Raw genomic sequence first — 103,950 nt, 5'->3', positions numbered from 1 at the left:
CCCTCTCTACCTGGTCATACCCCCAGCCCCGTACCCCACCCCCCCCCCCCCCCCCCCCCCCCCCCCCCCCCCCCCCCCCCCCCCCCCCCCCCCCCCCCCCCCCCCCCCCCCCCCCCCCCCCCCCCCCCCCCCCCCCCCCCCCCCCCCGCCTGTGCGCGAGGATCCCGCCCGTATGTTCGGGCGGCCCCTCGGGGACCTGGGCGCTCCGGATAGGCTGGGCGGATGACGCGAGCCGAGCATCCCCAGAGCTCCGAAGGCGCAGGGACGACCCCCCCGGTCGTGAGCCCCGTCTCCGACGCCCTAGCCGCCGACTCCCGCGAGCGGTCCGTACGAGCCCTGTTGCGCATTCCGCCGTTGCGGCGGTTGTGGAGCGCGCAGTTCGTGGGCGGGATCGGTGACGCCCTCGCCGTCCTCGTCCTGCTGCTGCTGGCGCTCCAGGCGGCCGTCCTGGAGGACGCCCTCGGCGGCGGCTACCGGGGCGCGGCCTTCGCCGTGGCCGCGGTGCTCGGTGCCCGCGTCCTCGCGACGTTCCTCTTCGGGGCGCTGCTGCTGGGACCCGTCTCCGCGCTGACCGCGCCCAGCGGCCCGCTGGACCGGCGCTGGACGATGATCGGGGCCGACGGCGTACGCGCCGCGCTGCTGATCATCGCGCCGCTGTGGATCGACTGGACCCCCGACGACGCGCTCTTCTTCGTGCTGGGAACCGCCTTCGTGGCCGGGGCCGCCGAACGCTTCTGGACGGTGTGCAAGGAGAGCGCGGCGCCCGCGCTGCTGCCCGCGCCGCCGCTGGAGGGCGCCGCTGTGCGCCCCCTGCCGGACCACCTGGACGCGCTGCGGCGCCTGTCGCTCCGTACGACGTTCGCCTCCGTGCCCGCGGCGGCTGCCGCTCTGCTGGTGGCCGCGCTGGTCAGCAAGGGGTTCGGCAAGGGCGTCGACTGGTTCACGCTCCACCAGGCGGCCCTCGGCTCGTATCTGGCGGCCGGACTCTTCGCCGCGTCCGTCTCCGTCCTGGCGATGCTCCAACTCCCGGACTCGGTCACTCCGCGCGCCCGCTCGCCGCTGGAGGGCCTGCGCAGGCCCTCGACCGGCGCCGGTCCCGACAGGGGGCGTACGGGCGCGGTCCCGCTGCTCGTCCTGGCCTGCGGCGCCGTCGCGGGCGCGATCGCCGCCGCGGCGGCCGTCGCCGTACTGCACGCCGCGGACCTGGACGGCGGCCCGGCCTCGTTCGCCCTGCTGGTCCTCGCGCTGGTCGGCGGCACGGGCGCCGGCGTCCGCGTGGCGCCCAAGGTGCTGCCGGTGCTCTCGCGTCGGCGGCTGCTGGCCCTCGCCATCGCCCTCACCGGTGTCGCGCTGCTCGCGATGGGCCTGGTACCGGACACGGCGACCGTACTGTTCATCGCGCTGGCCGCCGGTCTCGCGGCCGGTGTCGCCGCCAACAGCGGCCACACGCTGATCGACCAGGAGACCGAGGAGTACCGCCGGGCCCGCACCACCGACCACCTCCAGGCGGTCGTACGGGTCGCGATCGGGCTCGGCGCGATCCTCGCCCCGCTGGTCGCCGCCGCCATCGGCCCGCACCGCCTCGCGGGTGACGGGTTCGTCTTCGCGCACGGCGGCGCCGGCTTCACCCTGATGCTGGTCGGCGCGCTGCTGCTGCCGGTCGCCGCGGTCGTGCTGGCCAAGACCGACGACCGGCAGGGCGTCCCGCTGCGGCGCGACCTGCGGGACGCGGTGCGCGGCGCCGACCCGGTGCAGGCCCCGGCCGCCACCGGCTTCTTCATCGCCCTGGAGGGCGGCGACGGCGCGGGCAAGTCCACACAGGCGCAGGCGCTGGCCGAGTGGATAAGGGCCAAGGGCCACGAGGTCGTGGTGACCCGCGAGCCGGGCGCCACCCCGGTCGGCAAGCGGCTGCGCTCGATCCTGCTCGACGTCTCCAGCGCCGGGCTCTCCAACCGGGCCGAGGCCCTGCTGTACGCGGCGGACCGCGCCGAGCACATCGACTCGCTGGTCCGCCCCGCCCTGGAGCGCGGCGCGATCGTCATCTCGGACCGCTACATCGACTCCTCGGTCGCCTACCAGGGCGCCGGACGCGATCTGTCGCCGACGGAGGTCGCCAGGATCAACCGCTGGGCGACCGACGGACTCGTACCGCACCTGACCGTGCTCCTCGACGTGGCGCCGGAGACCGCGCGCGAGCGGTTCACCGAGGCCCCGGACCGGCTGGAGTCGGAGCCGCCCGAGTTCCACGCGCGCGTACGGGCCGGGTTCCTCACCCTCGCGGCTGCCGATCCGTCCCGCTACCTGGTGGTGGACGCGTCCCAGGAGCCCGAGGCCGTCACCACCGTCGTACGCCACCGGCTGGACCGGATGCTGCCGCTCTCCGAGGCCGAGGTGAAGGCCCAGGAGGAGGCGCGCAGGGCGGCCGAGGAGGAGGCCCGGCGCAAGGCCGAGGAAGAGGCCGCGCGCAAGGCCGAGGAAGAGCGCCTGGAGCGTGAGCGGCAGGCGCAGCTCGCCAAGCTGCGCGCCGAGGAGGAGGAGCGCAAGCGGCGCGAGCTGGAGGAGGCGCGCCGCCGCGAGGAGGAGCGTCAGGCCGAGGAGGCGCGGCTGCGGGCCGAGGAGGCCAGGCGTCTCGCCGAGGAGGAGCGCGTCCGGCGCGAGGCGGAGGCCAAGGCCGCCGCGGCCGAGCAGGAACGGCTGCGCAAGCAGGCCGAGGAGCAGGCCCGGCTGCGCGCCGAGGCCGAGGAGCGCCGCCTGGAGAAGCAGCGCAAGGCCGAGGAGGCGCTGCGGCGGGCGGAGGAGGCCCGGCGTCTCGCCGAGGCGGCGACCGCGGCGACCGCGGCGGCGGCGACGGCTTCGGCCGCGACCTCCGCGGCGGCGTCGAAGGCCGCGGACGCGGGCGCGAGCCCGGCTGCGGCTGCGGCGAAGAGCACGGACCCCACCGCGGCCACGCGCGCGAAGCGGAAGCCCGTGGCCGAGTCGGCCGCCGAGGTGACGGTCCCGACACCTGTCGTGGACCCGGCCGCGGCCCGTGAGGCCGGCCCCGGGGTCAGCCCCAACGAGGTCACCCAGGAAGTCCGGGTGCCGGGCGCGGAGACCTCCGCCCCGGACGCCGCCGAGACCACGGTGCTGCCGCAGGTCCCGGCCGAGGCCGACGAGACGACCGTGCTGCCGCCCGTACGGGACGCGGAGGAGACGGCCGTGCTGCCGCCCGTACGGGACGGGGCCGGGGACGCCGGCCGGTTCCCGCCCGGGATCTTCCGCGACGAGCGGGAGAGGTCCGGGCCGGAGCAGCCCGAACGGGCGAACGAGCGGACGCGGGAGCTGCCGCAGGTCGACCCCGAGCGGCTGGGCGCGGAGTCCGGCGCGGAGACGGGGGCCGGGTCCGGGGCGCAGTCGAAGAAGGGTGCCAGGCGGCCCAAGCGGCGTTCCGACTGGGCCGAGGAGACCCCGCTCGACGATCTGCCCACCCTCGCCGACGAACTGCTCGGGCCGCACCCCGACGACGAGGACGGCAGCCGGGGCCGCCGCCGCTGACCTGCGGGAAGGCCGTCCCGGACGGGATTGTCCGACCCCTCCCTCACAATGGGGTCGTAGCGGGGACGTACGGGGCGGAACAGAGCGCGGAGGCGGTGACCCATGACGGTGTGGGACGACCTGGTCGGCCAGGACCGGGTGCAGGAGCAGCTGGCCGCCGCCGCGCGCGACGCGGACACGCTGGTGACCGCGGTCTCGGCCGGAGAGCCCGTTCCGGACGCGTCGAAGATGACGCACGCGTGGCTGTTCACCGGGCCGCCGGGATCGGGCCGCTCCACGGCGGCGCGCGCGTTCGCCGCCGCGCTCCAGTGCGTCAGCCCCGACCGGGCGCTGGGCGGTCAGCCCGGCTGCGGGTTCTGCGACGGCTGCCACACCTCGCTGGTGGGTACGCACGCGGACGTGCAGATCATCCGCACCGATCTGCTCTCCATCGGCGTGAAGGAGACCCGCGACCTGGTCCGGCGCGCCCAGCTCTCCCCCGCCGTCGGCCGCTGGCAGGTGATCGTCATGGAGGACGCCGACCGGCTGACCGAGGGCGCGGGCAATGTGCTCCTGAAGGCCGTGGAGGAGCCCGCGCCGCGCACGGTGTGGCTGCTGTGCGCGCCTTCGCTGGAGGATGTGCTGCCCACGATCCGCTCGCGCTGCCGCCATCTGACGCTGCGGACACCGCCGGTGGAGGCCGTCGCCGATGTGCTGATCCGCCGGGACGGCATCCCTGCGGAGACCGCTCTCGCCGTCGCCCGCGCCACCCAGGGCCACATCGGCCGGGCCCGCAGGCTGGCCACCGACGAGCGCGCGCGGGCCCGCCGGGCCGCCGTGCTGAAGGTGCCGCTGAGGGTCGAGGACGTGGGCGGCTGCCTCAAGGCCGCCCAGGAGCTGGTCGACACCGCCGCCGAGGACGCCAAGCAGCTCGCCGAAGAGGTCGACGTCAAGGAGACCGAGGACCTCAAGGCGGCGCTCGGCGGCCAGGCCGGCGGCCGTATGCCCCGCGGTACCGCCGGAGCGATGAAGGAGCTGGAGGACCGCCAGAAGCGCCGCAAGACGCGTACGCAGCGGGACAGCCTCGACCTCGCCCTCACCGACCTCACCGGCTTCTACCGGGACGTCCTGGCGCTCCAGCTCGGCTCCCGTATCGCCCTGGCGAACGAGGAGGTGCGCGACGGAGTGGACCGCGTCGCCCGCGGCTCCACACCCGAGGGCACCCTGCGCCGGATAGAGGCGGTCCTGGCCTGCCGCGAGGCGCTGGACCGCAACGTGGCGCCGCTGCTCGCGGTGGAGGCGATGACGCTGGCGCTGCGCGCGGGCTGAGCCGCCGGGCCTGTGCCGCCGGGCCTGTGCCGCCGGGCCTGAGCCGTTGGGTCTGGGCCGCCGGGTCTGGGCCGGTGCGCCTGAGCCGGTGGGCCTGAGCCGCCGGGACCGTGGCCCGACACGCGGTCGCCCGCATTGACCGGCTCACTCGTACGAGCCCTCGTGCCCCCGCCGACAGGGCACATGCCGTCACTCCCCGGTTACGCTCCGGGGATGGACACCAGGCGTCTGCTCCGTTCCTCCGCCCTCGCCGTCGCGACCGCGGGACTCCTCGTCTCCGGATGCTCGTCGGGCGGCTCGTCCACCACCGCGACGGCCTCCACCACCTCGGCGGCGGGCGCCCAGGCCACGGCCGCGCTGCGTACGTACTACGAGCAGAAGCTCAACTGGCGGGAGTGCGGCGTACCGGGCTTCGAGTGCTCCACCATGAAGGCGCCGCTCGACTACGCCGATCCGACGGGCACCGCCGTCAAACTCGCGGTCGCCCGCAAGAAGGCCACGGGCCCGGGCAAGCGGATCGGCTCGCTCCTGGTCAACCCGGGCGGGCCGGGCGGCACGGCCGTGGGCTACCTCCAGCAGTACGCGGGCCTGGGCTACCCCGCCCCGGTCCGGGCGCGGTACGACATGGTGGCGGTCGACCCGCGCGGCGTGGCCCGCAGCGAGCCCGTCGAATGCCTGACGAGCCACGAGATGGACGCGTACACCCAGGTCGACCAGACCCCGGACGACGCCGCCGAGAAGGCCGCGCTGGAGACCTCGTTCAAGAAGTTCGCGCAGGGCTGCGAGAAACGCTCGGGCAAGATCCTGCCGCACGTCTCCACCATCGAGGCGGCCCGCGACATGGACATCCTGCGGCAGCTCCTCGGCGACGAGAAGCTGCACTACGTGGGCGCCTCCTACGGCACGTTCCTGGGCGCGACCTACGCCGAGCTGTTCCCGGAGCGCACCGGCCGCCTGGTCCTCGACGGGGCGATCGACCCGTCCCTGCCGGCCCTGGAGATGAACCGCGACCAGACGGCGGGCTTCGAGACGGCGTTCCAGTCGTTCGCTGCGGACTGCGTCCCGCGCAAGGACTGCCCGCTGGGCACGGCCTCGGTGGCGGACGCGTCGGCGCGCCTGAAGAGGTTCTTCGCGGAGCTCGACGCGAAGCCGGTGGAGACGGGCGAGTCCCGCAAGCTCGGCGAGTCGCTCGCCACGACCGGTGTGATTGCCGCGATGTACGACGAGGCGACCTGGCCCGAACTGCGCTCCAGCCTCACGCGCGCGATGCACGGCGACGGCGGGGGCCTGCTGGCCCTGGCCGACTCGTACTACGAGCGGGACGCGGAGGGGAAGTACGCCAACCTCATGTACGCCAACGCGGCCGTGAACTGCCTCGACCTGCCCCCCGCCTTCTCCGGCCCCGACGCGGTGACCGCCGCGCTCCCGTCCTTCGAGAAGGCCTCCCCGGTCTTCGGTGAGGGCTTCGCCTGGGCGATCCTGAACTGCGCGTACTGGCCGGTCAAGGCCACCGGCACCCCGCACCGCATCGAGGCGAAGGGCGCGGCGCCGATCGTGGTGGTCGGCACCACCCGCGACCCGGCGACCCCCTACAAATGGGCGAAGGCCCTCGCCTCCCAGTTGGCCTCCGGCAGGCTCCTCACCTACGACGGCGACGGCCACACGGCGTACGGCCGGGGCAGCGACTGCATCGACACCGCGATCAACACCTACCTCCTTGAGGGCACGGCCCCACCCGCCGACAAGAAGTGCACCTGAGCTGCGCGAGTCCCTCGAACAGGGGTGGTCAGGAGCACCCCGCGGAACTGTGTAGACTTGGCCGCGTTGCTGATCGCACCATGGTGCGCACGGCGCGCCGCCTTAGCTCAGTTGGCCAGAGCAACGCACTCGTAATGCGTAGGTCTCGGGTTCGAATCCCGAAGGCGGCTCCGGAAGAACCCCAGGACTCACTCGCCGTGACCTGGGGTTCTTTCATGTTCGCGACCAAAGGCCAGGCCGTGGACGTTCCGGCCTGGCCTCAGCTGCTGCGCTGACCTCCGGGGTCCGGGTCAGTCGATGCCCTGGGCGAACGAGAACACGCCGTACGGGTCGTACTTGGACTTGATGTACGACAGGCGGTCGTAGTTCGCCCCGTAGTACGCCTGGCGCCAGTCCGTCAGCGCCGGGTCGATGAAGTTCTGGTAGGACTCGCCCCCGGAGATCGGGTCGACCGCGGTGAACCCGTTGTCGACGAAGCGCTGGCCGGAGGCGAGCTGGTCGCCCGAGAGGATGCCGAAGGCGAACGTGTAGTACGACATCAGCAGGGTGCTGTCGCGGTGCACGTACGCGGTGGACGCGCGCGAGACTTTGTTGGCCGCGCCGCCCAGCGCCATGATCTCGAACTTGTGGAAGTGGCCGGCCGTGCGCTCGGTGTCGAACACGCCGACCAGCCGCGCCCACTCGGTCTCCGAAGGGGACCTGCTGAGCAGCCGGCCGCGGCCCAGGACATGGCCGAACGGGGCGAGCTTGCCGTTCGCCGGGTCCCAGGTGTTGTTGTGGCACTGCTGCTGCGAGTACGAACCGCACCCGAAGATCTTCATCATCGCGGACTTGTAGGTGTCCGTGTAGACGTTCTGCTGGATCGGGGCCGCGCCGGTCAGCGCGATCAGCCGGGCTATCTCGGTGTCGAACTCCGCGCGCGTACCGATCGAGGTGACCAGGAGCGTCACCAGCGGGGCGTTGCCCGCCGCCGAGTCGAACAGATCGATGTTGGAGCGGCTGCCGAACGTGGTGGGCGCCGTCTCCAGCCACTGCGTGAGGCCGTGCATCGCGCCGACCGCGTGGTCGTAACTGAACAGCAGCTCGGCCACGTTCAGGTTCGGGACGGCGGTCGGGGTGACCGTGTACTGGGTCACGATTCCGAAGTTGCCGCCGCCGCCACCGCGGATCGCCCAGTACAGGTCCGGGTTGGAGGTCGGCGAGGCGGTGACCTGACGGCCGCTGGCGAGGACGACCTTGGCCGCGGTCACCTTGTCGGCGCCGAGCCCGGAGTTGCGGGTGAGCAGGCCGACGCCGCCGCCCTGGAGGAAACCGCCGACCGACACGGTCGGGAACATGCCGCCCGGGATGGCGAGGCCGTTCGCGCCGAGGCCGTTGACGACGTCGACCAGCTGCGTACCGCCGCCGATGGTCGCCGTGCCGGAGCCGGCGCTCACCGCGTTCAGCCGGGAGACGTCGATGACCAGGCCGGTGGTGGTGGAGTAGCCGCCGCCGCTGTGGCCGCCGCTGCGGGCCGTCACCGGAATGTCGTGGTACTGGGCGAAGATCAGGCCGGTCGTCACGTCGTTGGCGTTCGCCGCGTACAGGACGGCCTGCGGATTGGTGAGGCTGTACTGGCCGTACTCGACGGTCTTGGCCGCCGTGTACGAGGCGTCGGACGGCAGCACCAGTGTGCCCGTCAGATTCGCGCGCAGCCGGTCCCACTGGCTGGCGGTCGTGGCGGTGGCGGTGGTGAACCCCGACAGCGACAGGGCCGCGGCCCCGGCGCCCGCCATCCCGATGAACGACCTGCGTGTGATCATGCCTTGCTCTCCCCTGTGATCCTCATCGATCTCCTGAGCCCTGCGGTCGCTCCGGGATCATCCGGGGTCCTTCGATCCCCCGCGGACCTCCCCCCGTGATCCCCCGCGTCCGAGGGCTCGGAATCCTGCCACGGAACCCGCGCCAGGGGTGGGGCAGTTGGCCAGTACGGCACGCCTTCCACCGGCGCTCAAGTGCCGCTGGAGCAGGGCATGTTCACGACCAGCGGGGCCTGTCGTGCCGTTCAAGTGTGGAGCTTGACGTGGACTCCCCGGATGATCGCGCCCCCTAGGCTGAGCTGTCGGCGACCACGTACAGGGCGGGTGTTTCATGGCGGACTCATGGGTCAATTCCGCGGAGCGGATCGGTGCCGACCTCCACGTGGAACTGGCCGGATCCGGCAGTCGTCGGGCCGCCCTCACGCGCGCGCTGCGCTCGGCCGTCCAGGACGGACGGCTGGCGCCCGGGACCCGGCTGCCGCCCTACCGCTCGCTCGCCGCCGATCTCGGGATCGCCCGGAACACCGTCTCCCAGGCGTACGCGGAGCTCGTCGCCGAGGGCTGGCTGACCGCGCGACAGGGCTCGGGCACCCGGGTGGCGCCCCGCGCCGAGCCCGTACGGCCCGCGCGCGTGGCCGTGGAGCCGCCGCCACGGGCCGCGGCAGGACCGGCCCACAATCTGATGCAGGGCCAGCCGGACGCCGGATCGTTTCCGCGTGGCCCCTGGCTCTCCTGTGCCCGTCGGGCGCTCAACGCGGCCCCGAACGAGGCCTTCGGCCCGGGTGATCCCCAGGGCCGTATCGAACTGCGCCGGGCGCTCGCCGACTACCTCGCGCGCGTACGGGGAGTGCGCACCACGCCCGACCGCATCGTGGTCTGCTCCGGCTTCGCCCACGCCCTGCGGCTGCTCTTCGGCGGCCAGGTGCTGCGCGGCCCGGTCGCCGTGGAGTCGTACGGACTCGCCTTCCACCGTTCCCTGCTGGCCGCGGAGGGCGTACGGACCGTGCCGGTCGGACTCGACGAGCAGGGCGCGCGCGTGACGGAGCTTTCCCGGCGCCCGGAGCTCAAAGGCGTACGGGCCGCGCTGCTCACGCCCGGCCACCAGTTCCCGACCGGCGGACCGCTCCACCCCGAGCGCCGAGCGGCGGCCGTGGACTGGGCGCGCGCCCGGGGCCGGGTGCTCCTGGAGGACGACTACGACGGCGAGTTCCGCTACGACCGCGAGCCCGTCGGCGCGGTCCAGGGGCTCGACCCCGAGCGGGTCGTCTACCTCGGCTCGGTCAGCAAGAGCCTGTCCCCGGCGGTGCGGCTCGGCTGGATGGTGCTGCCGGAGCAGCTGGTCGAGCCGGTGCTCGCGGCCAAGGGGATGCGCGAGGCGTGGGCGAGCGTCCTGGACCAGCTGACCCTGGCGGACCTGATCGACAGCGGTGCGTACGACCGGCATGTGCGGCGGATGCGACAGCGCTACCGGTCCCGCCGCGACCAGCTCCTCGCCGCGCTCGACGAGCACGCCCCGCACATCACGGCCGCCGGGATCGCGGCCGGGCTGCACGCCGTCCTGAGACTGCCGGCGGGCACCGAGGGCGCCGCCCTGGAGGCCGCGGCCCGGCAGGGAATCGCTCTCGACGGGCTCGCCGGGTACCGCCACCCGGACGCGTCCATGCCCGCCCAGGACGGTCTGGTCGTCGGCTACGCGACCCCGCCCGACCACGGCTATCAGGCGGCGCTGGACGCGCTGTGCCGGGCGCTGCCACCGATGCGGTGACCTCGGCGGCGGGCGTTGTCAGACCGTGACTTTAGGGTGGGGTCACCGAGATCGACGGGGGACCGACGGGGGACCGACGGGGAGCGGGGGAGCGACTCACATGACGGACTTGACGGGTTTGAAGGACTTGGCGGGTTTGGCGGGCTCGAAGGGTTTGGCGGGCTCGAAGAATGTCACGGGCAGGGCAGGCCTGACCCATGGGGCTGACGTGGTGGGGGAGTTCGACGGCGAACTGATCGGGGACTTCGACGGGGAGCGGATCAGCTGCGCGGTGGCAGAGCCGGACGGAGTGATCCCCTCCGTCACGGTCGTCCTGCTGCACGGCGCCGGCACCGGCGACAAGGCACGGCTTGCCGAGCTGGGCGAGGACTTCCGCTCCCGTGGCCACCGCGTTCTCGCCCTCGACTTCTCCGGTCACGGCGCCTCCAGCGGCGAGCTCGCGGAGCTGAGCCTGGAGCGCCGTTTCCGGCAGGCGCGGGCGGCGATCGACGCGTATGTCCCGCCCGGCCACAGCCTGGTGCTGGCCGGCTTCAGCATGAGCGGTCACACCGTCGCCGACCTGGCCGCGCAGTACGGTTCCCGGGTCGCGGGGATCGGCCTGTGCGCCCCTGCCGTGTACGCGGACGCGGCCTGGTCCGAACCGTTCGGGGCCGAGCCGGGAGCACCCGGCACGCCGCCCGGCGCGCCCGTCTCGCGCTTCACGGAGATCCTCCGTACACCCGACAGCTGGCGCGACTCCCGCGCCCTGGAGGTCTTCCGGGCGCTGCGCACGCGGGTGGTCCTGGCCATGCCCGAGGTGGACGAGATCATTCCGTACGCCGTCACCGAGGCCGTGACCGAGGCGCTGGCAGCCGGGAACGAGTCCCGCTTCACCCGCCTTGTGTACGAGGGAGCGCACCACCGCCTCGGGGTCTGGTTCCGGGAGCACCCGGCCGAGCGTGGGCACTTCGTGGACGCGGTCCTGGACGACCTGGGCGCGGACGGCTGGGAGCTGACCCGCCGGTGGGTGGAGGAGCACCTTCCGGAGGGCGAGCGCGTACGGGATGCGGTGGCGCTGCGGGGTGGCTGGACGTCCCAGATGCGAGCGGTGCGTACGGAGTGGACGGGGAGGACGAGGGGGACGGAGAGGACAGAGGGGTCGGAGGGGTCGGAGGACGAAGGGGCGCGGCGGGAGCTGGTCCTGCGGTCCTTCGCCAAGCCCTTCTATCGGCGGCACGCGGCGGGCCTCCTCGCGCGCGAGGCCGAGGTGCTCCAGCTCCTGGCCGGGACGGACGTGCCCGCGCCCGTACTCGTGGCGGCTGATCCGCGAGGGGAGTACTGCGACCACCCCTCGCTCCTGATGACCCGTCTGGAGGGCGCGGTCCGGGTCGACGAGACGGATCTGGAACAGCGGATCGCGTTGCTGGCGGGGCAGTTGCTGGGCATCCACCGCATCCGGGTACCGGAGGGCGACCGGCCCAGGGAGTACGAGCCGTGGACCTCCGCCGACCGTGTGCGCGTCCCCCACGACACCGCGCGGCCCGACCTCTGGCGCCGGGCAACCGATGTCATCCGGCAGCCGCCGCCCGCGTACGAGGGGTGCTTCCTGCACCGGGACTTCCACCCGGGGAACGTGCTGTTCAGCGGCGCGGGCGACGAGCTGCGGATCAGCGGGGTCGTGGACTGGGTGGAGACGTCATGGGGCCCGGCGGCGTTCGACGTGGCGCACTGCTCGACGGCGCTCGCGCTCCTGCACGGGATAGGGGCCGCGCGGGAGTTCGTGGCGCGCTACACCGCCGGGGGCGGACGGCTGGGCGCCGGGCTGCTGTACTGGCAGCTCCTGGACGCGCTGGCCTACGCGCCGGACGCCGAGAAGGTCGCAGGTCCGTGGCGGGAGTTGGGGCGTACGGATCTGACGCCCGAGCTGCTGGCCGGACGGCTGGAGGAGTACATCGCGTCGCTGCTCGACGGGGCGAGCGGGGAAGCGGCACGGGTCTGACCGGCGGGTCTTGGGAGCAGGAGACCGTCGCGCCCCCCTGACGGGTCCGGCGGTCCGGCGGGCGTGGGCGCCGCACCGCGCAGGCGACGGCACCAGCCACGAACAAGCTTCCTGATGGAAGCAGACGGACGAGGTCCCCGGGCATTCACCTGGGATGCCCGAGGACCTCTCTGTCCTTCGGTTCCGCTCCGACGGCGACACTCCCCCGAGTGTGGTCGTCCACTGAGCACCGGCGGACCGGATCCGATGGAAAGATCTAATCAGCGCTCACCAACAGATCGCTAACATGTGGCCAACGGTCGACGGGGCAGCCGGTGGACGGGCAGTGGGGGAACCGGTGGAGCTCGGGGTGTGTGTGCGATTCAGCCTGCTCGGTCCGCTGATCCTGGAAGGCGCACCGGTCGGCAGCGGCAAGATCAGGTCACTGCTCGCGGCCCTTCTGACGCGGCCCGGCCGGGTCGTCCCCATCGACGATCTGAAGCTGGCGTTGTGGGGAGATGAACCGCCCGCCTCCGCCACCGCGTCCCTGCACAACCACGTGGCCCGACTGCGACGGCTGCTCGACTCGGATGACCGGATACGGGCTGTGCCGCCGGGGTACGTCCTCCGGATCGACCCGGGGGAGCTCGACATCCAGGTGTTCGAGGCCCACGCGCGCGTGGCACTCGACGCGTACAAGCGAGGCGACTGGCCGGTGGTGGCCGAGGAGACCACCGCCGCCCTCGCGCTGTGGCGCGGCGCCCCGCTCAGCGGGCTCTACGACCCGGAGGACGGCGAGCCCGCCCTCGTCCAGCGGCTCGTCGAGACCCGGCTGCTCGTCCTGGAGGGGAAGTACGAGGCGGAGCTGCGGCTCGGCCGCCATGAGCGGATCGGGCCGGAGCTCGCGGCGCTGGCCGGGCAGTTCCCGCTGCGTGAAGCCTTTCACCGGCAGCTGATGCTGGTGCTGCACCGCACGGGACGGCAGGCGGAGGCGCTCGCCGTGCACCAGCGGCTGCGGCGCACCCTGGTGGAGGAACTGGGCGTGGACCCGGGACCCGCCGTCCAGGAGGCGCACCGCGAGATCCTGCGGGAGCCCACCCCGCGCGCGAAGCTGCCCGCACCGGCCCAGTTGCCGCCCGGGCCGGCCCATTTCACCGGCCGTGACGAGCTGGTGGCCGAGCTGACGGCTGTCCTGACCCGGCGGCGGGGGAAGGCCCGCCCCCACCCGGCTCCCAGTGCCCCTGTTCTCACCCTGTGCGGCCCCACACCTCACGCCGACCCGGCCGTGCTCACCGACATCACAGACGTCGCTGTCCTCACAGAACCTTCTTCCACCGCCCCCACACGACCGCTCGCCCCAGCGGCGGCATCGCCCGAACGGCCCGCCCCGCAGGAGAACGTCCCCCTCGCCGTGATCACCGGCATGGCCGGAGTCGGCAAGAGTGCGCTCGCCGTCCACGTGGCGCACGCCCTGCGCGAGGAGTTCCCGGACGGGCAGCTGTATCTGAACCTGCGCGGCGCCACCCCGGGCCTCACCGCGCTCCCGCCGATCCAGGCGCTCGCCGCGCTGCTCAACGCGCTGGGCGTCGACTCGCGCAACATCCCCGACACGCCCGATGCCGCCTCCGCGCTGCTGCGGTCCCGGCTGGCCCCGACCCGTACGCTCCTCGTCCTCGACGACGCGGGCTCCGCGGCCCAGGTGCGACCGCTGCTCCCCGCGGGCGGCGGCTGCGCGGTGGTCGTCACCAGCCGTTCGCCGCTGGCCGCGCTCGACGGGGCGAGCCGCTTTCCGCTCGCCCCGATGACGGCGGCCGAGAGTCTGGGCCTGCTGCGGGCGGTCTCGGGGCGCGAACTGGCCGATGGGGCGTCCCGGTTGGTCGACCTGTGCGGCCGGCTGCCGCTGGCGCTGCGCGTCGCGGCGGCCCGGCTCGCCGCCCGCAGCGCGCTCACCCCCGACGCGCTCGCCGGACTCCTCGATGCCCAGGACGGGCGCCTCGACCACCTGGAGTACGACGACCTGAGTGTGCGACGCTCCCTCGCCGTCGCGCTCGGCGCCCTCGATCCGGACGCCGCGCTGGCGCTGCGCCGCCTGGGCGCGTTCGACCTTCCGGGGTACGAAGTCCCCGTCGTCGCGCGGCTCATGGGGCTGCCCGAGCGGCGGGCCGCGGCGGCGCTGGACCGCCTCGTCGAGGTGGCGCTCCTGGACGAGACCTCGTACGGGCGGTACGCGCCGCACGACCTCGTGCGCGACTTCGCGCGCGAGCTGGCCGCCCAGGACGACGCGCGCGAGGCGGCCGTCGAACGCGGGCTGCGCTGGTACGCCGAGGCGGCCCGGCAGAGCGGCCTGGTCCTCGCGCCGCCCGACCGCGAGGGCCCGGCGCGGGTCCCCGAGCCGGTCGGTGACGCCGCCCCCTTCGCGGACACCGCTGCCGCGCTGGCCTGGGGCGACCGCGAACTGCCCGCCGTCGTCACGCTGACCGAGCGGTACGCGCACCGCTCACCGACCGTGTTCCTGCTGGTCCGGGCGTACTTCAGCCATCTCCAGTACCGGGGCAAGTACGCGGCGCTGCGCCATCTCAACCGGTTCGTCCTGAGCGCCGCCCGGGCGAGCGGCGACCGCTTCGCGCAGGCCCACGCCATCGGGGACCTCGCCGGGGCGCACTTCCTGGCCAGCCGCGTCGAGGAGGCACTGTCCCTCAACGACGAGGCGATCGCGCTGTGGCAGGAGCTCGGCGAGCGCAACCGTACGCAGAGGACCCTCGCCAACCGCGGCATGCTCCTGGAGCGCCTCGGCCGGTACGCCGAGGCCGCCGAGGCGCTGGAGCGGAGCCTGACCCTGACCCGCGAGCTCGACGACGCCTACGGCGAGGCGATCATCCTCAGCCACCTCGGCAACCTGTACGAGCACACCGACGCCCGTCTGGCCATCGACCACCACGAACGCAGCCTCGCGACCGGCTGCCGCATCGGCAGCGAGCTGCTGGTGCACACCGCGCACTGCAACATCGGCTACGCCCACCTCACCCTCGGCGAATGGGCCGCCGCCGTCGGCCACTTCGAGCGGGCGCTGCGGATTCTCGGCGAACAGGGCGACTGGCACGGGCGCTCCCAGTCCTGGGTCGGCCTGGTGCGGGTCCTGGGGGAACTGGGCCGCACCGACGAGGCGTACGCCGCCTGCGCGGACCTCCTCGACCAGGCCGTCGAGCGGTGCGACGCGTACACCGAGGGCCTCGGAAGGCGTGAGTACGGGCGCCTGGAGCGGTCACGGGGGCGTCCGGCGGAGGCGCGGTCCCAGTGGGAGCGGGCCCTGAAGGCGCTGGAGGGCGGCGACCGCAAGGCGTACGCCGAGGTGGCGGAGCTGCTGGCAGGACTGGACGCGGGGGCGGACGCGGAAGCCGGGTGAAACATTCCCGGGCCCCTGGCGCGTCAATGAGGTGTAGGGGAGGTCAAGGGGTCGGGGGAGAGCATGAGAAGGCCGGGGCAGCAGAAGCAGCCGAGACTGGGGCGCCAGGCGCGCCAGGCACGCACGGATGAGTTCCTTGAGTTCGCGTCCGGCCGCACGAGCCATCTTTTCCGTGCCGCGTGTCTGCTGACCAGTGGAGACACCCATCTCGCCGAGGACCTGGTCCAGGAGACGCTGGGGCGGATGTACGCGGTGTGGGGCCGGATGTCCCGGATCGACAATCCCGCGGGATACGCGCAGACGGTCCTTGTGCGTACGTTCCTCACCCACCGGCGAAGGCGGTCGGCCGAGGAGCGGCCCCTCGGGGAACTACCGGACCGGCCCATGAGTACGGAGGGCGATCCCGCTCTGCGGCTCGCCCTGCTCGACGCGCTCGCCCTGCTCGCGCCCAAGGACCGCGCGGTGGTGGTCCTGAGGTACTGGGAGGACCGCAGCGTGGAGGAGACGGCGGAGGCGATGCGGGTCAGCTCTGCCGCGGTCCGCACCCGCTCGGTGCGCGCGCTGGCCAAGCTGCGCCAACACCTGGGCAGCAGCCTGGCGGAGCTCGCCGCGCTCTGACAGCGCGAACAGCCACGCAGGCGACACGGCGGTACGGCAGTAGGTGAGCACGGCGGTACAGCAGCACGGCGGTACGGCAGCACGGAGGTACGGCAGCACCGAGGTACGGCAGTACCTCAACACGTCGGCACGTCAGCACGGCAGTTCGGCATCACAGACCAAGAACAACCACTGACCACGAAGCGAGGAGTGGGGTTCCACCATGCCTTTTGAAGACCAGCTCGGCGATGCGATGCGCAGCACCGGCGACGGCTTCGTCCCGCAGGACAGCCGCGCTCTGCTCGACGGCGCCTTGATCAGCGGTCGCCGCCGGCTTGCCCGGCGCCGGGTCGCCACGGTGACCGGCAGTGTGGTGGCGCTGGCCGCGGTGGGCCTCGGCGGCGCCTGGGGGTCCGGACTGGTCGGCGGCTCGTCCGGCGACACCGGGGGCTCCGGGGGCGGCGCGTCGGCGTCCGTGGCGGCGCCGCCGAAGTCGACGCTCCCGGACCATGTGTCGGTCAGCGCGGAGCAAATGATCAAGAACCTCATCGGACTGCTTCCGCACGGCAGGACGAGCGACGAACATGGGCGGGGCGCGGGCGGCTCGGACAGCAAGTTCTCGATGCCGACCGCCTCGGTCGTCTTCGACGACGGCAAGGGCAAGGGGGCGGTCAGTATCGCGCTGAGCACCATCGATCCGGCGGGCCAGAGTGCCGGCGGATATGTGAGCTGCCCGTCGAAGGCGATCACGGACTACGACCACTGCTCGGCGGAGGTGCTGCCCGACGGCTCGCGGTTCATGCTCTTCCAGGGGTACGAGTACCCGGACCGCCGGGAGGAGACGAAGAGCTGGCGGGCCACCCTGGTCACCCCGAAGGGCGTGCTGATCGACGCCACCGAGTCCAACGCGCCTGCCGAGAAGGGCGCGACGATCACCCGGGTCGAACCGCCGCTGACCGGCGGGCAGATGAAGGCGCTCGTCACGGCCGAGGTGTGGAAGACGACCATGGCGGGCGCGAAGGTGCCGCGCCCGGACCCGGTGCTGCGGGGTGAGCCCAGCGGGGCTTCGATGCAGCGCGAGCTGGTTGCCTCCCTCCCGAAGGCTCTCAAGGTCGTCGACCAGGGCAACCAGGGTGGTTACGCGTTCGCGGTCGTCGACGACGGCAAGGGCCGAAGCCTGGTCGGCATCAACGTCCAGCCAGGCATGGGGGGTGTGCCGCTTCAGGGTTCGGTGTGGACGCTCCCCAACGGCACCCGCGTCGGCGAGGAGCAGCGCCCGGGCGAGAAGGGCGGCGCGGGCGTGGTGTGGTGGACGGTGGACACGATCCGCAAGAGCGACCTGCGCGTGGTGATCAGCGCGTTCAACACGGGCAACGAGCACGGCCCGGCGACGCGCGCGACGCCGGCGCTGACAATGTCCCAGCTGAAGGGCATAGCGCTGGACCCGAAGTGGGACACGCTCCGCTAGGCCAACCGGTAGGGCCGGCTGGCAAGCCCGACCGGTAAGGCCAACCGGTAAGCCCCGACCGGCGAGCCCAACCGGCGAGCCGACCGGAGAGGCTCCACCCTCGCCCGCCGGGGCACTGGTGAGGGCCCGGCCCACGGGCGGCGACTGCCTCACTCCGCCTCCGGCTGCCTCACTTCGCCTCCGAGTACCGCTCCACCACCGCCGTCGTGAACGGGAACCTCACCGGGGTCTCCCCGAACGCGATCCGGCCGGCCAGTTCGCCGGCCGTGCGGATCGCCTGGACGACCTGGGGGGCCTCGGCCTCGGGGCAGTGCACGATGGCCTCGTCGTGCTGGAAGAAGACCAGCTCGGCCCGCATCCCGGCGGTGGCGAGCTCCTGTCGCAGCGCGGCGAGCAGCAGCAGGGCCCAGTCGGCGGCGCTGCCCTGGACGACGAAGTTACGGGTGAAACGGCCCCGGGCGCGGGCGTTGGTGGAGGCGTAGCCGGGGGTGAACTCCCCGTCGGGGGCGGGGAGGTCCGTGCCGTCCTGCTGGGGGAGCCCCGCCTCGCCGTCGTCGTCCGCTCCGGCGGCGGGCGGGCTGGTGCGGCCGAGCCAGGTCCGTACGAGCCGCCCCTCCTCGCCCGCCTTCGCCGCGTCGTCCACATAGGCGACGGCGCGGGGGAAGCGGCGGCGCAGGGCGGCGAGGTTCTTGAGGCCGTCGCCGGACGTCTGCCCGTAGATCGCGCCGAGGAGGGCCAGCTTGGCGTGGTCTCGGTCGCCGGAGAAGGCGCGGTCCGACAGGGCGGTGTAGAGGTCGCCGTCGTGCCCCGCCACCTCCATCAGGCCGGGGTCGCGGGAGATCGCGGCGAGCACGCGGGGCTCCATCTGGTCGGCGTCGGCGACGACCAGGCGCCAGCCCTCGTCGGCCACGACGGCCTGCCGGATGACCTTGGGGATCTGCAGGGCGCCCCCGCCGTTGGTGGTCCAGCGGCCACTGACGGTGCCGCCCGGGGTGTACTCGGGGCGGAAGCGGCCGTCGCGCACCCAGTCGTGCAGCCAGCTCCAGCCGTGGGCGGTCCAGATCCGGTACAGCTTCTTGTACGCGACCAGCGGGGCCACGGCCGGATGGTCGATCTCCTCCAGGGCCCAGCGGCGTGTGGAGGTCAGTTGGACGCCCGCCTCGGCGAACGCCTTGATGACGTCGGCGGGCAGGTCGGGCCGGACCCGGCGGCCGAAGGCGGCCGACACCTGGTCCGCGAGCTCGGCGAGCCGGCGGGGCTCGCCGCCGCCCGCGTACCGCTCGCCGAGCAGGTCGTGGAGCAGGGCGCGGTGGACGTCGGCGCGCCAGGGCACACCCGCCCGGTGCATCTCGGCGGCCACCAGCGTCCCGGCGGACTCGGAGGCGGTGAGCAGCCGCATCCGGCCGGGGTGCTCGGCCTTCTCGTGCCGCCGCTGCTGCTCCGCGTACACCTCGACCAGGGCTTCGAGGGGCAGGGCGGTGCCGCTCGGCGGTTCGAAGAGGGAGGACTGACGGTGGGGCTCGGCAGCGCGGGCGGGCGGGTCCGGGGGGACGGGCAGGTGGTGCAGCCGGGCCCAGGCCGCCGCCGCCGAACGGGGCTCGCCGAGACGGCCCTCGTGGCCGAGGAGGAGCAGTTCGGCGGCCTCGATGTCGTAGCACCGATCCACGCGGACTCCGGCGGCGAGCAGGCGCGGGTAGACGTCGGCGGTCGAGCGCCATACCCACCGCTCCACGCCGGGGCGCGACCGGACGGCCTCCGCCAGCTCGGGCTCGTGCGTCACGGGCCCCTCGGGCAGCCCGTCCCGCCCGAGGGCGACGAGCCGCGCGCCGCCGTCCTCGGTGGGGGCCAGCGCCCACTTGTCGTTCACGAGTGCGAGTGTGGCACCGGCCACTGACATCGGCGCTCGGCGGCGCGGCGGCGCGGCGGCGGGCGGGGGAGCGGTTCGTGGATGTGTTCGGCAGCTGCGACGATCTGTGCGGTCGGGCACGCGCGCGTAAGGAGGCACTTGGATGCCGGTGGGGAACACGGTGGAGCGGGCGCTGGCCGCCGCGTTGTACGCGGAGGGCGACGCGGATCTGGACACGGGTGCCTCGCTGCTCGCCGCCGATCCGTCCGCCGACGCCGAGCTCGCGCTGCGCGGGCAGGAGCTGGTCGGGCGGGCGTGGGAGCGGGGGTGGCAGCCGGCGGATGTCGTACGAATGGTCCGTCGCGAGCTGGCGGAGCCGCACCTACGGCTCGCGGTGGAGCTGGTCGGCGTCCAGCTGAGGCGGTACGAGCGGCTGCCGGGGCGGTGGGCCGCGCAGATGGAGGCCCTGGAGGCACTGGCGGAGGACGTCCGTGCGGGCGGCGAACGGCCGCCGGACCGCTTCACGCGCGCGACGACGGTGCTGGAGCTGTACCGGCTGCTGCTGCGGCTGCCGGCGATCGAGCCGGTGGGGCCGGTGCCGGGGGCGTCCGTGTACGTACCGCCGGCGCACGGTGAGCCGAAGGCCCTGACGCGGATCCGGGGGCTGCTGGCCAAGGCGGAGGCGACGGAGTTCCCGGAGGAGGCGGAGGCGCTGAGCGCCAAGGCGCAGGAGCTGATGGCGCTGCACAGCATCGACGAGGCGGTGCTGGCGGAGGGCCGTCGGGGGGATGCGCCGGGGGCGTGCCGGATCGGGGTGGACGCGCCGTACGAGACGGCCAAGGCGATCCTGCTCGACGCGGTGGCCTCGGCCAACCACTGCCAGGCGGTGTGGAACGGGGAGTTCGGCTTCTCCACGGTCGTGGGCTTCGAGGCCGACCTGGAGGCGGTCGAGCTCCTCTACACCTCGCTGCTGGTGCAGGGGACGGCGGCGATGACGCGCGCGGAGGCGGCGCAGCGGGCGGGCGGACGCAAGCGGACGAAAACGTTCCGCCAGTCGTTCCTGCTGGCGTACGCGAACCGCCTGGGTGACCTGCTGTCGGCGACGGCCCGTCAGGTGGAGTCCACGGCCTCCGCCGAACTGCTGCCGGTGCTGGCGACGCGGGCGGTGGCGGTCGCGGGACGGGCGGAGGAGATGTTCCCCCGGACGGTACGGACGCGGGTGCGGGGGGTCACGGATGAGGCGGGGTGGCGGGACGGCAGGGCGGCGGCGGACCGGGCACGACGGGGAGCGGACCGCCCGGGGCTGCCCCCGTCCTGAGCCGCTTTCGGCTGCGCCCCCGGAGTCCCTGTAGGCCCGTACTCGGCTTGCCCCGCCGACCCGTACTCGGCCTGCGGTAACCCGGGTTCGCGGCCAGCCTCCGGAAGCCCGCCCCCGTCCTGAGCCGCTCCGTCGGCCGCACCCCCGGAACCCACCCCCGCCGACCCGCACTCGGCCTGCGGAATCCGGGTCCGCGCCAGCCTCCGGAAGACGGCCCCCGCCCCCCCGCCCCCTGAGACCAGGCCCCCAGGCCCGCCCCGACGCACCACCCTGCCCCCCGCTCCTGCCCCCCGGAAGCCCCAGGCAGCCGAGGCCGGGCAAGGTCCCCCGATACGCTCTGGGTATGGGCTGGCTCCCCGCGTTGAAGGAGGCCGGGCGTTCGGGGCTGAGCGTCGAGCGGCGGCGGCTCGAACCCGCCGTCGCGCTGCGCGGCGCCGCCGGAGTCGCCCTCGTGGTCGGTGTCAGCCTCGTCGCTCTCGGCCCCACCGCCGCCGTGAGCTCGGCGTTCGGCGCGTTCCAGGCCGCCATCGCCACCTTCCAGCGCAGCTGGCGCCCCCGCCCGGTGCTGGCGCTCGCCTCCGGTGCCAGCCTCGCCGTCTCCACCTTCCTCGGCTATCTCGTCGGCGCCCACTCCCCGTTCTTCCTGGCGCTGCTCGCCCTGTGGACGTTCACGGCCGGTCTCGCCTGGGCCGTCGGCCCCACCGCCGGAATCATCGCCTCCTCGAACGTGGCGATCATGCTGGTCACCGTCACGCTGCCCACCTCGATCCCGGCCGCTGCCGGGCACGCCGGGATGATCGCGGCGGGCGGTGTCGTCCAGGCGGCCCTCGTCGTGCTCGTCCCGATCCGCCGCTGGGGTGCCCAGCGCGACGCGCTGGCCGACGCGCTCGCCGCCGTGGCCGACTACGCCCGGCGCCTGCGGCACGACCCGCGCGCCCCGTTCGACCCGCAGCCCCTGATGACCGCCCGGCTCGCCGCCGCCGTCACCCCCCGCGAGGCCCGCCGCCGCCCGGCGGAACTGCACGGGTCCCGGGGCGTCGCCGAGCGCATCCGCCCGGTCCTCGCCTCCCTCGCCGACCCCGCACTCGGCGTCCCGCAGGAGGGCCCCGAGCGCGACCGGGTGCGCGAGCTGCTCGGCGCCGCCGCCTCCGTGCTCGACGCGGCGGCCCGGGCGATCCGGCACGGCGAGGCCGTGCGCATCCCCGCTCCCGCCGAGGCCGCGCTGCGGACGCCCGACACCGGCGCCATCCTCACCGGGCCGGCCCGGCGCGCCGCCACCCGGCTGACCGCGCTCCTCGGCGACGTCATGGAGACGGCCGAGGGCACCGGCGGCGAGGGGACCGGGCCGCTGCTGCGGCCCACCCTGCCCCGGCTCGTCCCGCTCGCCCTCGCCACCATGCGCAAGGAGCTGGGCCGCCGCGACTCCCCGGTCTTCCGGCACGCCGCCCGCGTCTGCGCGGTCGCCGCCGTCGGCTACCTCCTCGGCAAGGCGCTGCCGCTCGGCCACGGCTACTGGGCGCCCATGGCCTCCGTCATGGTGATGCGCCCGGACTTCTCCCAGACGTACTCCCGCGCGGTCGCCCGCTTCGGCGGCACCCTCGTCGGCGTCGCCCTCGCCACCGGCCTCGTCCAGCTCACCCACCCGGGCCCGGGCCTCTCCGTCACGCTGGCGGTGATCTGCGCGTTCCTGATGTACCTGCTGATGCGTACGGGATACGCGGCGGCCAGCGCGTGCGTCTCCGCGTATGTGGTCTTCCTGCTCGGCACCGGGGGTCTGCAATGGACCCAGACCGTCCCCGACCGGGTGCTGCTCACGCTGGTCGGCGGGGTACTGGCGATGGCCGCGTACGCGCTGTATCCGGCGTGGGAGACGCCCCGGCTGCGTACCCGGCTCGCGGACTGGCTGGCCGCCTGCGGGCGGTACGCGGCGGCCGTCACCGACCGGTACGCCGCCCCCGCCGCCCCCGCCGGCCAGGTGCGCGAGGCGCTGCTCGACACCCGGGCGGCCCGGCTCGCCTGGCAGGAGGCGCTGGACCGGGCCACCCACGAGCCGGTCCGCCACCGGGGACTGTCCAGGTCGGCGGCCGAGGACGCCGGGCGGGCGGTCGAGCAGCTCGGCCGGATCGCGATGCTGATGGAGGCGCACGTCCCCGAGAGCGGCGCGCCCCCGGTCCCGGCCGCCGCCGCGTTCGGCGGGGCGCTGCGCCGGGCCACCGAGCGGGGCGCGCGGGCGGTGCGGGAGCGGCGGGTGCCGCAGTGGGGTGAGGTGGAGGAGGCGCTGACCGCGTGGGACGCCGAGGCGGGGCCGGACCGGCCGGACCGGGTGGTGCGCAAGGGCGCGGGGCTGCTTCTCGACCGTCTGGCGGAGCTCTCGGACGCGCTCGCCCCGCCCGCCCCGCCGATGGCCGTCAAGGACCCCGGTCCGCCGTCCCGCCGGGGAAGTGTGTGACGGGGGAGGCCCGGGTCAGGGGGTCGGCAGGCCCGCCGTCGGGATGCCGGCCGGCAGCTTCCCGTCCAGTTCCGACTTGGTGAAGGTGTCGGACTTGCCGCCCTCCCACTTCACCGTGAGGGTCTTGCCGTCCTTGCTCAGGGACGGCATGCCGGCCACGCGGTCGGTGTTGCCGTCGGCGCACTTGAGCTCGATCATCGCCATGCCGTTGTCGTTGACCGTGCCGCTGCACGTGTGTTCGCCGCCGAGCGCCACGGTGGTCCCGCTGATCACCAGGGCGGTCGGCTTGCCCTGGAGCACGGCCGCCCAGGCTCCCGCGATGTCCTTGGCGGCCACCTTGCCGCCGCTGCTGCCGTTGCCGGAGCCGCCGGTCGGGGTCGCGCTCGCGCTCTGCCCGCCGCCCTCGGGGCTCTTGTCCTTGGACTTGTCGCCGCTGTCCGAGCTGGAGCACCCCGCCAGGGCCAGACAAGCGGCGAGGGCCACGGCGCCCGCCCCGTCACGTACATGCCTGCGCACTGTTGAATTCCCCTTGCTTCGACGATTTCCGGACGCGACAAGCTACCAGCGCGTGAACCTCTGGGGCGCGGGACGCGTCTATACCCAGTGGACGAGTAGTCCAACCCGGTGGAAATGCCTGTAACGACCCGAGTACCGCGCGTGCACGTGCATATGCTCATGCAGGCGCACATGAACACGGCTATGATCCGGGGCAGTTGACCTTTCACAGATGTACGTCTGCACATCCCCCCGGGAGCGACCTTGCACCACGCGTACAACGGCATGGCGGCAACGGAGCTTCAGGGTGTCGTCTGGCAGAAGAGCCGCCACAGCAACTCGCAGGGGACCTGCGTGGAGTTCGCGCGGCTGTCCGGGGGAAGGGTTGCCGTCCGCAACTCGACGTTTCCGGACGGCCCCGCACTGGTCTACACGCGTGCGGAGATCGAGGCGATGCTCCTCGGCATCAAGGACGGCGAGTTCGACCACCTGATCACGGACTGATCAGCGACTCCGGAAACGCGCAGACTCCGGAAACGCGAAGACTCCCGAAACGCGAAGACTCCCGAAACGCGAACGGGCCCCCGCGCGGGGGCCCTCATGACGTACGGGTGCGGAAAGACGCGCCGGTCCGGGCTCAGTCGGCCGCCTGGAGGCGGAACAAGGCCCAGACCACCTTGCCGTTCAGGGTGCCCGTGAGCGGGTGCCAGCCCCAGGAGTCGCTGAAGGAGTCCACCAGGAACAGACCGCGCCCCGACTCGGCGTCGCAGTCGTCGGAGCCGGGCGAGGACGGGCTGTCCACGCTGGGGTCGCGCACCGCGCACACCAGCCGGCTGGTCCAGCGCATCAGATGCAGCCGCACCGGCGACGCGTCCGACTCGCGGACGGTGTCGGCGGGCAGCGCGTGCCGCAGGGCGTTGGTGACGAGCTCCGAGACGACCAGGGCCACCTCGTCGAAGCGCTCCGACAGCTCCCACTGGCCGAGCGTCTTCTTGGTGAACTGACGGGCCCCGCGCACGGCTTCGAAGCGGGCGGGCAGCGCGCAGGAGGCGGAACTGGCCACTGCCGAGGGGTCGATGGGCGGGAGGGCCTGCCTTAAAGGCTCCAACGGCTCCAGCATGGTCGATCCATTCGTCCCCATGCGAGGCACTCCCGGGATTCGCGGCCGTGGCGGTACAGGCGAACGTGGCGTACAGCAGAACAGAACGCTGGGCACAGCAGGACACAAGACGAGCACGCAGGTGCGCGGGGACCATGGTTCCGAATGGCCGCTCCTGATGCAAGGGCAGATGCACGTGCACGTGCCAGACGTGTCCGAACCCGTGGTGATTGTTGCTCATTTCTTCCCGCGGCCGATTTCGGAGCTTGACCATTTCCGTAATCGAATGAGTACGGGGTGAAGCGTTTTGGTGGCAGACTGCCGTGCACCGTCGGTTGGGGAGGGACAGCGAAGTGACCGCAGGAGAGTCGAGCGGGTCGGTGGTCCGGCGCATTCTGCTGGGATCGCAGCTCAGGCGCCTGCGCGAGTCCCGGGGCATCACCCGTGAGGCCGCCGGGTATTCGATCAGGGCGTCCGAGTCGAAGATCAGTCGTATGGAGTTGGGGCGGGTGAGCTTCAAGGCAAGGGATGTCGAAGACCTGCTGACGCTCTACGGGGTCACCGACGACGCCGAGCGCGCGTCGCTCCTGGGGCTGGCGAAAGAGGCCAACATCGCGGGCTGGTGGCACAGTTACGGCGACGTACTGCCGGGCTGGTTCCAGACGTACATCGGCCTGGAGGGCGCGGCCTCGCTCATTCGGATCTACGAAGTGCAGTTCGTGCACGGCCTGTTGCAGACCGAGGCGTACGCCAACGCCGTCGTCCGGCGCGGCATGCCCAACGGCTCCGGCGCGGAGATCGACCGCCGGGTGGCGCTGCGTCTGGAGCGCCAGAAGGCGCTGGTCTCCGAGCGCGCCCCGAAGTTCCACGCCGTCCTCGACGAGGCCGCGCTGCGCCGCCCGTACGGCGAACGGGATGTGATGCGCGGCCAGTTGAGGCACCTCATCGAGGTGTCCGAGCAGCCGAACGTGACACTCCAGGTGATGCCGTTCAGCTTCGGTGGGCACGCGGGCGAGAGCGGGGCGTTCACCCTGCTGCGCTTCCCCGAGTCCGACCTCTCCGACATCGTCTATCTGGAGCAGCTCACCAGCTCGCTCTATCTGGACAAGCCGGAGGAGGTCGCCCAGTACGAGCGGGCGATGGAACGGCTCCAGAAGGACAGTCCGGGACCGGAGGAGAGCCGCGATCTTCTCCGTGGACTGCTCCAACTCATCTGATACGTCAGTACGATGACGTCACATCAGGGTTGTGTACCGGAAGCGGGGGACACAGTGGACGCGACGACGGACACGGTGGCGGCGCAGTGGCAGCAGTAAGGGATGGCATGTCCTTCTTCACCGACCTGGCCCACCAGTACATCGACGGCGAGTGGCGTACCGGCAGCGGGTCGTGGGACATCATCGACTTCGATCCCTACAACGGGGAGAAGCTCGCCGCCATCACGGTCGCCACCGTGGACGAGGTCGACGAGGCCTACCGCGCGGCCGAGCGCGCCCAGATCGGCTGGGGTGAGACCAACCCGTACAGCCGGAGACTGGTCTTCGAGCGCGCGCTGCGGATCACCGAGGAGCGCGAGCCGGAGATCATCGAGGCCATCGTCACCGAGCTGGGCGGCACCCGCCTCAAGGCCGGCTACGAGGTGCACCTCGCCAAGGAGTTCCTGCGCGAGGCGATACAGCTGGCGATACGGCCGGAGGGCCGGATCCTGCCGTCGCCCGTCGACGGCAAGGAGAACCGCGTCTACCGGCTGCCGGTCGGCGTGGTCGGGGTCATCAGCCCCTTCAACTTCCCCTTCCTGGTGACGCTGAAGTCGGTCGCGCCGGCCCTGGCGCTCGGCAACGCCGTCGTGATCAAGCCGAACCAGAACGCGCCGGTGGTCGGCGGCGGCCTCATCGCCAAGATCTTCGAGGACGCCGGTCTGCCGGCCGGGCTGCTGAACGTGCTGGTCACGGACATAGCCGAGATAGGCGACGCGCTCATAGAGCACCCGGTGCCCAAGGTGATCTCGTTCGCGGGCTCCGACCGCACCGGCCGCCATGTGGCCGCCGTCGCGGGCAGCCACTTCAAACGGGCCATCCTGGAGCTGAGCGGCAACAGCGCGCTGGTGGTCCTGGACGACGCGGACATCGACTACGCGGTGGAGGCGGCGGTCTTCAGCCGCTTCGTCTACCAGGGGCAGGTCTGTATGGCCGCCAACCGCGTCCTGGTGGACCGGAGCATCGAGCAGAAGTTCACCGAGAAGTTCTGCGCACGGGTCGCGGCCCTCAAGACCGGCGACCCGGCCGACCCGGCGACCGACATTGGCCCGGTCATCAACAGCTTCCAGGCGGACGCCCTCACCGCGCTGGTCGACCAGGCCCTCGCGGAGGGCGCCACCGCGCTCGTACGGGGGCGTACGCGCGGCAGCCTCGTCGAACCCACCGTGCTGACCGGTCTGCCCGAGGACTCCCCGCTGCTGCGGCAGGAGATCTTCGGCCCGGTGGTGCTGCTGCTCTCCTTCGACGGCGAGGAGGAGGCGGTACGGATGGCCAACGACAGCCCGTACGGCCTGAGCGGCGCCGTCCACACCGGCAACGTGGAGCGGGGCGTGCGGTTCGCCAAGCGGATCGTCACCGGCATGATCCACGTCAACGACTCGACCATCCAGGACGAGCCTCTGGTGTCGTTCGGCGGCGAGAAGTACTCCGGGCTCGGGCGGCTGAACGGCGACTCCACGATCGAGGCGTTCACGACCCAGAAGTGGATTTCGGTGCAGCACGGGAGGAGCCAGTTCCCGTTCTGATCCCTCGCGCGCACGGAGCTGGTTGCTCCCGCGAACGGCTGAGGTCATAGGCTGACGCGCATGTCAGCGATCCGACTCCTCGTCCTCGGCGCGATCCGCCAGCACGGCCGGGCGCACGGCTACCAGGTCCGCAACGACCTGGAGTACTGGGGCGCCCACGAGTGGTCCAACGCCAAGCCCGGCTCGATCTACCACGCCCTCAAACAGATGGCGAAGGAGGGCGTGCTGCACGCCCACGAGATCGCGCCGAGCACGGCGGGCGGTCCGCCGCGTACCGAGTACGAGCTGACGGAGGCGGGCCGCGAGGAGTATCTGAAGCTGCTGCGCGCGGCGCTGACCTCCTACGACCAGAAGATGGACATGCTCTCGGCGGCCATCGGGTTCATGGTCGACCTGCCGCGCGCGGAGGTGGTGGCGCTGCTGCGCGACCGGCTGGAGCGGCTGGCGGCCTGGCGGAGCCGGGTGACCGAGCACTACACCCCCGAGGAGGGGCCCGAGTCCCTGGGCCACATCGGCGAGATCATGAACATGTGGGTCCACTCGGCGGACGCGGAGGCGGCGTGGACGGGTGGCCTGATCGCCAGGATCGAGGCGGGCGCGTACACGTTCCGGGGCGAGGGGGAGCCGTTCGTGGGGGTGCTGGCGGACGGCGAGGACAACCCGTACGGCGGGGCCTGAGCGCGTTTGCCATGTCACAGCCCCGCGCCCCTTGGGGGCTGTGACAGTTGCCCGCAGCCCAGATGCCCTGAGGGGCGCGGGGAACTGCGCGAGCAACCACGCACGATCCGCAGTCGAACACGCACCCGCGACACCACCGCACCGCACCACCCCGCACCGCCCCGCGCCCGGCGACCGCTCAGTGGTGGAAGGCCGTGGCCTCCGCCTCCTCCCGCCCCAGCGGAGCGCTCTGCCGCCGCAGCTCCGGCAGCAACCGCCCCAGATCCTCCACCAGCATCCCCGCCAGGTCCGACGAGAACCCGTTGCGGCACACCACCCGCAGCACCGAGAGGTCCTCGCGGTGGGGCGGGAACGTGTACGCCGGGACCAGCCAGCCCCGCTCCCGCAGCCGCCGCGACACATCGAACACGTCGAACCGCTCCACCTCCGGCGCCGTGGTGAACGCGAACACCGGCAGCTCGGTCCCGCGCGTGAGCAGCCGGAAGTCCCCCATCGCCTCGATGCGGTCGGCGAGCGAGCGCGCCACGTCCCGGGTGGTCCGCTGCACCGCCTGGAACCCTTCCCGGCCCAGCCGCAGGAACGTGTAGTACTGCGCCACCACCTGCGCCCCCGGCCGGGAGAAGTTCAGCGCGAACGTGGGCATGTCGCCGCCCAGGTAGTTCACCCGGAAGACCAGCTCCTCCGGGAGCTCCTCGGCCGAGCGCCACAACGCCCAGCCCACGCCCGGGTACACCAGGCCGTACTTGTGCCCGGACGTGTTGATCGACGAGACCCTGGGCAGCCGGAAGTCCCACACCAGGTCCTCGTCGAGGAAGGGCGCCACCATCGCCCCCGACGCGCCGTCCACATGGACCGGCACATCAAGACCCGTACGCTCCTGCAACGCGTCGAGTGCCGCGCAGAGTTCCGCGATCGGCTCGTACGATCCGTCGAAGGTCGAGCCGAGGATGCCCACCACGCCGATCGTGTTCTCGTCGCACAGCTCGGCCGCCGCCTGCGGGTCGAGGTGGAAGCGGTCGCCCTCCATCGGGACCTGCCGCGCCTCGACCTCCCAGAAGGCGCAGAACTTCTCCCAGCAGACCTGGACGTTCACGCCCATCACCAGGTTCGGCACCGCGTCCCGCCCGGGATAGCGGTCCGCGTTCCGCTTCGCCCAGCGCCGTTTGAGCGCCATCCCGGCGAGCATGCACGCCTCGCTCGACCCCGTCGTCGAGCAGCCCACCGCACCGGCCGGGTCGGGCGCGTGCCACAGGTCGGCGAGCATCGCCACACAGCGCCGCTCCAGCTCGGCGGTGCGCGGGTACTCGTCCTTGTCGATCATGTTCTTGTCCCGGCACTCCGCCATCAGCACCGCCGCCTGCGGTTCCATCCAGGTGGTGACGAACGTGGCCAGGTTGAGGCGGGAGTTGCCGTCCAGCATCAGTTCGTCGTGGACGAGCTGGTACGCGGTGGAGGGGGCGAGCGGCCGGTCGGGGAGCCGGTGCCGGGGCGGCGCCGAGGTCATGGAGCCGACCGGATCGGCCTCTCCGTAGAACGGGTTGAGGGCGAGCCGTTCGTGGTCCTTCTCGTGCTCCGGTGCCTTGTCGCCGCCACCCGGGTGCAGTGCCATGGTCTCGGGTCCCCCCGTCTCAGAGTTTCGTGATCACTACCGCCGTTCCGTACGCGCAGACCTCCGTCCCCACGTCGGCGGCCTCGGTGACGTCGAACCGCATCATGAGGACGGCGTTCGCCCCACGCGCGCGTGCCTGCTCCACGAGCCGCTCCATGGCCTGGTTGCGGGTCTGCACGAGCGTCTTGGTCAGCCCCTTCAGCTCGCCGCCGATCATGGACTTCAGCCCGGCGCCGATCTGGCTGCCGAGGTGCCGGGAGCGCACGGTGAGGCCGAAGACCTCTCCGATGACCTGCTGGACCTGGTAACCGGGCACGTCGTTGGTGGTCACGACCAGTACGTCGGACTGTGCGCCCTGCCCGCCGCCGAAATCCTCGATGCCCATCGCGCCGCCTTCCTGGAAGATCCTGGGACCCAGCTTCGTACCCGCCCGGGCCCCGCGCATCCCCAGGAACCCGGTGGAACCTGGAGCGTGCCGGAGGCGTTGATAGCTTTGGCCCGTCAACGCGCGCTTACGCGCCCCCGCCCCATCCCTCACCCAGGAGCGCCGGAACCCGTGACCACCCTCGCACTCGGTCCGAGCTGGCTGGACCCCGACCAGTTGCTGTCGTCGTTCGGCCTGGCCGGTCTGCTGGTGATCGTCTTCGCCGAGTCCGGCCTGCTCATCGGCTTCTTCCTGCCGGGGGACTCGCTCCTGTTCACCACCGGCCTGCTGGTCACCGGCGGCAAGATCGACACCCCGCTGTGGCTGGTGTGCCTGATGGTGGTGGCCGCCGCCGTGCTGGGCGACCAGGTGGGCTATCTCTTCGGCCGCAAGGTCGGCCCCTCGCTCTTCAACCGGCCGGACTCCAAGCTCTTCAAGCAGGAGAACGTGGAGAAGGCCCACGAGTTCTTCGAGAAGTACGGCCCGAAGTCGCTGGTGCTGGCCCGGTTCGTGCCGATCGTCCGGACGTTCACGCCGATCATCGCGGGCGTGAGCCGGATGAACTACCGCTCCTTCATCACGTACAACGTGATCGGCGGCGCGCTGTGGGGCGCGGGGGTGACGCTGCTGGGCGCGGCGCTGGGCAACGTCGAGTTCGTGCACAAGAACATCGAGCTGATGCTGGTCGCGATCGTCCTGATCTCGGTCGTCCCGATCGCGATCGAGTTCCTGCGGGCGCGTTCCAAGGCGAAGAAGGCGGGCCCGGGGGCCACCGCGACCCCGCCCGCGCAGCAGCGCAGGCGGCACGCGAAGCGCTGAACGGGGGACGTATACGCGCCTCAGAACCCCCGCGTCCGCTTGGCCGCCTTGCGGGCCGCCCCCGGCGCCGTGAGGAACATCCGCGACATCTCGCTCCCGAGGTTCACCCCGATCGCGATGGCCATCGCCAGCGCCGCGGCCTTGGCGATGTTGGCGAGCCCCTGGCCCCCGTGGTTCTGGGCGATCGCCAGCACCCCGAAGTAGGTGGCGCTGCCCGGCAGCAGCGGCCCGATCGCCGCGGTCACGTACGGCAGCGCCGAGGTGTTGCGGTAGCGCGCGACCAGCTGCCCGAAGAGGCCGACCAGCCCGGCCGCCACCGCCGTCGCCATGATCGGCGAACCATGGGCGGTGACCGCGATCGACGCGTAGATGACCCAGGCGACCCCGCCGTTCAGCGTGGCGATCCACACGGTGGACCGTTCCTGCTGGAGCAGTACGGCGAAGGTCAGACAGAGCGCCATGGAGGCGAGCGTCTGGACGACGGGGCGCTCGATGGGGCTGAGCGCCCCCTCCGGGTTCAGCTTGGCGTCGACCTGGAGCCCCCCGTACAGCACGGTGAGCACTCCGATCACGATCGCCACGAAGAAGTACGTGACCTCGAGCAGACGGGCGGAGGCGGTGATGTAGAAGCCGGTCAGGCCGTCCTGTACGGCGGCCACCAGCGCCCGTCCCGGGATCAGGGCGAACAGGCCACCGGTGATGACCGCGGAGGGCCGCAGATCCCAGCCGAGCAGGCTGAGCGCCACCCCCATCGCCGCGGGAGGCATCGCCGCCACCACGAACTGGTAGAACTCCGGCAGCCCGCGCGCCGCGCAGAGCCAGGCGAGCCGGTCGCCGAGGATCGCCCCGGCCGCCGCCACCAGGAACACCGTCACGCCACCGCCGACCAGCACCGAGGCCGCCCCGGCGAGCACGCCGGCGGCGAGGGTGAGGACCCAGCCGGGGTACGGGTGCCGGTTGCGGCGGATCTCCGCGAGGCGGCGGTAGGCCTCTTCGAGGGTGACGTCGTGGTCGGAGCTGGTCATGTCCGTGACGAGCCGGTGGACGGCCGCCAGGCGCGTGTAGTCGGTGCCCCGGCGGCGTACCGTCCGGTTCGCCGTGACCGGGTCGTCCACCAGGGACGGCTGGTGGGTGACGGCGAGCAGGGTGAAGGTCACCGTCGGCTCGCAGCGGTCCAGCCCGTAGCTGCGGCAGATCGCGAACATCGCCGCCTCGACGTCCTCGGCGCCCTCGCCGCCCGCGAGCAGCAGCTCGCCGATACGCAGCGTCAGGTCGAGCACGCGCGGCACGGCTGGCCCGGCGTCGTCGGTCTTCAGGGCCGTCTCCGGCCCCGGCCGCTCACCCACCGGCATCCGCAGCATGGTGCGCATCCGGTCCTGCCAGGGCGCGTCCTTGGAGAGGCGCACCAGCGGCAGGCCCGCGGTGGTGACCATGGCGGACGGCGCCTCACGGGCCGAGTAGGTGCTGGGCGGAGCGAAGGCCGAGGCGGGCGCCTGCTCGGCCGGCGGCTCGGGCTCCGGCACCCCGGCCGGCAGCGCGAACTCGGAGGTCGGCGAGTCCTCCTCCGGGGGACCCGGCTGCGCCACTCCGTCGGGAGCCGCGAAGGCGCTCCGCGCCTCGTCAGAGGGCTTGCGCTCCTCAGGCTCCTGCTGCTCAGGCACCCCTTGCCTCCCTCCAGTCCCTTGCGTACGCAAGCGTGTGCCCAGTATGTGGGTGATCATCAAGTCGTACGACAACGGGCGGCGCACCCCGGAAGGTGCACCGCCCGTCGTCGTACCGGCTCAAAGGCGCGTCAGTGCGCGCCGCCCTGTGCCTCAAGGCGCTTGTAGGAGGCCTTGATCTCCTCCTCGGCCTCGGCGCGGCCGACCCAGTTGGCGCCCTCGACGGACTTGCCGGGCTCCAGGTCCTTGTAGACCTCGAAGAAGTGCTGGATCTCCAGGCGGTCGAACTCCGACACGTGGTGGATGTCGCGCAGGTGCTCGACACGCGGGTCGGACGCCGGCACGCAGAGCAGCTTGTCGTCGCCGCCCGCCTCGTCGGTCATACGGAACATGCCGATGGCGCGGCAGCGGATCAGGCAGCCCGGGAAGGTCGGCTCGTCCAGGATGACCAGCGCGTCCAGCGGGTCACCGTCCTCGCCGAGGGTGTTCTCCACGAAGCCGTAGTCCGCCGGGTAGCTGGTCGAGGTGAAGAGGCGACGGTCCAGGCGGATCCGGCCGGTCTCGTGGTCCACCTCGTACTTGTTCCGCGAACCCTTCGGGATCTCGATGGTGACGTCGAACTCCACGGGTGGCTCTCCTCCATGATCAGCACATGCATTGGTCGGTTCCCACGTCCCCCGGGTCGGGCCCGGGACACTCAGCCGGACGGGCCGCCGGTGCTGACCCGGTGTGCCATGTTCGCGGCAAGACGCAGTTCTGGTGATTAAGTGTCCCTCACGCAGGTGTGTGATCGCGAAAGGGGCTGGTCCTCGGTGCCGGGACCCAAGACATGGCAGCTCATGGCGGGTGCGGCTGCGGTAGGCCTGGCGGTGGCGGCCGGAGCGGTGGCCACGGCCGGTCCCTGGGACTCGGGTCAGCGTACGGCGGAGCGCGACCGCGCAGCGGCTCACCGGCGAACAGGTGGCGCACATCACCTGGGCGCGCCCCCCGCACCGGCGCCCGCGCCCAGCGCCAGGGGCGTACTGGCCGCTTTGCGCGCCCCCGTGGAAGCGCCGGCGGACACCGTGCTCGACCAGGTCCTAGCCCCCCTGCTCACCTCGCCCGGCCTCGGCCCGCAGCCCTCCGCCGCCGTGTACGACACCGCCACCGGCAAGCAGCTCTACGGGCAGCGCGCGGACGCCGCCATGACGCCCGCCTCCACCGTCAAGATCGCCACCGCCGTCGCCGCCCTGTCCGCGCTCGGCCCGGACCACCGCATCCCCACCACCGTCGTCGCCCCCGCCACCGGCACCGAACTCACCCTGGTCGGCGGCGGCGACCCCACGCTCGGCAAGGACGGCCTGCGCACCCTCGCCGACGCCACCGCCCGCGCCCTGCGCGCCCGGGGTGCCACCACCGCGTCCCTCACCTACGACCTCTCCCGCTACAGCGGCCCCGAGCGCCACCCCATCGGCCCGAACGAGAACATCGCGCCCGTGGTCGCCCTGATGACCGACGAGGGACGGACGGACAGCAGCGACAGCGGCCCCGCGCCCCGCAGCTGGGACCCGGCGGGGGACACCGCCCGTACCTTCGCCTCACTGCTGCGCGAGCGCGGCATCACCTCTGGTCCGCCCCGGCCCGGACGCGCCCCGCGCGGCGCCACGGAGCTCGCCCGCACCCTCTCCGCGCCGCTGTCCGACCTGGTCGAGCGGATGCTCACCAACAGCGACAACGACCTCGCCGAGGCGCTCGCCCGTCAGACGGCCGTCGCCGCCGGACGGCCCGCCGACTTCGACGGGGCCGCCAAGGCGGTCGCCGACCGGATCGCCGGGCTCGGCCTGCCCCGGACCGCCGCCGCCCGGTTCGCCGACGGCAGCGGCCTCAGCCGTGAGAACCGCGTCAGCGCCCGGCTCCTGACCCTGCTGCTGGCCCGCGCCGGCGACCCCGCCCACCCGGAGCTGCGCCCGGTCCTCACCGGCCTGCCGGTCGCCGGGTTCACCGGCACCCTGCGCGCCCGCTACGGGACCGCCTCCGCCGGGACCGGCCTCGTCCGCGCCAAGACCGGCACCCTCTCGGGCGTCAACGCGCTCGCGGGCACCGTCGTGGACGCCGACGGCCACCTGCTCACCTTCGCCTTCCTCGCCGCCGACACCCCGGGCCCCGACGCCGCCCAGCAGGCCCTGGACCGGCTCGCCGAGCGGCTCGCCCGGTGCGGCTGCCGGGCCGGCGCCCCCGCACCCGCCCCGTAAGCACCCGGCGTCAACCCTCCTCCCCCGCGCGGGAGGACAACGTACGGTTGACGCATGACGAGCATCGGTGGTGCCGCTTCTTCTGGGATGGTCGACTGGAACCTCGCGGTGGCGACCGCGACCCGACTGGTGAGGCCGGGCCCGGAGGTGAGCCGTGACGAGGCCCGCGCCGTCGTCGCGGAGCTGCGCCGGCACGCGAAGGCCTCGGAGGAACACGTACGGGCGTTCACCAGGATGATCCCGGAGGGGGTGCGGCCCGCCGACACCCCCGTCCTGGTGGTCGACCGGGCGGGCTGGGTCAGGGCCAACGTGGCCGGTTTCCGTGAGGTCCTGAAGCCCCTGCTCGACAAGATGCAGGAACGCCGGGGGAGCAGCCCGGGCAGCGCCGTCTTCGGCGCGGTCGGCGGCAAGGTCACCGGCGTGGAGCTGGGCATGCTGCTCAGCTTCCTGTCCTCGCGCGTCCTCGGGCAGTACGAGACGTTCGCGCCCTCCACCCGCGAGCTCCCCGCCGGGGAGAACGGCGGCGGGCGGCTGCTCCTGGTCGCGCCCAACATCGTCCACGTGGAGCGCGAGCTCGACGTCGACCCGCACGACTTCCGGCTCTGGGTGTGCCTGCACGAGGAGACCCACCGCACCCAGTTCACCGGCGTGCCCTGGCTGCGCGACCACCTGGAGGGCGAAATCCAGTCATTCCTGGGGGAGACCGACGTCGACCCGATGACCATTCTGGAGCGGCTGCGCGAGGCCGCCCAGTCGCTCGCCGGAAGCCGTCCCGAGGGCGAGGAGGGCGACAGCGGGCGCTCCCTGGTGGAGCTGGTGCAGACGCCCGCCCAGCGGGAGATCCTCGGCCGGCTCACCGCCGTGATGTCGCTCCTGGAGGGCCACGCCGACTTCGTGATGGACGGGGTGGGACCGCAGGTCGTGCCCTCGGTGGCGGAGATCCGCGAGAAGTTCCAGCAGCGGCGTGCCAAGGGTGCCTCGCGCCTCGACCAGGCCCTGCGCAAGCTCCTCGGCCTCGACGCCAAGCTGCGCCAGTACCGCGACGGCGAGCGTTTCGTCCGGGCCGTCGTCGACCAGGTCGGCACGGACGGTTTCAACCGCGTGTGGACCTCGCCCAACACGCTCCCGACCAAGGCGGAGATCGCCAAACCGGCGGACTGGGTCGCGCGGGTGCACAGCAGGACGGAGGGCTGAGCGGGCGGGCGCCGACCGCGCCCACGTACCCGGGGCCCGCGACTGTCCCCCGGAAATGCGCAGGATCACCCATCCGAGGGACCGTAGGGCATGGGTAGGCGTGCAATGCTCGGGTATCGGCTCAGTTCTGTCACCATCTACGCACTCTGTGTGACCGATCTTTTCCCTCGTCCCGAGGCACCCCCCAACATCACCGAAGGGCACCGGACATGGGTCCCCATCCTGCGGTCGCGGCGATACGCCTGGCGGTCCGCCGCGCACTCCACGACGTCCTGCGCGATGCGCTCGTCCTCCACGACGGCCGCACGCCGCCCCCCGACACCCCCCTCGACCTCCGGCGCGTCACCGCGCGCGAGGGCGGCGCCGACGGACCCCTGGTCCTCGTCGCCTGCTCCGGCGGCGCCGACTCCATGGCGCTCGCCTCCGCCCTCGCCTTCGAATCCCGCAAGCTCCCCGTCCGCGCCGGCGCCGTCACCGTCGACCACGGCCTCCAGCCCGGCTCCGACCAGCGCGCCGCCGAGGTCGCCGCCCGGCTCACCGCGCTGGGGCTCGACCCGGTCGAGGCCATCACCGTCAAGGTCGGCCGCGAGGGCGGCCCCGAGGCCGCCGCCCGCGACGCCCGCTACGCCGCCCTGGACGCCGCCGCCGAGCGCCACGGCGCCGCCGCGATCCTGCTCGGCCACACCCGCGACGACCAGGCGGAGACGGTCCTGCTCGGCCTCGCCCGGGGCTCGGGCACCCGCTCCCTGTCCGGCATGGCCGCCGTCTCCGGCGCCCACGGCCGCTACCGCCGCCCCTTCCTCCAGCTCGACCGGCACACCGCCCGCAAGGCCTGCCTGGTCCAGTCGCTTCCCGTCTGGGACGACCCGCACAACGCCGACCCCGCCTACACCCGCTCACGGCTGCGCCACGAGGGCCTGCCCGCCCTGGAGAAGGCGCTCGGCAAAGGCGTCGTGGAGGCGCTGGCACGTACCGCCGAACTCTCCCGCGACGACGCCGACGCCCTGGACGCCTGGGCCGCCGAGGTCGACCCGTCGGTCCGGGACGAGGCCGGCGAGCTGCTCTGCGGACGGCTCTACGCCCTGCCCGCCGCGGTCCGCCGGCGGGTGCTGCGCAAGGCCCTCATCCACGCCGGTTCCCCCGCCGGCTCGCTCTTCGCCCGCCATGTCGAGGAGGTCGACCGCCTGATCACGAGCTGGCGCGGCCAGCGGGCCATCAACCTCCCCGGGCGCGTCGAGGCACGGCGGCAGGGTGGCAGACTGGTCATCCGGCAGAGCTGAGCTCAGTTACGTACCACGAACCTAAGAAAGCGGCCCGGGTGAACGAGAAGGACATGGGCACCGACCTCCAGTCGGTGCTCATCACCAAGGAAGAGATCGACGCCAAGCTGGTCGAGCTGGCCGCGAAGATCGACGCGGAGTATGCCGGCAAGGACCTCCTGATCGTCGGCGTCCTCAAGGGTGCCGTCATGGTCATGGCGGACCTGGCGCGCGCGCTGTCCACCCCGGTCACCATGGACTGGATGGCCGTCTCCTCCTACGGCGCGGGCACCCAGTCCTCCGGTGTCGTCCGCATCCTCAAGGACCTCGACACCGACATCAAGGGCAAGCACGTCCTGATCGTCGAGGACATCATCGACTCCGGCCTCACGCTCTCCTGGCTGCTCTCCAACCTCGGATCCCGCGAGCCCGCCTCCCTGGAGGTCTGCACGCTGCTCCGTAAGCCGGATGCCGCAAAGGTCGCGATCGACGTGAAGTGGATCGGATTCGACATTCCGAATGAGTTCGTCGTCGGATACGGCCTGGACTACGCCGAGAAGTACCGCAATCTCCCCTTTGTCGGGACACTCGCTCCGCACGTCTACGGCGGCTGAACCGGGTACCCGGACGGGAACTCGGAGCCCCCTTCCCGCGTTGGAGCTTGGGAAGGCGGGTTTGTCAGCCGTCCCTTGCGGTCTCGGGTGACAATGCTGGGGTACCGTCCGAAGAACAGTCTTTACTCACAGCAGCATTTACCTACGGGCAGGAGGGACGGGGCGTTCTCGCTCCGTATGGATGGACGTGAAGCGATACTTCCGTGGGCCGGTCATGTGGATCGTGCTGGCCGTCCTCGCCGTGGTCGTGTTGATGCAGGTCGTCGGCTCGTCGGGCGGCTACAAGACGGTGGACACCTCTGAGGTCGTCCAGGCGATCGACAAGAACCAGGTAGACGAAGCCAAGATCACGACCGGCGACGAGTCGGTCATCAAGGTCGACCTCAAGGACGGCCAGAAGGTCAAGGGCGCCAACAAGATCCAGGCGAGCTACATCGGCGACGCCCAGGGCACCAGCCTGGCCAACAAGCTCCAGGGCAAGTTCGACAGCGGGGACCTGACCAAGGGCTACACGGTCTCCCCCTCGAAGCAGAACCCGATCGTGGGGATCCTGCTCTCGCTGCTCCCCTTCGTCCTCATCGTCGTCGTCTTCCTGTTCCTGATGAACCAGATGCAGGGCGGCGGCTCCCGGGTCATGAACTTCGGGAAGTCCAAGGCGAAGCTCATCACCAAGGACACCCCGAAGACGACGTTCTCGGACGTCGCCGGGGCCGACGAGGCCGTCGAGGAGCTCCACGAGATCAAGGAGTTCCTCCAGGAGCCGGCGAAGTTCCAGGCCGTCGGCGCCAAGATCCCCAAGGGCGTGCTGCTGTACGGCCCGCCCGGCACCGGCAAGACCCTCCTCGCGCGCGCCGTCGCGGGCGAGGCCGGCGTCCCCTTCTACTCGATCTCCGGCTCCGACTTCGTCGAGATGTTCGTCGGCGTCGGCGCCTCCCGGGTGCGCGACCTCTTCGAGCAGGCCAAGGCGAACGCCCCGGCGATCGTCTTCGTCGACGAGATCGACGCCGTCGGCCGGCACCGCGGCGCGGGCCTCGGCGGCGGCCACGACGAGCGCGAGCAGACGCTCAACCAGCTGCTCGTCGAGATGGACGGCTTCGACGTGAAGGGCGGCGTCATCCTGATCGCCGCCACCAACCGGCCCGACATCCTCGACCCGGCCCTCCTGCGCCCCGGCCGCTTCGACCGCCAGATCGCGGTCGACCGCCCGGACATGCAGGGCCGTCTGGAGATCCTCAAGGTCCACCAGAAGGGCAAGCCGGTCGCCCCGGACGTCGACCTCGCGGCCGTCGCCCGGCGCACCCCCGGCTTCACCGGCGCCGACCTGTCGAACGTGCTGAACGAAGCGGCGCTCCTCACGGCGCGCAGCAACCAGAAGCTGATCGACAACCACATGCTGGACGAGGCGATCGACCGCGTCGTGGCGGGCCCGCAGAAGCGGACCCGGATCATGTCCGACAAGGAGAAGAAGATCACCGCGTACCACGAGGGCGGACACGCCCTGGTCGCGGCGGCTTCCCCGAACTCGGACCCGGTCCACAAGATCACGATCCTGTCGCGCGGCCGTGCCCTCGGCTACACGATGGTCCTGCCGGACGAGGACAAGTACTCGACCACGCGCAACGAGATGCTCGACCAGCTCGCCTACATGCTCGGCGGGCGCGCGGCCGAGGAGCTCGTCTTCCACGACCCGACCACGGGCGCGGCGAACGACATCGAGAAGGCCACGGCCACCGCGCGCGCGATGGTCACGCAGTACGGCATGACCGAGCGGCTCGGCGCGATCAAGTTCGGCGGCGACAACACGGAGCCGTTCCTGGGCCGTGAGATGGCGCACCAGCGCGACTACTCGGAAGAGGTCGCGGCGCTGGTCGACGAAGAGGTCAAGAAGCTCATCGAGACCGCGCACAACGAGGCGTGGGAGATCCTCGTCGAGAACCGCGACGTCCTCGACAACCTGGTCCTGCGGCTTCTGGAGAAGGAGACGCTGGGCAAGGAGGAGATCGCCGAGATCTTCGCCCCGATCATCCGGCGCCCCGCGCGTCCGGCCTGGACGGGCTCCTCGCGGCGTACGCCGTCGACGCGCCCGCCGGTCCTGTCGCCGAGGGAACTGGCCCTGACCAACGGCGCCACCACCGCCAACGGCTCGGCCCCGACGGACTCGGTCCCGACCGAGCAGCTCCCCGGCGCGGAGGACCGCCCCGAGAGCTGACCCCCGGCTCCCCGGACCCGGAATGCACGCCGCGCCCCCCAGGTTTTAGCCTGTGGGGGCGCGGCGCATTCGTACGTCCGTGCAGAGACACGAGGAACGAGGCACAGATGACCGACCCGGTGACGCTGGACGGCCAGGGCCGTATCGGCGAGTTCGACGAGAAACGGGCCGAGAACGCCGTGCGCGAGCTCCTCATCGCGGTCGGCGAGGACCCGGACCGCGAGGGTCTGCGGGAGACGCCGGCGCGGGTGGCGCGGGCTTACCGGGAGATCCTGGCCGGGCTCCGGCAGGAGCCCGAGGACGTGCTGACGACCACGTTCGACCTGGGGCACGACGAGATGGTCCTGGTGAAGGACATCGAGATCGTCTCCCTGTGTGAACACCATCTGCTGCCGTTCCACGGCGTGGCCCACGTCGGATACATCCCGGCGGACACAGGCAAGATCACCGGTCTGTCGAAGCTGGCGCGCCTGGTGGACGTGTTCGCCCGCCGGCCGCAGGTCCAGGAGCGGCTGACCACGCAGATCGCCGACTCGCTGATGCGCATCCTGGAGGCGCGGGGCGCGATCGTGGTGATCGAGGCCGAGCACATGTGCATGTCGGTACGCGGCATCCGCAAGCCCGGTGCCAAGACGACCACGTCGGCGGTGCGCGGACAGCTGCGGGAGGCGTCGACTCGGGCCGAGGCGATGAGCCTGATACTGGCGCGGTAGACCGCTTGTCTGGGGTGCCCGGTACGTTCCTGGACCAGCGGGAGACTCACTGGTCCAGGAGGGGCGCTGTGGGGTACGGGGTGCCGAGCCGTCAGACGGTGAACGTGGTGGGTGGCCGGGCACGGGCGCGTGACGTCGCGCCGGGTGCCCGCTTGTGGACGCTGGACGGGACGCGCAGTGCGCACACCTCCGTGAGGCAGGTGAGGGCGGCCAAGGCGCGCGAGGTCGTCGATGTCGTGACCGCTCGTTCGACCTTTTCGGTGGCCCCGAGCCTCCTGCTGCGCACTCCCGACGGATGGACGCACGCACGGGACGCCGCGGGGACGGTGCTGGCGTGGACACCCGCGCGCAAGCTGCGCCGGGAGCGGGTGACGATCCGTCCCGGCCGGGAGTTCGGCTACTTCGTGGGAGCGACGTGTGCCGACGGAACAGTCGGCAAGAACTACGTCTCTCTGGTGGTCAACAGCCAGGAGTTCGCCGCCCGGTACGCGGCGGCACTCACCGTCGCCACCGGTCTGGTGGCACGGCTGCAGCCCGTCACGCGACCGTCCGGCTACCTGGGGAGGGACCTGCCCGGGTTCCGGGTGCGCGTCGTCTCGTCGTATCTCGCGGATCTGCTGCGCCAGTACGTCGGTGGCGACGCGCACCATCTGCGCCAGCGTTTTCCGCGTGTCGTCCTGCGCGACCGTGAGGTGTTCGACGGATTCCTCGACGGCTATGCCGACGGCGACGGCTGCCGCGTCCGGCGGTGGCCCGCGCGGGTCGTCGTCAGCGCCAATGTGCCGTTCCTCGCGGAGCTCGCGAACGTGGTGGGGGCACGGTTCACGCCCCGTACCGATGGCCGGGTCTCCTGCCTGGTGCTGAGCGACAGGTGGGCCGCCCGCGGCACGTTCCGCGCCGAGCGGCATCCGCTCGAGCTGAGGGAGTCGGCGTGGACGGAGGTGCGGGAAGTGCGCTGCCGGGCCATGCCCGCCAAGCCCTTCACGCTGTACGACTTCCGGCTGGAGCCGTTTCCCACGTTCCTGGTGAACGGACATCTCGCCCGCCAGGAGTGGTGAACGGCGCCGGGCGCGCCGCTCGCCGGACCCCCTACACCGCCGGAGTGGCCCCCGGCCCCTCGTCCTCGTCGTCCGGGAGTTTGCAGACCCGTTCCAGGAAGAACGCCGCCGCCACCACCGCGATGCCCGCCGCCACCGAGAAGCCGGCGTAGATCGCCTGGTCGCGGCGGGCGGGGATGTCCAGGGAGCCGAGGAGGAAGACTCCCGTCCCTCCGTACATCCCCGAGACCAGGGCGGCCACCAGGGCGCTGGACTGGCCGAAGACCACCGCGCGGGCCGCCATCAGGGGTTCGACGCCCTTCGCGCCGGGGCGGCGTTCGCGCTGGGCGCGCAGGCGGGCGCGGATTGACAGGGCCGTGGCCAGGAGGATCACGGCGATCACCGCGAGGACGATCGGTGCGGCCAGCGGGACGCTCGGCAGGGTGCCCAGGGAGTCCCACAGCCGGGCTCCCGCCCAGGAGAGCACTCCGGCGACGGCGAAGAGTCCCGCCAGTACGCCCAGCCTCAGTTGTTTCACCGAAGAGTGCCCTTCATGTCGCCGTACTTGCTAGCCGTCAGCAGCCTAACGACTACTCGGGCAGGCGGAGTTCCAGGTCGGCGCGCGGCAGGACACCTTCGCGGCCGATCGTGGCGAGCAGGGCGGCGACCGGGCCGTGGCCGGGGACCTGGGCCTCGGGGTCCACGTCCTGCCAGGGGGCGAGGACGAACGCCCGCTCGTGGGCGCGCGGGTGGGGGAGCGTCAGCACCGGGTCGTCAACGACGAGATCGGCGTAGGCAACGATGTCGACGTCGATCGTGCGCGGCCCCCAGCGCTCCTCGCGGACCCGGTCGAAGGCCTCCTCGATGGCCTGGCCGCGCTCCAGCAGGGAGGAGGGCGGGAGGGTCGTCTTCACCACGACCACCGCGTTGAAGTACGAGGGCTGGGAGCCCGGGGCGACGCCCCAGGGCTCCGTCTCGTACACCGGCGAGACCGCCTTGACCCGCAGGCCCGGAGTGTCCTCCAGCGCGTCGATGGCGCCCTGGAGGGTCTCCAGGCGGTTGCCGAGGTTGGAGCCGAGCGAGATCACGGCTCGTTGCGGGTTGGAGAGGGTGACGTCGGCCGCGTCCACCTGCTCGACCACGGACGAGGGCACCGGCTGGACGGTCGGGTCGCTCTGCGAGCTCTTGTGGGAGGACACAGTCATACTCGGCTCCGGGTGATGGTGATGGTCACGTCGTCGAAGGGGACGGTGATCGGCGCGTCCGGCTTGTGGACGCACACCTCCACCTGCTGGACCCCCGCATGCTTCAGACACTGCTGGGCGATGCGCTCGGCCAGCGTCTCGATCAGGTCGACCGGCTCGCCCTGGACGACGTCCACGACTTCCTCGGCCACCACGCCGTAGTGCACGGTCTTCGCCAGGTCGTCGTCGGCCGCCGCGGGGCGGGTGTCGAGGCCGAGCACCAGGTCCACGATGAAGGTCTGGCCCTCTTCGCGCTCCCGGGGGAAGACGCCATGGTGCCCGCGGGCCTTGAGGCCGCGCAGCGCGACACGATCCACGCGAATCACTCCTGCTGTCGTTGGTCGGTCGGGCACCCGCCGCGTGCGGGCGGCTCCGTACCCACCATCGAATCTACCTGCGAGCACTGACAGCGCTCGCCCACGGGGGCTATGGACAGACGGCGTCGGGACTGGTACCCGCCCCTACCCAGACGCCCCTGCTTCAACCCTCGGGAACGGCCTCTTCAGCCGCCGGGGTCCCGGGCTTCAGTCCTCGGACGGCTCGTCGTCGTCCGTTTCGGTCAGGACGGGCGAGCCGTGGTGGGACCAGAGCCGCCAGCCCTCGGACGTGCGGCGGAACACATTGGTGGCGACCACGAGCTGGCCGACCAGCGGCCCGAGCTCGCCGCTCTCCTGGGCGGGGCCGCCGCTGAGGATGTTCTCGGTGCAGGTGACCACGGCGGTGTCGGTGAGGACGACGACCTTCACATCCGTCAGGAAGAACTGGATGTACTCGGTGTTCGCCATGATCAGCGCGTACGAGCGGAGCACCTCGCCGCGTCCGGACAGGACCGGCCAGCCGGGGTGGACGCAGGAGATGGAGGTGTCCCCGGCGTCGGTGGCGCTGAGCCACAGTTCGGAGAGCTCGTCGAAGTCGCCGCGTTCCAGCGTCTCGTAGAAGGCGGTGTTGGCCGCCTCGACCGCCTCGACGTCGGTGCGGGCCGTCACGCGGTCGCCCCGGCGGGCCCGGTGGCAGTGGCGGCAGCGGTGGGGCCGGTGGCCGCGGTGGGGCCCGTGGGGCCGGTGGCCGCCGTGGGGGCGGTCGTCGCGCCCGAGGCTCCCTCGACCGCGCGCGCGACGCGTACGGCGTCGGCCGTGGCGCGGACCTCGTGGACCCGGACCGCCCAGGCGCCCTCGTGGGCGGCGATGGCGGAGACGGCGGCCGTGGCGGCGTCCCGTTCGCGGGCGGGCGGCGGCCCCGAGCCGTCCCCGGCCAGGACATGGCCCAGGAACCGCTTGCGGGAGGCGGCGACGAGCAGCGGGCGACCCAGGGCCCGCAGCTCGGCCAGGTGGGCGACGAGCGCGAGGTCGTGCTCGGCCTGCTTGGCGAAGCCCAGGCCGGGGTCGATGACGATCCGCTCGGGGGCGATGCCGCCGGCGACGACGGCCTCCACGCGCGCGTGGAGCTCGGCGAGGACTTCGGCGACCACGTCCCCGTACACCGCGCGGCTGTTCATGTCGTGGCTGAAGCCGCGCCAGTGCATGACGACGAAGGGGGCCTCGGTGGCGGCGACCACCGGGATCATGTCCGGGTCGGCGAGGCCGCCGCTGACGTCGTTGACGAGCAACGCGCCCGCGGCGACGGCCTGTTCGGCGACTCTGGCGCGCATGGTGTCCACGGAGACGGTGACGCCCTCGGAGGCGAGGCCGCGCACCACGGGCACGACCCGGCGCAGCTCCTCGGCCTCGTCGACGCGGGTGGCGCCGGGGCGGGTCGACTCGCCGCCGACGTCCACCAGGTCGGCGCCCTCGGCGACGAGGTCGAGGCCGTGCTTGACCGCGACCGCGGTGTCGAACCAGCGGCCACCGTCGGAGAAGGAGTCCGGCGTGACGTTGACCACGCCCATCACCGCACAGCGGTCCCACTCGGGCAGCCCGGTCACCGTGCCCCGTCGGCGCAACGTACTCATACGTCCAGCGTAGGCGTCAGCCGGTGCTCCTCGGACCAGAGGTCAGCCGACGGTCCGGGGGCGCGGGCCGGAGCGGGCCGCGGGGCCGGTGAACAGGCGGCGCAGCAGTGCGTGCAGGGCGTCGCGGTCGGCGGTGGCCAGGGCGTCCAGGGCGCTGTGGGTGCCGTGCATCCCGGCCCGTACGGTCTCGACGGCCCGCAGGCCGTCCTCGGTGAGGAGGACGTTCTTGACCCGGCGGTCGGTGGGGCTGGGCTCGCGGCGGACCAGGCCACGGGTTTCCAGGCGGTCCACGATGCCGGTGACGTTGGAGGCGTCGCAGTGCAGCGTGGTGGCGAGGGAGCGCATGGCGGCGGGGCCGCGGCGGAGCACGGTGAGGGCCTTGGCCTGGCTGGCGGTGAGGCCGGCCTCGGCGGCGGCGGTGGTGAAGTCGCCGTAGTAGTCCGCCAGGGAGTCCCAGAGGGCGTCCATGAGCGCGTCGTTCGTCACGGCGTCGGTCACGGCGGCCGGGCGGCTGGTTCCAGACATGGCGCCACCTTACCGCGAGAAACTTGACGATCTCAACCTTTGAGGTTTACCGTCACTCTAGTTGCTTGGGGTAATCAAGCACTTGAGGTACTCAAGTATCGAAGCGGCGCCGGACCGGCGGCGCGGACGAACCGAAGACCTCGGGCAATCCCCTCCCTCCGCACTCCTACGGAAGAAACCGTGACTCCCACACATCACGCGGCGCCCACGCGCCCCACCGGCGGCCCCGCGCTCGTCCTGGTCCTCGGGCTGGCCGCCATGGTCGTCTCGATGATGCAGACCCTGGTCGTGCCGATCCTCGGCATCATCCAGAACGACCTCGGCACCTCCACCGCCAACGTCAGCTGGGTCACCACCGCGACCCTGCTCTCCGCCGCCGTCTTCACCCCGCTGCTCGGCCGCTTCGGCGACATGCACGGCAAGAAGCCCACGCTCATAGGCGTCCTGGTGCTGATGGTCGCGGGCTCGGTCCTCGCGGCCACCACCAGCTCGCTGCTCTGGCTGATCGTCGGCCGCGTCATGCAGGGCGCCGCCACCGCGATCTTCCCGCTGGCCCTCTCGGTCCTGCGCGAGGAGATCCGCCCGGAGAAGCTGCACGGAGCGATGGCGCTGGTCAGCGGCACCCTGGCGTTCGGCAGCGGCCTCGCCCTCGTCGGCGCCGGCCTGCTGACCCAGGGCGACCACCCCGACTACCACCGTGTCTTCTGGCTGGCCGCCGTGCTCGCCGTCGTCGCCCTGGTCGCCGTCGTCGCGGGCGTCCCGGCCTCGCGCCACAAGCCCGGCGGACGCACCGACTGGCTGGGCGCGGCGACGCTCGCCGCCGTGCTGGTCCTGCTGCTGCTGCCGATCTCGCAGGGCCACGAGTGGGGCTGGACCTCCGTGCGCACTCTGGGCCTCTTCGTCGCCTCCGTCGTCATGGCGGCGGTCTGGGTCCTGGTCGAGCGCAAGGTCAAGGCGCCGATGGTGGACATGAAGATGTTCGCCCACCGCCCGGTGCTCTTCACCAACCTGGCCGGTCTGCTGCTCGGCTTCGCGATGTTCTCGCAGTTCATCGGCGTCTCGTACCTGGTGCAGATGCCGGAGAACGTCACGGGTTACGGGTTCACGGCCTCGGTGCTGCGCGCCTCCGTCGAGTACCTGCTGCCCACCACGATCATGTCCCTGGTCGCCGCCCAGGCCGGCGGCATGCTGGTGCGCCGCATCGGCGCCCGCTTCACGCTGACGGCCGGCGCCGCGTTCGGTGTCCTCGGCTTCGCCTGGCTGACCGGCGCGCACGACTCCAGCGCCTCGGTGATCCTGGCCGGCATGGTGATCGGTGTCGCGATCAGCTTCGGTTACGCGGCGATGCCCGCGCTGATCGTGGCGAGCGTCCCGCACCACCAGACGGGTATCGCCAACGGCATCAACTCCATCTCCCGATCGGTCGGCAGCGCGATCGCCAGTGCGGTGATCACCTCGCTGCTCGCCTCCAAGACGATCGAGCACCTGCCGGCCGGGGTGCCCCCGCTGCCGCAGGAGAGCCAGTTCACGCTGAGCTTCGCGCTCGCGGGTGCCGCGTTCCTGCTGGTGGTCCTGGTCGCGCTGGTCGGGCTGCACTCCGACCGCAAGCCGAAGGCCGCGCAGGCGCCGGAGGCGGACGCCGTGGCGGAGAAGGCCGCCGAGCCGGAGACCGCTTCCGCGTAAGACGAGAGGGGCCCGGGGACATGTCCCCGGGCCCCTCTCTCCGTTCTCCGGCCCGCGCCCCTCAGAGGGCTACAGCGCCGCCCGTACCGTCCGCTCCGTCTCCCTCTTCGCCAGGTGCGCGCAGGGGCGCTGGCGGGAGCGGATGAAGCGGGAGAACGGGCGGGGCAGGCCCATGTTCACGAAGCCCTCGGCCTGCATCACCGCGAAGCCGATGCGCGGCAGGTCGCTGTGGGCCCGGTAGACCATGAAGCGCGGCTCCCAGCGTGGCTGGAACTTTGCGTTGAACTTGTACAGCGACTCAATCTGGAACCAGCGGGACAGGAAGACCAGCAGTCCGCGCCAGAGCCGCAGCACCGGGCCCGCGCCGATCTTCTCGCCGCGCGCGAGGGCCGAGCGGAACATCGCGAAGTTGAGCGAGACGTGCTCGATGCCGATCTTCGGAGCGGCCTGGAGCGCGGCGACGATCAGCAGCTCGTTCATACCGGGGTCGGCGGACCGGTCGCGGCGCATAAGCTCCAGCGACATTCCGTCGGAACCCCAGGGGACGAAGTGAATCATGGCCTTGAGGTCGCCGTACGGACCCGGCTCGCCCGGTCCGTCGTCGGCCTTGTGGGCGGTGGCGATCACACAGTCGCCGTCGTCCGGGTCGCCGATCCGTCCCAGCGCCATGGAGAAGCCGCGCTCGGTGTCGGTGCCGCGCCAGTCCTCGGCGGCCCGCCGGACCCGTTCCAGCTCACCTGCGGAGAGATCACGGACGCGCCGTACGCGGGTTTCGTAGCCATTGCGCTCGATGCGCTTGACCATCTGGCGTACGTTCCGCATGGCGCGCCCGGACAGGGAGAAATCCGCGGCGTCCACCACCGCCTCGTCGCCCAGCTCCAGGGCGTCGAGCCCGGTCTCGCGGGTCCACACCTCGCCGCCCGTCTCGGAGCAGCCGACCACGGCCGGGGTCCAGGAGTGGGCCTTGGCCTCGTCCATGAACCGCTCGATGGCGCCGGGCCAGGCCTCGACGTCGCCGATCGGGTCGCCCGAGGCGAGCATCACCCCGGAGACGACGCGGTAGGTCACCGCGGCCTTGCCGCTGGGGGAGAAGACGACCGCCTTGTCGCGCCGCAGCGCGAAGTGGCCGAGCGAGTCGCGGGCGCCGTGCTTGGCGAGCAGGTCGCGCAGCTGGCGCTCGTCGTCCTCGGTGAGCCGGGCGGCCGGGTGCTCGGGGCGGAAGGCCAGGTAGATGGTGGTGATGGCGGTCAGCAGGCCGAGCGCGCCCAGCGAGTAGGCGACGGTCCAGCTGGTGTCGCCCGCGTACTCGACGGGGCCCTCGAAGCCGAAGAGGCCGTACATCACGTGCTGGATGCGGTCGGCGATCGACGGGCTGCCGACGACCCGGCCCGGGTGGACCGAGACGATCACCAGGCCGAGGCCCAGCGAACCGGAGCCGAGCAGGATGAAGTTGGCCAGCGCCTTCCAGCGGCTGCGCGGGTCGGGCAGCGCGGTGAACTCGCTGCGGTGCCTCACCAGCAGGACCAGCAGCGCGATCGAGATCAGTACGCCGACGATCGAGTGCCGGTAGAGGAACTGCGCCACCGCGCCGATCGGCAGCAGGGCGACCGCGGCCCGCCAGGCCCGCCGCTTGCGCCGCTTCAGGCCGTGCGCCAGGAGCAGCAGCAGGACGCCGGTGCTGAGGGCGAGGGCCGCCGCGAAGGGGCCCGTCGTGCCGGGCAGGACCTCGGTGACGGCGTGCATCCGGCTGGCGCGGAAGCGCGGGAAGATACCGGCAGCGATGTTGAGCAGACCGACGAACGTCGCGGCCGTGCCGACCAGTGAAGGAACCGAATCGGGGCGCGGTCCGCGGAGGACTTTGCGCGCGCCGGCCGGAACCGAACCCTTTTTGTCCCCATCTATCCTGACAGACATCGCTTCCGTGACTCCGCGAGAGATTCTGTTGTCCGCCACAGCGACAAGGTCGCCGCTGCGTTCCGGACAATTTGCGCCCTCTAGGACGGCACATCCCGGGGGCGGGTTCCCTCGGTCTCAGGAAAATCTCAGTCAGAAAGTATTCGACGACTCATGGGTCTCACGAGCAACAAGGTTCTGGCGCTCGCCGTCGTTCTGGCGGTGGTGCTGTTCGCGCTCACCATCTGGCTCTGGCCGAAGCTGGCCAACCGCAGCTGGCGGGCCGTCCTGGGCCGGATCGGCCTGCTCCTCGGCACTCAGCTGATGCTCTTCGCCTCGGTGGGCCTCGCGGCCAACAACTCCTTCCTCTTCTACGGCTCGTGGGCGGACCTGTTCGGCCAGGAGAACGGCATGGGCGTGGTCGTCGACCACTCGGCCGGGACCAAGGACATCAAGGTCACGGGGAAGCAGAAGCCCGACACCCCCGGTGCCGGCAACCCCGCCGCGGGGGGTGAGATCCAGAAGGTGGTGGTCCAGGGCGAGCGCTCGAAGATAGCCAGCCCCGCCTACGTCTATCTGCCCCCGGAGTACTTCCATAAGAAGTACGCGAACCAGAAGTTCCCGGCGGCCGTGGTGCTCACCGGCTACCCGGGCACCGCGGAGAACCTGATCAAGGGGCTGAGGTATCCGAAGACCGCGTGGGCGCAGGTGAAGCAGAAGAAGTCACAGCCCATGATCCTGGTGATGATGCGCCCCACGGTGGCGCCGCCGCGGGACACCGAGTGCGTGGACATCAAGGGCGGTCCGCAGACCGAGACCTTCTTCGCCAAGGACCTCCCCAAGGCCGTCTCCGAGACCTACCGGGTCGGCACCAAGCCGCGGAACTGGGGCTTCATCGGGAACTCGACCGGCGGCTACTGCGCGCTGAAGATCGGCATCCACCACCCGGAGTCCTTCGGCGCCAGCGCGGGCCTCTCCGCGTACTACAAGGCCGCGAGCGACCCGACCACCGGTGATCTCTTCCATGGCGACAAGGCCGCGAAGAATCGTTCCAACCTGCTGTGGGCGCTCGACCACACGCCGCCGGCCAAGTCCTCGTTCCTGGTCACCAGCTCCAAGTCGGGCGAGGACAACCTCAAGCCGACGCTGCGGTTCATCGAGAAGGTGAAGTCGCCCGCGCGCGTGTCGTCGATCACGCTCGACAGCGGCGGGCACAACTTCAACACCTGGCGGCGGGAGATCCCGCCGGTCCTGGAGTGGATCAGCGGCCGTCTCAGCGCGAACTGATCGACTCCACTTCCACTTCCGTACGGGGGACTGCCTGGGCGTCCGCGTCGATCGAGCGGCGCAGCGCCTCGTGCAGCCGGGCCGGGGTGAGCACGCCCAGGAAGCGGCCCGTCCCCTCGTGGTCGATGACCGCGATCCACCCCGCGTCGTGCTGGAGCATCGTCGCGAACGCCTGCTTGAGCGAGGCCCCGAGCGGCAGCCAGGCCTCCATCCGGCGGGCGTGCTCGCGTACCGTGCCGCTCTTCGCGCGCGTGGCGCTGTCGGCGGATATCCAGCCGTGCAGCTCGCCGGAGCCGTCCAGGACCACCGCCCAGGGGGCGCCGAGGTCGCGCGGGAGCGGGTCGTCGAGCCGCACCACCGGCGGCTGCTCCAGGTCGCTCTCCTCGATGGGCGTCACCGAGAGCCGCTTCAGGCCCCGGTCGGCGCCGACGAAGTCCGCGACATAGGGGGTCGCGGGGGTGCCGAGCACCGCCGCCGGGGCGTCCAGCTGCTCGATGCGCCCCTGCCCGTACACCGCGATGCGGTCGCCGAGGCGGACCGCCTCCTCGATGTCGTGGGTGACGAACAGGACCGTCTTGCGGACCTGCGACTGGAGCTTGAGGAACTCGTTCTGGAGGCGTTCGCGCACCACCGGGTCGACCGCCCCGAACGGCTCGTCCATCAGCAGCACCGGCGGGTCGGCCGCCAAGGCGCGGGCCACACCGACCCGTTGGCGCTGGCCGCCGGAGAGCTGCTCGGGGTAGCGCGCCCCGTGGACGTGGGGGTCGAGCCCGACGAGGTCGAGCAGTTCGGCGGCCCGCTCACGGGCCTTGGCGCGCTTGACGCCGAGCAGGTGCGGGACGGTCGCGGTGTTCTCCAGGACCGTCTTGTGCGGGAAGAGCCCGACCTGCTGGATGACATAGCCGATACGGCGCCGCAGTTGGACGGGATCGACGGTGGATATGTCCTCGCCGTCCAGGAATATCCGGCCCTCGGTGGGCTCGATCAACCGGTTCACCATCTTCATGGTGGTGGTCTTGCCGCAGCCGGACGGTCCGACGAGCGTGACCAGTTCCCCCTCGGCCACCTCGAAGGAGAGGTCGTCGACGGCGGTGGTGCCGTCGGCGTACCGCTTGGTGACGTGCTCGAATCGGATCATGGTTCCCCATTGTGGCCGGTGGTGAGCGTGGCTGTGTGAACCCCATGTTGCCGCCCTGTGTTCGATACGGGGATCCGCCCTCCGGCCCTCGGTGATTGTCAGTGGCGGGGGTTAGGGTCGCCAGACAGACGTTCGGTCGGGGACTCAGGGGATCCGGCGGGGGAGGTGGGGGACGGTGAGCGCGCAGAACTGCCTGGTGCGCAACGACTGGATCTGCTGGGAGTACGTGCGCTCCCGCAGCCAGGAGCTGACCGATGCCACGGTCCAGCACATCTGGATCACGGTGGTCTCGGTGCTGATCGGGCTGCTGATCGCCTTTCCGCTGGCGCTGCTCGCGCGCGGTCGCAGATCGGTGGCGGGCGCGGTCCTGACCCTGACGACCGTGCTCTACACGGTCCCGTCGCTGGCGATGTTCTCGCTGCTGCTGCCGGTGTTCGGTCTCTCCGCCTCGCTGGTGGTCACCGGCCTGGTGCTCTATTCGCTGACCATCTTGGTACGGAACATCCTGGCCGGCCTCGAAGCCGTCCCGTCCGAAGTCCGCGAGGCGGCCCGGGGGATGGGGTACGGAAGGATACGGCTGCTGTTCGAGGTGGAGCTGCCGCTCGCGCTGCCCGCGCTGCTGGCCGGTGTGCGCATCGCCACGGTGTCCACGGTGGCGCTGACCACGGTCGGCTCGGTGGTCGGCAAGGGCGGTCTCGGCAACCTCATAGGTGACGGCGTGCAGTCCACGTTCAAGGCGCAGGTGCTCACCGCCTCGGTGCTGTGCGTGCTGCTCGCGCTCGTGGCGGACCTGCTGCTGCTCGGCCTCCAGCGCCTGCTCACGCCCTGGACACGGATACGGACGAGGGCGGGGGTGCGCTGATGGGGGTCATGGCCGACGCCTGGACCTGGCTGACGACGGGCTCCAACTGGTCGGGGGAGGACGGCGCCTGGCACCGCCTGGCCGAGCACGCCTACGTGAGCGGGGTGTCGCTCCTGCTGGCGTGCGCGATAGCGCTGCCGCTCGCGCTGTGGCTGGGGCACATCGGGCGGGGCGGGGCGCTCGCGGTCAACATCTCGAACGCGGGCCGCGCGGTGCCGGTGTTCGCGGTGCTGGGCCTGCTGATGCTCACCCCGCTGCGCAAGGAGGGGTACGCGCCGACGATCATCGCGCTGGTGCTCTTCGCGGTGCCGCCGCTGCTGACCAACGCGTATGTGGGCATGCGCGAGGTGGACCGGTCGGTGGTGGAGGCCGCGCGCGGGATGGGGATGTCGGGCGGCCAGCTCTTCGCCCGGGTGGAGCTGCCGCTCGCCTATCCGCTGATCATGATCGGGGTGCGGTCGGCCGCGGTGCAGGTGGTGGCGACGGCGACGATCGCCTCCATGGTGGGCCTCGGCGGGCTCGGCCGGATCATCACGGCCGGGTTCGCCACGTACAACACACCGCAGGTGGTCGCGGGGGCGATCCTCGCCGCGCTGCTCGCGTTGCTGGTCGAGGGCGTGCTCGTGCTGGCCGACCGGCTGTTCAGCCCGCTGCGCGCGGTGCGCGGCCGGAGCACCGCTCCGTAAGCCCCCGGCCCCCGGCCCCGCCGGACCCGGAACACGTCGGACCTACGAACTCTCGGATGGTGAACGTTCATGAGCAAGATCCTGCGCACGGCCGGTGCGGTGCTGGGCACGCTGGCGCTGGCCGGCTCGCTGGCCGCGTGCGGCGGCGACAGCCTGGAGAAGGACAAGGACAAGGGGAGCGGCGGGGCGAGCAGTGGCGGGGGCGGCAAGAAGGGCTCGCTCACCATCGGCGCGGCCGGCTTCACCGAGTCCGCCGTCCTCGCCGAGCTCTACGCCCAGATCCTGCGCGACGCCGGATACAGCACCTCGGTCACCACGGTGAAGAACCGCGAGCTGTACGAACCCGCCCTGGAGAAGGGCGAGATCGACATCGTTCCGGAATACGCGGCTACGCTTACTGAATTCCTCAACGCGAAGGTGAACGGCGAGAAGGCGAAGGACAAGCCGCTCGCCTCCAGCGACACCGCGGCGACGGTCGCCGAGCTCACCAAGCTCGCCACCCCGCGCGGTCTGAAGGTGCTCCCGGCAGGCGCGGCGGTCGACCAGAACGCGTTCGCGGTGACCAAGGAATTCGCCACCAAGAACAGCCTCAAGTCGCTTTCCGATCTGGGAAAGGCGAAGGTCAAGGTCAAGATCGCGGCCGGTGACGAGTGCTCCGTCCGTCCCTTCTGCGCGCCGGGCCTGAAGGCGAAGTACGGCATCGAGGTCGGCGGCGTCGACCCCAAGGGCGTCGGGACCCCGCAGTCCAAGCAGGCCGTCAAGGACGGCGTCGACCAACTGGTGCTCACCACCACGACCGACGCCACCCTGGACCAGTACGGTCTGGTGTTCCTCGACGACGACAAGAAGCTCCAGAACGCGGACAACGTCCTTCCCGTGGTCAATGCCAAGGAAGCGGGCGGCCAGGAGATAGCCGACGCGCTCGCGAAGCTCACCAAGGCGCTGACGACCAGTGATCTCGTCGATCTGAACCGCAAGGTGGACGCCGAGCGGGCCAAGCCGGCCGATGTCGCCAAGGACTATCTCCAGTCGAAGGGACTGCTCCAGAAGTAACGAAAGGGCGCGGTTGGGAGAAGATTCGGAAGATTGGCGGGCTGGGGCTCCATTGGGCGTCTACGCACGGTAAATTTCAGGCCATGCCACGTGGACGCCACCGCCATTCCCCTCCTCTGCACAGGCTCCTCCCTCCGTCGGCCGTCGCCGGCGCCGCGGTCTTCTGCGCCGGTGGCGCCTGGCTGTTCGATCAGCCCATGGCCCTGCGTGGCCTGGCCGCCGCCGCCGCGGTGGCGGCCGTCACCGGCTCCGTGCTGATGCGCGGCTGGGACCGGGCCGCCGGGCGCCGGGTCGCCGAACTGACCCGCTCGCGCGCCGCCGACCAGTGGCGTACCGAGGAGCGGATCGCCGAACTGGAGGCGGAGCTGGAGGAGTCGCGCGAGCTGCGCGGCCGTCTGGACGCCAAGCTCCGTGCCAAGCGCATGGAGCTGGCCGGGCTCCGCGGCGAACACGCGGCCCTGCTGCGGCGTTACGCGACGGCGGAGACCGAGCGCGCCAGCGCCCTGGAGGGCCGCCGCAAGCTCGCCCTGGAGGCCGGCGCCCCCAAGGCACTGCCCGCCTCGGCCAGTACGCCCACGCCCGCCGCCTACGCCGCTGCCTCCCGGGCCCTGGAGAACCTGCCGTACGCACGGCGGGCCCAGGAAGCACGGGCCGCGGCGCGCCCGTCCGCCCGGCAGCCCGAGGGCAACGAGGCACCGGGCCCGCGGGAGCCGCAGGAGGCACAGGAGCCGCAGGGGAAGCGCGCGGCGGCCGACGGGAACGGCGAGCACGCCCGTCCGTCGTCCGCCGCCCTTCCCGCGCTGCCGGCCGCGCCCAAGCCGGTCGCGGCGGCGGTGGTTCCCTACGTCGCCCGTCCCGCCGTACGGCCCGAGGGCAGCTTCGACTTCTTCGGCACGGCCGCCGAGAAGGAGGCCGTCGAGGCCGCGATAGAGGCCGCCGCGGAGGAGGACCTGGCCGACGTGGTCGGCGAGGAGGTCCTGGCCGAGCGACCGCACACCGGCCCCGAGCGGGTGGTGGGCAAGGTCATCGACCTGACGGCGCACGACGAGACCGAGCAGCTGGACGTGGTGGGGCTGCGGACGGCGATCTCGTAACGCCACCGGCGGGACGACCGAAAGAACGTCACGAAGGGGCCCGGCGCCGACGCGCCGGGCCCCTTCCCCGTTTCCCCGTTCCCGTGCGCCTACTTGTCGATGTCGCCGACGACGAAGAAGAGCGAGCCGAGGATGGCGACCATGTCGGCGACCAGGGTTCCGGGGAGGAGTTCGGTGAGGGCCTGGATGTTGTTGTACGAGGCCGAGCGGAGCTTGAGCCGGTACGGGGTCTTCTCGCCCTTGCTGACGAGGTAGTACCCGTTGATGCCCAGCGGGTTCTCGGTCCAGGCGTAGGTGTGGCCCTCCGGGGCCTTCAAGACCTTCGGCAGGCGCTGGTTGATCGGCCCGGGCGGCAGCTCGGCGAGCCGGTCGAGGCAGGCGGCGGCCAGCTCCAGGGCGTTGTGGGTCTGGTCGAGCAGTACCTCGAAGCGGGCCAGGCAGTCGCCCTCGGTGCGGGTGACGACCCGCAGGGTGTCCTGGAGTTCGCCGTACGCGAGGTAGGGCTCGTCGCGGCGCAGGTCGAAGTCGACGCCGGAGCCGCGGGCGATGGGGCCGCTGACGCCGTACGCGTGCACCGCCTCCTGGGACAGCACGCCGACGCCGCGGGTACGGCCCCGGAAGATCTCGTTGCCGAGGACGAGCCGGTCGTACACGTCCATCCGCGTGGTGGCGGCGGCGACGGCGTCCCGGGCGCGGCCGAGCCAGCCGAGCGGGAGGTCCTCCTTGAGGCCGCCGACGCGGTTGAACATGTAGTGCATACGCCCGCCGGAGACCTCCTCCATCACGTGCTGGAGCTCCTCGCGCTCGCGGAAGGCGTGGAAGATCGGGGTGATTCCGCCCAGTTCGAGGGGGTACGAGCCCAGGAACATCAGGTGGTTGAGGGCGCGGTTCAGCTCGGCGAGGAGGGTACGGGTCCAGACGGCGCGCTCGGGGACCTCCATGCCGAGCATGCGCTCCACGGCCATGACGACACCGAGCTCGTTGGAGAACGCGGAGAGCCAGTCGTGGCGGTTGGCGAGCATGACGATCTGCCGGTAGTCGCGCGCCTCGAAGAGCTTCTCGGCGCCCCGGTGCATATAGCCGACTACCGGTTCGGCGTGCTGGATGCGCTCGCCGTCGAGGACGAGGCGGAGGCGGAGCACGCCGTGGGTGGAGGGGTGCTGGGGGCCGATGTTGAGCACCATGTCGGTGCTCTCCGCCGCGCCGCCGATGCCGACCGTGGTCTCCGTCATGGGCGACAGTATCCCCGCCCGGGACGGATTCCCCCCACCCCACCCCACCCCTCCCCGAAACCCTCCGGGGCGAGGCGGACCGGCCACCCACCCGCAGGCACAAGACCGGCCGCGCCCGGAGGTGCCTTCAAGGGGCGCGGGGAACTGCGCGAGCAACCGGGGCCGGTCCGCACCCGGCATTCGGCCTCAGCAGGGGCGCGGGGAACTGCGCGACCGGCCGCCCACGGTCCGCAGACGAAGCCCGGGCAGATCAGGGGCGCGGGGAACTGCGCGACCGGCCGCCCACCCAGTCCCGCACCCACCAGAAGTCCCCCAGCCCACCCCTCCCCACCAGCTCCGCCGCCTCCCCCGCCCGTGCCAGCGCCCTGACGTAGGACGCCGGGTCCGTCGTCGCCAGGGACAGCGGCGGGCGCTCGCCCGAGACGCCCAGGGACGTGAGCGCCTCGCGTTGGGAGACGAGTTCCGCCCGGGGACCCGCGCAGGCGTCCACGGCCACATGCGCCGTGATGTCGCACGTGCCGTCGGGCACCGGGGCGACCTCCCGGCCGCCCCGGAACCCCGTCAGGGAGCCGTACCGCGGGCGAGCGGACGCCACATGCCCGTAGTCCACCGCCACCGCCAGCCCCTCCGCCAGCGTCGACACCGCCGCCGCCCACGCCTCGTCCCGCGGACGCCCCACCTCCGCCCGCTCCCCGGGCTCCCGCAGCGGCCACCACCGCTCCAGCCAGCGCGCGTCCGCGCCGGAGACGGGCGCGCCGAGGCGCTCGGTGCCGTCGGGGCGGACCAGGACCTCGCGCGGGACACCGTCGGCGTCGGCCTCGGCCACGTCCACCGGCACGTTGTCCAGCCACTCGTTGGCGAACAGCAGGCCCCGGACGCCGGCCGGCGGCTCCGGGAGCCAGGTGATCCGCCCGTCGAGCCCCGGCGGACGCGCCGCGCGCTCCACGGCGTACGCCCGTACGGGGAATCCGGCGGGCAGCGCCGCCAGTACCCCGCTGACGAGCTCCCCGCGCCCCGCCGCCATGTCGACGAACGCCACCTCGCCGCCCCCGGGCTCGCCGGCCAATTCCCCGGCCACCTCCTCAAGGAGGCGGGCCACGGCGCCGGCGAAGAGCGGTGAGGCGTGGACGGAGGTACGGAAGTGACCCGCGGGGCCCTCGGGGCGCAGATAGAAGCCGTCGGGGCCGTACAGGGCCCGCTCGGTCGCCGCCCGCCAGCCGGACCAGCCGGGTGCGCCGGCCCCGGACCGACCGGACCGCTCGTCCGCCGCCCCGCCGTCCCGCCCGCCACCGCCGCCGTCGCCCGCCTCGTGGTTCACAGCAGAAGGCTAGGCGCCCTCCACCTTGGGGAGTACGCCCCGGTCACCCGGATCGACCCTCCGGTTGACCCTTGCACCGATCCGGCATCCCTACGCTGGGTTACGTGCAACGCCTCTACGACTTCATCCGCAGACACCCCACCGCGGTCGACACCCTCTGGGCCGTCTTCCTCCTCGGGATCTCCGGCATGTCGTTCGTGTCCAGCGGGGTCGGCCACGGCTCGACCGCGGCGGCCCTGCTCATCGCCGTCGGTCTGAGCGCCGCCGTGGCGCTGCGCCGGCGCGCTCCCGAGAAGACGCTGGTGCTGGCGACCGTGCTGGGCGTGGCACAGCTGGTCCTGGACGTCAGTCCGAACGTGTCGGACTTCGCCATGCTGGTCCTGATCTACACCGCCGCCGCCGTCGGCGAGCGCTGGGCCTCACGGCTCGCCCTGGCGGGCTCGCTGCTCGCGGCCGTGATCGCGATGCTGCGCTGGCCCGACTACAACGACGGCGGCGACGGCGGCTCCGGCCCGGGCCAGATCATCTTCTTCGCCGTCGTGATGACGGTCCCGTTCCTGCTCGCCTGGGTCCTGGGCGACTCGATGCGTACCCGCCGGGCGTACTTCGCCCAGCTGGAGGAGCGCGCCGCCCGTCTGGAGAAGGAGCGCGAGGCGCAGGCCAAGGTCGCGGTCGCCGCCGAGCGCGCCCGGATCGCCCGCGAGCTGCACGACGTCGTCGCCCACAACGTCTCGGTGATGGTGGTCCAGGCGGACGGCGCCGCGTATGTGATGGACAGCGCGCCCGACCAGGCGAAGATCGCCCTGGAGACCATCTCGATGACCGGCCGCCAGGCGCTCGCGGAGATGCGCCGCCTGCTGGGCGTACTGCGCACGGGCGAGCACCGGGAGGCGGGGGAGTACGTGCCGCAGCCCGATGTCGAGCAGATCGAGGAGCTGGTCGAGCAGGTGCGCACCGCCGGGCTCACCGTGGACTTCAAGATCGAGGGCACCCCGCGTCCGCTGCCCAGCGGCGTCGAGCTCACGGCGTACCGGATCGTGCAGGAGGCGCTGACCAACACGCGCAAGCACGGCGGCCCGGAGGCGGGCGCCAGCGTCCGCCTGGTCTACTTCGACGACGGCCTCGGCCTGCTGGTCGAGGACGACGGACGGGGGGCGGCGCACGAGGTGTACGAGGACGGCGGCGCGGACGGCCAGGGGCACGGTCTGATCGGAATGCGCGAGCGCGTCGGCATGGTGGGAGGCACCCTGGACGCGGGCCCGCGGCCGGGCGGCGGCTTCCGTATCAGCGCCCTGCTGCCGCTGAAGCCCGCCACGTAGTTTGCGTACGCCCGAGGGGTGCCGTACGCCGAAATCCCCGTACGTCGTGATGGAGAGGGACCCGATGACGATCCGCGTGATGCTCGTCGACGACCAGGTGCTGCTGCGCACCGGCTTCCGGATGGTGCTCGCCGCCCAGCCGGACATGGAGGTCGTCGCGGAGGCGGGCGACGGCGCGGAGGCGATCGAGATCCTCCGCGCGACCGCCGTGGACGTGGTGCTGATGGACGTGCGCATGCCGCGCCTGGACGGGGTGGAGGCGACGCGCCGGATCTGCTCGGCCCCGACGCCGCCCAAGGTGCTGATCCTGACCACCTTCGACCTCGACGAGTACGCGTTCTCCGGCCTCAAGGCGGGCGCCAGCGGGTTCATGCTGAAGGACGTGCCCCCGGCCGAACTCCTCGGCGCCATCCGCTCGGTGCACAGCGGCGACGCGGTCGTGGCGCCCTCCACCACCCGGCGCCTGCTCGACCGGTTCGCCCCGATGCTGCCGTCGACCGGCAAGGAGCGGGGTCCCGGCGGTGCCATGGACCGGCTGACCGAGCGCGAGCGCGAGGTCATGCTGCTGGTCGCGCAGGGCCTCTCGAATGGCGAGATCGCGGCGCGGCTGGTCCTCTCGGAGGCCACCGTGAAGACCCATGTCGGCCGGATCCTGACGAAGCTGGGGCTGCGGGACCGGGTCCAGGTGGTCGTCCTCGCGTACGAGTCGGGGCTGGTGCGGGCCGGCGGGCTCTGAACCGCCGGCTGGCCCGCCCGTCCTCAGTCGACGCTCAGGACCAGGTCGAGCAGGCCCGGGAAGCGCTGGTCGAACTCCTCGCGGCGCAGCCGGTTGATCCGCTTGGCGCCGTCGTCGCGCTGCTCGACCAGCCCGGCCGCGCGCAGCACCGAGAAGTGGTGGCTCAGCGCCGCCTTGCGCACCGGTACGTCGAAGGAGCCGCAACTGCGCGTCCACTCCTTCGACCCGGCCAGCTCGCGCACGAGCTGGAGGCGGACCGGGTCGCCGAGCGCGTCCAGGGCCGTGATCAGGGGGACCTTGTCGGGGTGGGTGTGTTCGGGTGCCGCGCGATGGTTCATCGGAGTCCTTCCTTCCGGGGCCGGGCACGGCGGTCCGCCCTTGCCCAGTGTTCGGCAATGGTCGTACACTCCTGGGTGTTCGACTTTCATTGAACACTTTAGGTGTCGAGGGGGCCCCGCGTCATGCGTGCGATTCAGGTCAGCGAGCTGGGTGGTCCGGAAGTACTGCGGCCGGTGGAGACGGAGGCGCCCCGGCCCGGCCCCGGTGAGGTCGCCGTCGACGTCGTCTGGGCCGGGGTCAACTTCGCCGAGGTGAAGGCCCGTTCGGACGGCTACCGGGTCACGTCCCTGCCGTTCGTGCCGGGCCTGGAGGTCTCCGGGCGCGTACGGGAGCTGGGCGAGGGCGTCGTGGGGCTCGCGGTCGGGCAGGAGGTCGCCGCGATGTCCGAGAACGGCGGTTACGCGGAGGTCGCGGTCGTCCCGGCCGCCACCGTCTTCCCCGTCCCCGAGGGCGTCGGCCTGCGCGCCGCCGCCACGCTCCCCACCGTCCTGCCGACCGCGCACGCGCTCATCCACGAGGTGGGGCGGCTGCGGGCCGGCGAGACCGTCCTGGTCCAGGGCGCGGCGGGCGGCGTCGGCACGGCCGTCGGCCAGATCGCCCGCCTCGCGGGCGCGGGCGCCGTCTACGGAGTGGTCTCCAGCCGGGCGAAGGCCGCGTACGCGCGCGAGCACGGGTACGACGACGTGTTCCTCACCGAGTCCTTCGCCGAGGACGCGCGCCGGGCGACCGGGGGCCGGGGCGTGGATCTGGTCCTCGACCCGGTCGGCGGCGAGTCCCTGCGCCGGGGCCTGGACGCGCTGGCGCTGTACGGGCGGCTCGTCTCGTACGGCAACGCGGGCGGTGAGGGGCCCTGGCGGGTCGGGCAGCCCGAGCTCTACCCCGGCGCCCGCTCGGTCGCCGGCTTCTCGATCCTGGGCCTGGCGTCGGCCGCCCCGGCCGCCCTGCGCGAACTGGCGGCACGCGCCTTCGCCCTGGCGTCGGACGGAAGCGTGAGGCTCCCGGTCACCGCGGAATTCCCGCTGGCGCAGGCGGCGGAGGCCCACCGCCTGATGGAGAGCCGCACCTCCACGGGGAAGCTGCTGCTGCGAGTGGGGTGACCGGGGCGCTTACCAGGGGCGCGGGGCCCTCATGCGAGGCGGCAACCACTGGGGGCGCGGGCACCCGGCGTGATGCGGCAGCCCCTAGGGGCGCGGGGAACTGCGCGACCGGCCACAGACGGCCCGCAGACAAAGCACAACCCGCACCGCACCCGCACCCCACCTCCCTCAGCGCAGCACCCCCTCCAAAAAGTCACTGCCCAACCGGGCGACAACCGCGACATCCAGCTGATGCAACACGTACCGCCCCCGCCGCTGCGTGGTGAGCAGCCCCGCCTTCTTCATCACCGCGAGATGGCGCGACACCTCCGGCGCGCTGATCCCGTACGCGTCCGCCAGCTCGCCGGTCGTGTACGCCCCCCGCGCCAGGCTGCGGCACAACCGCATCCGCATCGGATGCGCGACGGCCGCCAGCCGTGCCTTGACCACGCCCCCGACCGGCGCCGCCCCGTCCAGCTCCCCGGTCGGCACCGGGTACTGGACGACCGGCTGCCACCCCGGCGCGTGCAGCGCGAACAGATGCGGCCGGCCGAAGGCGGTGGGGATGAACGTCAGCCCCGTGCCCACCGCGCTCGTACGCCCGTGGGTCAGCTTGTCCACGACGATCCGGCTGCCCTGGCCGTCCTCCTCCAGCACGACTGCGGGGGAGACAGCCGCGACCGCCTCCGCCAGGCCCTTGCGGCGCAGGAGCTCCGTCTTGTGCCGGGAGTCGGCGGCGAGCTGCACCCGCACCCGCTGCCAGGTCTCGGCGAAGAACGCGGCGTCGCACTCCTCGAAGAGTCTGCGTATCCACGCGCGCGCCCCCGGCGGGTCGACCAGCATCCGCTTCACGAAGGCGGCCCGGCGCGGTCCGCGCGCGGCGGCCAGGTCCAGGGCGCGCTCCCGCATCCGGGCGTCGACCAGCGGCGAGGGCGCCCCCGTGTCGTAGAGGCTCGCGCAGGAGATCTCCAGCGCCGCCGACACGTACTTCTCGTCGTCCATCCGGTCGAGGTCGTCCAGCTCCTCGGCCAGCGTCTCGCGGGGGCGCGAGGGCAGCAGGATGTCCGAGCGGGTGGACCGCCACAGGAAGTCCGCCTCGTGCAGCCGGTCGGCCAGCTCCGGTTTCAGTCCCGCCGCCGTGGTGGTGGTCCAGCCGTGCAGCCGGGTGTGGTGCGCGGGCTCGGAGAGCGCGTGCAGGGCGGCGCCCAGCTCCGCGAGCGGAGAGGGCCCGAAAGTGATCCGCTCCGGGGGCAGCCCGGTGACGTCGATGCACACGCTCATGGGCCCATGGTGCACCGGGCCACCGACAGCGCCCCCGTCATTTGACGCCCCTGGTCAATCGGCGCGACGGACGGCCGCGACCGGCGCAGCCTGGATGCATGGACGCCATTCAGCAGCACATGCTCGACACCTACCGCGCCGCCCGTCTCCACCAGTCGCCGCCCCCGCTGCCGGGCACGCACGACATCCGCACCCTGCGCGAACTGCGGGACTACCGGCGCTTCGAAGCGGTCCTCGCCGGCCACCTGGCCCACGGCCGCCTGCGCGCCGCCCTGGCCCGCCTCCTGCCCTCCCCCCGCCCCCGCACCCCCGCCTGCCGCTGAGCGGCCCCGGCCGCCTAGTCCGCCCCCTGGGCCAGCCTCCGTACGAACTCCGCCGCCGCGTCCCGTACGTCCTCCGCCGACCACGAAAGGGCCGGCTCGGTCACCGTCAGTTCGGTGTACGCGACCCCGGGCGGGCCGGCGGGCGCGGGGAACCAGCGGCGGAAGAGCGTCACACCCGTCTCCTCGGACTGGCCGAGCCCGGCGTCGTCCAAAGCGTCCGCCTCGTACGGAAGCCACACCTGGAACTGATGGGTGTGCGGCACCCCGGGGTTGATCCGGAACCACGGCACGCCCGCCTTGCCGAAGCCGTCCGCCAGCCCCTGCGCCACCACGCGCGCGTGGGCCACGTACGCGGGGAGCTTCGGCAGCACCCGGTCGAGGCCGACCAGCGCCGACAGGGCCGCCGGATACTGCTGGAAGAGCTGGCCCCCGTACCGGTGGCGCCAGGTGCGGGCCTCGTCGACCAAGGACTCCGGTCCGACGAGGGCGGCGCCCGACAGGCCCTCCAGGGTCTTGTAGTACGACACGTAGACGCTGTCCGCGAGACGCGCGATCTCCTCCAGCGGACGCTCGAAGTGCACGGCGCACTCCCACAGCCGCGCGCCGTCGAAGTGCACCACCGCATCCCGCTCCCGGGCCGCCTCGACCACATCGGTCAGCTCCTGCCAGGTGGGCAGGACGAACCCGGCGTCACGCAGCGGCAGTTCCAGCATCAGCGTGCCGAACGGCTCCTCGAAGTCCCGGATCTCCTCCGCCGTGGGCAGCCGGGGCGCCGTCGTGGGGTGGACCGTGCGCAGACCGCTGACCGTGCCGAAGGCACGCCGCTCGTGCACCTCGGGGTGGGCGAGGGGGTGCAGCGCCACCGTCGCGTTGCCGGTGCGCCCCGCCCAGGCGCGCAGCGCGGCCTGCTGGGCCATGGTGCCCGTCGGGAAGAAGGCCGCCGCCGGGAAGCCCAGCAGGCCGGCGGTGCGCCGCTCCAGCTCGGCGACCGGGCCGTCCCCGTAGAAGTCCGGCATCTCGGTGGTGTCGTAGACCGCGCGCGCGTCGGCGGCGAGGGCCGTCAGCCGCTCACCCATGCTGAACTCGCCCGGCATCCGGCACAGGGTGCGCTCCGAGGCGCGCCACGCCGCGATCCTGCGGCGGCGCGCGTCCTGCCCGGCCCCGTCGCCCCGCGGACCGTTCCCGCCCGGAGCGTCCCCGCCCCGCCCGTGCCCCTCTGCCAGATCTTCCAGACCTTGCTGATCTTCCATGGTCCGATCATCACCCACAGCCTGTGGACAGTCACGGGGTCGGCGGAAACCTGGGCGTAGCATGACGGGGAAATCGTCCGGTACCCCTCGCGGACTGGAACGGAAGGCCCCCACCGCGTGAACGCACAACCAGAGACCCGCCCAGCCCGCCTCACCGTCGGCGTCGTCGGTGCCGGCCGGGTCGGCCCCGCCCTCGCCGCCTCGCTGAAGCTCGCCGGGCACCGCCCGGTGGCCGTCTCCGGCGTGTCCGACGCCTCGGTGCGCCGCGCCGCCGCCCTGCTGCCGGACGTGCCGCTGGTGCCGCCCGCCGAGGTGCTGGCCGCCGCCGACCTGGTCCTGCTCACCGTCCCCGACGACGCCCTGCCGGGCCTGGTGGAGGGGCTCGCCGAGACCGGCGCCGTCCGCCCCGGCCAGCTCCTCGTGCACACCTCCGGGCGGTACGGGACGGCCGTGCTGGCGCCCGCCACGCGCGCGGGGGCGCTGCCACTGGCCCTGCACCCCGCGATGACGTTCACCGGGACCGGCGTCGACGTCCAGCGCCTGGCCGGCTGCTCGTTCGGCGTCACCGCGCCCGAGGAGCTGCGGCTCGCCGCGGAGGCCCTGGTCATCGAGATGGGCGGCGAGCCGGAGTGGATCGAGGAGCAGAACCGTCCGCTCTACCACGCGGCCCTCGCCCTCGGCGCCAACCACCTCGTCACCCTGGTGGCCCAGTCCATGGAGCTGCTGGGCCTGGCCGGTGTCGGCGCCCCCGACCGGATGCTCGGCCCGCTCCTGGGCGCCGCCCTCGACAACGCGCTGCGCTCCGGCGACGCGGCCCTGACCGGCCCCGTCGCGCGCGGCGACGCGGGCACGGTCGCGGCGCACATCGCCGAGCTGCGCGAGCACGCCCCCGGCGCCGTCGCCGGATACCTCGCCATGGCCCGTACGACCGCCGACCGGGCGCTCGCCCACGGCCTGCTGAAGCCCGAGCTCGCCGAGGACCTGCTGGGCGTGCTCGCGGACGGAGAGAACCGATGACCCTTCTGGTCCGCACCGCCGCCGAGCTGGCCGCCCTGGAGCGCACCGGCCGCCGTGCCGTCGTCATGACCATGGGCGCCCTGCACGAGGGGCACGCCACGCTGGTGCGCACCGCGCGCGAGAGCGTCGGCCCCGGCGGCCAGGTCGTCGTCACCGTCTTCGTGAACCCGCTGCAGTTCGGCGCGGGCGAGGACCTCGACCGCTACCCGCGCACCCTGGACGCCGACATCGAACTGGCCGGGCGGTCCGGCGCCGACGCCGTGTTCGCGCCCTCCGTGGACGAGGTCTACCCCGGCGGCGAGCCGCAGGTGCGCGTCACCGCGGGCCCCATGGGTGAGCGCCTCGAAGGCGCCTCCCGCCCGGGCCACTTCGACGGCATGCTCACCGTCGTCGCCAAGCTGCTCCACCTCACCGCCCCCGACCTCGCGCTGTTCGGGCAGAAGGACGCCCAGCAGCTGGCGCTGATCCGGCGCATGGCCCGGGACCTGAACTTCCCCGTGGAGATCGCCGGCGTGCCCACCGTGCGCGAGGCCGACGGGCTCGCCCTCTCCAGCCGCAACCGCTACCTCTCGCCGCAGGACCGCACCACCGCGCTCGCGCTCTCGCGCGCGCTGTTCGCGGCCCGCGACCGGCTGACGGCCGAGCACGCGCTCCACGCGCGCGCCGCCGCCACCCACGCCTCCTCCGGGCGCTCCCTGGCGCTGTCCCGGCTCGGCGAGGCCCGCGCCGCCGCCGACGCGTACGCGGTGGAGGCGGCAGGTCCGTCCCCCGCCGTGGTGCGCGCCGCCGCCCAGAGCGTCCTGGACGAGGCCGCGAAGGCCGATCCGCCGCTGGCCCTGGACTACCTGGCGCTGGTCGACCCGTCGACGTTCGACGAGGCCGGCGACGGCTTCACCGGTGAGGCGGTCCTCGCGGTCGCCGCGCGCGTCGGCACCACCCGCCTGATCGACAACATCCCGCTGAACTTCGGAGCCCCCGTATGACCAGGACCACCGCCGATCCGGCCCGGACCGGTATACGGCTGGACGCGCCCGCGCCGGGCTGGGCCATCGACGCGGACGTCGTGGTCGTCGGCTCGGGCGTGGCGGGCCTCACCGCGGCCCTGCGCTGCACCGCCGCCGGGCTCGCCACCGTGGTGGTGACCAAGGCGCGGCTGGACGACGGCTCGACGCGCTGGGCGCAGGGCGGCATCGCGGCGGCCCTCGGCGAGGGCGACACCCCCGAACAGCACCTGGACGACACGCTGGTGGCGGGCGCGGGCCTGTGCGACGAGGCCGCGGTGCGCACCCTGGTCACCGAGGGCCCGGACGCGGTGCGTCGGCTGATCGCCACCGGCGCCCACTTCGACACCGACGACTCCGGCGCCATCTCGCTGACCCGCGAGGGCGGCCACCACCGCCGCCGCATCGCCCACGCGGGCGGCGACGCCACGGGCGCGGAGATCTCGCGCGCGCTGGTCGGGGCCGTCCGCGAGCGCGCCGTGCGCACCATCGAGAACGCGCTCGTCCTGGACCTCCTGCGCGACGAGGAGGGCCGCACCGCGGGCATCACCCTGCACGTCATGGGCGAGGGCCAGCACGACGGCGTGGGAGCCGTCCACGCCCCCGCCGTGGTGCTCGCCACTGGCGGCATGGGCCAGGTCTTCTCCGCCACCACCAACCCGGCGGTCTCCACCGGCGACGGCGTCGCCCTGGCGCTGCGGGCCGGCGCCGAGATCTCCGACCTTGAGTTCGTCCAGTTCCACCCGACCGTGCTCTTCCTCGGCGCCGACTCCGAGGGCCAGCAGCCGCTGGTCTCCGAGGCGGTCCGGGGAGAGGGCGCCCACCTCGTCGACGCCTCGGGCACCCGCTTCATGCTGGGGCAGCACGAGCTGGCCGAGCTGGCCCCGCGCGACATCGTCGCCAAGGCCATCACCCGCCGGATGCTGGACCAGGGCACCGAGCACATGTACCTGGACGCGCGGCACTTCGGCGCCCGGATGTGGGAGCAGCGCTTCCCCACCATCCTCGCCGCCTGCCGCGCCCACGGCATCGACCCGGTCACCGAGCCGGTCCCGGTCGCCCCGGCCGCCCACTACGCCTCCGGAGGCGTCCGTACCGACCTGCACGGCCGCACCACGGTCCCGGGGCTCTACGCGTGCGGAGAGGTCGCCTGCACCGGCGTCCACGGCGCCAACCGGCTCGCCTCCAACTCCCTCCTCGAAGGCCTGGTGTTCGCCGAGCGCATCGCCGCCGACATCGCGGTCGGCGGCCCCGCGCGCGTGGACAGCGCCGCCCGGGGCGCCGAGGCCGGGGAGGACGCGCCCGTCTGCCCGCTGCTCGCCCCCGAGGCCCGTATCCAGATCCAGCGGATCATGACCAGCGGCGCGGGCGTGCTGCGCTCCGCCGACAGCCTCGCCGAGGCCGCAGCCCGCCTGGAGACCATCCGCTCCGACGCCGACGGGCCCGACGCCCGCAAGGCCGCCGAGCCCGGTGTGGAGGCGTGGGAGACCACCAACCTGCTGCTGGTCGCGCGCGTACTGGTCGCGGCGGCGGCAGCCCGCGAGGAGACCCGCGGCTGCCACTGGCGCGAGGACCGGCCCGACCGGGACGACGCGGACTGGCGCCGCCACCTCGTCGTCCGGGTGACCCCGGACCGTACGCTCGACGTCCGCCGTACCGATTCCGCAGACTTCCCCCCGACAGTCGCCGACGCCCCCAGGGAGCCGTAACCGTGAGCACCCCCGACGAACACCGTCCCGAGCCGGTGGACGTACCGCTGATCCAGATCGGCGTCCCCGCGAGCGGAGGCGGCTGCGGCGACGACTGCGGCTGCGGCGACGAGGACGTGTACGAGTGCGGCCTGGACCCCTCGCTGGCCGCGCTGCTGGCCGAGTCGGGCCTGGACCCCGTCCAGGTCGAGGACATCGCGCACGTCGCCATCGAGGAGGACCTGGACGGCGGCGTGGACGTGACGACCGCGGCGACCGTCCCCGAGGACGCCGTCGCCACCGGCGACTTCACCGCGCGCGAGGCCGGTACGGTCGCGGGCCTGCGGGTCGCCGAGGCGATCCTGTCGATCGTGTGCACCGAGGAGTTCGAGGTCGAGCGGCACGTCGCGGACGGCGACCGGGTCGAGGCGGGCCAGAAGCTGCTGAGCGTCACCACGCGCACCCGCGACCTGCTCACCGGTGAGCGCAGCGCGCTGAACATCCTGTGCCGCCTGTCCGGCATCGCCACCGCCACGCGCGCGTGGGCGGACGCCCTGGAGGGCACGCGCGCGAAGGTGCGCGACACCCGCAAGACGACGCCGGGGCTGCGCGCCCTGGAGAAGTACGCGGTGCGCTGCGGCGGCGGCGTCAACCACCGGATGTCGCTGTCCGACGCGGCGCTGGTCAAGGACAACCACGTGGTGGCCGCGGGCGGCGTCGCCCAGGCGTTCAAGGCCGTACGGGAGATGTTCCCGGAGGTGCCGATCGAGGTCGAGGTCGACACGCTCGACCAGGTCGGGGAGGTCCTGGAGGCGGGCGCGGACCTGATCCTGCTGGACAACTTCACCCCGCAGGAGACCGCCCGGGCCGTCGAACTCGTCGCCGGACGCGCCTTCCTGGAGTCCTCCGGCCGCCTCACGCTTCAGAACGCGGCGGCGTACGCGGCGACCGGCGTCGACTACCTGGCCGTCGGCGCGCTCACCCACTCCTCCCCGATCCTCGACATCGGCCTCGATCTGCGCGAGGCGGAGTAACCGATGCTGCTGACGATCGACGTAGGCAACACGCACACGGTCCTCGGCCTGTTCGACGGCGAGGAGGTCGTCGAGCACTGGCGCATCTCCACCGATCCCCGGCGCACCGCCGACGAGATGGCGGTCCTGCTCAACGGCCTCATGGGTATGCACCCGTTGCTCGGGGCGGAGCTGGGCGACAACATCGAGGGCATCGCGATCTGCTCGACGGTGCCGTCGGTGCTGCACGAGCTGCGCGAGGTGACCCGCCGGTACTACGGCGACGTCCCGGCGGTCCTGGTCGAGCCCGGCATCAAGACCGGGGTGCCGATCCTGATGGACAACCCCAAGGAGGTCGGCGCGGACCGCATCATCAACGCGGTCGCGGCGGTCGAGCTGTACGGGGGCCCGGCGATCGTCGTCGACTTCGGCACCGCGACGACGTTCGACGCGGTCAGCGCGCGCGGGGAGTACGCGGGCGGGGTGATCGCGCCCGGTATCGAGATCTCCGTCGAGGCGCTCGGCGTCAAGGGCGCACAGCTCCGCAAGATCGAACTGGCCCGGCCGCGGGCGGTGATCGGCAAGAACACGGTCGAGGCGATGCAGGCGGGGATCGTGTACGGGTTCGCCGGGCAGGTCGACGGGGTCGTGACCCGGATGGCCCGCGAGCTGGTGGGGCCCGGCGGGGACCCCGCCGACGTGACGGTGATCGCGACGGGGGGGCTGGCGCCGATGGTGCTGGGGGAGGCGCACGTGATCGACGAGCATGAGCCGTGGCTGACGTTGATCGGGTTGCGACTGGTGTACGAACGCAACATCGCACGCATGTAGCCCGCCCCGCCGGGGACGGCTTCGGGAAGGGACGGGGCGGGGCGGGGAAAAGACAACTCGCCCACAAACCCCCATTAAACGGATTTTGTCCCTTTCCGAAGTATTGTCGGTTCATGCCCACGCCTTACGGATCCCGCGGCGGAATGGCGTTCAGCGCAGACGAGCTGCGTGTGCTCCGACGCGCCCTCGCCGTCGCCCTCCACCCCGCCCCCCTCGCCGACACGGACGTCCAGGACTGCCTGCGGCTAGCCGGCTCCGTGGACGAGGCCGTACGCGAGGCGAACCGGCTGCGCGCCTTTCTGCTGGCCGATCTCGCCCGCTACCGCACCGCCCTGCCCGGCTCCGCCCCCGGCTATCTGGAGCTGCTCCAGGACGCCCTGGCGGCCGGATACGACCCCGCGCCGGACGACCTCGCCGCGCTGCGCGCACTGCGCGCCCTGCCGGTGGCGGCGGCGCTGCTCGAACGGTGCCGCCGGCTCGCCGAGCACTCCGTACGGGCACGGCTCGCCGCAGTGACCCCCGGACCCCGCACCCGGCTCCTCGCCCTGCCCGGCGGCCGGGCCGCCGACGCGGACCCCAAGCCCCGGCCCGCCCCCCAGTCGGAGCCCGTACGGCCGCAGCCCAAGCCGCCGCGCCCCGAGCGGCCCATCCCGACGCCGGGTGAGGTGTTCCCGCCGCGCCGCAAGCCGCTGCCCCCGCCCGCCGCCCGCGCCGCCGGGTAGCTACTCTGGACGCCATGGACTACGTTTCCGCGCTCGTTCCCCCCGTGGTGATGGCCGTCTTCTTCATCGGGCTCATCGTGACGATCGTCAAGAGCCAGGGCGGCCCCAACAAGGGCAAGGAGGACGCGGCCGTGGACGCCGCGCTCGCCCGCGCCGAGGCGGCCCGGCAGCGGCCGACCACCGGCCAGGTCTGACAGCGGCGGCGCCGGTCCGGCCCGACGGCACCGCCCCACGAAGTACGGCGCGCTTCACCGCGTCAAGGGCGCGCGACCCCTTATCGGGGGCGCGCGCCCTTTTTGCTGTTCACCACCGTAAATAACCAGCCATTCGGGACATCTCCCACTATGGTGCAGATGTGCCTCGCCAATTGGGAGAGCTGGAAGACGCCGTCATGACGCGTGTCTGGCAGTGGAACCGTCCGGTGACCGTCCGGGAAGTCCTGGAAGACCTTCAGCAGGAACGGTCCATCGCGTACACGACCGTGATGACCGTAATGGACAATCTCCATCAGAAGGGCTGGGTGCGCCGGGAAGTCGACGGCCGTGCCTATCGATATACCGCGGTCTCCACCCGCGCCGCCTACGCCGCCGCACTGATGAACGAAGCGTGGTCGCAGAGCGACAACCCCGCCGCCGCACTGGTCGCCTTCTTCGGCATGATGTCGCCCGAGCAGCGCGAGTCGCTGCGCGATGCCGTACGGATGGTCGGACCGCCCGAGGACTCCCCGGATCCGGCCGATCCGGCGGAACCGGCAGATCTGCCCCGGGACCGGGAAGAGGACGCGGAAGGCGGCCCGGAAGACGGCCCGGAAGACGGGCGCGAACGCCGCCGGGAACGCGGCCCGGAACACGGCCCGCGAGAGGGCGTACAAGCCGCGGAACCCGATGGGACCGGAGACGGTCCGGGGCGATAGCGTCCGGTCATGTCTTATGCCCCCGCAAATGCCGTCACCGTCCGCCGGGCCAGGACCAGCGATGTCCCGGCGGTCCGCCGCCTTCTCGACGCCTACGTCGGCGCGGGCATCCTGCTCGACAAAGCGACCGTGACGCTTTACGAGGACATCCAGGAGTTCTGGGTCGCGGAACGCGACTCGGATGCCCGGGTGGTCGGCTGCGGCGCACTGCACGTGATGTGGGAAGACCTGGCCGAAGTGCGCACTCTCGCCGTGGACCGCGAGTTCAAGGGCGCCGGAGTGGGGCATCTGGTACTCGACAAGCTGCTCGGGACCGCCCGCTGGCTCGGCGTCCGCAAGGTTTTCTGCCTGACCTTCGAAGTGGAGTTCTTCGCGAAGCACGGCTTCACCGAGATCGGCGAGACTCCGGTCGACACAGATGTCTACAGCGAGCTGTTGCGCTCGTATGACGAGGGTGTCGCCGAGTTCCTGGGTCTCGAACGAGTGAAGCCGAACACCTTGGGCAACAGCCGGATGCTTCTGCACCTGTGATCGCGGGAACCGGCGGAACCCGGCAGAACCCTATGTCCGAATCGCGTACGTTTCCCGCTGTGCATGCTCCCTGAACCTCTGCCGGGGGTTTGTGTTTTCCAGGCAAAAGCGGTTTCCTTTCCGCGTACTGCATTTTCGATGAAAGGAAATCCGGTGGCACAGAAGGTTCAGGTCCTTCTTGTCGATGACCTCGACGGCGGCGAGGCGGACGAGACCGTGACGTTCGCGCTTGACGGCAAGACCTACGAGATCGACCTCACCACCGCCAACGCGGACAAGCTCCGGGGTCTGCTCGACCCGTACACCAAGAGCGGACGGCGCACCGGCGGCCGTGCCGCCGGCGGCCGGGGCAAGGCCCGCGGTGCCGCTCCGGCGGGCCAGGACACCGCCCAGATCCGCAAGTGGGCCAAGGAGCAGGGCTACAACGTGAACGACCGCGGACGCGTCCCGGCCGACATTCGCGAGGCCTACGAGAAGGCGAACGGCTGAGTTCCCGCGCAGCCCGATGTTCCCGCGTCACCCGGACTCTTCGCCTCGGCCCGGTACGGGGCGAGCGCGGAGCCGGTCACCGGCCGCGTGGGGAACAGGCGGGCCCGGTGGCACTCCGTCGCCGCCGCGTCCACCAGCCGGACGAGGTCGGGGGTGTCCCCTGGGCCCCCGCCGCCTTTCGGTCCGGCGAATCCGGTGAACGCCGGAAGGGTCGCTTCGACCTCGCACCCCGGCTCGGGAGGCCGCAGCCACACGGCGGTCTCCCGCGAGCCGTCCCGAGCGGGCGGGACGCTCCGGCCGGGCGGCGGGGGAGCGGTGATCCGGCCGTCGGCGCCGATGGCCGACAGATCGAGGCCGACCCCGCCCCACTCCAGCCAGTCGAGCAGCCCGGGCAGTTCCTCGGCGCTGCCGGCGGCCACCAGGAACCGCATCCGCCGTCCCGTCAGGGCGACCGGGCCGGTCCGTGCGAACCGCCCCAGCAGGGCGGCACCCGCGGGCGCCGGGAGGTCCAGCACGTCGAAGCGCAGCCCCGTCAGGAGTCGCACCGGCGGGCCCGCCACGACGGCCCAGCCGAGTTCGCGCTCGTACCACTGGGCGAGCGGGAGCCCCGGCGGGGTGCGCGGCGGGGGCACCTGCCGGGGCGGGGCCGGAAGCGCGGGGGAGGGCACGGTGAGGGCCATGACCGGAGCAACTCCTGAAACGGCCCGGAGTTACGCGGAGTTTCCGGACGGTTGCGTTCCGTAGCGGTGACGGGGGCGTACGGAAGCGTTCGGCGGCGCAAGTGTGTTCGCCCGTAGCTGAGGGAATCGGGGCGCGCCGCATGGACTGTCAGTCCCTGCGGGTAAGACATTCCTAGTGGGGAGGGGCGTGGAGCCCGCCGGGCCGTCTCGCGTTCGCCATCGGCGTAGTGGAGACAGGGGTATCTGCTTGGCCTGCGGGAACATCGTCTCGCACCATCGAGTTGGAGCAGTTGTCGACTGTTCGGCAGCAACTTTCCCCGCCTGGGCGGGGGTGATCGGGTCGGATGTCGGCAGTTGGAATGAGCTGTCCCGTCCCACGGGACTAGCATGCGGAAGGACAGGGAGGGGACCGACCCCTTACTGCCCGACCGCTCTGAGGAGCGATTAACGATGTTCGAGAGGTTCACCGACCGCGCGCGGCGGGTTGTCGTCCTGGCTCAGGAAGAAGCCCGGATGCTCAACCACAACTACATCGGCACCGAGCACATTCTCCTGGGCCTGATCCACGAGGGTGAGGGTGTCGCCGCTAAGGCCCTGGAGAGCCTCGGGATTTCTCTTGAGGCGGTCCGTCAGCAGGTGGAGGAGATCATCGGTCAGGGCCAGCAGGCCCCGTCCGGTCACATCCCCTTCACCCCGCGTGCCAAGAAGGTCCTGGAGCTGTCGCTCCGCGAGGCCCTCCAGCTCGGCCACAACTACATCGGCACCGAGCACATCCTGCTCGGCCTGATCCGCGAGGGCGAGGGCGTCGCCGCCCAGGTCCTCGTGAAGCTGGGCGCCGATCTCAACCGGGTGCGGCAGCAGGTCATCCAGCTGCTCTCCGGCTACCAGGGCAAGGAAGCCGCCACCGCGGGCGGCCCGGCCGAGGGCACGCCTTCGACCTCCCTCGTCCTCGACCAGTTCGGCCGGAACCTCACCCAGGCCGCTCGTGAGTCCAAGCTCGACCCGGTCATCGGGCGCGAGAAGGAGATCGAGCGGGTCATGCAGGTGCTGTCCCGCCGTACCAAGAACAACCCGGTGCTCATCGGCGAGCCCGGCGTCGGCAAGACCGCCGTCGTCGAGGGCCTGGCGCAGGCCATCGTCAAGGGCGAGGTGCCCGAGACCCTCAAGGACAAGCACCTCTACACCCTGGACCTGGGCGCGCTGGTCGCCGGCTCGCGCTACCGCGGTGACTTCGAGGAGCGCCTGAAGAAGGTCCTCAAGGAGATCCGCACCCGCGGCGACATCATCCTGTTCATCGACGAGCTCCACACCCTCGTGGGTGCCGGCGCCGCCGAGGGCGCCATCGACGCCGCCTCGATCCTGAAGCCGATGCTGGCCCGCGGTGAGCTCCAGACCATCGGTGCCACCACGCTCGACGAGTACCGCAAGCACCTGGAGAAGGACGCCGCCCTCGAGCGCCGCTTCCAGCCCATCCAGGTCGCCGAGCCGTCGCTGCCGCACACCATCGAGATCCTCAAGGGTCTGCGCGACCGGTACGAGGCGCACCACCGCGTGTCCATCACGGACGAGGCGCTGGTCCAGGCCGCCACCCTGGCCGACCGGTACATCTCGGACCGCTTCCTGCCGGACAAGGCGATCGACCTGATCGACGAGGCCGGTTCCCGGATGCGCATCCGCCGGATGACCGCGCCGCCGGACCTCCGCGAGTTCGACGAGAAGATCGCGGGCGTGCGCCGCGACAAGGAGTCGGCCATCGACTCCCAGGACTTCGAGAAGGCGGCCTCTCTCCGCGACAAGGAGAAGCAGCTGCTCGCCGCGAAGGCCAAGCGCGAGAAGGAGTGGAAGGCCGGCGACATGGACGTCGTCGCCGAGGTCGACGGCGAGCTCATCGCCGAGGTCCTCGCGACCGCGACCGGCATTCCCGTCTTCAAGCTGACGGAGGAGGAGTCCTCCCGTCTGCTGCGCATGGAGGACGAGCTGCACAAGCGCGTCATCGGCCAGAAGGACGCCATCAAGGCGCTCTCCCAGGCGATCCGGCGCACCCGTGCGGGCCTGAAGGACCCCAAGCGCCCCGGTGGCTCGTTCATCTTCGCCGGTCCGTCCGGTGTCGGTAAGACCGAGCTCTCCAAGACGCTCGCCGAATTCCTCTTCGGTGACGAGGACGCGCTGATCTCCCTCGACATGTCGGAGTTCAGCGAGAAGCACACGGTCTCGCGTCTCTTCGGCTCCCCGCCCGGATACGTGGGTTACGAAGAGGGCGGCCAGCTGACCGAGAAGGTCCGCCGCAAGCCCTTCTCCGTCGTCCTCTTCGACGAGGTCGAAAAGGCCCACCCGGACATCTTCAATTCCCTGCTCCAGATCCTGGAAGACGGTCGTCTGACCGACTCCCAGGGCCGGGTCGTCGACTTCAAGAACACGGTCATCATCATGACCACGAACCTCGGCACCCGGGACATCTCCAAGGGCTTCAACCTGGGCTTCGCGGCCCAGGGAGATGTGAAGACCGGCTACGAGCGGATGAAGGCCAAGGTCAACGAGGAGCTGAAGCAGCACTTCCGCCCCGAGTTCCTCAACCGTGTCGACGACACGGTGGTCTTCCACCAGCTCACCGAGGAAGACATCATCCAGATCGTCGACCTCATGGTCGCCAAGGTGGACGAGCGTCTGAAGGACCGCGACATGGGCATCGAGCTCAGCGCGGACGCGAAGTCGCTGCTGGCCAAGAAGGGCTACGACCCGATCATGGGCGCCCGGCCGCTGCGCCGGACGATCCAGCGCGAGATCGAGGACATCCTCTCCGAGAAGATCCTCTTCGGTGAGCTGCGCCCCGGTCACATCGTGGTCGTCGACACCGAGGGCGAGGGCGAGGCGAAGAGCTTCACCTTCCGCGGCGAGGAGAAGTCGGCGCTGCCCGACGTCCCGCCGATCGAGCAGGCGGCAGGCGGCGCCGGCCCGAACCTGAGCAAGGAGGCGTAGCCTCCAGGGGCTCGTCCCAAGGGGCTGCCCCGGCTGTACGGACGCGATGTCGTCCGTACGGGCCGGGGCAGCCCCTTTTCGTGCGTGGCGTTCACGGTGTCATGCGGTCCGACCGGCATGGCCGCTCAGGGCAGGGGCTTCCCGCCCACGAACACCTGGACGCCCTCGGGCAGCCGTTCCATGCCGAGCACGGGCCGCATGGCGAGGAAGTCGACATGGACGAGTGTCGGCGGGACCACGACCCGGCGCAGGTCGTACTGCTGCTGGGCCGCCCAGAGACTCAGGACGTGCAGGCGCGGAAAGAGGTCCGCGAGCCGGGTGAGGGCGCCTGGTGGCACATGGTCGGCCAGAACGAGCTGGAACACCGACGGGAGGGTGAGCGCGGGCGGGGCCATGGCCAGTGACGCCCCCGTCACCTGGAGGGTGCGCAGGCCGGGTATACGGGCCACCTCGGCCCACTCCTCCGCGCTCTCCGGGCTGCTCCACGGGCCCAGAGCCCGGTCAACGGTTTGTCCCGCAACCCCGACAGGTCGGTGAGCCGGTCGCAGTCGTTCACGCTCAGGTCGGTGAGCGGATGCGGGCCCGCGAGGAACGACAGGTCCTCCAGGACGGCGTTCTCGCTGATCTTCACTCGGGTCAGGGAGGCCTGAGCCGCGTAGGCGCCCAGGGGCCGCGCCGTGCGCCGCGCGCCTTCGGTCCCGGAAGGGAGGGACGCGGGTCACTTCGGGCAGTGCCCCGCGGTGACAAGCCGCACAGGCCCCGGGAGCCCTACTAGGGCCGGTAGCAGGCGATGGCCGCTGCCCCGGCCGCATTCCCGCGCTGATCGATACGGCTTTCGGTAGTAGATGGGCGGTTTGAGCGGTAACGGGGGTGCGGGTTACCAAGGTATGCAGCCCGGTGCGCCGCTCGTGTGCCGGGCCTGTTCCTGCCCCCAGTCGTCCATCCGGAGGATGTCCCCGCATGTCCCAGCGCCTCGCTTCCCGCACCCCCCGCCCGACCGTCCTGCGCCTGTGCGCCGCCGCCGTGGGCGCCGGCCTGGGAGTGACGGCCCTGCTGGGTGGCGGGACGGCCGTCGCGGCCGACACGGCGGGCTCCCCGGTCAGGGCCGGCGCCGCCGCGTCCGTCGCCGCGCAGGCCGACGTGCTGGCCAAAGCGGCCACGCAGGCCGCGCAGGCCAAGCAGGCGGCGGCGAAGAAGGCCGCCGGGTGGGTGGACCCGGTGGACACGTACAAGCTCAGCGCCACCTTCGGTACCGGCGGCTCGATGTGGGCGCACAAGCACTCCGGCCAGGACTTCGCCGTGCCGGTCGGGACCCCGGTCAAGGCCGTGCACACGGGCACCGTGGTCAAGGCGGGCCCGAACGGCGGCGGCGACGGCCCCGCGTACGGCAACGCCATCGTGATCCGGCACGCCGACAACACGTACTCCCAGTACGCGCATCTGTCGCGGATCGACGTCCGTATCGGGCAGACGATCTCCACCGACCAGCGGATCGCCCTCTCCGGCAACACCGGCAACACCAGTGGCCCGCACCTGCACTTCGAGATCCGCACGACCCCGAACTACGGCTCGGCCGTGAACCCGGTCTCCTTCCTGCGCACCGCGGGCGTCAAGGTCTGACGGACCCGCCCCCGCCGTGGGCCTGCGTCACCAGATCGATGGCGACCTCGAGGATGGCCTTGCGCCTCTCCTCGGGGTCGCCTTCGAGGTCCTTGAGGGCGTGCATGCCCACGTGCATGGAGAAGAGCGCGGTGAAGCAGCGGATCTGGTCGGTGAGGGGGGCGCCCGGGTCCTTGAGCAGCTCGACCATCGCCAGGACGCGGTCCTTGAAGTTCTCCCCGATGGACAGCTCGCGGACGGTGGCCTGGTTCTCCTGCATGAAGCGGAAGAGGGGGGCGGCGGCGGTCAGGGTGTCGCTGTATCGCCGCAGGATCTCGATCTTCGATTCCAAGGTCTGCGGCTGCGTACGCCCCCATTCCAGCAGCTCGTCCATCGGCCCGGTGAGATCCTGGAAGAGGCTCACCAGGATGTCTTCCTTGGTTTTGAAGTGGTAGTAGAGAGCCGCCTTGGTGACGTCCAGCCGCTCCGCGATCTCGCGCAGCGAGGTCTTCTCGTACCCCTGCTCGCCGAAGAGCTCCAGGGCCACATCCTGGATGCGCTGGCGGGTGTTGCCTCTGGCCATCGAGCTCTCCTGAAAACTTACTTGACGCCCGGCTAGTAGGGGGTCTACTTTCCCCAGTGTAGTAACTAGCCGGGCGGCAAGTAAGTGTGGGGCAGGGAGTGGGAGAGATGGCACAACAGATTCAGCCGGAGGCCGACGGGGCCGCGGCTCCAGAGACGGGACCCAAGCAGCGCAGCGTCCGCGTGGTCCTGCTGGCCCTGATGATCGCGATGCTCCTCGCGATGCTCGACAACATGATCGTGGGCACCGCGATGCCCACCATCGTCGGTGACCTGGGCGGGATGGCCCATCTGTCCTGGGTGGTCACCGCCTACACCCTGGCCACCGCCGCCTCCACGCCCATCTGGGGCAAGCTCGGCGACATGTACGGGCGCAAGGGCGCCTTCCTCAGCTCCATAGTCGTCTTCCTCGCGGGCTCCGCGCTCAGCGGCATGGCCCAGGACATGGGCCAGCTGATCGGCTTCCGGGCGATCCAGGGCCTGGGCGCGGGCGGTCTGATCGTCGGCGTCATGGCGATCATCGGTGAGCTGATCCCGCCCCGGGAGCGGGGCAAGTACCAGGGCATGATGGCCGGCGTCATGGGCATCGCCATGATCGGCGGCCCGCTGGTCGGCGGCTCCATCACCGACCACCTCGGCTGGCGCTGGTCCTTCTACATCAACCTGCCGCTCGGCGCGGTCGCCCTCACGATGGTCACCGCCGTCCTGCACCTGCCGAAGAAGAAGTCCAAGCCGAAGATCGACTACCTCGGTACGGTGCTGCTGACCATCGGCATCACCGCGATCGTGCTGGTCACCACCTGGGGCGGGACGGAGTACGCCTGGGGTTCGGCCCGGATCATGGAGCTGATCGCGCTCGGGGTGGCGTCCCTGGTCGGCTTCTTCTTCGTGGAGACGAAGGCGGCCGAGCCGATAGTGCCGCTGCACATCTTCCGCAGTCGCAACTTCTCGCTGATGGCGACGATCGCCTTCATCACCGGCTTCGTGATGTTCGGCGCGGTCCTCTTCCTGCCGCTCTACCAGCAGTCCGTGCAGGGCGCGTCCGCGACGAACTCGGGTCTGCTGCTGCTTCCGATGCTGCTGTCGATGACCGTGGTGTCGCTCTTCGCGGGCCGTGTGACGACCTCGACCGGCCGCTACAAGGCGTTCCCGATCGTCGGCAGCCTCCTGATGGTGGCGGGCCTGTACCTGCTGTCCACCATGGACACCGGCACCACCCGCCTCACCTCCGGCCTCTACATGGCGGTGCTCGGCGCGGGCATGGGCTGCCTGCTCCAGATCACCATGCTGGTGGCGCAGAACAGCGTCGAGATGAGGGACATCGGCGTCGGCTCCTCGACGAGCACGCTGGCCCGTACGCTCGGCTCGTCCTTCGGCGTGGCCATCATGGGCGCGCTCTTCAACAGCCGGGTCCAGGACGAGATGTCGGCCCGCGGCGGGGCCGGGGTCACCGAGCGGTCCGCCCAGCTCGACGCGGCCAGCCTGGCGAAGCTGCCGGTTCCGCTTCGCGAGGCGTACCAGCACGCGGTGTCCTCCGGGACGCACGGGGCATTCGTCCTCGGCGCGGCCGTGGCCCTCGGGGCGGTGCTGGCCTCGCTGTTCGTGAAGGAGGTGCCGCTGCGCGGGGCGGGCCCGGACGCGGCTGCCAAGCCCGCGCAGGTGCCGGCCGAGGCCGACGGGCCGGCTTCGGCCGAGGCGGGTGCGGCGGTGGAGCCGACCGTACGCGAGCGGGTCTGACCCGCGCCCCTGACGTACCGAAGGCCCCCGGAGCGTGTGCTGCTCCGGGGGCCTTCGGGTCGCGCGGGGGCGTATCCGCGTGGCCGCCCCCGCGCGGGGGCGGGCGGAACCACCCGGCACTACACCTGCGGCGGCAGCACCGGGAAGCTTCCCGTCGCCGTCGGGGCGTGTTCCGGGAGCCACAGCACCGCGATGGCGCCCCCCGCCGAGCGGGGTCCGCCCCCGGCCCCCTCCGGTGCCGCGTTGCGGAACGTCAGCCGTGCCCCCAGGACCCGCGCCTGCCCCGCGGCGATCGTCAGACCCAGGCCGTGCCCGTGCCCCGCCCGGTCACTGCTGCCGGTACGGAACCGGCTCGGCCCCTCCCGCAGCAGGGCCTCCGGGAACCCGGGCCCGTGGTCGCGGACCCGCACCACCCGGCCCTCCACCGTGACCTCCACCGGTCCGCGCCCGTGCTTCGCCGCGTTCCCCAGCAGATTCCCCAGGATGCGCTCCAGCCGCCGGGGATCGGTGTTGACCCACGACTCGTGGACGACCCGGACCGTCACATCGGGGTCCAGCAGCGCGACCCGGCGGCTCACGAACTCGCCCAGCGCGATCTCCTGGAGCTCCGCCCGCTCCGAGGCGCTGTCCAGCCGCGCCACCTCCAGCACGTCCTCCACCAGCGTCCGCATCGCCTGGGCCCGGTTGCGTACCAGCTCGGTCGGCCGGCCGGGCGGCAGCAGCTCGGCGGCCGTGAGCAGCCCCGTCACCGGCGTACGCAGTTCGTGCGCGATGTCCGCGGTCACCCGGCGCTCGGCCTCCAGGCGCTCCTGGAGGGCGTCGGTCAGCGCGTCCACCGCGCGGGCCAGCTCGTCCGTCTCGTCCCGTACGACCCCGCCGATGGCGTCCCGCACCCGGACGTCCGTGTGCCCCTCGGCCACCTTCGTCGCAGCCGCCGCCGCCTTGCGCAGCCGCCGCGAGATCTGGCCGCCGATGAGGATGCCGAGCGCGCACCCGCCGAACACGACCGCGACCGAGCCGATGACCAGCGCCCGGTCGAGGTCGGAGATGACGTTGGAGCTGCGGTCGGTGAACGTGCTGTGCAGCGACAGGACGTCACCGTTGCCCACCGGTACGGCCGCCCAGATGTCCGGCACCCCGCTCCTGGGCTCCTGCACGGACGTGGCCTTGCGCCCCCGGTCCGTCTTGGCCTTCAGATCGGCCGGCAGCGCCGGGTCGTTGAGCTTCGCGCCGAACCGGGTCTGCTTGCTCGTCTCGTAGATGCGCTGTGCGAACAGCACCCGGTCGAGCTGGAGGTCGCGCGCGTTGTCGAGCATCGAGACCCGCGCCGCGTTGTGCACGACGAGGCTGAGCGCCATCACGGTCAGCGCCCCGACGGCGGTGATGGCGATACTGATCTTCCAGCGGACGCCGGTCCGCAGAGCGGGCCGCCTCACTCGCCCCTCACGCCTTCTGCCCCTCACGCCTTCAGTTTGTAGCCGAAGCCACGCACGGTCTCGATCCGGTCCTGTCCGATCTTCGTACGCAGCCGCTGCACATGGACGTCCACCACCCGTGTGTCACCGCCCCACCCGTAGTCCCACACCCGCTCCAGGAGCTTGTCGCGGGAGAGCACGGTACCGGGCGCCGAGGAGAACTCCAGGAGCAGCCGCATCTCGGTCGGGGTGAGGGCGACGGTCTCACCGCCCTTGCGGACCTCCATGCCCTCGGTGTCGACCTCCAGGTCGCCGAAGGCGAGGAGCCCGCCGTCGACGTCCCGGTCCGTCTCCGCCGCGCCCGCTCCGGAGCCGCCCGCGTGCCCGAAGCGCCGCAGCACGGCGCGGATGCGGGCGACGAGCACGGCCCCGTCGAACGGCTTGGTCACGTAGTCGTCGGCACCGGCCTCCAGGCCGAGCACCACGTCGATCGAGTCCGCGCGCGCGGACAGCATGATCACCGGAACGGTCGACTCGTCGCGGATGCGGCGGCACAGGCTCACCCCGTCCAGCCCCGGCAGCATCACGTCCAGCAGGGCGATGTCGGGCTGGTCGGCGCGGAAGGCCTCCAGCCCGGAGAGCCCGTCGGGCATGGCGGTCACGGTGAAGCCGTCGCGCTCCAGCGCGAGCTGGGTGGCTTCACGGATGACGTCGTCGTCCTCGACGAACAGGACATGGGTCTCGGCCATCGTGCTGCTCTCAGTTCCTCGACTTGCGCTTGCGCTGGTGCTGTTGCCTGAAGGTGCGGACGGTCAAACCCAACCACACCGGGCCGCCCGGGTCAGGGCGAGGCCGGCACCGGCGCCTCGGTCCCCTCGTCGTTGCCGACGGCCTTGCTGAAGTCGTTCTCCACCTGATCGTGCTTGGCGAACTTCGTACCCGCCCAGCGGTAGGTCGTCACGATCTCACTGGAGGCGAAGGCCGGCTTGTCGCCCTTGGCGTACATCTGCCGGGTGACCACCAGGTCGCCCCGGTCGATCTCCGCGTAGACGGGCGCCTCCTCGGAGGTGAAGACATTGGCGTACGAGGAGCCCTCCTCGCGGTACACATAGGTGCCCAGCCCCACCGCGTCCCCGCAGGTCATCACGTTGACCACGACGTCCTGTCCGGCGGCGCCGGTGATGTGGCCGTAGGTGACGTCGATCGGGTACTCGTCCTTCACACAGGGCTTCAGGTCCGCCTTCACGCGCTCACTGACCTTGGGGTCGGCCTTGAGCAGCCGTGCGGCGTTGACCTTCTTGAAGGGCGCCTCGGACGTGGCCTTGGGCGTCGGGGAGGCATGGCTGACCTTGTCGGTGCGGGCCTCGCCCTCGTCGCGCGTGCCGGTGCCCCCCGTGGAGCAGCCCGCCGCGAGCAGGCCGAAGGCGGCGAGCCCGGCCATCGCCGTGGTTCCCGCCGCCAGTACGCCCCCTGTGCCTCTGCCTAGGCCGCGCACCGCTCCCGCCCCTTTTCGTCGCGCTCGTTGCGACCGACCCGGCGGTCGGCCTGACGGCCCACCCGGCCGACACGTCCATCAGCGTTGCCCAGAGCGTGGAAGTCAAGCTCGCGGCTCTCCAGCTCCTGGCGGAGCCGGGCCAGCGCCCGGTGCAGCGTGCTCTTGACGGTACCCGCCGACATCCCGAGGGCCGCGGCGGTCTCCTCCGTGCTCATCTGCTCCCAGTGTCGCAGCACCACGACGCTGCGCTGCTTGGGCGCCAGGACCTTCAGCACGTCCATGAGGAGGGCGCGGTCCGCGCGCTGCTCGGAGCCGTCCTCGATGCGCGCGTCCGGCAGCTGCTCGGTGGGCACCTCCTCCAGCTTGCGGGCGCGCCACCACTCGGTCCGCGTGTTGATCATCACGCGGCGCAGATACGCGTCGGCGAGCGCCTTGTCGGCGATGCCGTCCCAGCGGCCGTAGGTACGGGCCAGGGCGGTCTGGAGCAGGTCCTGCGCGTCGACCGGGTCCGGAACGAGCCGCCGGGCGCTGCGCAGCAGGGCCTCCTGCCGGGTGCGTACGTACTCTTCGAACTCGAGCACCTCGCCGTGCGCCATACCCAACCGCCTCCGTCCCCGTGACTTTCCCGCCGGTCCCACTTGCCTGACTGAACCTACGGAGCCGTTGTCACGGGCCTGTGCGGAGCAGCCGTCGGGGGGCGCACGGTGAGCCATCGGTTGTGTAACAACGAAGGTTTGGGCGGTGTTTTCACGGGGTAGGCGCGTGTTCCCGCGGTGACGGAGCGCTATCCCGCAGCGTGTCGGACCCGGTCAACGGGCCCTGTTCGACCGGGAGTTCCCGCTGTGTGACGCTCCGTCGGGAGCGGGGCCCGGCGTTCGTCACGGGGGACCGGTGCGCGGATGTCGCGACCATCGGTCGACGGCCCCCGCTCCGGGCCGGATCAGGTCAGCGGCAGCCGGTACACGCCGTCCCCGAGCGGCTCCACGAGCCCGTCCGCGACCAGCCCGTCCAGCGCGCGGGCCCGCTGCACCGGCTCGTGCCACACCGCGTCCAGCGCCGCCTGCGGTACGGGATCCAGCGCCTCGCGCAGTACGGCGAGCAGCTTGCCGCGCACCTGCCGGTCGGTCCCGGCGTACGTCTGGCCGCGGCGCGGGGGACCGTCGTGCGCGGGCTTGCCGGCCAGGTGCCAGGCGCAGCTCGCGGCGATCGGGCAGCGCCCGCAGTCCTCGTTGCGGGCCGTGCACACCAGCGCGCCCAGCTCCATCGAGGCCGCCGCCCAGCGGGCCGCGCGCGCCTCGTCGTCGGGCAGCAGTGCGCGGGCCAGGCGCCGCTCGGCGGCGGTGGTGGCGGTCGGCGGGTACTGCACGCCCGTGACGGCCCGCGCGAAGACCCGGCGGACGTTGGTGTCCAGCACCGGATGGCGCTGTCCGTACGCGAAGGAGGCGACCGCGGCGGCCGTGTACTCGCCGATGCCGGGCAGGGCGAGCAGCTGGCCGTGGTCGCGCGGCACGTCACCGCCGTGCCGTTCCGTTATCGCCACCGCGGCCCCGTGCAGGCGCAGCGCGCGGCGCGGGTAGCCCAGCCGCCCCCAGGCGCGGACGGCCTCACCCGGGGCGTCGGCGGCCAGGTCGGCGGGGCGCGGCCAGCGGGCCAGCCACTGCTCGTACACCGGGAGCACCCGGCTCACGGGCGTCTGCTGGAGCATGAACTCGCTGACCATCACACCCCAGGCGCCGGCCTCCGGGCGGCGCCAGGGCAGATCGCGCGCGTGCTGGTCGAACCACCCGAGGACGGGGGTGTGGAGGGCGTCGGGGGAGACCGTGTCGGGGTCGGTCGTCGGCATCGTCGTCATGGCACCCCCGATCCTGGCACGGAACGGGGGTGCGAGGGGTACGGCGGGCCGCTCAGCGGCGGGCGTGCAGCGGAGCGCCCGGTCCGGACAGCCATCCGGCGGCGCCGTTGCCGCTCGCCCGCATCGACTCGACGAGGGAGCGCACCGGGCGCGTACCGGCCTTGGCGAAGAGGACCGCGACGGCCGTGCCGAGCAGCAGGCCGACCGCCACGTCGTGCGGGTAGTGCACGCCGACGTACACCCGCGAGAAGGCCATCGCCAGCGCCATCGGCACCGTCAGCGCCCAGATGCGCGGCCAGGCCAGCGCGAGCGCGACGGCCGCGCCGCCCGCGATGGTGGCGTGGTTGGACGGGAACGACCAGTCGCCGTTGACCGGGCAGGTGATCAGGGAGGTGGCGGCGCCCCTGACCGCGCGGCACGGGCGCTCCTCGACCACCAGCGACTTGATCACCTCGCTGGAGACATAGGCGACGGCGGTCGCCAGCGGGGCGAGCAGCGCCAGTGCCATCGTCGTGGAATCCGCCCGGCGCGCCCGCCACCAGCAGGCGACGAACAGCACGCCGAACAGGAGCAGCCCCACCTCCGTCCAGAGCTCGACGAAGTGCTGCATCCACGAGGGCGTGTCGTGGGCGAAGTCGGTGATGTCGCGGTAGAGATCGCTATCCATGGTGACGGACAGTATGGAACATCGACCTCCGGAATGATGATCCGGAAAAGTTGCGGGGGCGAGCGGCGGGTGGGGCGGGAGTTGGGGCGGAACTCTCGTAGAGTTTCGCCCGTGGGATCTCTGCGCAATCCGGTCGGGCCGCTTCCCTCCTCCATCTACTGGCGACGGAGGGCAGTCGCGCTGTCCCTGCTCGCGCTGCTCGTGGTGGTGATCCTATGGGCCGTCAGTTCCGGTGGCGGGGGCGGTGGTAAGGGCAGCGGCAACGACAAGGGCGCCCACCCGGCCCCCTCGATCACCCCGGGGCCGGGGAGTTCGGGGCCGGCGATCAGTACGGCGCCGGGCGGCCGGGACGAGTCCCCGGGCACCTCGTCCTCGGGCTCCTCCGGCGGGGCCTCCTCAGGTGGTGCCTCTTCCGGCGGTACGGCGGGCGCGTCGTCCGACGGGGGCGGCGGCAACGGGGGCGCGGACGGCGGGGGTTCGGGCTCGGTGGGCGGCGCGGGCGCCGTGGGCGGCGGCTCCTCGGGCGGCGGCGGTGGTGGCGGTGGTACGGCACGCCAGGTGCCCGCCGGGTCCTCGCTGCCGGTCTGCGCGCCCGGACAGCTGAAGCTGACGGTCCACAGCCTGAAGAACACCTACGCGCCCGGGGAGAAGCCGCAGGTCGTCATCTCCGTCGAGAACACGGCCGACTCCACCTGCAAGGCGGACCTCGGGCCCAAGGGGGCGGTCCTGGTGGTGACGGACTCCGGCGACGACAAGGTGTGGGCGTCGGACGACTGCGTGAACGGGGCCGGCAGCGAGCTGTTCCAGGTGCCGGGCAAGGCGACGGTGACACGGGTGGTGGCCTGGGACCGGACGCGGAGCGCGGCGCGGTGCGCGACGCCGCCGCCGGGTGCGGCTTCCCCCGGCACGTACCTGTTCGAGGTCCAGGCGACGGGCCTGCCGGTGGCCCGGGCCCCCTTCTCCCTCGCCAAGGACTGAGACCCGCGGGGGTCAGTGTTCGTCTGCGGACGGTGGTGGGCTGGTCGCGCAGTTCCCCGCGCCCCCAACTACCTGGGGGCGCGGGGAACTGCGCGAGAAGCGGGCACGGTCCGCAGACGAACGAGGGTTTCCAGGGGCGCGGGGAACTGCGCGACCAGCCACAGACAACCCGCAGACGGCCTCCCGGCCCAAAGTCCCGGCCCCCGGCCAAAACCCCGGCCGCCCGCCAGAGGGCTTTCGGGAAGGGGCGGGGTGGGGGAAACCCCCCTACACGTACCGCTCCAGGATCGACGACTCCGCCAGCCGCGAGAGCCCCTCGCGCACGCTCCGCGCCCGCGCCTCGCCGACCCCGTCGACGGTCTGGAGGTCGTCCACCGACGCCGCCAGCAGCTTCTGGAGGCCGCCGAAGTGCTCCACCAGGCGTTCGATGATCGCGCCCGGCAGCCGGGGCACCTTGGCCAGCAGGCGGTACCCGCGGGGCGAGACCGCGGAGTCGAGCGTCTCGGGCGATCCGCTGTAGCCCAGCGCTCTCGCCACTATGGGCAGTTCGAGGAGCTCCGCGTGGGTGAGGTCGTTGAGCTCCGTCAGCGCCTCGGCCACCGTCCGCGAGCGCTTCGCCGTCGGCTCGGGCACATAGTCCCGGACCACCAGCTCCCGCTCGGGCTCGACGCCCGCGATCAGCTCGTCCAGCTGGAGCGAGAGCAGCCGGCCGTCGGTGCCCAACTCCACCACGTACTCGGCGATTTCCGTGGCGATCCGGCGGACCATCTCCAGGCGCTGGGCGACGGCCGTGACGTCCCGGACCGTCACCAGGTCCTCGATCTCCAGGGCGGAGAGCGTGCCGGCCACCTCGTCCAGGCGCAGCTTGTAGCGCTCCAGCGTCGCCAGCGCCTGGTTCGCCCGCGAGAGGATCGCCGCCGACTCCTCCAGGACCCGGCGCTCCCCGTTCACGTACAGCGCGATCAGGCGCATGGACTGCGAGACCGAGACCACCGGGAAGTTGCACTGCTTGGACACCCGGTCCGCCGTGCGGTGGCGGGTGCCCGTCTCGTCGGTGGGGATGCCCGCGTCGGGGACCAGCTGGACCCCGGCCCGGTGGATCTTGGTGATGTCCTTGTCCAGGACCAGCGCGCCGTCCAGCTTGCACAGCTCGCGCAGTCGCGTCGCGGCGAACTCGACGTCCAGGACGAAGCCGCCCGTGCACATCGAGTCGACGGTCTTGTCGAGGCCGAGGACGATCAGGCCGCCCGTGTTGCCCCGCAGGATGCGCTCCAGGCCGTCACGGAGTGCGGTGCCGGGCGCGACCGCGCTCAGCGCGGCACGCATCAGCGCTTCGTTGCCGGAGCCTGTGCCGGACTTGCCGGATCCCGCTGCCCGGTCGTTGGCTGCCACTGCACTCCTCCGGTCGCAGACGTTCGACGGCAAAGTCTACCGGCGCTCCTCCTCCGCCCGCGGGGCCTCGGCCCGACGCCCGCGCGGCAGCACCCGCAGCGCGTCCCCCATGTCGGCGACTTCCGTGACCTTCATACCGGCCGGGACCTTCCCGGGGTCGGACGGCACCAGCGCGTGCGTGAACCCCAGGCGGTGGGCCTCGGCCAGTCGGCGCTGGACGCCCGTGACCCTTCTGACCTCGCCCGCGAGCCCCACCTCGCCGATCGCCACCAGGTTCTTCGGCAACGGGGTGTCGCTCGCCGCCGAGGCCAGCGCGAGGGCGATCGCCAGGTCCGCCGCGGGCTCGGAGAGCTTCACGCCGCCGACGGTGGCGCTGTAGATGTCGCGCTTGCCCAGCGCGGTGATCCGCCCGCGCTGCTCCAGGACCGCCAGCATCATCGAGACCCTGGAGGTCTCCAGGCCGGAGGTGGTGCGCCGGGGCGAGGGGATCTGCGAGTCCACGGTGAGCGCCTGGACCTCGGCCACCAGGGGCCTGCGGCCCTCCAGGGTCACCGTCAGACACGTACCCGGCACGGGCTCGTCCCGACGGGTGAGGAAGAGACCCGAGGGGTCGGTCAGGCCCGTGATGCCCTCGTCGTGCAGCTCGAAGCAGCCCACCTCGTCCGTCGCCCCGTACCGGTTCTTCACGCCGCGCACCAGGCGCAGGCGCGCGTGCCGGTCGCCCTCGAAGGAGAGGACCACGTCCACGAGGTGTTCGAGCAGACGGGGACCCGCGATCGCGCCGTCCTTGGTCACATGGCCGACCAGGAGCGTCGCCATCCCGCGCTCCTTGGACGCCCGGATCAGCGCGCCCGCCACCTCGCGCACCTGTGCCATGCCGCCGGGCGCCCCGTCGATCTCCGGAGAGGCCACCGTCTGTACGGAGTCGAGGACGAGCAGGGACGGCTTGACCGCATCCAGATGGCCCAGGACCGCGGAGAGGTCCGTCTCCGCCGCCAGGTACAGATGGTCGTTGAGGGCGTTGATCCGGTCGGCCCGCAGCCGGACCTGGCTCGCGGACTCCTCACCCGTCACATACAGCGTGGGGTGCTCCTCGCGGGCCGCCTTGGCGGCGACGTCGAGCAGCAGCGTGGACTTGCCGACACCCGGCTCCCCGGCGAGCAGCACCACCGCGCCCGGCACGAGCCCGCCGCCGAGGACCCGGTCCAGCTCGGCGACGCCGGTCGAGCGGGCGGTGGCCTGGCGGGCGTCCACCTGGCCGATCGGCAGCGCGGCGGTGGAGACCCGGCCCGCCGCCGTCGTCCGCACCGCGGGCGCGCCGTACTCCTCGACCGTCCCCCAGGCCTGGCACTCGGGGCAGCGGCCGAGCCACTTGGCGGTCGTCCAGCCGCATTCGGTGCAGCGGTAGGACGGCCGGTCCTTCGCGGATTTCGTACGGGTAGCCATGACGTCACCGTAGCGGCGGCCACTGACAGCGCCGCCGGGCGGCGGCCCCGCGCGGCCCGGGTCCACCGCCGCGGGCCGTTCCCCCACAAGGCCGTAGGGCGTTCCCCCACAAGGCCGTAAGGCGTTCCCCCACATGGAGGAAGGCAACGTTCCACACCGGGGAAGGCAAGCCTCCGCGATAGAAGGCACGGTTCCTGTCCCCTTTTGAGGGATACATTCACCCGTAAGGAGTAAAAGTGCTCAAGCGGCACGAAGGACGCGGGATCCTGCGCCTACCTTCGCCGGGTGAAGAGCAGCGGTCTGGATCACCCCACGCACACCACCGGCGCACACCGGGCCCAGCGCGGCGCGCCCCGGACGTTGACCCAGCGCCCGCCCGCGCGCTACGAGGCGTATCTCGACGGCCTGTTCACGTACTGCCTGTCCGTGCTCTGCGACCACGACGAGGCCGTCCACGTCCTCGGTGACGTCCTGGCCGTCTCCGAGCGGCAGCACGCGCGCTGCCCCGACCCCGAGGCCGAGCGCAAGGCGTGGCTGTACGCGCTGGCGCGCTGGTCCTGTCTGCGCAAGCTCGCCGAGCGCAGACGCGCGCGCAAGGGCGCCCACACCGGCCGCCCGCAGCCCTCCGAGCAGGACCCCGCCGCCTCGGCCGCCCCCGAGGAGGCCGAGCGCCGGCACCGCGAACTGGCCCTGCTCGCCTGGCCCGAGGCCGCCGGCACCACGCCCGAGCAGCGCGAGGCCCTGGAGCTCGCCGTCCGCCACCGGCTCGGCCCGCGCGAGGTCGCCGCCGTCCTCGGCATGAGCTACCCGGCCGCCCGCGAGCTGCTCGCGGCCGGCGCCTGCGAGGTCGAGCGGACCCGGGCCGCGCTCGCCGTCGTCGAGACCGGCGGCTGCCCGGCGGTGGCCCGGCTCATCGGCGACCACCAGGTGCTGCTCTCGGCCGCCCTGCGCCGCGAGCTGGTCCGGCACGTCGACGACTGCCCGCGCTGCCGGCGCGCCGCCGAGCGCGCGGGCGCCGCCGGACCCTGGCCGGGCTCCTCGGTCACCCCGGCCGCCCTGCCGCTGGCCGAGGCCCCGCGCGCGGAGGCGTACGCGGCGATGCTCCACGTCCCCCGGACCCGCGGCAGCGGCCCCCGCTTCGACCGGTCCGGCTTCCCGATGGACCCCAAGGACCGGGCGGCCCGCCGGGACCGGCTGCGCGCGCGTGCCGTGACCACCACGGTGGTGGCCACGGTGGTGGCGGCGCCCGCCTTCGCGCTCTGGGCCGCCTACCGGGGCGCCCCCGCGACCGGCGAGTCCCCCGACGGCGCCAAGATCACCGCCAGTGAGGCCGACAGCGGCCCGGCGGGGCTGCCGTACGAGCGCTACGAGAACGCGGGCAACGCCCGCACCGACCCCGACCCCCGCGTCGGCCGCGGCGGCCGGCCCCCCGCCGACGTCTCCGTGGAGGTCGTCAGCCCCGGCTCGGCCAGTCCCACGGGCCCCGGCGAACTCACCGTCTCGGCGCGCTCGCAGGGCGGTGTGACGGTCCTCACGCTCACCGCGAGCGGCGACGCGCCGGTGACCTGGTCGCTGTGGACCGACGCGCCGTGGCTCGTCCTCAGCCGTACGGGCGGGACGCTGGAGGCGGACGGAAGCGTCTCCGTGTCCGTGTCGGTCGACCACGCGCGCGAACCGCGCGGCCACTGGTCGGCCCAGGTCGGTGTGCGGCCCTCGGGCGCGGTCGTCAGGCTCACCGGAGTGGGGCAGGGCACCCGGGCCGTCCCGCCCGTCTCGCCCGAACCCGGCACCCCGTCCTCGCCCGACCCGACACCGCCGACGACGCCGCCCGCCTCCCCGACACCGACCAGCCCCCCGCCCACCCCGTCCGCGCCGTCACCGACGCCGACGGCGCCCACCACACCGCCGGACACCCCGAGCGGCTCGGCGTCCCCGCCGCAGTCCTCATGAGGCCGGGGCGGGGCGCCGGGCCCTCAGCGGGCCGGGTCCGCCGGGTGCGGTGCCACCAGCGGCAGCGCGGAGGCGAGCCGCGCCTCGCACAGGCCCACGAGCACGTCGTACGCCTCCTTGCCCATCAGCTCGGTCAGCTCCGGCCGGTAGGTCACATAGACCGGCTCGCCCGCGCCGTGCGCCGAGGTCGCCGAGGTGCACCACCAGTGCAGGTCGTGGCCGCCCGGCCCCCAGCCGCGCCGGTCGTACTCACCGATCGAGATCTGCAGCACACGCGTCTCGTCCGGCCGGTCGATCCAGTCGTAGGTGCGCCGCACCGGCAGCTGCCAGCAGACGTCCGGCTTGGTCTCCAGCGGCTCCTTGCCCTCGCGCAGCGCCAGGATGTGCAGCGAGCAGCCCGCGCCGCCCGCGAAGCCGGGCCGGTTCTGGAAGATGCAGGAACCTTCCCACCTGCGGGTCTGCCGCTCGCCGTCGTCATCGAGCTGGACCCAGCCGTTCTGGGTGCCCTCGTCGTGGAACTGCCACAGCTCCGGCGTGAGCCGCGCCACGTGCCCCGCCACGCGCTTCTCGTCGTCCTCGTCCGAGAAGTGCGCGCCGAGCGTGCAGCAGCCGTCGTCGGCGCGGCCCGCCTGGATGCCCTGGCAGCCGCTGCCGAAGACACATGTCCACCGCGAGGTCAGCCACGTGAGATCGCAGCGGAAGACCTGTTCGTCGTCGGCGGGGTCGGGGAACTCCACCCACGCGCGCGGGAAGTCGACCCCCTGCTCGTCCGCCCGCGGCCCGGGAGTCCTGGGGGTCTTGGCTTTGCCCGGCTTCGCCTTTTTCGTCTTTGGCACGGGACAAGCGTATGTCCGCGACGGCAGTAGCGTTCAGCCCATGAGACTCGGAGTCCTCGATGTGGGGTCGAATACGGTTCACCTGCTGGTGGTGGACGCGCACGCCGGTGCCGCGCCGCTGCCCGCGTACTCGCACAAGGCCGAGCTGAGGCTCGCCGAACTCCTCGACGAGGACGGGGCGATCGGGCCGGAGGGCGTCGACAGGCTGGTGGCCACGGTCAGTACCGCGCTGATCGCGGCCGAGGACAAGGGCGTCGAGGAGATGCTCCCGTTCGCCACCTCCGCCGTACGCGAGGCCAGCAACGCCGACCTGGTGATCGGCCGCGTCAAGGAGGAGACCGGGGTCGACCTCGGCGTCGTGTCCGGCGAGGAGGAGGCCCGCCTCACCTTCCTGGCGGCCCGCCGCTGGTACGGCTGGTCGGCCGGGAAACTGCTGCTCCTGGACATCGGCGGCGGCTCCCTGGAGATCGCGTACGGGATCGACGAGGAGCCCGTCGCGGCCGTGTCGCTGCCGCTGGGCGCCGGCCGGCTCACCGCGGCCTGGCTGCCCGGCGACCCGCCCGACCCCTCCGACGTACGGGCGCTGCGCCGCCACGTCCGCGCGCAGATCGCCCGGACCGTCGGCGAGTTCGCCCGCACCGGCTCCCCGGACCACGTGGTCGCCACCTCCAAGACCTTCAAGCAGCTGGCCAGGATCGCGGGAGCCGCCCGCTCCACCGAGGGCGTGTACGTCCAGCGCACCCTGAGCCGCCGGTCGCTGGAGGAGTGGGTGCCCAAGCTCGCCGCGATGACCACCGAGCAGCGCACCACGCTGCCGGGCGTCTCCGAGGGCCGGGCGCGCCAGCTGCTCGCGGGGGCGCTGGTGGCCGAGGGGGCGATGGACCTGTTCGGCGTGGAGGAGCTGGAGATCTGTCCGTGGGCGCTGCGCGAGGGCGTGATCCTGCGCCATCTGGACCAGCTGCCGACGGGATGACGGGCGGGGCGGCCGGGGCGTCCGGGGCGGCGGACCCGGCGGGGGCATCGGGTTCCGGCCAGGTGGACGGTCCCCTCGCGGGCGCCGTCGCGGGTGCCCGTAGGCTGTCTCCGTGGCAGAACCAGTAGTGCGCATCCCGGATGCGAAGGTCGCCCTGTCGACGGCTTCGGTCTATCCGGAGTCGACGGCGACGGCCTTCGAGATCGCCGCACGCCTGGGGTACGACGGCGTCGAGGTCATGGTCTGGACCGACCCGGTCAGCCAGGACATCGAGGCCCTGCGACGGCTCTCGGACTACCACCAGGTGCCGATCCTCGCCGTTCACGCCCCCTGTCTGCTGATCACCCAGCGGGTCTGGTCGACCGACCCGTGGGTGAAGCTCCAGCGGGCGAGAGCCGCGGCCGAGAAGCTCGGCGCCTCCACCGTGGTGGTGCACCCGCCGTTCCGCTGGCAGCGCCAGTACGCCCGTGACTTCGTCACCGGTATCTGGCGGATGGCCGACGAGACGGATGTGCGGTTCGCCGTCGAGAACATGTACCCGTGGCGCTACCGCGACCGGGAGATGCTCGCGTACGCACCCGACTGGGACGTCACCAAGGACGACTACCGGCACTTCACGGTCGACCTCTCGCACGCCGCGACCGCCCGCACCGACGCCATGGCGCTCGTCGACCGCATGGGCGACCGGCTCGCGCACGTCCACCTCGCCGACGGCAAGGGCTCGGCCAAGGACGAGCACCTGGTCCCGGGCCGGGGCAGCCAGCCGTGCGCCGAGCTCCTCGAAGGGCTCGCCCGCACGGGCTTCGGCGGGCACGTCGTCATCGAGGTCAACACCCGCCGGGCCATGTCCGCGGCCGAACGCGAGGCCGACCTCGCGGAGGCGCTCGCCTTCACCCGGCTGCACCTGGCGTCGAAGGTCCGCCGGTGACCGAAGCCGCCCCCGCGTCCGCCCCGCGCCGCCGCGGGCGGGGCCGGCCCCCGCGCGCGGAGGCCGACAGCGGCCCCGGCGCGCGCCAGCGGATCCTGGAGGCGGCCCGCGCCGAGTTCGCCGAGCGCGGCTACGACAAGACGTCGGTCCGCGGCATCGCCAAGGCGGCCGGCGTGGACGCGGCGCTGGTCCACCACTACTTCGGCACCAAGGACGAGGTGTTCGAGGCGGCGGTGGAGATGACCCTGGAGCCGGTCCAGCTGGCTCCCGCGGTGGTCGGCGCCGGAGCCCCCCTCGACAGCGTCGGTGAGCGCATGGCCCGCTACTTCATCGAGGTCTGGGAGAACCCCGCCACGCGCGCGCAGCTCCTGGCGGTGTTCCGCTCGGCCCTCACCCACGAGGCGGCGGCGAAGGTCCTGCGCACCCTCGTGCTGCGCCGCGTCCTGGAGCGCGTCGCGGCGGAGCTGAAGGTCCCCGACCCCCGCTTCCGCGCGGAACTCGCGGCGTCGCACATGGTGGGGATCGCCGTCCTGCGCTATGTGATCAAGGTGGAGCCGATGGCGTCGGCGGACCCGGAGGAGATCGTCCGGATGGTGGCGCCGACGCTGCAGAGGTATCTGACGGACCCGGGCTGACCCGGGCTGACCCGGGCCGCACCCGTCGGACGGGCCGGAGCCGCTCCGGGCCCGGCCGGCGGCCCCGAGCTTCCGGATACCGAGCCGGGCATCCCGCCATCCGGACGAGCTGTCCGGATCCTGGAGTCGAGGCGTACGCTCGAAGCAGCCCGATCCGGCTATCTGGATGCTGAGGAGCGACCGCAATGCCCGAGCTGAGGTCCCGCACCGTCACCCACGGCCGCAACATGGCCGGCGCCCGCGCCCTGATGCGTGCCTCGGGCGTAGCCGGCGCGGACATCGGCAAGCCGATCATCGCGGTGGCGAACAGCTTCACCGAGTTCGTGCCCGGGCACACCCACCTCGCCCCCGTCGGCCGTATCGTCTCCGACGCGATCCTCGCCGCCGGAGCAGTCCCCCGCGAGTTCAACACCATCGCGGTCGACGACGGCATCGCGATGGGCCACGGCGGCATGCTCTACAGCCTCCCCTCCCGCGACCTCATCGCGGACAGCGTGGAGTACATGGTCGAGGCGCACTGCGCGGACGCCCTCATCTGCATCTCCAACTGCGACAAGATCACCCCGGGCATGCTGATGGCCGCGATGCGCCTCAACATCCCCGCCGTCTTCGTCTCCGGCGGCCCGATGGAGGCCGGTCAGGCCACCCTCGTCGACGGCACCGTCCGCAAGCTCGACCTCATCGACGCCATGGTCGACGCCGCCAACGAGAAGATCTCCGACGCGGACGTCCTGCGCATCGAGGAGAACGCCTGCCCCACCTGCGGCAGCTGTTCCGGCATGTTCACCGCCAACTCGATGAACTGCCTCACCGAGGCCATCGGCCTCAGCCTGCCCGGCAACGGCTCGGTCCTCGCCACCCACACCGCCCGCCGCGCCCTGTACGAGAACGCGGCCCGCACGGTCGTCGACATCACCAAGCGGTACTACGAGCAGGACGACGCCTCCGTCCTGCCCCGCTCCATCGCCACGCGCGCGGCGTTCGAGAACGCCATGGCCCTCGACATCGCCATGGGCGGCTCCACCAACACGATCCTGCACCTGCTCGCCGCGGCGCAGGAGGCCGACCTCGCGTACGACCTCCGGGACATCGACGCCGTCTCGCGCCGCGTCCCGTGCCTCGCCAAGGTCGCGCCCAACGTGGCGCCCACCACCACGTACTACATGGAGGACGTGCACCGCGCCGGCGGCATCCCCGCCATCCTCGGCGAGCTCTACCGCGCGGGCCTGCTGAACGAGGACGTCCACACCGTCCACTCCCGCTCCATCAAGGAGTGGCTGGACGCGTGGGACGTGCGCGGGGGCTCGGCGACGCCGGAAGCCGTCGAGCTGTGGCACGCGGCGCCCGGCTGCGAGCGCTCGGCGACCGCGTTCTCCCAGTCCAAGCGGTGGGAGACGCTCGACACCGACGCGGCGAACGGCTGCATCCGCGACGCCGCCCACGCGTACTCCAAGGACGGCGGCCTCGCGGTCCTGCGCGGCAACCTCGCCGAGGACGGCTGCGTCGTGAAGACGGCCGGCGTCGACGAGTCCATCTGGACGTTCGAGGGCCCGGCGGTCGTCTGCGAGTCGCAGGACGAGGCCGTCGACAAGATCCTCCGTAAGGAGGTGAAGGAGGGCGACGTCGTCGTCATCCGCTACGAGGGCCCCAGGGGCGGTCCCGGCATGCAGGAGATGCTGTACCCGACGTCGTTCCTCAAGGGGCGGGGCCTGGGCAAGTCCTGCGCCCTGGTCACCGACGGCCGCTTCTCCGGCGGTACGTCGGGCCTGTCCATCGGCCACGCCTCGCCCGAGGCGGCGTCCGGCGGCACGATCGCCCTGGTCGAGGACGGCGACCGCATCCGCATCGACATCCCCAGCCGTACGATCGAACTCCTCGTCCCCGAGGCGGAACTGACCGAACGCCGCGCGGCGCTGGGCGGGGTGTACGCCCCGAAGTCCCGCGAGCGCAAGGTGTCGGCGGCGCTGCGGGCGTACGCGGCGATGGCGACGAGTGCGGACCGGGGCGCGGTCCGAGACGTCTCCAAACTGGGCTGACCCCGCCAACCCCCGTGCGGGGCCTGCGGCCCCCTGCGCCCCGCTGTTTTCGTCTGCGGACCGTGCTGGCTTGCTCGCGCAGTTCCCCGCGCCCCCCCCAACCCCCCCCGCTGTGGGCAGTCGTGCCGCCAGGGGCGGCACGGGTGGGCACAGCGGCACCCCGGCCCCGGCCGGCCGCCGCCTCACCCCCGGCCCAGCGCCCCCGCCCGCACCCCGAACACCACCCCGTCCGGCGCGCTCCCGTACACCACGGCACCGGCACCAACACCCGCTCCCGCCCCCACACCCCCAACCACCGGCGCCGGCAGGCTCGGCGTGAAGGTGTCGCGGCCCGACGCCATCCGCGGCCCGGTCTGCCCCACCAGCACCCCCCGCCCCGCGTCCACCACCAGCAGCCGCCCGTCGGACGCCGTCACATACACCCGCCCACCCCCCACCACCGGCCGCGACGCCCGTGCCGCGCCCGTCTCCAGGCGCCACACCTGAGCGCCCCGCCCGGCGTCCACCGCCAGCAGCGCCCCGCCCGCCCCGAACACGTACACGGTGTCACCGTCGACCGCCGCCTGAGCCTGGTCGACGGGAGCGGGCAGCGGGGTGCGGCGCACGGGCCGGGCGGCGCTCGCGGTGTCCAGGCGTACGACCTCCGTAGTGAAGCTCTCCGCGTCCACCGCCAGCAGCGTGAGCGCGCCCCCGCCCGCCCCCACCGGCCCCAGCGAGCCCGGCAGCCGCTTGGTCCAGAGCACCTTCCCGGTGTCCGGCGCGACGGCCGTGACCAGCGAGTTCGCCGCGTCCTGGGCCACCGAGACGGCGTACAGCGCGGTGCCGCCGGGCGCCGCCACCCACTGCGCCGTCGCGGCGGCGGGCCGCCCGTGCCAGCGCTCCTCACCGCTCGCGCTGTCCAGACAGCGCACCTCACCGCCACTGTTGGTGAACAGGACGGAGGAGTCGCCGAAGGCGAGGGCGCCGCGCCCCGGGAGCGGGCGGGTCCAGCGCCTGGCGCCCGTCGCCGGGTCGAGCGCCTCGATACGGCCCGCGCCCGGCGGGGCCACGAGGACGAGCCCGCCGGAGATGCGGGGCTGCCCGTCGTCGGCCACCCGCCCACCCGCGCCCGTGGCCTTCACCGACCACAGGACGCGCCCGCTCGCCGGATCGAGCCGGGCCGCCGTGACACCGGGGGCGGCGCAGTACAGCGCCCCGCCGCCGAGCGAGCAGGCAGGCGTACGGTTCCCGCTCCCGCGCCCCGCGAGCGACACGGCCCAGGGCGTGAACGCCCGCCCCGCCCCGGCCGACGCCTCCGCCCCCCGCGGATCACCGCCGTCCCCGCCCCCGGCCATCCGTACGCCCACCACCGCACCCGCGACCACCGCCACCAAGGCGGCAGCGGCGGCGGCCCACCGCAGCGGCCGGCGCGCCGCCCGCCGGGGAGCGGCCGAGGACGGCCCGGCCTCCCGCCGGTGGGTCGGCACGTCGGAGCCGTCCTGGTCACCGCCCGGCCAGGGCCGCCCCGGCACCTTCTCCACCGGATTGCTGAAACGCTGGGTCGGGATGAAGGCCTCGGTGCCGTACGCCGCCGAGCGCAGCTCCGCCATCAGCTCGTCCGGCGTGGGCCGGTCCTCGGGCTTCTTGGCGAGACAAGCGCTCAGCACCGGAACGAGGTCGTCGGGAACCCCACTCAGATCGGGTTCGTTGTGGACGACCTGGTACGCCACGATGTAGTGGCTCTCGGAGTCGAACGGCCCGTTCCCCGTCGCCGCGTGCACCAGCACCGCGCCCATCGCGAAGACATCGGCGGCCGGCCCCACCTCGCGCGGCGACTGGAACTGCTCCGGCGCCATGAACGGCGGCGTGCCGATGAGCCTCCCGGTCTCGGTGCGCAGATCACTGTCGTACGGGCGCGAGATGCCGAAGTCGATGACCTTCGGCCCGTCGGCGGCGAGCAGCACGTTGCTCGGCTTGAGGTCGCGGTGGACGACCCCGGCCCGGTGGATGTCCCGCAGCGCCTCGGCGAGCCCGGCACCCAGGCGCCGCACCTGCGAGGCCTCAAGGGGCCCGTTCCGCTTCACTTCCTCGGCGAGGGTGGGCCCGGGGATGTAGAGGGTCGCCATCCATGGCCGCGCGGCGGCCGGATCGGCGTCGACGACGGACGCGGTGAACGCGCCGCTCACCCGCCGCGCGGCCGACACCTCCTGTCTGAACCGCGCCCTGAACTCGGGGTCCTTGGCGTGCTCGGCATGGACGACCTTGACGGCCAGACGCAGACCGGAGGCGGACGCGGCCAGATGGACCACACCCATGCCACCCGAGCCGAGCGTCGACTCCAGCAGATACTGCCCGGCGTACTCCGGTACCCCCGGACGTTCCGCTTCCGGGCCCGGCCCCGTGCTGCGCAACGGCGGCATCGCCCACCCCCGTGTGTTCGTCCCCGAGCGCGACGCTCGGAGCCTAGTCGATGATGCGTGCGAGACCCGAGGGGCTTGCTAGCCTGCGGGTCGCGTGCGTGGCGTACGCAGAGTGACGGTGACGGGGGAGGCCAGGACATGGCTACGGACGAGCTCGCGGGTGTGCAGAGTGCGCGGAGTGAGACGAGTGAGACGACGACGAAGCGGTACCCGGTGGCGCCGGGCGTACAGCTGAACGTCCGCAGCGGCCCCGGCACGGGATACCCGGTGATCAAGGTGCTCCCCACCGGGGTGAGCGTCCCGATCAACTGCCAGTGCCCCGGTACGACGGTCTCCGGCCCGTACGGCACGTCGAACATCTGGGACAACATCGCCAACGGGCAGTACGTGTCGGACGCGTACGTACGGACGGGCAGCGACGGCTACGTGGCGGTCCGCTGCGGCTAGCCGCCCCCCGGGAGCGGCGATAATCGACCCATGAGCGACCAGAACGCCGACGGCACGGGCGCGGGCGGCCCCGAGCCCGAGCCCATCCGCTTCTTCGGTACGACGTGGGTCGACCACGACGGCGGCTACGGCCTGCGCCGCGCCGGGGTGGCGATCGGCGCCCTGGCGGCGGCGGTGGCGGCGTGCGTCGTGCTGCGCCTCGCGTACGAGGGCCTCCAGATCGCGGACACCGGCGCCTTCGTGACCGTCCTGGTCGTGGTGATGTTCGCGCTGTGCAGCGCGATGGCGTTCCGCAAGACCTGGGACGGCTTCTCGGCCCGCCCCACGGACCCCGAACGCGAGCGTTCCCTCCAGGGCCTGAAGGCGATCGGCTTCGTGGGCTCCCTCCTGGCCTACGCGTTCCGGGCCCTGCGCGAGGCCCCCGGCGAGTCCCTGCACCGCAGGGAGTACGAGGAGGCACTGAAGCGCCAGGAACGCCGGAAGGCCCGGAAGAGGCCGAAGCGGGGTTAGTGCCCGGGGGCCTTTTCCCCGGCCGCCCCGGAGCCCCCGGGTCACGTCTCCGGGGGCTGCACTCCGCCCACTTCTGACTGCCACCGGCCGGCGTGGCCGGAGGTTGCACTCCGACGCCCCCCGACCCAGAGGCATTTCCGGCGGCCACCGGCCCCGGGGGGCTTTCTGGCTGCCAATCCGTCCCGGGGCACCTCCTCGGACTGCCCCCTGCCCAGGGCACCTCCTCGGCCGCCGCCCCAGTCCTGGCCTGCCCCGCGCGGAGGGGCCGCGCCCCGGCCCCGACGACCGATTTGCGGGCTTATGGGGCCACGAGTCCCGACCCGCCAAAGTCCTGAACCCGTTTCCGCGAATGAATCCACAGGCTGTGGACGAGCACGGCCACGGCGCGCGCCGGGCGTCGACGGTCCCGGGGCTCGGCGCGCGGGCCGGCAGGGCCTGGCGGGGGGGCACAGGGCCGCAGGCCCGTGCCTTCAGGGGCGCGGGGAACTGCGCGATCAGCCCCCCACCGGCCCGCAGGTCACCTACGAGCGGGGCGCAGGGGCCGCAGGCCCCGCCTGTCGGGCCGGGGACGCAGCCACGGCAGCAACCCCCACCCGGCCGCCCGCCGAGGGCTTTCGGGAAGGGGCGGGGCGGGGAGACCAACACCCCAGCCACCACACCACCGCCCCCCACCTCCTTGACGCCCACCCCCTCCCCCCGCAATATTCAACACATGATGAATTATAAGCCGGGCCACCCGCCCAACCCCCCAACAAACCCCACCCCCACCCCCACCCCCACCCCCGCCCTAACCGCCACCGCCCTAACCGTCACCCGCGGCCCCCACCAAGTCCTCCACAACCTCCACTTCACCGTCCCCCGAGGCCGCATCACCGGCCTCCTCGGCCCCTCCGGCTGCGGAAAGTCGACCCTGATGCGCTCCGTCGTCGGCACGCAGGCCAAGGTCTCCGGCACCCTCACCGTCCTCGGCCGCCCCGCCGGCTCCCCGGTCCTGCGCCCCCTGATCGGGTACGTCACCCAATCACCCTCCGTCTACGACGACTTGACGGTACGTCAGAACCTGGAGTACTTCGCCGCCGTACTCCAGCCCGGCCACCCCCACCGGACCACCCGCACCACCGCCGTGGACCGCGCCATCACGGACGTCGCCCTCACCACCCACGCCGACACCCTCGCGGGCCACCTCTCCGGCGGCCAGCGCAGCCGCGTCTCCCTCGCGGTCGCCCTGCTCGGCACCCCCGAACTGCTCGTCCTCGACGAACCGACCGTCGGCCTCGACCCCGTCCTGCGCCGCGACCTGTGGAACCTCTTCCACACCATCGCCGCCGAACGGGGCACCACGATCCTGGTCTCCTCGCACGTCATGGACGAGGCCGAGCGCTGCCACAGCCTGCTCCTGATGCGCGACGGCCGGATCCTGGCCGAGGACACCCCCGAGGCCCTCCGCACCCGTACCGGCGCGGCCACCGTCGAAGAGGCCTTCCTGACCCTCGTGGACGAGGCGGACCTCGACGACCGCACCCCGCTCCCCGAGAAGGAGGCAGCACGATGACCACCCCCACGACCACAAGCACCCCCACCCCCACTCCCACCCCGACCCGACGGGCCACCCCCACCGCCCGAACCACCCCCACCCCCGCCCGCACCCTCGCCACCACCGCCCGCGTCCTGCGCCAGCTGCGCCACGACCCCCGCACCATCGCGCTCCTGCTCCTCGTCCCGGTCGCGATGATCACCCTGCTGCGGTACGTGTTCGACGCCTCGCCCCGCACCTTCGACAGCATCGGCGCGTCCCTGCTCGGGATCTTCCCGCTGATCACGATGTTCCTGGTGACCTCGATCGCCACCCTGCGCGAACGCACCTCCGGCACCCTCGAACGCCTTCTCGCCATGCCGCTCGCCAAGGGCGACCTCATCGCGGGCTACGCCCTCGCCTTCGGCCTGCTCGCCATCGTCCAGTCGGCCCTGGCCACCGGCGTCTCCCTGTGGGTCCTGGGCCTGGACGTGCTCGGCTCCCCGTGGCTCCTCCTGCTGGTGGCCCTGCTCGACGCCCTCCTGGGCACGGCCCTCGGCCTCTTCGTCTCGGCCTTCGCGGCCTCCGAGTACCAGGCGGTCCAGTTCATGCCGGCCGTGATCTTTCCCCAGCTGCTGCTCTGCGGCCTGCTCACCCCGCGCGACTCCATGCAGCCCGCCCTGCACGCCGTCTCGAACGCCCTGCCCATGTCGTACGCCGTCGACGCGATGACCCAGATCGTCCACCACCCCGACCCGACCACCACGTTCGTACGCGACATCCTGATCGTCGCCGCCTGCGCGCTGCTGGTCCTGGCCCTGGGCGCCGCGACCCTGCGCCGCCGCACCTCCTGAAACGCGTACGGAACACGGCACCCCACCCGTACCGCCGTACCGCCGTACCGCCCATCGGACACCCCACCCCCCACGCCCCGCACGGTGCGAGGATGACGAGGGCAGACCCGCACCACGGAGCGACCCCGCACCACCCGGAGGGTGACCGCATGACCCACACCGTCGCAGTCCTCGGCACCGGCAAGATCGGCGAAGCCCTCCTGAGCGGGATGATCCGCGCCGGCTGGAACCCCGCGAACCTCCTCGTCACAGCCCGCCGCCCGGAACGCGCCGAGGAACTGCGCACCCGCTACGGCGTCGACTCCGTCAGCAACGCCGACGCCGCCAAGCGCGCCGACACCCTGATCCTCGCCGTGAAGCCCCAGGACATGGGCCGCCTCCTCGACGAGCTCACCCCGCACGTCGCCCCGGACCGCCTGGTCATCAGTGCCGCCGCCGGTATCCCGACCGCGTTCATCGAGGAACGGCTCGCCCCGAACACCCCGGTCGTCCGTGTCATGCCGAACACCCCCGTCCTGGTCGACGAAGGCATGTCCGTCATCAGCGCGGGCAGCCACGCCACCCCGACCCACCTAGCCCATACGGAGGAGATCTTCGGCGGCGTCGGCAAGACCCTGCGCGTCCCGGAATCCCAGCAGGACGCCGCCACAGCGCTCTCCGGCTCGGGTCCGGCGTACTTCTACTACCTGGTCGAGGCGATGACCGACGCCGGCATCCTGCTCGGCCTGCCGCGCGCCCAGGCCCACGACCTCATCGTGCAGGCCGCCATCGGCGCCGCCGTGATGCTCCGCGACAGCGGCGAACACCCCGTCAAGCTCCGCGAGGCGGTCACCTCACCCGCGGGCACCACGATCAGCGCGATCCGCGAACTGGAGAACCACGGCGTACGGGCCGCCCTGATCGCGGCCCTGGAGGCGGCCCGCGACCGCAGCCGTGAGCTGGCCTCGGGCAACGGCTAGCCCCCCGACCGACCCTCCGCGGCCCCTCCGCCAACCCCCGCCCAGGACCACCCGGATGGCCCCTGGGCCGGGGTTGACACGTACTTGGCCCGTACGTAGTGTTCTCCGAGTTGTCCGACGTGAGCGCCGACTCCGGTCGGTCCCCGGACAGCCATTCCGCACCAACCACTCGATCCGAACGGCGAGCATCGCCGTCTCGTTTTTCGTGCGCTTTTGCGAAATGAGGAATCCGCGTTCGATAAGGACGCAGCCCCGATTGGCATCGGGGGCCGGGATTCCGCTAAAGTCTCACTCGTCGGAACGGCCGAACAGCCGGGAAGACAAACCGACTTGACCCGGGAAACCGGAAATCAGGCCCGAAAGGATCTGATAGAGTCGGAACCGCCGGAAGGCCGAAAGGCCGGAAAGCACCGAGGAAATCGGACGCGAAAGAGTCTGATAGAGTCGGAAACGAAGGAAGCGCCCGGAGGGCCCGGAGACGGGAACGAAGGAAGCGTCCGTACCTTGAGAACTCAACAGCGTGCCAAAAGTCAACGCCAGATTGACAACCCCGGCCTGCCAGTGATGGTGGGT

General features: G+C 72.4%; 91 protein-coding genes and 1 tRNA gene. 57 read left to right on the top strand and 35 right to left on the bottom strand.

Annotation, left to right across the window (positions count from 1 at the left end):
• Positions 1-222: 222 nt before the first annotated feature.
• The 4 genes from tmk (at position 223) to ACZ5ID_RS26915 (ending at position 6,770) form a co-directional block, all read left to right on the top strand.
• On the top strand, positions 223-3,534 hold the full coding sequence (gene tmk, locus ACZ5ID_RS26930; RefSeq protein ID WP_468902849.1) for a dTMP kinase: 3,312 nt from the start codon (positions 223-225) through the stop codon (positions 3,532-3,534).
• 102 nt (positions 3,535-3,636) lie between these two features.
• Entirely contained in the window at positions 3,637-4,842 is a 1,206-nt protein-coding gene (locus ACZ5ID_RS26925) for a DNA polymerase III subunit delta' (protein WP_468902846.1), read from the top strand.
• A gap of 213 nt (positions 4,843-5,055) precedes the next feature.
• The gene (locus ACZ5ID_RS26920) at positions 5,056-6,600 is read left to right on the top strand and encodes an alpha/beta hydrolase (protein ID WP_468902843.1); all 1,545 of its coding nucleotides are present in this window, start codon (positions 5,056-5,058) and stop codon (positions 6,598-6,600) included.
• Between the two features lie 96 nt (positions 6,601-6,696).
• Positions 6,697-6,770, top strand: a tRNA-Thr gene (locus ACZ5ID_RS26915).
• A gap of 120 nt (positions 6,771-6,890) precedes the next feature.
• Here the strand turns inward: ACZ5ID_RS26915 and ACZ5ID_RS26910 are convergent.
• A complete protein-coding gene (locus ACZ5ID_RS26910) occupies positions 6,891-8,402 on the bottom strand; it encodes an FAD-binding oxidoreductase (RefSeq protein ID WP_468902841.1) in 1,512 nt (503 codons plus the stop codon).
• 328 nt (positions 8,403-8,730) lie between these two features.
• On the opposite strand from ACZ5ID_RS26910, the gene pdxR reads away from it, so the two are divergent.
• The 5 genes from pdxR to ACZ5ID_RS26885 all read left to right on the top strand — a co-directional run bounded on the left by pdxR (position 8,731) and on the right by ACZ5ID_RS26885 (position 17,589).
• Entirely contained in the window at positions 8,731-10,164 is a 1,434-nt protein-coding gene (pdxR, locus tag ACZ5ID_RS26905) for a MocR-like pyridoxine biosynthesis transcription factor PdxR (protein ID WP_468902839.1), read from the top strand.
• Between the two features lie 211 nt (positions 10,165-10,375).
• Positions 10,376-12,142, top strand: coding sequence for an alpha/beta fold hydrolase (locus tag ACZ5ID_RS26900; protein ID WP_468902836.1), 1,767 nt, complete (start codon positions 10,376-10,378; stop codon positions 12,140-12,142).
• A 355-nt stretch (positions 12,143-12,497) separates the two neighbouring features.
• Positions 12,498-15,524 (top strand): AfsR/SARP family transcriptional regulator, encoded by a 3,027-nt coding sequence (locus ACZ5ID_RS26895; protein ID WP_468902833.1) that lies wholly within the window; start codon positions 12,498-12,500, stop codon positions 15,522-15,524.
• 63 nt (positions 15,525-15,587) lie between these two features.
• On the top strand, positions 15,588-16,142 hold the full coding sequence (locus tag ACZ5ID_RS26890; protein WP_468902831.1) for a SigE family RNA polymerase sigma factor: 555 nt from the start codon (positions 15,588-15,590) through the stop codon (positions 16,140-16,142).
• A gap of 202 nt (positions 16,143-16,344) precedes the next feature.
• Positions 16,345-17,589, top strand: coding sequence for a hypothetical protein (locus ACZ5ID_RS26885; RefSeq protein ID WP_468902829.1), 1,245 nt, complete (start codon positions 16,345-16,347; stop codon positions 17,587-17,589).
• Positions 17,590-17,758: 169 nt separating this feature from the next.
• Here ACZ5ID_RS26885 and ACZ5ID_RS26880 read toward each other — a convergent pair whose 3' ends face one another.
• A complete protein-coding gene (locus ACZ5ID_RS26880; protein ID WP_468902827.1) occupies positions 17,759-19,456 on the bottom strand; it encodes a bifunctional 3'-5' exonuclease/DNA polymerase in 1,698 nt (565 codons plus the stop codon).
• A gap of 142 nt (positions 19,457-19,598) precedes the next feature.
• Between ACZ5ID_RS26880 and ACZ5ID_RS26875 the strand changes: the two genes are divergently transcribed.
• Together ACZ5ID_RS26875 and ACZ5ID_RS26870 are read left to right on the top strand one after the other, a co-directional pair.
• Positions 19,599-20,753: a DUF2786 domain-containing protein gene (locus ACZ5ID_RS26875; RefSeq protein WP_468902825.1), complete on the top strand. Its 1,155-nt coding sequence runs from the start codon at positions 19,599-19,601 to the stop codon at positions 20,751-20,753.
• A 343-nt stretch (positions 20,754-21,096) separates the two neighbouring features.
• Positions 21,097-23,202, top strand: coding sequence for an FUSC family protein (locus ACZ5ID_RS26870; protein ID WP_468902823.1), 2,106 nt, complete (start codon positions 21,097-21,099; stop codon positions 23,200-23,202).
• Between the two features lie 15 nt (positions 23,203-23,217).
• Here ACZ5ID_RS26870 and ACZ5ID_RS26865 read toward each other — a convergent pair whose 3' ends face one another.
• Positions 23,218-23,718: a hypothetical protein gene (locus ACZ5ID_RS26865; RefSeq protein ID WP_468902820.1), complete on the bottom strand. Its 501-nt coding sequence runs from the start codon at positions 23,716-23,718 to the stop codon at positions 23,218-23,220.
• Positions 23,719-23,961: 243 nt separating this feature from the next.
• On the opposite strand from ACZ5ID_RS26865, the gene ACZ5ID_RS26860 reads away from it, so the two are divergent.
• Positions 23,962-24,201: a DUF397 domain-containing protein gene (locus ACZ5ID_RS26860; RefSeq protein ID WP_385539564.1), complete on the top strand. Its 240-nt coding sequence runs from the start codon at positions 23,962-23,964 to the stop codon at positions 24,199-24,201.
• Between the two features lie 133 nt (positions 24,202-24,334).
• Here ACZ5ID_RS26860 and ACZ5ID_RS26855 read toward each other — a convergent pair whose 3' ends face one another.
• On the bottom strand, positions 24,335-24,838 hold the full coding sequence (locus ACZ5ID_RS26855; RefSeq protein WP_468902817.1) for an ATP-binding protein: 504 nt from the start codon (positions 24,836-24,838) through the stop codon (positions 24,335-24,337).
• A gap of 311 nt (positions 24,839-25,149) precedes the next feature.
• Here ACZ5ID_RS26855 and ACZ5ID_RS26850 point away from each other — a divergent pair, with 311 nt between their 5' ends.
• From ACZ5ID_RS26850 to ACZ5ID_RS26840, 3 genes are all read left to right on the top strand, one after another.
• Positions 25,150-26,013, top strand: a complete 864-nt coding sequence (locus ACZ5ID_RS26850) for a helix-turn-helix domain-containing protein (RefSeq protein ID WP_468902815.1) — start codon at positions 25,150-25,152, stop codon at positions 26,011-26,013.
• Positions 26,014-26,120: 107 nt separating this feature from the next.
• Positions 26,121-27,578 carry an aldehyde dehydrogenase family protein gene (locus ACZ5ID_RS26845; protein WP_406556791.1) on the top strand — a complete coding sequence of 486 codons (1,458 nt, stop codon included), beginning with the start codon at positions 26,121-26,123 and terminating at the stop codon, positions 27,576-27,578.
• 60 nt (positions 27,579-27,638) lie between these two features.
• Entirely contained in the window at positions 27,639-28,256 is a 618-nt protein-coding gene (locus ACZ5ID_RS26840; RefSeq protein ID WP_468902811.1) for a PadR family transcriptional regulator, read from the top strand.
• Positions 28,257-28,434: 178 nt separating this feature from the next.
• Here the strand turns inward: ACZ5ID_RS26840 and ACZ5ID_RS26835 are convergent, their stop codons facing one another.
• Both ACZ5ID_RS26835 and ACZ5ID_RS26830 read right to left on the bottom strand, forming a co-directional pair.
• Positions 28,435-29,865 carry a glutamate decarboxylase gene (locus ACZ5ID_RS26835; protein ID WP_468902809.1) on the bottom strand — a complete coding sequence of 477 codons (1,431 nt, stop codon included), beginning with the start codon at positions 29,863-29,865 and terminating at the stop codon, positions 28,435-28,437.
• Between the two features lie 19 nt (positions 29,866-29,884).
• The gene (locus ACZ5ID_RS26830; protein WP_344077302.1) at positions 29,885-30,250 is read right to left on the bottom strand and encodes a YbjQ family protein; all 366 of its coding nucleotides are present in this window, start codon (positions 30,248-30,250) and stop codon (positions 29,885-29,887) included.
• Positions 30,251-30,421: 171 nt separating this feature from the next.
• Between ACZ5ID_RS26830 and ACZ5ID_RS26825 the strand changes: the two genes are divergently transcribed.
• Positions 30,422-31,108: a DedA family protein gene (locus ACZ5ID_RS26825; RefSeq protein ID WP_468902806.1), complete on the top strand. Its 687-nt coding sequence runs from the start codon at positions 30,422-30,424 to the stop codon at positions 31,106-31,108.
• Positions 31,109-31,128: 20 nt separating this feature from the next.
• On the opposite strand, the gene ACZ5ID_RS26820 is transcribed toward ACZ5ID_RS26825, so the two are convergent.
• Together ACZ5ID_RS26820 and ACZ5ID_RS26815 are read right to left on the bottom strand one after the other, a co-directional pair.
• The gene (locus tag ACZ5ID_RS26820; RefSeq protein WP_468902804.1) at positions 31,129-32,829 is read right to left on the bottom strand and encodes a threonine/serine exporter family protein; all 1,701 of its coding nucleotides are present in this window, start codon (positions 32,827-32,829) and stop codon (positions 31,129-31,131) included.
• A 71-nt stretch (positions 32,830-32,900) separates the two neighbouring features.
• Positions 32,901-33,395, bottom strand: coding sequence for an inorganic diphosphatase (locus tag ACZ5ID_RS26815; protein ID WP_101389400.1), 495 nt, complete (start codon positions 33,393-33,395; stop codon positions 32,901-32,903).
• A gap of 213 nt (positions 33,396-33,608) precedes the next feature.
• Between ACZ5ID_RS26815 and dacB the strand changes: the two genes are divergently transcribed.
• The 7 genes from dacB (at position 33,609) to ACZ5ID_RS26780 (ending at position 42,047) form a co-directional block, all read left to right on the top strand.
• Positions 33,609-35,000: a D-alanyl-D-alanine carboxypeptidase/D-alanyl-D-alanine endopeptidase gene (dacB, locus tag ACZ5ID_RS26810; protein WP_468902971.1), complete on the top strand. Its 1,392-nt coding sequence runs from the start codon at positions 33,609-33,611 to the stop codon at positions 34,998-35,000.
• A gap of 54 nt (positions 35,001-35,054) precedes the next feature.
• On the top strand, positions 35,055-36,194 hold the full coding sequence (locus ACZ5ID_RS26805) for a zinc-dependent metalloprotease (RefSeq protein WP_468902801.1): 1,140 nt from the start codon (positions 35,055-35,057) through the stop codon (positions 36,192-36,194).
• A 209-nt stretch (positions 36,195-36,403) separates the two neighbouring features.
• Positions 36,404-37,474 carry a tRNA lysidine(34) synthetase TilS gene (gene tilS / locus ACZ5ID_RS26800; protein ID WP_468902799.1) on the top strand — a complete coding sequence of 357 codons (1,071 nt, stop codon included), beginning with the start codon at positions 36,404-36,406 and terminating at the stop codon, positions 37,472-37,474.
• Positions 37,475-37,527: 53 nt separating this feature from the next.
• Positions 37,528-38,067 (top strand): hypoxanthine phosphoribosyltransferase, encoded by a 540-nt coding sequence (gene hpt, locus ACZ5ID_RS26795; protein ID WP_159689106.1) that lies wholly within the window; start codon positions 37,528-37,530, stop codon positions 38,065-38,067.
• Between the two features lie 181 nt (positions 38,068-38,248).
• A complete protein-coding gene (gene ftsH / locus ACZ5ID_RS26790; RefSeq protein ID WP_406551964.1) occupies positions 38,249-40,276 on the top strand; it encodes an ATP-dependent zinc metalloprotease FtsH in 2,028 nt (675 codons plus the stop codon).
• A gap of 107 nt (positions 40,277-40,383) precedes the next feature.
• The gene (gene folE / locus ACZ5ID_RS26785) at positions 40,384-40,989 is read left to right on the top strand and encodes a GTP cyclohydrolase I FolE (RefSeq protein WP_468902795.1); all 606 of its coding nucleotides are present in this window, start codon (positions 40,384-40,386) and stop codon (positions 40,987-40,989) included.
• An 80-nt stretch (positions 40,990-41,069) separates the two neighbouring features.
• On the top strand, positions 41,070-42,047 hold the full coding sequence (locus ACZ5ID_RS26780) for a hypothetical protein (RefSeq protein WP_468902793.1): 978 nt from the start codon (positions 41,070-41,072) through the stop codon (positions 42,045-42,047).
• A 31-nt stretch (positions 42,048-42,078) separates the two neighbouring features.
• Here the strand turns inward: ACZ5ID_RS26780 and ACZ5ID_RS26775 are convergent, their stop codons facing one another.
• The 6 genes from ACZ5ID_RS26775 to ACZ5ID_RS26750 form a co-directional block, all read right to left on the bottom strand.
• A complete protein-coding gene (locus ACZ5ID_RS26775) occupies positions 42,079-42,564 on the bottom strand; it encodes a DUF3180 domain-containing protein (protein WP_468902791.1) in 486 nt (161 codons plus the stop codon).
• 52 nt (positions 42,565-42,616) lie between these two features.
• Entirely contained in the window at positions 42,617-43,231 is a 615-nt protein-coding gene (folK, locus tag ACZ5ID_RS26770) for a 2-amino-4-hydroxy-6-hydroxymethyldihydropteridine diphosphokinase (RefSeq protein WP_406551968.1), read from the bottom strand.
• Positions 43,228-43,587, bottom strand: coding sequence for a dihydroneopterin aldolase (gene folB / locus ACZ5ID_RS26765; protein ID WP_101389407.1), 360 nt, complete (start codon positions 43,585-43,587; stop codon positions 43,228-43,230). The genes folK and folB overlap by 4 nt, the downstream gene beginning before the upstream one ends.
• Positions 43,588-43,794: 207 nt before the next feature.
• Positions 43,795-44,256, bottom strand: a complete 462-nt coding sequence (locus ACZ5ID_RS26760; protein WP_468902788.1) for a nuclear transport factor 2 family protein — start codon at positions 44,254-44,256, stop codon at positions 43,795-43,797.
• The gene (gene folP / locus ACZ5ID_RS26755; protein WP_468902786.1) at positions 44,253-45,218 is read right to left on the bottom strand and encodes a dihydropteroate synthase; all 966 of its coding nucleotides are present in this window, start codon (positions 45,216-45,218) and stop codon (positions 44,253-44,255) included. Before folP ends, ACZ5ID_RS26760 begins: the two co-directional genes overlap by 4 nt.
• 42 nt (positions 45,219-45,260) lie before the next feature.
• Positions 45,261-45,743: a MarR family winged helix-turn-helix transcriptional regulator gene (locus tag ACZ5ID_RS26750; RefSeq protein ID WP_406551971.1), complete on the bottom strand. Its 483-nt coding sequence runs from the start codon at positions 45,741-45,743 to the stop codon at positions 45,261-45,263.
• Positions 45,744-45,923: 180 nt separating this feature from the next.
• On the opposite strand from ACZ5ID_RS26750, the gene ACZ5ID_RS26745 reads away from it, so the two are divergent.
• The gene (locus ACZ5ID_RS26745; RefSeq protein WP_468902783.1) at positions 45,924-47,426 is read left to right on the top strand and encodes an MFS transporter; all 1,503 of its coding nucleotides are present in this window, start codon (positions 45,924-45,926) and stop codon (positions 47,424-47,426) included.
• Between the two features lie 69 nt (positions 47,427-47,495).
• Here the strand turns inward: ACZ5ID_RS26745 and ACZ5ID_RS26740 are convergent, their stop codons facing one another.
• Entirely contained in the window at positions 47,496-49,340 is a 1,845-nt protein-coding gene (locus ACZ5ID_RS26740; protein WP_468902781.1) for a phosphatidylglycerol lysyltransferase domain-containing protein, read from the bottom strand.
• A 153-nt stretch (positions 49,341-49,493) separates the two neighbouring features.
• Between ACZ5ID_RS26740 and ACZ5ID_RS26735 the strand changes: the two genes are divergently transcribed.
• Entirely contained in the window at positions 49,494-50,606 is a 1,113-nt protein-coding gene (locus ACZ5ID_RS26735) for an alpha/beta hydrolase (protein WP_468902778.1), read from the top strand.
• Here ACZ5ID_RS26735 and ACZ5ID_RS26730 read toward each other — a convergent pair.
• Positions 50,593-51,744, bottom strand: coding sequence for an ABC transporter ATP-binding protein (locus tag ACZ5ID_RS26730; RefSeq protein ID WP_468902775.1), 1,152 nt, complete (start codon positions 51,742-51,744; stop codon positions 50,593-50,595). The genes ACZ5ID_RS26735 and ACZ5ID_RS26730 overlap by 14 nt on opposite strands.
• Positions 51,745-51,919: 175 nt before the next feature.
• On the opposite strand from ACZ5ID_RS26730, the gene ACZ5ID_RS26725 reads away from it, so the two are divergent.
• The 4 genes from ACZ5ID_RS26725 to ACZ5ID_RS26710 all read left to right on the top strand — a co-directional run bounded on the left by ACZ5ID_RS26725 (position 51,920) and on the right by ACZ5ID_RS26710 (position 55,439).
• The gene (locus ACZ5ID_RS26725) at positions 51,920-52,606 is read left to right on the top strand and encodes an ABC transporter permease (protein WP_468902772.1); all 687 of its coding nucleotides are present in this window, start codon (positions 51,920-51,922) and stop codon (positions 52,604-52,606) included.
• On the top strand, positions 52,606-53,292 hold the full coding sequence (locus ACZ5ID_RS26720; protein ID WP_468902770.1) for an ABC transporter permease: 687 nt from the start codon (positions 52,606-52,608) through the stop codon (positions 53,290-53,292). Before ACZ5ID_RS26725 ends, ACZ5ID_RS26720 begins: the two co-directional genes overlap by 1 nt.
• A 69-nt stretch (positions 53,293-53,361) precedes the next feature.
• Positions 53,362-54,345 carry an ABC transporter substrate-binding protein gene (locus tag ACZ5ID_RS26715; protein ID WP_468902767.1) on the top strand — a complete coding sequence of 328 codons (984 nt, stop codon included), beginning with the start codon at positions 53,362-53,364 and terminating at the stop codon, positions 54,343-54,345.
• 83 nt (positions 54,346-54,428) lie between these two features.
• Complete coding sequence (locus ACZ5ID_RS26710) at positions 54,429-55,439, top strand: hypothetical protein (protein ID WP_468902765.1); 1,011 nt, start codon at positions 54,429-54,431, stop codon at positions 55,437-55,439.
• Between the two features lie 89 nt (positions 55,440-55,528).
• On the opposite strand, the gene ACZ5ID_RS26705 is transcribed toward ACZ5ID_RS26710, so the two are convergent.
• Together ACZ5ID_RS26705 and ACZ5ID_RS26700 are read right to left on the bottom strand one after the other, a co-directional pair.
• The gene (locus tag ACZ5ID_RS26705) at positions 55,529-56,671 is read right to left on the bottom strand and encodes an NADH-quinone oxidoreductase subunit D (protein WP_468902762.1); all 1,143 of its coding nucleotides are present in this window, start codon (positions 56,669-56,671) and stop codon (positions 55,529-55,531) included.
• A 250-nt stretch (positions 56,672-56,921) separates the two neighbouring features.
• Entirely contained in the window at positions 56,922-57,989 is a 1,068-nt protein-coding gene (locus ACZ5ID_RS26700) for an SAM-dependent methyltransferase (RefSeq protein WP_468902759.1), read from the bottom strand.
• A 104-nt stretch (positions 57,990-58,093) separates the two neighbouring features.
• Between ACZ5ID_RS26700 and ACZ5ID_RS26695 the strand changes: the two genes are divergently transcribed.
• On the top strand, positions 58,094-59,308 hold the full coding sequence (locus ACZ5ID_RS26695; protein ID WP_468902756.1) for a sensor histidine kinase: 1,215 nt from the start codon (positions 58,094-58,096) through the stop codon (positions 59,306-59,308).
• A gap of 64 nt (positions 59,309-59,372) precedes the next feature.
• A complete protein-coding gene (locus ACZ5ID_RS26690) occupies positions 59,373-60,044 on the top strand; it encodes a response regulator transcription factor (protein WP_468902754.1) in 672 nt (223 codons plus the stop codon).
• Positions 60,045-60,067: 23 nt separating this feature from the next.
• Here ACZ5ID_RS26690 and ACZ5ID_RS26685 read toward each other — a convergent pair whose 3' ends face one another.
• Positions 60,068-60,382, bottom strand: coding sequence for an ArsR/SmtB family transcription factor (locus ACZ5ID_RS26685; RefSeq protein ID WP_406556808.1), 315 nt, complete (start codon positions 60,380-60,382; stop codon positions 60,068-60,070).
• A gap of 123 nt (positions 60,383-60,505) precedes the next feature.
• On the opposite strand from ACZ5ID_RS26685, the gene ACZ5ID_RS26680 reads away from it, so the two are divergent.
• A complete protein-coding gene (locus ACZ5ID_RS26680; RefSeq protein WP_468902750.1) occupies positions 60,506-61,480 on the top strand; it encodes a quinone oxidoreductase family protein in 975 nt (324 codons plus the stop codon).
• 168 nt (positions 61,481-61,648) lie between these two features.
• Here the strand turns inward: ACZ5ID_RS26680 and ACZ5ID_RS26675 are convergent, their stop codons facing one another.
• Positions 61,649-62,740 (bottom strand): DUF5937 family protein, encoded by a 1,092-nt coding sequence (locus ACZ5ID_RS26675; RefSeq protein ID WP_468902747.1) that lies wholly within the window; start codon positions 62,738-62,740, stop codon positions 61,649-61,651.
• Between the two features lie 98 nt (positions 62,741-62,838).
• Here ACZ5ID_RS26675 and ACZ5ID_RS26670 point away from each other — a divergent pair, with 98 nt between their 5' ends.
• On the top strand, positions 62,839-63,063 hold the full coding sequence (locus ACZ5ID_RS26670) for a hypothetical protein (RefSeq protein ID WP_468902745.1): 225 nt from the start codon (positions 62,839-62,841) through the stop codon (positions 63,061-63,063).
• A 14-nt stretch (positions 63,064-63,077) separates the two neighbouring features.
• On the opposite strand, the gene ACZ5ID_RS26665 is transcribed toward ACZ5ID_RS26670, so the two are convergent.
• Positions 63,078-64,313, bottom strand: coding sequence for a threonine aldolase family protein (locus tag ACZ5ID_RS26665; protein WP_468902742.1), 1,236 nt, complete (start codon positions 64,311-64,313; stop codon positions 63,078-63,080).
• Positions 64,314-64,430: 117 nt separating this feature from the next.
• Between ACZ5ID_RS26665 and ACZ5ID_RS26660 the strand changes: the two genes are divergently transcribed.
• The 10 genes from ACZ5ID_RS26660 (at position 64,431) to ACZ5ID_RS26615 (ending at position 72,518) form a co-directional block, all read left to right on the top strand.
• Positions 64,431-65,330: a Rossmann-like and DUF2520 domain-containing protein gene (locus tag ACZ5ID_RS26660; RefSeq protein WP_406555526.1), complete on the top strand. Its 900-nt coding sequence runs from the start codon at positions 64,431-64,433 to the stop codon at positions 65,328-65,330.
• Positions 65,327-66,313 carry a pantoate--beta-alanine ligase gene (panC, locus tag ACZ5ID_RS26655; RefSeq protein WP_468902739.1) on the top strand — a complete coding sequence of 329 codons (987 nt, stop codon included), beginning with the start codon at positions 65,327-65,329 and terminating at the stop codon, positions 66,311-66,313. Before ACZ5ID_RS26660 ends, panC begins: the two co-directional genes overlap by 4 nt.
• Entirely contained in the window at positions 66,310-68,040 is a 1,731-nt protein-coding gene (locus ACZ5ID_RS26650; RefSeq protein ID WP_468902736.1) for an L-aspartate oxidase, read from the top strand. Before panC ends, ACZ5ID_RS26650 begins: the two co-directional genes overlap by 4 nt.
• A gap of 2 nt (positions 68,041-68,042) precedes the next feature.
• Positions 68,043-69,053: a carboxylating nicotinate-nucleotide diphosphorylase gene (gene nadC, locus ACZ5ID_RS26645; RefSeq protein WP_468902734.1), complete on the top strand. Its 1,011-nt coding sequence runs from the start codon at positions 68,043-68,045 to the stop codon at positions 69,051-69,053.
• A gap of 3 nt (positions 69,054-69,056) precedes the next feature.
• A complete protein-coding gene (locus ACZ5ID_RS26640) occupies positions 69,057-69,863 on the top strand; it encodes a type III pantothenate kinase (RefSeq protein WP_406555530.1) in 807 nt (268 codons plus the stop codon).
• Between the two features lie 143 nt (positions 69,864-70,006).
• Positions 70,007-70,585: a hypothetical protein gene (locus ACZ5ID_RS26635; RefSeq protein WP_468902731.1), complete on the top strand. Its 579-nt coding sequence runs from the start codon at positions 70,007-70,009 to the stop codon at positions 70,583-70,585.
• Positions 70,586-70,599: 14 nt separating this feature from the next.
• Complete coding sequence (locus ACZ5ID_RS26630) at positions 70,600-70,779, top strand: hypothetical protein (protein WP_468902729.1); 180 nt, start codon at positions 70,600-70,602, stop codon at positions 70,777-70,779.
• A gap of 197 nt (positions 70,780-70,976) precedes the next feature.
• On the top strand, positions 70,977-71,498 hold the full coding sequence (locus ACZ5ID_RS26625) for a BlaI/MecI/CopY family transcriptional regulator (protein ID WP_468902726.1): 522 nt from the start codon (positions 70,977-70,979) through the stop codon (positions 71,496-71,498).
• Positions 71,499-71,507: 9 nt separating this feature from the next.
• Entirely contained in the window at positions 71,508-72,029 is a 522-nt protein-coding gene (locus ACZ5ID_RS26620) for an amino-acid N-acetyltransferase (RefSeq protein ID WP_406557022.1), read from the top strand.
• A 153-nt stretch (positions 72,030-72,182) separates the two neighbouring features.
• On the top strand, positions 72,183-72,518 hold the full coding sequence (locus ACZ5ID_RS26615; protein WP_358832509.1) for a histone-like nucleoid-structuring protein Lsr2: 336 nt from the start codon (positions 72,183-72,185) through the stop codon (positions 72,516-72,518).
• Here the strand turns inward: ACZ5ID_RS26615 and ACZ5ID_RS26610 are convergent.
• Positions 72,497-73,198, bottom strand: coding sequence for an SCO3374 family protein (locus tag ACZ5ID_RS26610; protein WP_468902721.1), 702 nt, complete (start codon positions 73,196-73,198; stop codon positions 72,497-72,499). The genes ACZ5ID_RS26615 and ACZ5ID_RS26610 overlap by 22 nt on opposite strands.
• Positions 73,199-73,648: 450 nt before the next feature.
• Here ACZ5ID_RS26610 and ACZ5ID_RS26605 point away from each other — a divergent pair, with 450 nt between their 5' ends.
• A complete protein-coding gene (locus ACZ5ID_RS26605) occupies positions 73,649-76,174 on the top strand; it encodes an ATP-dependent Clp protease ATP-binding subunit (RefSeq protein WP_358832511.1) in 2,526 nt (841 codons plus the stop codon).
• Between the two features lie 125 nt (positions 76,175-76,299).
• On the opposite strand, the gene ACZ5ID_RS26600 is transcribed toward ACZ5ID_RS26605, so the two are convergent.
• Positions 76,300-76,623 carry a hypothetical protein gene (locus ACZ5ID_RS26600; RefSeq protein WP_468902718.1) on the bottom strand — a complete coding sequence of 108 codons (324 nt, stop codon included), beginning with the start codon at positions 76,621-76,623 and terminating at the stop codon, positions 76,300-76,302.
• 511 nt (positions 76,624-77,134) lie between these two features.
• Here ACZ5ID_RS26600 and ACZ5ID_RS26595 point away from each other — a divergent pair.
• The gene (locus ACZ5ID_RS26595) at positions 77,135-77,794 is read left to right on the top strand and encodes a M23 family metallopeptidase (protein ID WP_468902715.1); all 660 of its coding nucleotides are present in this window, start codon (positions 77,135-77,137) and stop codon (positions 77,792-77,794) included.
• Here the strand turns inward: ACZ5ID_RS26595 and ACZ5ID_RS26590 are convergent.
• Positions 77,784-78,356 carry a TetR/AcrR family transcriptional regulator gene (locus ACZ5ID_RS26590; protein ID WP_468902713.1) on the bottom strand — a complete coding sequence of 191 codons (573 nt, stop codon included), beginning with the start codon at positions 78,354-78,356 and terminating at the stop codon, positions 77,784-77,786. The genes ACZ5ID_RS26595 and ACZ5ID_RS26590 overlap by 11 nt on opposite strands.
• A 107-nt stretch (positions 78,357-78,463) precedes the next feature.
• On the opposite strand from ACZ5ID_RS26590, the gene ACZ5ID_RS26585 reads away from it, so the two are divergent.
• A complete protein-coding gene (locus ACZ5ID_RS26585) occupies positions 78,464-80,092 on the top strand; it encodes an MDR family MFS transporter (protein ID WP_468902709.1) in 1,629 nt (542 codons plus the stop codon).
• Between the two features lie 119 nt (positions 80,093-80,211).
• On the opposite strand, the gene cseC is transcribed toward ACZ5ID_RS26585, so the two are convergent.
• The 6 genes from cseC to ACZ5ID_RS26555 all read right to left on the bottom strand — a co-directional run bounded on the left by cseC (position 80,212) and on the right by ACZ5ID_RS26555 (position 85,521).
• Positions 80,212-81,528, bottom strand: a complete 1,317-nt coding sequence (cseC, locus tag ACZ5ID_RS26580; protein WP_468902705.1) for a two-component system sensor histidine kinase CseC — start codon at positions 81,526-81,528, stop codon at positions 80,212-80,214.
• Positions 81,529-81,551: 23 nt separating this feature from the next.
• On the bottom strand, positions 81,552-82,256 hold the full coding sequence (cseB, locus tag ACZ5ID_RS26575) for a two-component system response regulator CseB (protein ID WP_468902702.1): 705 nt from the start codon (positions 82,254-82,256) through the stop codon (positions 81,552-81,554).
• A gap of 92 nt (positions 82,257-82,348) precedes the next feature.
• Positions 82,349-82,948: a hypothetical protein gene (locus ACZ5ID_RS26570; RefSeq protein WP_468902699.1), complete on the bottom strand. Its 600-nt coding sequence runs from the start codon at positions 82,946-82,948 to the stop codon at positions 82,349-82,351.
• Between the two features lie 41 nt (positions 82,949-82,989).
• On the bottom strand, positions 82,990-83,598 hold the full coding sequence (locus ACZ5ID_RS26565; protein WP_468902696.1) for a SigE family RNA polymerase sigma factor: 609 nt from the start codon (positions 83,596-83,598) through the stop codon (positions 82,990-82,992).
• 344 nt (positions 83,599-83,942) lie between these two features.
• Positions 83,943-84,854 (bottom strand): HhH-GPD family protein, encoded by a 912-nt coding sequence (locus ACZ5ID_RS26560; RefSeq protein ID WP_406556120.1) that lies wholly within the window; start codon positions 84,852-84,854, stop codon positions 83,943-83,945.
• A 52-nt stretch (positions 84,855-84,906) separates the two neighbouring features.
• Positions 84,907-85,521 carry a phosphatase PAP2 family protein gene (locus tag ACZ5ID_RS26555; protein WP_468902692.1) on the bottom strand — a complete coding sequence of 205 codons (615 nt, stop codon included), beginning with the start codon at positions 85,519-85,521 and terminating at the stop codon, positions 84,907-84,909.
• A gap of 111 nt (positions 85,522-85,632) precedes the next feature.
• Here ACZ5ID_RS26555 and ACZ5ID_RS26550 point away from each other — a divergent pair, with 111 nt between their 5' ends.
• Positions 85,633-86,499: a hypothetical protein gene (locus tag ACZ5ID_RS26550; protein WP_468902689.1), complete on the top strand. Its 867-nt coding sequence runs from the start codon at positions 85,633-85,635 to the stop codon at positions 86,497-86,499.
• A gap of 267 nt (positions 86,500-86,766) precedes the next feature.
• Here the strand turns inward: ACZ5ID_RS26550 and disA are convergent, their stop codons facing one another.
• Both disA and radA read right to left on the bottom strand, forming a co-directional pair.
• Positions 86,767-87,891, bottom strand: coding sequence for a DNA integrity scanning diadenylate cyclase DisA (gene disA / locus ACZ5ID_RS26545; RefSeq protein WP_406556550.1), 1,125 nt, complete (start codon positions 87,889-87,891; stop codon positions 86,767-86,769).
• Between the two features lie 36 nt (positions 87,892-87,927).
• Complete coding sequence (radA, locus tag ACZ5ID_RS26540; RefSeq protein WP_358836337.1) at positions 87,928-89,337, bottom strand: DNA repair protein RadA; 1,410 nt, start codon at positions 89,335-89,337, stop codon at positions 87,928-87,930.
• A 285-nt stretch (positions 89,338-89,622) separates the two neighbouring features.
• On the opposite strand from radA, the gene ACZ5ID_RS26535 reads away from it, so the two are divergent.
• Positions 89,623-91,287, top strand: coding sequence for a BACON domain-containing protein (locus ACZ5ID_RS26535; protein ID WP_468902685.1), 1,665 nt, complete (start codon positions 89,623-89,625; stop codon positions 91,285-91,287).
• Between the two features lie 23 nt (positions 91,288-91,310).
• On the opposite strand, the gene ACZ5ID_RS26530 is transcribed toward ACZ5ID_RS26535, so the two are convergent.
• Positions 91,311-92,123 carry a DUF3109 family protein gene (locus tag ACZ5ID_RS26530; protein WP_468902682.1) on the bottom strand — a complete coding sequence of 271 codons (813 nt, stop codon included), beginning with the start codon at positions 92,121-92,123 and terminating at the stop codon, positions 91,311-91,313.
• A gap of 40 nt (positions 92,124-92,163) precedes the next feature.
• Between ACZ5ID_RS26530 and ACZ5ID_RS26525 the strand changes: the two genes are divergently transcribed.
• From ACZ5ID_RS26525 to ilvD, 4 genes are all read left to right on the top strand, one after another.
• Complete coding sequence (locus tag ACZ5ID_RS26525; protein WP_406556909.1) at positions 92,164-93,096, top strand: Ppx/GppA family phosphatase; 933 nt, start codon at positions 92,164-92,166, stop codon at positions 93,094-93,096.
• 112 nt (positions 93,097-93,208) lie between these two features.
• Positions 93,209-94,024, top strand: coding sequence for a sugar phosphate isomerase/epimerase family protein (locus tag ACZ5ID_RS26520; RefSeq protein ID WP_406556910.1), 816 nt, complete (start codon positions 93,209-93,211; stop codon positions 94,022-94,024).
• Complete coding sequence (locus tag ACZ5ID_RS26515; RefSeq protein ID WP_468902678.1) at positions 94,021-94,659, top strand: TetR/AcrR family transcriptional regulator; 639 nt, start codon at positions 94,021-94,023, stop codon at positions 94,657-94,659. Before ACZ5ID_RS26520 ends, ACZ5ID_RS26515 begins: the two co-directional genes overlap by 4 nt.
• Before the next feature lie 185 nt (positions 94,660-94,844).
• Complete coding sequence (gene ilvD / locus ACZ5ID_RS26510) at positions 94,845-96,695, top strand: dihydroxy-acid dehydratase (protein WP_468902675.1); 1,851 nt, start codon at positions 94,845-94,847, stop codon at positions 96,693-96,695.
• A 182-nt stretch (positions 96,696-96,877) separates the two neighbouring features.
• On the opposite strand, the gene ACZ5ID_RS26505 is transcribed toward ilvD, so the two are convergent.
• On the bottom strand, positions 96,878-99,094 hold the full coding sequence (locus ACZ5ID_RS26505; protein ID WP_468902673.1) for a protein kinase domain-containing protein: 2,217 nt from the start codon (positions 99,092-99,094) through the stop codon (positions 96,878-96,880).
• Between the two features lie 138 nt (positions 99,095-99,232).
• On the opposite strand from ACZ5ID_RS26505, the gene ACZ5ID_RS26500 reads away from it, so the two are divergent.
• The 5 genes from ACZ5ID_RS26500 to proC all read left to right on the top strand — a co-directional run bounded on the left by ACZ5ID_RS26500 (position 99,233) and on the right by proC (position 103,377).
• Positions 99,233-99,541 (top strand): peptidase, encoded by a 309-nt coding sequence (locus ACZ5ID_RS26500; protein WP_468902670.1) that lies wholly within the window; start codon positions 99,233-99,235, stop codon positions 99,539-99,541.
• A 30-nt stretch (positions 99,542-99,571) separates the two neighbouring features.
• Positions 99,572-100,051, top strand: a complete 480-nt coding sequence (locus ACZ5ID_RS26495; protein WP_468902667.1) for an EamA/RhaT family transporter — start codon at positions 99,572-99,574, stop codon at positions 100,049-100,051.
• Positions 100,052-100,763: 712 nt separating this feature from the next.
• A complete protein-coding gene (locus ACZ5ID_RS26490; RefSeq protein WP_468902664.1) occupies positions 100,764-101,603 on the top strand; it encodes an ABC transporter ATP-binding protein in 840 nt (279 codons plus the stop codon).
• Positions 101,600-102,418, top strand: coding sequence for an ABC transporter permease (locus ACZ5ID_RS26485; protein ID WP_468902661.1), 819 nt, complete (start codon positions 101,600-101,602; stop codon positions 102,416-102,418). Before ACZ5ID_RS26490 ends, ACZ5ID_RS26485 begins: the two co-directional genes overlap by 4 nt.
• A 149-nt stretch (positions 102,419-102,567) precedes the next feature.
• Positions 102,568-103,377 carry a pyrroline-5-carboxylate reductase gene (gene proC, locus ACZ5ID_RS26480; protein WP_358837815.1) on the top strand — a complete coding sequence of 270 codons (810 nt, stop codon included), beginning with the start codon at positions 102,568-102,570 and terminating at the stop codon, positions 103,375-103,377.
• A 288-nt stretch (positions 103,378-103,665) separates the two neighbouring features.
• On the opposite strand, the gene ACZ5ID_RS26475 is transcribed toward proC, so the two are convergent.
• The coding region (locus ACZ5ID_RS26475) for a hypothetical protein (RefSeq protein WP_468902658.1) at positions 103,666-103,950 on the bottom strand (285 nt) is incomplete at its 5' end.

It is taken from the genome of Streptomyces sp. NPDC031670, assembly GCF_055580545.1.
Note: the sequence above shows the minus strand (reverse complement) of the source record. Positions and strands in the feature narration are given on the sequence as shown.

Bases quoted from the DNA above. Each gene is read 5' to 3' on its own strand.
- tmk (WP_468902849.1), top strand. From the start codon at position 223: ATGACGCGAGCCGAGCATCCCCAGAGCTCCGAAGGCGCAGGGACGACC.
- ACZ5ID_RS26925 (WP_468902846.1), top strand. From the start codon at position 3,637: ATGACGGTGTGGGACGACCTGGTCGGCCAGGACCGGGTGCAGGAGCAG.
- ACZ5ID_RS26920 (WP_468902843.1), top strand. From the start codon at position 5,056: ATGGACACCAGGCGTCTGCTCCGTTCCTCCGCCCTCGCCGTCGCGACC.
- ACZ5ID_RS26910 (WP_468902841.1), bottom strand. From the start codon at position 8,402: ATGATCACACGCAGGTCGTTCATCGGGATGGCGGGCGCCGGGGCCGCG.
- pdxR (WP_468902839.1), top strand. From the start codon at position 8,731: ATGGCGGACTCATGGGTCAATTCCGCGGAGCGGATCGGTGCCGACCTC.
- ACZ5ID_RS26890 (WP_468902831.1), top strand. From the start codon at position 15,588: ATGAGAAGGCCGGGGCAGCAGAAGCAGCCGAGACTGGGGCGCCAGGCG.
- ACZ5ID_RS26885 (WP_468902829.1), top strand. From the start codon at position 16,345: ATGCCTTTTGAAGACCAGCTCGGCGATGCGATGCGCAGCACCGGCGAC.
- ACZ5ID_RS26875 (WP_468902825.1), top strand. From the start codon at position 19,599: ATGCCGGTGGGGAACACGGTGGAGCGGGCGCTGGCCGCCGCGTTGTAC.
- ACZ5ID_RS26870 (WP_468902823.1), top strand. From the start codon at position 21,097: ATGGGCTGGCTCCCCGCGTTGAAGGAGGCCGGGCGTTCGGGGCTGAGC.
- ACZ5ID_RS26855 (WP_468902817.1), bottom strand. From the start codon at position 24,838: ATGGGGACGAATGGATCGACCATGCTGGAGCCGTTGGAGCCTTTAAGG.
- ACZ5ID_RS26845 (WP_406556791.1), top strand. From the start codon at position 26,121: ATGTCCTTCTTCACCGACCTGGCCCACCAGTACATCGACGGCGAGTGG.
- ACZ5ID_RS26840 (WP_468902811.1), top strand. From the start codon at position 27,639: ATGTCAGCGATCCGACTCCTCGTCCTCGGCGCGATCCGCCAGCACGGC.
- ACZ5ID_RS26835 (WP_468902809.1), bottom strand. From the start codon at position 29,865: ATGGCACTGCACCCGGGTGGCGGCGACAAGGCACCGGAGCACGAGAAG.
- ACZ5ID_RS26830 (WP_344077302.1), bottom strand. From the start codon at position 30,250: ATGGGCATCGAGGATTTCGGCGGCGGGCAGGGCGCACAGTCCGACGTA.
- ACZ5ID_RS26820 (WP_468902804.1), bottom strand. From the start codon at position 32,829: ATGATCACCCACATACTGGGCACACGCTTGCGTACGCAAGGGACTGGA.
- dacB (WP_468902971.1), top strand. From the start codon at position 33,609: ATGGCGGGTGCGGCTGCGGTAGGCCTGGCGGTGGCGGCCGGAGCGGTG.
- ACZ5ID_RS26805 (WP_468902801.1), top strand. From the start codon at position 35,055: ATGACGAGCATCGGTGGTGCCGCTTCTTCTGGGATGGTCGACTGGAAC.
- tilS (WP_468902799.1), top strand. From the start codon at position 36,404: ATGGGTCCCCATCCTGCGGTCGCGGCGATACGCCTGGCGGTCCGCCGC.
- hpt (WP_159689106.1), top strand. From the start codon at position 37,528: ATGGGCACCGACCTCCAGTCGGTGCTCATCACCAAGGAAGAGATCGAC.
- ftsH (WP_406551964.1), top strand. From the start codon at position 38,249: ATGGACGTGAAGCGATACTTCCGTGGGCCGGTCATGTGGATCGTGCTG.
- folE (WP_468902795.1), top strand. From the start codon at position 40,384: ATGACCGACCCGGTGACGCTGGACGGCCAGGGCCGTATCGGCGAGTTC.
- folK (WP_406551968.1), bottom strand. From the start codon at position 43,231: ATGACTGTGTCCTCCCACAAGAGCTCGCAGAGCGACCCGACCGTCCAG.
- folP (WP_468902786.1), bottom strand. From the start codon at position 45,218: ATGAGTACGTTGCGCCGACGGGGCACGGTGACCGGGCTGCCCGAGTGG.
- ACZ5ID_RS26750 (WP_406551971.1), bottom strand. From the start codon at position 45,743: ATGTCTGGAACCAGCCGCCCGGCCGCCGTGACCGACGCCGTGACGAAC.
- ACZ5ID_RS26740 (WP_468902781.1), bottom strand. From the start codon at position 49,340: ATGTCTGTCAGGATAGATGGGGACAAAAAGGGTTCGGTTCCGGCCGGC.
- ACZ5ID_RS26735 (WP_468902778.1), top strand. From the start codon at position 49,494: ATGGGTCTCACGAGCAACAAGGTTCTGGCGCTCGCCGTCGTTCTGGCG.
- ACZ5ID_RS26730 (WP_468902775.1), bottom strand. From the start codon at position 51,744: ATGATCCGATTCGAGCACGTCACCAAGCGGTACGCCGACGGCACCACC.
- ACZ5ID_RS26720 (WP_468902770.1), top strand. From the start codon at position 52,606: ATGGGGGTCATGGCCGACGCCTGGACCTGGCTGACGACGGGCTCCAAC.
- ACZ5ID_RS26715 (WP_468902767.1), top strand. From the start codon at position 53,362: ATGAGCAAGATCCTGCGCACGGCCGGTGCGGTGCTGGGCACGCTGGCG.
- ACZ5ID_RS26710 (WP_468902765.1), top strand. From the start codon at position 54,429: ATGCCACGTGGACGCCACCGCCATTCCCCTCCTCTGCACAGGCTCCTC.
- ACZ5ID_RS26705 (WP_468902762.1), bottom strand. From the start codon at position 56,671: ATGACGGAGACCACGGTCGGCATCGGCGGCGCGGCGGAGAGCACCGAC.
- ACZ5ID_RS26690 (WP_468902754.1), top strand. From the start codon at position 59,373: ATGACGATCCGCGTGATGCTCGTCGACGACCAGGTGCTGCTGCGCACC.
- ACZ5ID_RS26685 (WP_406556808.1), bottom strand. From the start codon at position 60,382: ATGAACCATCGCGCGGCACCCGAACACACCCACCCCGACAAGGTCCCC.
- ACZ5ID_RS26680 (WP_468902750.1), top strand. From the start codon at position 60,506: ATGCGTGCGATTCAGGTCAGCGAGCTGGGTGGTCCGGAAGTACTGCGG.
- ACZ5ID_RS26675 (WP_468902747.1), bottom strand. From the start codon at position 62,740: ATGAGCGTGTGCATCGACGTCACCGGGCTGCCCCCGGAGCGGATCACT.
- ACZ5ID_RS26670 (WP_468902745.1), top strand. From the start codon at position 62,839: ATGGACGCCATTCAGCAGCACATGCTCGACACCTACCGCGCCGCCCGT.
- ACZ5ID_RS26665 (WP_468902742.1), bottom strand. From the start codon at position 64,313: ATGGAAGATCAGCAAGGTCTGGAAGATCTGGCAGAGGGGCACGGGCGG.
- panC (WP_468902739.1), top strand. From the start codon at position 65,327: ATGACCCTTCTGGTCCGCACCGCCGCCGAGCTGGCCGCCCTGGAGCGC.
- ACZ5ID_RS26650 (WP_468902736.1), top strand. From the start codon at position 66,310: ATGACCAGGACCACCGCCGATCCGGCCCGGACCGGTATACGGCTGGAC.
- ACZ5ID_RS26640 (WP_406555530.1), top strand. From the start codon at position 69,057: ATGCTGCTGACGATCGACGTAGGCAACACGCACACGGTCCTCGGCCTG.
- ACZ5ID_RS26635 (WP_468902731.1), top strand. From the start codon at position 70,007: ATGGCGTTCAGCGCAGACGAGCTGCGTGTGCTCCGACGCGCCCTCGCC.
- ACZ5ID_RS26630 (WP_468902729.1), top strand. From the start codon at position 70,600: ATGGACTACGTTTCCGCGCTCGTTCCCCCCGTGGTGATGGCCGTCTTC.
- ACZ5ID_RS26625 (WP_468902726.1), top strand. From the start codon at position 70,977: ATGACGCGTGTCTGGCAGTGGAACCGTCCGGTGACCGTCCGGGAAGTC.
- ACZ5ID_RS26620 (WP_406557022.1), top strand. From the start codon at position 71,508: ATGTCTTATGCCCCCGCAAATGCCGTCACCGTCCGCCGGGCCAGGACC.
- ACZ5ID_RS26610 (WP_468902721.1), bottom strand. From the start codon at position 73,198: ATGGCCCTCACCGTGCCCTCCCCCGCGCTTCCGGCCCCGCCCCGGCAG.
- ACZ5ID_RS26605 (WP_358832511.1), top strand. From the start codon at position 73,649: ATGTTCGAGAGGTTCACCGACCGCGCGCGGCGGGTTGTCGTCCTGGCT.
- ACZ5ID_RS26595 (WP_468902715.1), top strand. From the start codon at position 77,135: ATGTCCCAGCGCCTCGCTTCCCGCACCCCCCGCCCGACCGTCCTGCGC.
- ACZ5ID_RS26590 (WP_468902713.1), bottom strand. From the start codon at position 78,356: ATGGCCAGAGGCAACACCCGCCAGCGCATCCAGGATGTGGCCCTGGAG.
- ACZ5ID_RS26585 (WP_468902709.1), top strand. From the start codon at position 78,464: ATGGCACAACAGATTCAGCCGGAGGCCGACGGGGCCGCGGCTCCAGAG.
- cseB (WP_468902702.1), bottom strand. From the start codon at position 82,256: ATGGCCGAGACCCATGTCCTGTTCGTCGAGGACGACGACGTCATCCGT.
- ACZ5ID_RS26570 (WP_468902699.1), bottom strand. From the start codon at position 82,948: ATGGCCGGGCTCGCCGCCTTCGGCCTGCTCGCGGCGGGCTGCTCCACG.
- ACZ5ID_RS26565 (WP_468902696.1), bottom strand. From the start codon at position 83,598: ATGGCGCACGGCGAGGTGCTCGAGTTCGAAGAGTACGTACGCACCCGG.
- ACZ5ID_RS26560 (WP_406556120.1), bottom strand. From the start codon at position 84,854: ATGACGACGATGCCGACGACCGACCCCGACACGGTCTCCCCCGACGCC.
- ACZ5ID_RS26555 (WP_468902692.1), bottom strand. From the start codon at position 85,521: ATGGATAGCGATCTCTACCGCGACATCACCGACTTCGCCCACGACACG.
- radA (WP_358836337.1), bottom strand. From the start codon at position 89,337: ATGGCTACCCGTACGAAATCCGCGAAGGACCGGCCGTCCTACCGCTGC.
- ACZ5ID_RS26525 (WP_406556909.1), top strand. From the start codon at position 92,164: ATGAGACTCGGAGTCCTCGATGTGGGGTCGAATACGGTTCACCTGCTG.
- ilvD (WP_468902675.1), top strand. From the start codon at position 94,845: ATGCCCGAGCTGAGGTCCCGCACCGTCACCCACGGCCGCAACATGGCC.
- ACZ5ID_RS26505 (WP_468902673.1), bottom strand. From the start codon at position 99,094: ATGCCGCCGTTGCGCAGCACGGGGCCGGGCCCGGAAGCGGAACGTCCG.
- ACZ5ID_RS26500 (WP_468902670.1), top strand. From the start codon at position 99,233: ATGGCTACGGACGAGCTCGCGGGTGTGCAGAGTGCGCGGAGTGAGACG.
- ACZ5ID_RS26495 (WP_468902667.1), top strand. From the start codon at position 99,572: ATGAGCGACCAGAACGCCGACGGCACGGGCGCGGGCGGCCCCGAGCCC.
- ACZ5ID_RS26490 (WP_468902664.1), top strand. From the start codon at position 100,764: ATGATGAATTATAAGCCGGGCCACCCGCCCAACCCCCCAACAAACCCC.
- ACZ5ID_RS26485 (WP_468902661.1), top strand. From the start codon at position 101,600: ATGACCACCCCCACGACCACAAGCACCCCCACCCCCACTCCCACCCCG.
- proC (WP_358837815.1), top strand. From the start codon at position 102,568: ATGACCCACACCGTCGCAGTCCTCGGCACCGGCAAGATCGGCGAAGCC.